We start from the raw sequence: 115,343 nt of genomic DNA, 5'->3' as shown, positions 1-115,343 counted from the left end.
TAAAAAAAATAGAAGAGATGGGAATCATTAAAGGTTCAAAACTAATAGTAGATACAAGCAAATTAGGATTTGATATCTGTTGTTTTGTAGGTATAAATCTAGAAAAAGCTTCTTATTTAACTGAAGTAGCAAATAAATTAGAAAAAATACCTGAAGTTGTAGAGCTTTATTATACAACAGGCTCTTATTCTATATTCTTAAAAGTATTATGTAAAAATATATCCTATCTACAAAAACTTTTAGCAGAAAAACTTCAACTTATAGAAGGAGTTCAAAGTACTCACACTATAATATGTCTTCTAGAAAAAGTTGATAGAAATATAGACTTAAATTTATAATCCTTCATTAAATGTTAAATATTTAAATCTCTCATATTAATATTATTTTTTATTTAATTGTATATTAAAAATTTATTTGGAAATAATATAACTGTAATACAACTATAATTTAATTTGAAAAGGAAGTTGCTTATATTATGAGAGGTTTAGATGTTACTGCACTTATATTAGTAATTATAGGAGCTATAAATTGGGGACTTATAGGTTTATTTAGTTTTGACCTAGTTGCTACATTATTCGGCAACATGACTACATTTACTAGAATAGTATATGTACTAGTAGGTATAGCAGGCTTGTATTCAATTTCATTTTTTGCTAGAGATAGAGGAGTTACTGAACAACAAGAAAAATAGGTAGACCTAAAAGGTCAACCTATTTTAAATTACTATTTTGAAGTTGCAACTTCATTAGAAAAATCTTTTACTTTACTTATCTCTTCAATAGGTTTTCCTAATAAATAAAGTGTTAATACTGTTGCAATTATTGCTATAGGTAAAACTATTGATACACTAAGACCAAATCCTGAAGGAATGTATCCAAATAATATTGTAATAGCTGCAACTGTTAATGAATACCACATTTGAGTTTTAACGTGTTCTAAATGGTCACATGCTGTTCCCATAGAGGATAATATAGTTGTGTCTGAAATAGGTGAACAGTGGTCTCCAAATATGGCCCCAGTTAAAACTGCACTTGCATTTACAATAATATATTGAGAATCTCCCCCACCTAAGCTAAATGCTAATGGAATTGTAAGAGGCATTAATATACCCATTGTTCCATAAGATGTTCCTGTAGCAAAGGATATTATGGCACCCATTATAAATATAATAGATGGTAATATAAAAGCAGGTAATGTATCGGAAAGTATTGTTACTAAAAATTTAGCTGTTCCTAATTCTTTTATAACACTACTTAAAGACCATGCTAATAGTAATATTACACCTGTAATTACTAAAGATTTCATACCTTCAACCCAAGTATCTACTGCTTCTTCTATAGTAAATATTTTTTGTGCTACTCCCATAATCATAGCTACTATACTTGCAAATAAAGCTGCTTGGAATAAAACTACACTAGCATCAGATGCTCCAAAGGCCTCTCTTATTGCTGCAAAAGAATATGGACTTGATATAAATATCGCTTTTAAAGCCTCATCTTCGCCACCCATAATTGCATTATATCCATTAAAATAAAAACCTGCAAAAGCACCAATTAATAAAACTCCTATAGGTATTATTGCATTCCATACACTTAATTTTATATTTTCCTTAGGTTCAAGACCTGTAGCCTCTGAAGATACCATAGGTTTTGCACCATCTCCTAAAACTTTACCTGTTGTTCTAGCTCTTACCTCTGCTTTAAGCATAGGACCATAATCTCTTAACATTACAGCTGAAGCAACTATAAATATAAGTATTAATATGTTATAAAATCTATATGGTATTGTATCTATAAATACTCCATAAGCATTTACATCTTGTCCTATGGTAGTATACGCATCTTTTATTAAACTAATTTCATATCCTACCCAAGTAGATATAAGAGCTATCCCTGATATAGGTGCTGCTGTAGAATCTACTATAAATGCTTGTTTTTCCCTAGATATTTTCATCTTATCTGATACTGGTCTCATAATTGGACCAACTATTAAAGAGTTTGCATAGTCATCAAAGAATACAAGCAATCCTAAAAACCACGTTATTATTTGAGCACTAGTTGGACTTTTGGCTCTTTTAGCTAAGCTTTCTGCAACTGCTTTAGCTCCACCCATTTTAGATACTAAGGCTATAAGACCTCCTATAGTCATACATTGAAGTATTATACCTGCATTCCAAGGATCTGATAGAGAACCTAATACTTTATTTATTATATCTAAAAATCCATTTAATATTGCTCCAAATATATTTTTACCTTGTAATTGTAATAAAAATGTACCTGAAAAAACCCCTAAAGATAATGATAATACAACATTTTTAGTTATAAACGCCAACACTATAGCTATAAGAGGTGGTAATAGTGTTAAGAATCCAAATTTATCTGCATTCAATTGTGCTGGATCCACCTCCGCTGCAAATACCGTACTTCCTGTTAAAACCAATAACATAAGACACACAGTTAAGATAATCGTCTTCTTATTTTTCATAACTTTCTTTCTCCCCCTTAAATATTTTTATAATTAATTTTAGTGAATATCTTTTGAGGAGAAGAGTACATCCAATAATAAAAACACTCCTTGAGTGTTATCAATCAAGGAGTGTAATATTTATACACTTTAAGAGTGTTTTCCATTGAATGATAGCCCTCCACAAATTTACTTTGTGACAATCTTATTCATATTCTAAATAAGACCAGTCATACAGTATTAAAGCTTTAACTGTATGCTTCGGCGATATTTCCTTTCACTGCACATCATCTTGCTTATATCTGTTACAGGTACTCTTAAATACCGCGCCTCTACCCTTCTATATTCACTTGTATCTATGTTTAAATCAAAGTATATCATTTATTGTTTATTTTATCAAGTTTTTTTTAAAATATGCTTAAATCTAATTCTTCAGATAATTGTTCTAAAACTTTAATTCCTGCTATACTATTTCCTTTTTCATCCAATGACGGTCCTACTACACCTATTCCCATTTTACCAGGAACCGTTGCCATTATTCCTCCACCAACTCCAGATTTGGAAGGTATTCCTACTTTAACTGCAAAGCTTCCTGAAGCATCATACATTCCACAGGTAGCCATAACAGCCTTCACTACTCTTGTTACTTCTTTAGGTACAATTCTCTCTCCTGTAGAAGGTAATACTCCATCGTTAGCTAAAAAAGAACCTATCTTAGCTATATCTTTACAAGTTACTTCTATGGAACATTGTTGAAAATATGCATCTAAAACCTTTTCAACATCTTTTTCAATAACCCCTGTACCTTTCATAAAATATGCCAATGATCTGTTTCTATCTCCTGTTCTTTTTTCTGATTGATATACAGCTTCATTTACTTTTATATCTTCATTTCCTGTAATCTTTTTTGTAAAATCTAATATTTTTCCTATAACTTCCTCAGGACTATCTCCCTTTATTAATGACACCGTAGCTATAGCTCCAGCATTTATCATTGGATTTAAAGGTTTATTAGCATTTTTTACTTCTAATGTGACAATTGAATTAAAAGAATATGCTGAGGGTTCTACACCAACTTTTGACAATACCTTTTCCATTCCATTATCCATTATAGCTATAATTAAAGAAATAACCTTTGATATACTTTGTATAGTAAACTTTGTTTCATAATCTCCTGCATAAAATTCATTACCATCAAGTTTATCTATGTATATACCTAATGCATCTTTGTTTGCTTTTTTAAGTTCTGGTATGTATGAGGCCACTTCCCCTTGTTTTGTGTATTTTCTACATTCTTTAATTATCTTTTCAATCTTATTTTGCATCACTTGTCCTCCTCAAATCTCCATATTCATTAATTTTATTATATATGCATGTATGCTGTTAAACAAATTTTCAAAATTATTTATATGTTAATACTTAACTATTTTTTACAACAATCATTTAATATTGTTGTATATTTTTTATATATTTATTATTTTTATATGGTTTTTACTTTTAGATTAATACTTTTTTAACAAAATAGTCACTATCTACTACCTTAGATAATGACTATTTTATTTATCTTAAATTCAGTTTTTATTTTATTTTTAAAATTAATAATTAATATAATATTATTTATTTTAAAACTTTTAATATAAAATTATGCATTCTTTACTTCATCACTATTAAAGTATAATTCTGTTTCTTCTACTACTACTTTTCTTAATTTTACAAGAACCATTAAGTTTACTATTACTTCAAAGGCCATGAAGAAGTCAAATAGTCCCCATACAACCTTTAATCCACCTATAGATCCATATATTAAACCTAAACAATATAATATTCTAAATGCTTTTAACATTTTATTAGTTTTTGAAGCATATAGAAGTCCTGTTTCAGAATAGTATCCATCTACTAATACAGTTGTAAATGCAAATAGAACTACACAGACAGTTACAATTAATTTACCAGTAAATCCTAATGAACTTCCGAAAGCTGTAGCAGTTAAAACTGCACCTTCTTTACCAGTTTCTAATACTCCACTAGTTAATATGATAAGAGCTGTCATTGTACAAATTACAATTGATGTTACAAAAACTTCAAATATACCCCATAATCCTTGCTTAGCTGCATAGGAAGTTGTAGCTGAAGAATGGGCTACCGGTGCTGTTCCCATACCTGATTCATTTGAATAAACTCCTCTTGCAAATCCATTTCTCATAGCTGCAAGTATAGTTGCTCCTGCAAATCCACCTACTGCTGCACTACCTTTAAAAGCATCTGCAAATATTTTTTGGAAAGAAGGTATTATTTGATTTGCATTTAAGAATATAACTATTAATCCTGCTGCAACATATATAAGGGTCATTGTTGGTATTATTTTTTCTGCAAATTTTCCTATAGTTTTTATTCCACCTAAAATTACTATAGCTGTTAGTACAGCAAATATAATTCCAACTACCATTCTATTTACTTTAAATGTTTCATATACAACTTCTGCTGCTGAATTAGATTGTACAAATCCTCCTATGAACATCATTATCATAAATATAATAGACCAAAATACAGATAACCAATTAAATTTTTCACCTAATCCATTTTTTATATAGTACATAGGTCCGCCTTGGAATTCTCCAGTTTGTGGATTCTTCTCACGATATTTTACTGCTAAAGTTATTTCAGCATATTTTGTGATCATTGCTATAAAAGCAACTGCCCACATCCAGAATATAGCTCCAGGTCCTCCTAATGCAAGAGCTACTCCTACTCCTGCTATACTACCAACTCCTAGAGTTGCAGATAATGCTGTTGAAACTGCTTGAAAAGGTGTTACTGTACCTTCACCTGTAGTAGTTTTATCAAACATTTTACCAAAAGTGTTTTTCATTATAAATCCAAATTTTCTAAATTGTAGAAACTTAAGGTCGACACTATACATTAGGGATACTGCAACAATTAATATTATTAATGGCCATCCCCATAAAAAATTTGTTATATCTTGAATCGTTTGCATTAACTTTCCTCCTGAACTTTTTTTAAATGTAAACTTCATTATATTCTTTGACACTATTAAATTTTATTTAATAAATTCTGAAAACCGCCTTTTAGATTATTAAAAAATTAACACACTTTAAATTTTAATATTTAAATATATTTGTGCACAAATATTTAAATTAAGATTATTGTACTAATTGTAATTAAATAATTCAAATTCGATTTTTTAATATATCATTACAATATATTATTTATTTTTAATAATATATTATTTATTTTTCCCATTTCTTTGTACTTTATTAATATTTTTTATTTTTTATTGAAATTTTCTTAAAAAATTCACTCCTTATATTTTGACATTTTTTTAATTATTCATTTATGATATTGATATATTTTTTCATATTTAAGGTTTTATTGACATAATTTAAATACTAATTTGTCAAATTAATATTTAACTCTAAAAAAAGAGCTGTCACACTAAGAAATTTACATACAACAACTGTAGTATTTATTCTTAATGCGGCAGCTTCTTTATATAATTATTTTCTTATTTGTTTTTTTATTCCCTTATTTAAAGTATTCTCATAATCTATAAAAGAATATACATCTTCTTCAAAAAAATCACTGAATTTTTTTAATTCATTTATATTTAATTCTTCTATAGCCTTATGCTTTTCTTCACAATATAGTACAATCTCCCCTATAATCTTATGAGCATCCCTAAATGGAATCCCTTTTAAAACTAAATAGTCCGCTGCTTCTGTAGCATTTAAAAATCCTTTTTTTACAGCTTTTAATGCGTTTTCTTTCTTTACTTTTAATGATGAAAGCATACCTTCCATAACTTTAATGCAACTTAAAACTGTATCTGATGCATCAAAAAAACCTTCCTTATCTTCCTGCATATCCTTATTATAGGCTAGAGGAATACCTTTCATAACAGTTAAAATCCCCATTAAATCTCCATAAACTCTGCCAGTTTTTCCTCTTATAAGTTCTGCCGCATCAGGATTTTTCTTTTGAGGCATTATAGAACTTCCAGTGGAAAACTCATCGCTTATTATTACAAAGTCAAATTCTTTACTGCTCCATAAAATAAGCTCTTCACTTAATCTGCTTAAATGCATCATTATTATAGAAAAATTAGATATAAGTTCTATTACAAAATCTCTATCACTAACTCCATCCAAAAAATTATCCACATCTTTTCTAAATCCTAGCTCTTTAGCAGTAAATTCCCTATCTGTTTCATAAGTTGTTCCTGCTAAAGCACAACACCCTAAAGGGCTTTCGTTCATAATTTCTATAGAATTTTCTATTCTTTTTTTATCTCTTTTAAACATATTATAATATGCCATAATATGGTGTTTAAATGTAACTACTTGAGCTCTTTGAAGATGAGTATATCCTGGCATTATTACATTGTTCTTTTCTCCCAAATCTTTTATTGTATTCTGAAGCTCTTCTATATTTTCTATTATTTCTAGGGAAATATTCTTTGCATACAGCTTAAAATCTGTAGCTACTTGGTCATTTCTACTTCTAGCTGTGTGTAATTTCTTACCCCCGTCCCCAATTCTTTGTATTAAATTACTTTCAATAAAACTATGAATATCCTCATATTGTCCTTCTATTTTTAATTTACCTTCCTCTATATCCTCTAATATACTATCTAAACCCTTTGTTATTTCTTTAACTTCATCTTTTTTTAATATATTACACTTTCCAAGCATTTTCACATGAGCCTTACTTCCCAATATATCTTCTTTATAAAGTCTTTTATCAAAACTTAGAGAACTATTAAAATCCTCCATAAGTTTGCTCTCTTCACCTGTAAATCTTCCGCCCCAAAGTTTCATAAATTTCCTCCTTTTTATAGTTTTATAGGGGACGGGGCTTTATTTTAAAGCCCCGTCCCCTCAATTTTTACTTTTTCAAAGCTTTTATTTTGCTAGGAAGTGAGAATAATTTAATAAATCCTTCTGCATCTTTATGGCTATATAATTCACTTGCTCCAAAAGAAGATATCCCCTCATCATAAAGAGCATTTTCAGTATCTATTCCTGCATTCATTATATTTCCTTTATATAGTTTTAACTTAACTGTCCCTGTTACATTTTCCTGTGTTTTATCTACAAAAGCATCTAGTGCTTCTCTTAAAGTAGTAAACCATAGACCGTCGTACGCTATTTCACCATATTTTTGAGCTAATTGTTGTTTACAATGAAGAGTTAACTTGTCCAAAGTTAGAGTCTCTAAAGCTTTATGAGCTTCATATAAAACAGTTCCTCCTGGTGTTTCATAAACTCCTCTTGATTTCATACCTACCAATCTATTTTCTACTATATCTACTACCCCTACTCCATTTTCTCCAGCAACTTTATTTAAAGTTTCCAAAAGTTCTACTGGAGATAGTTCTTTTCCATTAACTTTTTCAGGTACGCCCCTATTAAAATATATGTCCACATAAGTAGGTTCATCTTTAGCCTTTTCTGGTGGCGTAACCATACTATACATTTCTGTGTTATGTGCATTTTTAGGATCTTCTAATTCTCCACCTTCATGGCTTGTATGCCATATATTTTTATCCACTGAATAAATTTTCTTTTTAGTTACAGGTACCTCAACGCCTTTTTCCTTGGCATAATCTATAGCATCTTCTCTAGATTTTATATCCCAAATTCTCCAAGGTGCTATTATTTTAATACTTGGATCAAAAGATGCTATTCCAACTTCAAATCTTACCTGATCATTTCCCTTACCTGTACATCCATGACATATATATTTTGCTTGTTCTTTGTGCGCAATTTCCACAAGTTTTTTAGCCATTAACGGTCTTGCAAGAGATGTCCCCAACATATACATCTCTTCATAAAGAGCATTTGCCTTTAAAGCTTTAAAAACATAGTCTCCTACAAATTCTTCCTTTGCATCTTCCACATAAACCTTAACTGCCCCAGTTTTAATGGCCTTTTTCTTAACTTCTTCCATATCATCATCTTGTCCTACATCTATACATACTGCAATAACATCTAAATCATAATTCTCTTTTAACCAAGGTATGATTATGGAAGTGTCTAAGCCCCCTGAATATGCTAATACTACTTTTTCCTTTGTCATGTATAAAGCCCCCTTATATTTAACTTTTAAAATTTATAATAAATCATATTTGATTCATATTTCATTGATTATAAAACTTTTTTCAAAAATTCCTTTGTTCTTTCTTCTTTAGGATTAGTAAACATTTCCTCTGGAGGTCCTTGTTCTACAATCTTTCCTCCATCCATAAATATAACCCTGTCCCCAACATCTTTTGCAAAACTCATCTCATGAGTTACAACCACCATGGTCATTCCTTCTTTAGCTAAATCCTTCATTACACTTAAAACTTCCCCAACTAATTCTGGATCTAGTGCAGAGGTTGGCTCATCAAATAGCATTATTTCTGGTTCCATAGCTAAAGCCCTTGCAATAGCAACCCTTTGTTTTTGTCCTCCAGATAATTTTGAAGGATATGCATCAGCTCTATCCGCTAATCCAACTTTTTTAAGTAAATCCTCCGCTCTTTTTCTAACTTTCTCTTTATCTTCACCTTTTACAGTAATAGGTGATTCCATTACATTTTCTAAAACTGTCATATGAGGAAATAAATTAAAGTTTTGAAAAACCATGCCCATTTTTATTATCATATTTCTCATTTTAGCTTTATCTTTCGGATTTAACTCTTCACCATCAATTAATATTTTACCTTCATCTATTTTTTCCAAATTATTTAAACATCTTAAAAATGTACTTTTACCTGATCCTGAAGGTCCTATTATTACAAGAACCTCACCTTTTTTTACATTTATATTTAATTTTTCAAATACTGTTAATGTATTAAAACGTTTTGTTATATCCACAGTTTCTATTACATTCATTGTGATACCTCCTATCTAAATCTGCAATTTATACTTTAAGTTTAATAAACGGAAACCTTTTTCTCTATTTTGCCAAATACTGTTGTAAATACTGAAGTTAATATAAGATATATACATGCTGCCACCAAAAAAGGTTCTAATGGTCTAAAAGTTGCAGAATAGCTTTGTTGAGCTACCCTCATTACCTCTTCCATACCACCTAATACAGATACTAATGATGTATCCTTTAATATAGTTATAAATTCATTTCCAGTGGGTGGAACTAAAACTCTTACCGCTTGAGGTAAAATTATTCTTTTCATAGTTTGCCCATAGGTAAATCCTAAGGCCCTACAAGCTTCAAATTGTCCCTTGTCTACTGACAATATCCCACCTCTTATTATCTCTGCCATATACGCTCCTGAGTTTAAGCTAAGTCCTATAATAGCGGCTGTCATAGCTTTTAATTCTATACCTAAAAAAGGCAATCCATAATAGAAAAAGTATAATTGCAATAACATAGGAGTTCCTCTTATTATCCATGTATAAAATGATGCCAATCCATATAATACTTTTACTTTTGAAAGTTTTAAAAGTGCAATAAAAACTCCAATTAAACTTCCAAGTACTACAGAAATTATTGTTAATTCTACAGTTCTTCCTGTAGCTTTAATTAATAATGGAATTATATTCTTAAGTAAATTCATGTCCATTATTATCGTCCCCCTTTTTATAACTTGAAAATTTAGCAGGCACTAATAATTTAGTGCCCTATTCTTATTTTTGATCTTTATATATGTCTTCTCCAAACCATTTTTCTGATATCTTAGACATAGTTCCATCTTTAACCATTTCATCTATAATCTTTTGAACTTCTTCTTGTAATTCTTTTTCTCCCTTTTTAAAAGCTATTCCTATTGGTTCTTGTTCTAGGGATTTTACTACCTCTGATTTATCCTTTTGTTTTGATAAATAATATCTTCCAACAAATTCGTCTACTATAACTGCATCTATTCTTCCTATATCAAGGTCTTGGAATACTTGAGGCACTTTATCATAAGCCTTTACTTCTTTAACACCTTGAATTTTCTTAGCTGCTTGTTCTCCAGTAGTTCCAAGTTGTGCTCCTACTGTTTTACCATTTAAATCTTTTTCATCTTTTATACTTGTATTTCCCTTTTTAACTACTAAAGCTTGACCGCTATTTACATAAGGTTTTGTAAATTCTACTTCCTTTTTTCTTTCGTCTGTTATACTTATTGCTGATGCTGACATATCTATTTTATTTGAATTTAATGACATTATAAGTCCACCAAATTCAGTCATTACATATTCTACTTTTACCCCTAATCTCTTTCCTATTTCATCAGATAAATCAATATCAAATCCTACAAGCTCATTTTTTTCATTTCTAAATTCCATTGGAGGATAAGTATCTTCTAAACCAACTTTTATTACTTTATTATCCTTTACCCTTTGTAATACAGATACTTCTTTTTTGTCCTCTCCTTTATTGTCATCTTTACCACATCCAACAAAAACTGAACCTACTACTAAAACACTTAATAGTATTGATAATATTTTTTTCATTTTTTCTTCTCCCCTTTTTAATTTTATATTTTTATAAACTTTATTTTAATCTAATGTATTGCTTAGTTATAAAAACTAAATAAAAACTCAAGTAAAGCTTTATAATAATTTGAGTTCTTATTTAATTTTTATAATTTATCCCCTTTTTAAAAGTTACCTTCATGGGGATATAATTAGTATTCCCCATGAAGGACCTTGTTATATAAATTTTATAAAAAGGGGTCGCTTATTTATATATATCATATCCAAACCACTTTTCTGATAACTTAGAAAGAGTACCCTCTTTCTTTAATTCATCTAAAGCCTTTTGAACTTCATCCCTTAAAGTTGTATCTTCTTTTCTAAAACCTATGCCTACAGGTTCACTAGTTAATTTAACATCTAATAAAACTAGATCTCCACCACGTTTTTTAAGATAATATCCACCAACTTGTCCATCTGCTATTACTGCATTTATTCTTCCTACAGCTAAATCATTAAAAGCTTGTGTTACCCCATCATACTTTTTAAGTTCTTTAATGCCTTCAATTTTACTTGCAGAAACTTCTCCTGTGGTACCCATTTGACATCCTATTATTTTACCTTTTAAATCTTCCACAGTCTTTATATCTTTTTCATCTTTTTTAACTACTAATTTTTGTCCACCAACTATATAAGGTTCGCTAAAATTAATTTCTTTTTTTCTTTCATCTGTTATGCTCAGTGTTGAAAGTATCATATCATATTTTTTAGATTTTAATGATAAAATTATTCCTGACCAATCATTAGTTATAATTTCTAATTTAACTCCTAACTTTTTAGCAATTTCTTCTCCTAAATCTACATCAAATCCAACAAGATTATGCTTTTCATCTCTAAACTCCATAGGTGGGTATGTATCATTAAGCCCCATTTTTAATACCCCTTCTTTTTTCACCTTTTCTAGAGTAGATAGATTTTTTTCATTTTTATTATTTTCTTTATCAGCTGTATTTTTATTACCACATCCTACAATAAGTAGTGTTGATAGCAAAAATACTCCTAATATTGAAAGTATCTTTTTCATAGCCCCAACTCCTTTTATTTAATTTGCCCCCTTCATTGATTATGATTATACATCTTTATTTATATTTATGCAACACCTTTTTTAAAAAACTTTTTATATCTTTTCATATTTTATAATTTAAAAATTCCATGTATACGCTTTCAAATCTATATTGTAGCCATTTTATTTTATTGTTCCTATATAATATTATTAAATCCCATGAAAATCCTCTTTCGAATATTTATACATAAATTCATGCATAAACACTACAAAATATATGGGGACGGGGCTTTAATATAATAAATATCAAAGCCCCGTCCCCATATTTACACTCATTTACAATATCATTTCTTACATATATAATTTATATATATTTTAAGTTTCATTATATAAGGAGAAAATAACTATGCTTAATGATATAAAAATAGAACTACAAAATATAGCTGATACTATAAAAGCAATTACGAATGTAGATGTAACTATAATGGATAGAAATTTAAAAAGAATTGCTGCTACTGGTATTTTAAAAAATAATATAGGAAAGTTCGTCCCTAAAAATTCTGCCTTTCACAAATCTTTAACTACAGGAGAACAATATTTTATAACAGATCCTCCAAATCATAATATTTGCTTGGACTGTTATAACAAAGAAAATTGTGAGGAGAAAGCAGAATTATGCATACCTATTAAAGATGGAAATAATATAATAGGTGTTTTAGGCATGTGTATATTTGACGATGAAACAAAAAACAACTTTATAAATAAGCATGAGGATTATAAAAATTTTGAAAGTAGATTAAGCAGTCTTATATCCACTAGAATAAATGAAAAAAAGTTAGGCTTTCTAATAGAGTATCGTTCTTCTGAACTTATGACATTAATAAACTCTTTAAATGAAGGAATTATAATCTTAAATAACAATAAACAAATTTTATCCATGAATTACTATATTAAAGAAAAAGCTAACCTTTATAACATTAAAGAGCATACAAATATTAAAGAAATTCTACCCGAAAAAATTTTAGATAGATTATTCTCAAAAAACTTTCATGGAGAAATAGGCACTTTTGAAGTAAATCAGTTTAAATTCATACTAAATTCTTCTCCCATAATGGTAAAAAACGAAAAAAAAGGAGTTGTTTTAGTATTTTCTGATTTCCACAAGATGCAGGAATCCATATTAAAAGCTAATAAGAGTTCTAATATAGTAACTTTTGATGATATCATAGGTGAAAGTGAAGCTCTATTAAATGCAAAAAGGCAGGCTATTCAAATTGCCGAGGAAGATATATCCGTTCTTCTCCTTGGTGAAAGTGGTACAGGTAAAGAAGTTTTTGCAAGAGCCATTCACTTTGCTAGTAGTAGAAAAAATGAAGTATTTATGCCTATAAATAGTGGAGCTATTCCTGAAAATCTAATAGAAAGCGAACTATTTGGCTATGAAAAGGGCGCCTTTACTGGTGCTAATACTTCCGGTAAAATGGGTAAATTTGAATTAGCAAAGGATGGAACTGTTTTTTTAGATGAAATAGGAGACCTACCCATGCATATGCAAGTAAAACTTTTAAGGGTTTTAGAAGAAAAAGAAATCATAAGAGTAGGTGGAAATGAAACTATAAAGGTAAACCCTAGAATAATATCTGCAACTCATAAAAACCTATACAAAATGGTTACAGAAGATAAATTTAGAGAAGATTTATTCTACAGATTAAATGTTGTTCCCATAAATATACCACCCCTAAGAGAAAGATCCTACGACATAATCATTTTAGCTAGATATTTCCTGAAAAAATATAATAAAATATATGGAAAAGATATACTTGGATTTACAAATGAATGTGAAAAAAGTCTTTTAAGATATTCTTTTCCTGGCAATATAAGAGAACTTAGAAACTTAATAGAATACTCCATAAACTTTGAAAAAGGGAAATATATAACCACTGATACCTTAAATCAAAAATTAAATTCCCCTATTAATATTGGAAAAGATTTAACTCTTGCTGAAATGACTAAACTTTATGAAAAAAATATTTTAAAAAATTACATAAATAAATATGGTGATGATATAGATGCTAAAAAAAATATTGCTAAAAAATTAGGAATAAGTATAGCAACTTTATATAGAAAATTAGAATAACAAAGTAACAAAGGCTTAAACAAAAATTAATGTTTAAGCCTTTGTTACTTTGTTATTCTATAGATTCCGCAATTTTTTCTAAGGTCTTAGTTGGTATATTACCCTCTATATTATATTCTACGCCATTCTTATTACTATTAATACTCTTAATCTCTTCAGTAGAAGTAGGTTTATCAACATTATCTTTTGGAATATCTTGATTATTATCCTTATTTTTTTCATCTTCCTTTGGATTTTTTGATCCATCTCCATTTTCAAATGCTGTTTTATCCCCTTCAAGAACTTTTAATTCTAAAAAGTTATCACTATTAGGATTTTTATAAGTTATTTTTAAAACTTTAGAACCATAGGCTGTTTCCATATCTATATTAGCTACATCATATCCTTTAGGAATATATGAAGGTAAATTTATCTTTCCACCCCAAAGCTTTTCAGCTCTAGCTAACATTTCTTTTTCTGTCAATTTAGGTTTCTCTTTCTCTTCATTGTTTTTAGGTTTTTCCTTATTAGGATTTTTTTCATTCTTAATTGGTTTTTTATTTTCTTTATTAGTTGGACTATTATCTACCTCATTGGTATTACTATTATTTTTAGAATTATCCACTACATCTTCTTTTAATTTTTCTTCATTTATTTTTTCATCCTTAATATCTTTAATTTCTTCCTTCTTATCTGTATCACTTTTATCTTTCAAATTATCTGGTTTTTTCACTTTTTCATTATCATCCAATACAATGTTCTTTTCATTATTGTCAGTATTTTTTCCTAGTGAACCACTATTCATAAACTTACTATATTTGAAAAAGGAAAAAGTGAAAAACATTATTAAAATAGAAGACACCAAAGCTAATCCTCTCATACTTGCATATGAGAATTTGCTCTTTCTCCTAAATGGCTTCTTAAATGGTTTAACCACATTATTATCTTCTTTTTTAATCCTGCTCAACGTTCTTAACTTTAAATCTTCAGTTACATAAATATCTTTTAATTCATTATCTAGTGAATTTTTAATAAAATTATTTCTATCCACCATATCCACTCTTCCTATCTTCTAAAATATTTTTTAACATTTGTCTACCTCTATAAAGTCTACTTCTTACCGTACCTTCTGGTATCTTTAGTATTTCTCCTATTTCCACCGTTGAAAATTCTTCATAATAATAAAGTAAAATCACATCTTTATATTGTTCTGGTAATGACATTACCTTTTTTAATATGTTTTCTCCATCTATTTTATTTATTACCTTCATTTCCATGTTTTCTTCGGTAGCGGATATTTCCTCTTCTCTTTCTCCCATAAAAGACATCCTTCTCATCCAAGCACTTTTAAGTATATCCTTACAAGTATTAACAGTAATAGTCATAAGCCAGCTCTTTTCTTTTTCTATATCTTCTAATTTGTCCATATTTTTATATACTTTTATAAAAACTTCTTGGAAAGCGTCTTCTGCCATACTCTTGTCTTTAAGGTACATATATGCAACCCTCAATACATCATTACCATAATTATCAATTAAATTTTCTACCTTATCGTGCATATTGCATAAATATCCGAAGGGATATTTTCCTCCTCCCCTATAAATAGAACGAAATACATCTCAACTTCGCTCCATTTTTATTCAAACTTTATTTTATTCTCAATCTATCTTATATGGAGTTGGGCTTTTATAAGATTAGTAGTTATTCTCGTTATTACAATACTAGATTCTTTTTCCTGTAATATTTCTTCTAAAATATCAGCAATATTTTTATCAAAACTTTTAACTACAGTACCATACCTTGTAATAATAACACCTATATCTCCCTGTCTTTTAAAATATAGATTGTCCCACTCTTTTAACCCATAATCTTTATTCACTATATTTAAAGTTATGCCTCTTTCATTAAATATGTTAATAAACCTATTATATTTTTCTTTAAGTTCCTCATACTCCTCTTTTAACTTTCCGACTTCTTCTCTTTTATTTTTTATCTTTTGTTCCAACTTATGTATATCTTCAATATATTGTTTACTCTTTTCATTTAAATTTTGTATTTTTTCTTTTTTCTTTTCAAAATAATATTTATTTATTTTAAAATTACTGGTATTATTATTCATAAATACACATCCTTATTCCATTATATTCTAGAACAAAAGAGGTGTTAATATTGGAAAAAATATTAAAATTCATTAATAGATTTATCTTAATTTTATCAAATTTTCTAAGAAAATTAAATAAACTAATACTAACACACCATAAGAAAAATATGGTTATATTAAATAAATTCCTTAAAAATCATAAATCTATAAAAAATGAATTCGACCCTTTAATCAAAGAAAAGTCTACAAAAAATACAGAATTACTATGTAAATTAAATAATTTGCAAAAAATGGATAGTAATCTTTCTAATGAAATTAAAGATCTAAATTTTAAAAATGAACAAATGCATAAAAAAATTAAAATATTAGGCGATTTAATAATAAACAAATAAAACTTCATCTTCAATATTTTATAGAAGTTGAAGTATTATTCTAATATTTTCAATCACCTATATGTATAGTTTTATGATAACTCATTTTTTATTATTTCTCTTATGTTATTTGCCAATTTATTTTTATATTCTTTATCTAACTTATCTAAATATATAGGTTCCTTTATTATTAACCTTACTTTTCCAGGTCTTATTTTTTTATTTTTATTTTCTTCCCTTAACTTATAAGTTCCATCAATGGCTACTGGAACTACAGGCACTCCCGATTTTAAAGCAAGTTTCATGCTTCCTTGTTTAAACTCGCCAATTTCACCTTGTTTATTTCTAGTCCCCTCTGGGAAAATAACCATAGAATGTCCTTTTTTCAAATTATCTATTCCCTTATTTATAGCCTTAACAGATTCCCTTATATTTTCTCTATCTATAAATACACAATTTATCATTTCCATCCAATCACTTATTATTTTAATTTTTTTAATTTCTTTCTTTGCAATAAACCCCATAGGTCTTCTTATTCCAGCTAATAAAACTGGTATATCAAATAAACTTTGATGGTTAGCAACATATAAACAATTTTCTTTAGGTAAATTCTCTAAACCCTGAACTTCTAAATCTATTTTCACATTTTTCAATATGTAGTCAGACCAATTCAAAACATAATTATTTATAAACTTTTCAGCCTCATCGTTTCCTTTAGTTTTTCTAATTTTTTCAACCTGTTTTTTCTTAAAAGCTGTTTTTATCATATATGTCCCAAATCGAATATATAGAAAAAAATTATTCATGCTAATCTTCTCCAATCTTTGTCTAGTTATAATCTATTACATTATAACATATAAGGCTTTATATAAAAAACAAATTTTATACTGTCAAGACCAAATTTATTTTTAATTAATAATAATTATGTATAAAATATCTTATATGGTTTATAATACCTTAATAATATATATTCACAGGTGGTTTATAATGTTAAAAAACAATAGTAAAACTTTAAAATTATTAACAATACCAATATTAGTATTATTTATTTTGGGCTTAATTTTCAAACTAAATTTAAAAGTAACTGCTGATAATAATTTAGATAAGAATTTTGTAGAAATTCATTTTATAGATGTAGGCCAAGGAGATTGTACTTTAATAAAAGGAAATAAAATAAATATATTAATAGATTCTGGATCCAAATTATATAAAGATAAAGTTATTTCTTATCTAAAAAAAGAAAATATAAAAGAAATTGATTTATTAGTAGCTACACACCCTCACGAAGATCACATAGGATCTATGTCTTATATTATAGATAAATTTAAAATAAAAACTTTTTATGCTCCAAAAGTCAAAGAAAATACTCCCTGTTTTTATTCAATGATAAAATCCTTAAAAAATAAAGACTTAAAAATAACTCCCATTAAAGCTTTAGATAAAATAAATCTTTCTGAAGATTTAAAGTGCACAATATTAGCACCTAATTCTTCTAATTATAACTCCCTTAATAATTATTCTATAGTAATGAAAATTTCGTTTAAAAATAACTCTTTTTTATTTACAGGAGATGCCGAAAGTATAAGTGAATCTGAAATGCTTTCAAAAGATTTGGATCTTAGAGCTGATATTTTAAAGCTAGGCCATCATGGAAGCAATACCTCATCTACAGAGCCATTTTTAAAAGAAGTCTCTCCTAGTATAGCCATTGCAAGTTGTGGAAAAAACAATCCCTTTAATCATCCTTCTATTAAAGTTGTACAAAGGCTAAAAAAAGAAAATATACAATTTTTCAGAACAGATATAGATGGGGATATAGTTATATATTCCAATGGCAAAAATTTAATACGAGTATATAAATAATGAAAAATGAATAAGGAACAATGAACAATTATTGATATTTTTCAATTAAAAAAGCAGAACTTTAAAAGTTCTGCTTTTATGTTCTTAATAATATACAATTTAATGTTAAAAATGGCTCCGTGGAAAGGATTCGAACCTTCAACCCTTCGGTTAACAGCCGAATGCTCCACCGTTGAGCTACCACGGAACATTATTAAACCTGGCAATGTCCTACTCTCCCACAAGGTTGCCCTTGCAGTACCATTGGCGCTTAGAAGCTTAACCATCGTGTTCGGCATGGAAACGGGTGTTACCTTCTAGCTATAATCACCAGATATTCTTTCAAAATTGCACAGAGTAATATTTTTGATCAAGCCTTCGATCTATTAGTATCAGTCAGCTAAATACATTGCTGCACTTACACCTCTGACCTATCAACCTTGTGTTCTTCAAGGGATCTTATTGACTTACGTCATGGGAAATCTCATCTTAGGGTGGGCTTCACGCTTAGATGCTTTCAGCGTTTATCCCTTCCTGACTTAGCTACCCAGCTGTGCCACTGGCGTGACAACTGGTGCACCAGAGGTCAGTCCATCCCGGTCCTCTCGTACTAAGGACAGCTCCCTTCAAATTTCCTACGCCCGCGACGGATAGGGACCGAACTGTCTCACGACGTTCTGAACCCAGCTCGCGTGCCGCTTTAATGGGCGAACAGCCCAACCCTTGGGACCTACTCCAGCCCCAGGATGCGACGAGCCGACATCGAGGTGCCAAACCTCCCCGTCGATGTGGACTCTTGGGGGAGATCAGCCTGTTATCCCCGAGGTAGCTTTTATCCGTTGAGCGATGGCCCTCCCACGAGGAACCACCGGATCACTAAGCCCGACTTTCGTCCCTGCTCCACCTGTATGTGTCGCAGTCAGGCTCCCTTATGCCTTTACACTCTACGCGCGATTTCCGACCGCGCTGAGGGAACCTTTGGGCGCCTCCGTTACTTTTTAGGAGGCGACCGCCCCAGTCAAACTGCCCACCTAACAATGTCCGGCAACCTGTTTCAAGGCTTTCCGTTAGAATTTCAGTACTATCAGGGTGGTATCCCAAGGGTGACTCCACAGAAACTGACGCTCCTGCTTCCAAGTCTCCCACCTATCCTGTACAGACAATACCGAAATTCAATGTTAAGCTACAGTAAAGCTCTACGGGGTCTTTCCGTCCTATCGCGGGTAGCAAGCATCTTCACTTGCACTACAATTTCGCCGGATTTGCTGTTGAGACAGTGCCCAAGTCATTACGCCATTCGTGCGGGTCGGAACTTACCCGACAAGGAATTTCGCTACCTTAGGACCGTTATAGTTACGGCCGCCGTTCACTGGGGCTTAAGTTCACCGCTTCGCTTACGCTAACAGATCCCTTTAACCTTCCAGCACCGGGCAGGCGTCAGCCCCTATACATCAGCTTTCGCTTTAGCAGAGACCTGTGTTTTTGATAAACAGTTGCTTGGGCCTATTCACTGCGGCCTGCCGTGAAGCAGGCACCCCTTCTCCCGAAGTTACGGGGTCAATTTGCCTAGTTCCTTAACAGCAATTCTTCCGATGGTCTTAGGATTCTCTCCTCACCTACCTGTGTCGGTTTGCGGTACGGGCACCAACATTCTCCATAGAGGCTTTTCTTGACAGTGTGGAATCAGGTACTTCGCCAAAATAGGCTCCCCGTAACACCTCAGCTAAGCTTGACGGATTTGCCAATCAAGCACGCCTAAGTGCTTAGACACACATCCAATAGTGTGCATACCTTATCCTTCTGTGTCACCCCATCTGTCAAACGAAAGTTGGCGGTATCGGAATATCAACCGATTGTCCATCACCTACGCCTTTCGGCCTGGGCTTAGGTCCCGACTAACCCTGAGCGGACGAACCTTCCTCAGGAAACCTTAGGTTTTCGACCAATAAGATTCTCACTTATTTCTCGCTACTCATGCCAGCATACTCACTCCTGTACAGTCCACCGCTTCTTACGATACGACTTCTACCCATACAGGAAGCTCCTCTACCATTCTATTGAATCCATAGCTTCGGTGGTAAGTTTGAGCCCCGGACATCTTCGGCGCAGGATCTCTTGACTAGTGAGCTATTACGCACTCTTTAAATGAGTGGCTGCTTCTAAGCCAACATCCTAGTTGTCTTAGAAATCCCACATCCTTTTCCACTTAACTTACACTTTGGGACCTTAGCTGATGGTCTGGGTTGTTTCCCTCTCGACTACGGATCTTATCACTCGCAGCCTGACTGCCTGGATAAAAGTATATGGCATTCGGAGTTTGATAGGGTTCAGTAACTGTTGTCAGCCCCTAGCCCATTCAGTGCTCTACCTCCATTACTCAATAACCAGACGCTAGCCCTAAAGCTATTTCGAGGAGAACCAGCTATCTCCGAGTTCGATTGGAATTTCTCCGCTATCCACAGGTCATCCCATGGTTTTTCAACACCAACGTGGTTCGGTCCTCCACGGAATTTTACTTCCGCTTCAACCTGCCCATGGATAGGTCACTCGGTTTCGGGTCTACAGCATGCAACTAGTCGCCCTATTCAGACTCGGTTTCCCTTCGGCTACGCACCTTAAGTGCTTAACCTTGCTACATACCGTAACTCGCTGGCTCGTTCTACAAAAAGCACGCGGTCACACATTAACGTGCTCCCACTGTTTGTAAGCATACGGTTTCAGGTTCTATTTCACTCCCCTTCCGGGGTTCTTTTCACCTTTCCCTCACGGTACTGCTTCACTATCGGTCACCAGTTAGTATTTAGCCTTGGGAGGTGGTCCTCCCTGCTTCCCACAAGGTTTCACGTGTCTCGTGGTACTCTGGATTAGACCTAAAAGACATAATTTTTTTACCTACAGGACTATTACCTTCTGTGGTAGAGCGTTCCAGCTCTCTTCGATTAAAGTCTGTCTTCGTTATGGTCTATCCACAACCCCAGAAATAAATTTCTGGTTTGGGCTCTTTCCTTTTCGCTCGCCGCTACTAAGAAAATCGATTTTTCTTTCTCTTCCTCCGGGTACTTAGATGTTTCAGTTCCCCGGGTATACCCCCATAAACCTATGTATTCAGTTTATGGTACATACCGTTAGGTATGCAGGTTTCCCCATTCGGAAATCTCCGGATCACAGGCTATTTGCGCCTACCCGAAGCTTATCGCAGCTTATCACGTCCTTCATCGGCTACTGGTGCCAAGGCATTCACCATATGCCCTTTGTAGCTTGATCTTATAAATTATTATTAACTTCGTATTACTGCGTCAATAAGTTCGCTGCGTTGCTCATTTAGCTTTCGCTAAACTCTGCTACTCGCTTCACTTATTTCCTTGCACTACTCGTTTCTAATAATTTCTAGTATTACTAATTTAAAGGTTTAATTTACCTTAGTTTACTCTGTGCAATTTTCAAAGAACATTTTGAACTTCTCAAATTATGAGAGGTTCTTCTTCATGGTGGGCTTAAATGGACTCGAACCATCGACCTCACGCTTATCAGGCGTGCGCTCTAACCAGCTGAGCTATAAGCCCCCATTCTATATGGTGGAGATAAGGAGATTCGAACTCCTGACCCCCTGCTTGCAAGGCAGGTGCTCTCCCAGCTGAGCTATACCCCCATAAATAAAAAAATCTCTACAACTTTCTATTAATTATTGAATAATTAATAGTAGCTTTTAGTATTTTTTATTATTTATATTTAATTATTAGAGACAATAAGTCTCTCAAAATTAAACAGAGAATATAAACCAATATTTTACTCCTTAGAAAGGAGGTGATCCAGCCGCAGGTTCTCCTACGGCTACCTTGTTACGACTTCACCCCAATCATTAACCCCACCTTCGGCCGCTGGCTCCTTACGGTTACCTCACGGACTTCGGGTGTTGCCAACTCTCATGGTGTGACGGGCGGTGTGTACAAGGCCCGGGAACGTATTCACCGCAACATTCTGATTTGCGATTACTAGCAACTCCGGCTTCATGCAGGCGAGTTTCAGCCTGCAATCCGAACTGGGATGGGTTTTTGAGATTTGCTCCACCTCGCGGTATTGCTTCTCTCTGTACCCACCATTGTAGCACGTGTGTAGCCCTGGACATAAGGGGCATGATGATTTGACGTCATCCCCACCTTCCTCCCGGTTCACCCGGGCAGTCTCATTAGAGTGCTCAACTTAATGGTAGCAACTAATAATAAGGGTTGCGCTCGTTGCGGGACTTAACCCAACATCTCACGACACGAGCTGACGACAACCATGCACCACCTGTCTCCCTGTCTCCGAAGAGATTTCCTCAGTTACGAGTAATTCAGGGGATGTCAAGTCCAGGTAAGGTTCTTCGCGTTGCTTCGAATTAAACCACATGCTCCGCTGCTTGTGCGGGCCCCCGTCAATTCCTTTGAGTTTTAGTCTTGCGACCGTACTCCCCAGGCGGAATACTTAATGTGTTAACTGCGGCACAGAAGGTTGGACCCTCCTACACCTAGTATTCATCGTTTACGGCGTGGACTACCAGGGTATCTAATCCTGTTTGCTACCCACGCTTTCGTGCCTCAGCGTCAGTTACAGTCCAGGAAACCGCCTTCGCCACTGGTGTTCTTCCTAATCTCTACGCATTTCACCGCTACACTAGGAATTCCGTTTCCCTCTCCTGTACTCTAGATGCCCAGTTTGAAATGCAGCCCCTAAGTTAAGCCTAGGTATTTCACATCTCACTTAAGCATCCGCCTACGCACCCTTTACGCCCAGTAAATCCGGACAACGCTTGCCACCTACGTATTACCGCGGCTGCTGGCACGTAGTTAGCCGTGGCTTCCTCATCTGGTACCGTCATTATCGTCCCAGAAAACAGGGTTTTACGATCCGAAAACCTTCATCACCCACGCGGCGTTGCTGCGTCAGGGTTTCCCCCATTGCGCAATATTCCCCACTGCTGCCTCCCGTAGGAGTCTGGACCGTGTCTCAGTTCCAATGTGGCCGATCACCCTCTCAGGTCGGCTACCCATCGTTGCCTTGGTAAGCCATTACCTTACCAACTAGCTAATGGGACGCGGGCCCATCTCAAAGCAGATTACTCCTTTGGTTAAAGTTTCATGCGAAACTCTAACTTTATGCGGTATTAATCCTCCTTTCGGAGGGCTATTCCCCTCTTTGAGGCAGGTTGCCCACGTGTTACTCACCCGTCCGCCGCTAATCCACTTCCCGAAGGAAGCTTCATCGCTCGACTTGCATGTGTTAAGCACGCCGCCAGCGTTCGTCCTGAGCCAGGATCAAACTCTCAATTTAAAAGTTTAATCTTTATCAACTGTATAATTGATAAACTTTGCTCATTACTATTTTTTGATTCTCAATAAGAATCGACTGGCTTATTTCTCTGTTTAATTTTCAAAGACCTATTTGTCTGTCGCAATCAAGCGACTTTTATAGTATACAACTTCAAACTTACTTTGTCAATACTAATTTAATTTTTTTCTTAAATTAGTTTCGAAGTTGCCCTCAGGTCCTAAGCTTTTATAATAAACAGCTTGTTCTCCGTGGGACATGTGTTATTGTATCATAGATAATATTAATTCCTATCATTAAAATAATGCTTAAAATTAATTTATCTTTATAAATTATCAATATTCGTCTTATATCGCTGTTTTTTTACTAATGATACGCTAGATAAAGTTTATTTGAAAATTTACATATTTCTAGTTGAAAATACAAACAAAAGAACTCCTATGATTTAACATAGAAGTCCTTTTTAAAAAGTTTATGAACTACAAGGAGAAGTATAATTTGCTACAACTCTAACCCTTAAATCTAATGATTCACATAAATCATGTTGTGGTAATAAAAAGTCAAATGTTCTACGAACTGTTCCACAACTTCTTCCATGTCCACAGCATCCTTTATCATATACTAAACCATCATCTGAACTAGATGTGTATTTATCTCTACTTGCAACAAAGGTATCAGCTTTAAATGCTAAAACTTTGCCATATTTATTAATAACTATACAACCTACAGTTATTTCTCTACCATAACATACATTTCTTAATACAACCCTTGTCCTTAGTAACCTAGTTTCTGATCTGCTAATATCTATAGGATCTAAACTAGCAGTTTTACACAATTCACAAGGATTAAAATGAATTGACTGTGTCATTGAATCATTTTCACAAAATCTACTTAAATCAAGTTCTTCATCCATAGAAAAATCACTAATTTCTATATCATCTTTATAAATATTTATATCATCCATGTATATCTCACCACCAATAATATTAGTTAGTATTTTTTAATACCTATGCTACAGTATATGACTTTTATACTAATTTGTTTACATTATTCCCAACGAATTTCGAAAAATCCATTTTCCTTCTCCATATCATATTCTAGTTCTATATCTATATTCTCTGATTTGCTATCATTTATTTTTATATTTTCTTCTTTTATTTTGCTTTTATTTTCTATACTTTTAAGTATTTTATCCGTTTCTTCTTCCATTATTTTTAAAGGTGTGTCCCTGTTTTTTTCCTCTTTGACTTTTTCCACTAAAATACCTGCTAATATAAGTAAAGATACACTAATTTCTCTATGATTAATTTTATTAGCTAAAACATCCTCTGCAAAAATAATTACCTCTTTTTTACTAGCCCCGTCCCCTTCAACTCCTTCAGCTACGTCAATTGGTATAAAGGATGTAAAGGACTTAGATGTATTACTAGAACATCTTTTTTTATCCTTAGATGATATATATATTATTTCTATATCTATAAGTCCATTAAAAAAAACTTTGTCTTGTCCTTGAGTATTTATCCTTTTACTTTCCAATACAGAATATTTCAAGATAACTTTTTCTATTTTTTCTATATCATCATATTCTTCAGGAATTTTAAATTGAAAATTTAAATATATTTCTTTTCTTGGATAGCTTAATTCATATTTGCTTATTTCATCTTGAGAAGCAATACCTTCTATATGCATACTTTTTACCCCTTTCCTTAATTATTTTATTACCGGTGCTAATAAAGTTTTTGTCTTTAATACAAACTCTCTCTTATTTACTATCTTTATACCCACATCTTCTAATGCTACATATGCTGTTTTCACATTTATATTTTTATTATCATAATATAAATTTCTATAAAAAGGAATTTTATAATATAATTTGTGATGTTTCTTTTCTGATTCTATAGACATATAGTAAACCTGTATATCCATATACGCTGCTATATTTAAATTACATCCTCTATATAGCTCATCCTTTTTTATAGATTCTATTGAAATATTTATGTCTATCTTCTCTATTTTATCTATGTCAAATACACCATCGGATATTTTCAAAGTATTCCATTCCCATTTTTCCGCCTTTGGAATGTTTTTTACATATTCAGGAATTTTATCCTCAGGGGTGATTCCTCTTACAACTATGTCATACTTTCCCATAATAGTACCTCCTATGTTTTTAATCCATAATACATACTATGATTAAGCACGTTAAAATGAGCATAAAAAAAAGAAGACCTAAGTCTTCTTTAAAACTATATGGTTACTACATTGAAGATAGCTAATACTAACAATATTACCCCTATAAATATTCTATATATAGCAAATATTCTCATAGGTTTTCTTTGTAAGAACTTTATAAACTTTTCTATAACTACTAAAGACACCAAAAAAGCTCCTACAAATCCTACTATTAACGCTATAAACTCAATGTTAGTCATAATAAATCCGCTTTTTACTAATTTTAAACCTGATGCTCCCACCATAACCGGTATAGCTAAGAAAAATGAAAATTCTGCTGCAACTACTGGTGAAAGTCCAGCTATCCATCCTCCCATAATAGTAGAAGCTGATCTTGACATACCTGGCCACAATGCTAAGCACTGAAACATTCCTACAAGTATAGATTGTCTTAATTTTATACCGTATAAATTTTTAGTTTTACTTTTTCGTCTATATTTATTTTCTACAACAATCATAAGTATACCACCAACTACAAGTCCAATAGCTACTGTTACTGGGTTAAATAAATACTCGTCTATGTAATCATCTAATAAAAAACCAAATATAGCTGCAGGAACGCATGCTACAGCTAAGTTTATCCAAAATCGTAACCCTCTTTTATCTGGTGCAAATATATCCCTTACACTATTAATTAACTTGTCCCAATAAATTACGACTACTGCTAAAATAGCTCCTAGTTGTATTACTACATTAAATAAATTTGCATAATCTCCTTTAAAATTAATAATATCAGATACAAGTATTAAATGTCCTGTTGATGATACCGGAACAAACTCTGTTAAACCTTCTACTATTGCAAGTAATATTGCTTTTAATATTAGAAGCATTCCATCACTCTCACTCTCTATAAATGAATTTTAAAAATAACCCTATACATTATACTACTTTTTTTATCATTGTAGTATGAATATGAGTAAAATTTATAATGCTAATTTATTTTTCATCTGCCACATATTTTAAATTTACTTCTCTTATCACATTTTTCTTATCCAAAGATAATCTTATATTATTTTCTCCTTCTTTTAAAGGTATAGTAAAATAATTATTTATTTCCATCCATTCATTATTATTTATACTTATATAAAATCCTTTTAACATCCCGCTGTCCTTAAAAGCTGCTCCATAAAGTATTATCTCATTATCTTTCTTATTATCTTCTGATGTTTTTTTAGATAATATTAGTGTAGGTATCTTGTCTTTATTTTCAGATTGCTTTTTTGCAGTTGTGGGTGGTTTGTTAAATACTACGTCTCTATTTACAAATATAGTAGGACGAATTAATCCTCCTTCTATACAAATCTCTGGCATAATTCCTTTAGGAACATAGGTAACAAAAGAATTGCTCTTAGGTATGCCATGTATATTATTATCTATTTCTATAGTATATGTGTACATATAAGGCTTCATCTTTTTAACATACTTTTCTATATTTTTAACACCTTTTGTGTTTACATTATCAAGACCTTTATTAAGTAATTCTATTGCACTTAGTGGCTTTCCTTCACTCTCCATATAGGTATTGCCTGCTACATCTAACATTACCCATTTTCCATATTTGCTACTCCAAACTTCACAAACTTTATAATAAGGATTCTTATCATTATGTTGACTTTCTTTTATTCTAAATTCTCCTTTTCTTACATATAAACCTAAGGATGATGCGCACTGACTAAATACTATAGAAAATTCTCTATCAGAAAAGCTACTATTATTCTCTGCTTGCTTTAGTATACTTATAGCGTCCTCCTTTGTACTTATACTACCCTTATTAAACTCCATTTTATGATTTATCCAATTCATTATATTTAAAGCCTTATCCAATTCATCAGCACTATCTTTAACTACTTCATCTAAATCATATTTTGCTTTTAATTTTTGTAAATTAGGGTCCTTCTCTAACTCATAGTAGAAAACTATATTATCTCCTTCATAAAAATTTTCCCATTTAGTAGTGAATACTCCTTCTTGAGATTTTTTATTATCACATCCAATAAAATTTACACTCACCGTAGCCACAATTAAAGAACACACTATAATTTTTTTTAAAATACCTTTAAAGTCACAATTCTCCATAAGATCTTCACCTCAAACCTAAAAATAGTTTACCAAATAGTCATTAATAGAACAATACAAATTCTGGTATTCCTAGCTTTTCATTTCCCTTAGCTTTTTTATATTGATCTAAAAGCTTTTTACCCTTTTCATAATTTTCATCTATAGTCTTTTTATTATATTTATCCATTTTACTACTTGAATAATTTTTAGCTGCTCTTAAATTGTACATTCCTCTTTCTAAATCTGTATTAACAGTTATATAATAACACCCTGCATTGTTTAAAGTTAATGGATCATTTTCATCTTTTTTGTAAGCTTCTCTTATTTCTTTTATTGCTTCGGTATTATTACCACTTAAAAAATATATAGTTCCCAAAGTCCTATTATATTTTGCAGTTTCAGGACTAATTTTAATACATTCTCTTAAAACTTTCTCTGCTTCTTTATTTTCATCTTCAGATATATAAGTTAACGCAATATTATATTTCAGCTCTGCATCTAATGGTTTTACTAACTCTGCCATTTTAAAATACTTCAATACTTTTTCCATATTTTCTTCTTTTTCTAAAAAATAATTTGCTGTATTCATCATTATATTTCCATTATAAGGTTCCTTACATAAAGCTATATAAAAGAACGTGTCTGCACTTTTATCACTCTCATTATCTTTTTGTTTCCTTAATATTTCAGGCATTAAAAGAGCATAATTATCCACATAATTTTGATTTTCATAAATAGATTTTATACAGTATTCCTCTGCCTTCTTTAAATCTCCCTTTGACAAGTAAAACCAAGCAGCTGTATGATATGCTCTATAATCATTTTTATTTTCCTTTAATAGGTTGTCTATTACTTCTTGAGCCTTATCTTTTTCTCCCTTATTCATCAATATAGAAGACTCTATAGCCTTAGGAACTATTTTCCCTATATCTTCTCCCTTTAAACTTTCCATTATTTTTTCTGCTTCTTCTACTGTTTCCAAAGTTCTGGAGTATACTTTAGCCCTCCACATTCTATAAGCTAATTCCTCTGGCTCCTTTATGGATAATTTTGATATTGTATCCAATACTTTATTTCTATTATTCATTGCTTCATGGACGATTACATCATATACTTTATATTCATCTTTATTTAAATGCCAAGCTTTTTTTAAATATTCTAATGCTTTTTCTTCCTCTCCAACATTCATAAGCATATCAGAATACTTTGCCATATCATAAGAAGATTTATCATCTAATGGATAAGATTTTAATAACTTCTTTGCCTTTTCATATTCCTTATTAAAAAGATAGGCTGAAAACATGGAGGTTATAAGTGTTTTATCTTTAGGATTTTCCTTTAAAAATTCTTCTCCATCTGTTAATGCCTTTTTATAATCACCATTAATTAATTGAATATAAGTTACATAACTTAAAGATTTAGGTTCTCTTTTATCGCTATTTTTTATTTCCTCTACATATTGTATGGTTTTATATTTATCATCTTTTAAGGAATATACTCCTGCTATTTTAGATTTCCATACTAAAGCACCATCTTTTTTATAGGATTTCTCATATTCTTCTAAAGCCTTATCATAGTCCCCCTGTATTAAATATTTATCCCCTTTACTATTGGAAATATGCTGTGTATTCTTTAATGAAAATCTATAAGTTACTAAAGATAGTAATACTATAATCACAGATAGACCAATTAAAATTGTTATGCATTTATTCATAAATATGTCTGTTATCCTAGATTGCATACAACCATTTTCACTATTATTTTCCGGTTTCAAGCTGCTCAACTTAAGCACCTCCCATTATATATTAAATAAATATTATCAAATATCCATTTAAAAAGCTACAATAAAAAAAACCACAACACGATTTTTTAATGAACAATGAATAATTTAGGTAGATTAGCTGTTCTATAAATTAGTTCGTTTAGAGAAGCTAAACATCAGGTGTTCATTAAATAAAAATTTTGTATAACAAAATTTTTATTTAATGATGTATAATATGCATATATAAAAAATTATATTATAATACATAATGAAACTTAGTTCTTTAGGGGGAATTATATGGTTAAAAATAAAAAAGGAATTGGTAAAAGCATTCTTATATTCATATTGCTGGGAATCCTTATATTAACAGGAACTATTTCTTACATTATTTATTATTCAATTAATAATAAAAATAATTTATCTAAAATACAACATGATGGTAATATAAAAAAAGATAACACTCAAAACAAAAAAGATGATTCTATTAAAAAAGACATGTTGTCTGAAGTACTGCTTAGTTTTGCAGGTGATTGTACCATAGCTACTGATCCTAGCTTTGCTTATGAAAATAGCATTGTACATATTTACAATAAAAATGGAAAAGATCCTTCTTACTTTTTTAAGAATGTAGCTGACATATTTAAGAAAGATGATTTGACTATTGTAAATTTAGAAAATAATTTTACTGAATCTAAGGATAAAGCTAATAAACAATTTACATTTAAAGCTCCTAAATCATATGCAAAATCATTACCTGCTGGTTATATAGAAGGTGTAAATATCGGGAATAATCATATATATGACTATAAACAAATAGGCTTTGAAGATACAATAAATACCCTTAAAGAAAACAATATAAATTACTTTGGTGAAGGATTTAAGTGGATAAAAGAAATTAAGGGTGTTAAATTGGGATTCTTAGGCTATAGAGGTTACAATGACTATCCACAATTTAGAACTCAAATAGAAAATGAAATAAAAGAACTTAAGGATAATGGATGTAATGCAATTTTAGTTAATTTTCACTGGGGTATAGAATCTCAATATTATCCAATAGAAACTCAAAAAAACTTGGCTCACTATGCTATAGATAAGGGAGCTGATTTGATAATTGGTCACCATCCCCATGTACTTCAAAGTATAGAAAAGTACAAAAATGCTATAATATGTTATAGTTTAGGTAACTTTTGTTTTGGAGGAAACTTTAACCCTAAAGACAAAGATACTATGATTTTTCAAATAAAATATAATTTTAAAAATAAAGAAATTGAAAACTATGATGTTAAAATAATTCCTTGTAGAATATCTTCTGTTAATTACATAAATGATTATTGCCCAACTCCACTGCAAGGAAATGAAAAAGATAGAGTTTTAAATAAAATTAAAAATCTATCACCTAAGGCTGGCTTTGAAATATCTGATAAATTTTATAAAATAAATATAAAGTAAAAATGTATAATAAAACAAAATTTATACAAAGGAAGTGTCTAAAATTAATATAAAATCTTATTTAAGCATTTTGATATCCAAAATTGTAATATTTCTATCCAGAAAACTTTTAAAAGGAGGTACTAATTTCCCAGGAAAAGTAGCATTAAAAATAGATAACAATATTTTAAAAGTAGTAGCAAAAGATTATAAAATTATATTAGTTACTGGTACTAATGGCAAAACTACAACTACCAGTATGATTTACAATGTGTTAAAAGATAGTGGGAAAAAAGTTATTACAAATGCTTCTGGTGCAAATATGTTGCCAGGAATAGTAACTTGTTTTGTAGAGAATTATAAATTTAATAAAGATAAAAGTTCTTTTCCAGAAAAAAAATATGCTGTTATAGAAGTTGATGAAGCAAATGTGCCTCTTGTAACAGAATATGTGATTCCTGAGTTTATAACTATTACAAATATTTTTAGAGATCAGTTAGATAGATACGGGGAAGTTTATACTACCTTAAATAAAATATTAGAGGGTATAGAAAAAGTTCCTTTCTCAACTTTAGTTTTAAATGGAGATGAAGCATTATTTTCAGAAATTAATTTGCCTAATCGAAAAATTTACTATGGTTTTAAAAAAGCAATTAATGATACTAAAGGAGAAGACATAAATACCGACTCAAAACTTTGTAAAAAATGCAATCACCCTTATACTTATAATTTCTTAACTTATAATAATTTAGGTGATTTTTATTGTGAAAACTGTGATAGTAAAAGACCTGAACTTAATTATTTTGTAAATGAAGTTATAGAACTTACATCTGAAGGATCAGCTGTTGTTATAAATGGAACTCAATATTACATAAATCAACCTGGTGCTTATAATATTTACAATGCTCTTTCTGCATTCTCTATAGCAAGAGAATTAGGTATAGAAAAAAATATAATAACCTCTTCTTTTAAAAATCAAAAAAGTTCCTTTGGTAGACAAGAAGAATTAAATATTGAAGGAAAAGAAGTTAAAATAATATTAGTAAAAAATCCTGCTGGATGCGATCAAGCAATAGATACAATAGCTTTAGATAATAGGGAAATAAATTTAGTAACTATTTTAAATGATAATACTGGAGATGGAAAAGACGTCTCTTGGATATGGGATGTAAATTTTGAAAAACTTAATTCCCTAAACATATCCAAAACAATAATATTTGGTAGTAGGCTTTATGATATGGCCATTAGACTTAAAATAGCTGGTCTACCTTATAATGAATTTTCTATTTGTCAAGACTACGAAGGTGTTTTATCAGAAATAATATCATCTAAAGGCGATACCTTCTACGTTTTAGTTACATACACTGCTATGCTTGAATTTAGGAAATTTCTTCATAATAAAAAATATATAGAAACTCTTTGGTAGTTTTAGGAGGTGTTAAATATGGAATTAAATATATGCCATTTATACCCAGATCTTTTAAATGTATATGGTGACTATGGAAATATACTTATATTAAAATATAGATGTGAACAAAGAAATATAAAAGTAAATATTTTTAATGTATCTATTAATGATGAGTTTTCACCAAAAGATTATGATATCGTACTATTAGGTGGTGGGCAAGATTATGAACAGGCCATAGTATCTAAAGATTTATTGGAAAATAAAAAAGATGATATTAAAGAATATATAGAAAATGAAAAAGTTCTTTTAGCAATATGTGGAGGATACCAACTTTTAGGCAATTACTATACAACATCTAATGGAGATAAATTAGAATGTCTTGGAGTACTTGATATATATACTGAGTCCTCTTCTGATAGGTTAATTGGCGATGTATTAATTTACAACGAAGAATTTGATGAAAATTATGTAGGCTTTGAAAATCACTCTGGTAAAACCTACATAGGAAATTTAAAACCTTTAGGCAAAGTAGTTAATGGCTTTGGAAATAATGGAGAAAGTGGTTTTGAAGGATGTATTTATAAAAATACCTTTGGGACTTATCTTCATGGAGCATTATTGTCTAAAAATCCTGATTTAGCAGATAGACTTATAAAATTAGCGCTAAAAAATAAATACAATAAAGATATAGATTTATCTCCTATTGATGATGGTTTAGAATTCAAAGGCAAAGACTTTATGATAAACAGATTAAAAGACAAAAAACAATAGAAAGGATATTTTAGAATGCATAGTATTGAAAGTAATATAGAAAATACTACTTTAAAACCTAATATTAAAAATAAATTTATATATTTTATTAAAAATCACTTTATTTTTTTAGTAACTTTAGTTTCACTATTTTTAAAATCTTTAATTTTTTTAGCATATGTGGCTTCACCTACTGGAACTAAAATATCCTTATCAAAACTTCCAATATATCTTGTAAATATTTTGCTTTATGTATCTATATTTGCTATTTTTATATCTATCTGTTATATGTTTAAAGGTAAAAAGCAAATAACAGCATTTTTAACTATGAACTTTGCTATTTCTCTTTTTATGCTTTGTGATTTAATTTATTATAGAGGATTTCAAAGTTTTATATCCATATATAATTTATCTCAAAAAGGAAACCTTGAAAACTTAAGCTCAACAATAATTTCTTTAATAAGACCTTGGGATATAATATTTTTTCTAGACATATTTATCCTTGCATATTTGTTAATTAGATATAGAAAAAATTTCATTTTACCAAAAAGGCGACTAACTTTATCTATATGTATTTTAATTATAAGTATTTTGGTACCTTCTTATTATCATTATACCTATGATATTTTACAAAAGGCGGGCCCTAATAAAAAGTATTTTCATATATACTGGTCTCCTCTTTATAATATTTCAAAAATGTCCCCTATTGGATACCATGTGTATGATAGCTATTTATATTTTAAGAATTCAAAAAGACTGTCCCTTACTAATAAAGATAAAAATACTATAAATGAATGGTTTCTAGCAGCTAAAGAAGATTTACCTGATAATAAATACGCCGGAATTTTTAAAGGGAAAAATTTAATTTTTATTCAAGTTGAATCCCTAGAAAGATTTGTAATAGGAAAAAGAGTTAACGGAGAAGAAATAACTCCTACTTTAAATAAAATTTTAAAAAATAGTTTTTACTTTTCATCAATATATGAACAAGTTTCTGGTGGAAATAGTTCTGATGCTGATTTAATGGTAAATACATCTACCTATCCTGTTAAAAATGGAGCCACTTTTTTTAGATTTCCAGATAATAAATACAATTCTCTTCCTATGATGATGAAAAAATTAGGTTATTATACCTCTGCTTTTCATCCTGACGGCGGTGGATATTGGAACTGGATGCCTGCACTGCAATCTATGGAATTTGACAAATGTACAGATATTACTGGGTTCAAAGTAGATGAAACTATAGGTCTTGGCATAAGTGATGGAAGTTATTTAAGACAATTAGCGGATAAAATAAGCAATCAACCTAAGCCTTTTTATTCCTTCTTTGTTACTTTAACTAGCCATATGCCTTTTAATCTACCAAAGGAACATAGATATATGAATTTACCTGATTCTATGGATAAGAATGTATTAGGAGATTATTTGCAAAGTATTCATTATACGGACAAGCATATTGGTAACTTTTTAGATAAATTAGATGAAAGTGGAGTGTTAGATGATTCCGTAGTAGTTATATATGGAGATCATTGTGGTGTACATAAGTATTATAAAGATAAGCTTAATAAAATACAACCAAGAGAAGATTGGTGGTTTAAAAATGACTATGAAATCCCATTGATTATATATTCAAAAGATCTAAAAGGTAAAGAAATAAAAACCATTGGAGGACATATAGATATTTTACCCACTGCTGCATATCTTATGGGTGTGGATAAGAAAGAATATATACACACTTCTATGGGGAGAAATCTTTTAAATACAAATAAAAACTTCGTAGTTTTAAGCAATGGTGTTTTTATTGGAAACTATGACAATGAAATGGACAAGAAAACACTAGTTCAAGGGCTAGATATATCTGATATAATGCTAAGAAGTAACTATTTTAAAAACTATTATAAAAAATAAATAAGGCTGTCACATTAAGAGTAATACTATAATATATTATATGTAAAATTCTTAGTGTGACAGCCTTATTTAATTTAACAATAACTTTTTACTTTCTATTTATTACACGTAATTGTATCATTTTTTCTCTTTCTTCTATTGTTAAATCATCAAAGGTTCTAAATTTAAAATTGTTTTCTTTTAAATATTCTATAGTATCATTAAGTGCATCTACAGTAGTTGTTTTATAATATCCATCATGCATAAGAACCACTGCAAAATCATTCATACTACACTGATTCATAACATTTTTCTTTAAAATTCTAGCATCCACTGTTCTACTCATTGCATCTCCTGAGCATACATTCCAGTCTACATAATCTATACCATTAGATATTAATTTATTTCTTATATCTGCTAAAACTTTACCATTACATACTAAATTATCTGATCCTCCAGGTAATCTAACATAGCTTTTAGTTTTCTCTCCTGTAACTTTTTCTATTGTTGCATTACATTTATTTAAATCATGAAAAAAACTATCCACATCTTTATATATTGTTTTATAATTATGTGAATAACTATGAGATAATATACACATACCACTGTTTTTTAATTTTCTTACTATATTAGGATATGAGTCTACTTTATTTCCTACAACAAAAAAACTAGCTTTTACATTATGCTTATTTAATATATTTAATATTCTTAATGTATTATTTTCTGAAGGACCATCGTCAAAAGTTAAGAATACTATTTTTTCATTATTTTTTGTGCCCTGTCCTTGAAAGTCATAATTTTTTGCCATAGCTTTAAAGGATGTAAATAATGAAATTATAACCGCTAATAATAAAATATATATTATTTTTTCTTTGTTAATTCTTCTAAAATCATCCATATTATATACCCACTTTCTTTATGTTATTTATAAATCTCTTCATATATATAATTTGCTTTAGTTTTTTATTAATTCTAAAATCTATATAACTTCTTTAGGTAACTTTTTGTACTTTAACAAAAAAAATACAACCTTAACTTTTAAAAAATTTATAAGGTTAAGGTTGCATATTTTTATTTACTCTATTTTTTCTATTATTATTTCTTCACCTTTTGCATCTATTCCTATTTTACATCCTTCATCTATATTTCCTTTTATTATTTCTTTTGCTATTTTAGTTTCCAATGTATTTTCAATATATCTTTTTAAAGGTCTAGCCCCATAAATCGGATCATATCCTTCTTTTGCCATAAGTTCTTTTGCATCTTCTGTTACAACTAAAGTTATATTTCTATCTCTTAGTCTATCTTGAATATCTTTTAAGAATATATCTATTATTTTAGTTATTTCTTTATTTGTAAGTGGTTTAAACATTATTATATCATCTAATCTATTTAAAAATTCCGGTTTAAATCTGTCCTTTAAAGCATTAGACACTCTACTTCTAATGGACTCATCTATTCCATCTTCCTTTTGATTATCTAATAAATAAGAGCTACCTATATTTGATGTCATTATTATTATACAATTTTTAAAATCAACAGTTTTTCCTTTATTATCTGTTAATCTTCCATCGTCTAATATTTGTAAGAATATATTAAATACATCATCATGAGCCTTTTCTATTTCATCAAAAAGTATTACGGAATATGGTTTTCTTCTAACTGCTTCTGTAAGTTGGCCACCTTCTTCATAGCCTACATATCCTGGAGGAGCTCCAATTAATCTAGATACAGAATACTTTTCCATATACTCTGACATATCTATTCTTATTATGTTCTCCTCACTATCAAATAAATTTCTACATAAAGTTTTTGCAAGCTCAGTTTTACCAACCCCAGTTGGTCCTAAAAATATAAATGAGCCTATTGGTTTTTGAGGATCTTTCATACCTGCTCTTGCCCTTAATACAGCATTTGAAACAGCTTTTACTGCCTCATCTTGCCCTATAACTCTACTTCTAAGTTCATCTTCTAATCTTAATAACTTATCTTTTTCACCTTCCATAAGTTTTGTTACTGGTATTCCTGTCCAATGAGATATTATTTCAGATATTTCATTCTCTGTTACTTCTTCTTTTAACATATTTCCCTGACTATTTTCTTTTATAAGAACTTCTTTTTCTTCTATTTGTTTCTGAATTCCTGGTATTACACCATATTTTAATTCTGCTACTTTGTTTAAATCATATTCCCTTTCAGCTTTTTCTAATTGTCCTCTAGCTTCATCTAATTTTTGTTTTAAATTTCTTACACTAATTATTTGCTCTTTTTCTTTTTCATATTTTGCAGTCATTTCTTTATCTTTTTCTTTTAAATTACTTAATTCTTTTTCTAGCTCCTGTAATCTTTCTTTTGATCTACTGTCTTTTTCTTTAGATAAAGCTTCCCTTTCTATTTCCATTTGAAATATTTTTCTCTTTATAGAATCTAATTCTGTTGGTAAACTATCTATTTCAGTCCTTATCATGGCACCAGCTTCATCTATTAAGTCAATAGCCTTATCTGGAAGATATCTATCTGTTATATATCTTTGAGATAATTTAGCTGCTGCCACTATAGCTGAGTCATGAATTCTTATTCCATGATGTATTTCAAATCTTTCCTTAAGTCCTCTTATTATGGATATTGTATCCTCTACTGTTGGCTCATCAATAATCACCGGCTGAAATCTTCTCTCCAACGCCTTATCTTTTTCTATATATTTTCTATACTCATCAAAGGTAGTAGCTCCAATACAATTTAATTCCCCTCTAGCTAACATTGGCTTTATTAAATTACCAGCATCCATAGAACCTTCAGTTTTTCCCGCTCCAACTATATTGTGTATTTCATCTATAAATAATATAATTTTTCCTTCGCTACTTTCTACTTCTTTAAGCACAGCTTTTAATCTTTCCTCAAATTCTCCTCTAAATTTAGCTCCAGCAATTAAAGCACCCATGTCTAAAGAAAATATTATTTTATCCTTTAATCCTTCCGGTACATCTCCTCTTACTATTCTTTCTGCAAGTCCTTCCACAATGGCTGTTTTACCTACACCTGGATCTCCTATTAACACTGGATTATTTTTAGTTCTTCTTGAAAGAATTCTTACAATTCTTCGTATTTCTTCATCTCTACCTATAACAGGATCTAATTTATGTTTTTTAGCATCTTCTATTAAGTTTCTTCCATACTTAACTAGAGCTTCGTAGGTACCTTCAGGATCCTGAGTATCAACTCTTTGATTTCCTCTAACTTCCTGCAATACACTTAAAAATTTGTCTTTTCTTATATTAAATTTATCTAATATTTTTTTAATAGGTTCAGATTTTGCTTCCATTAAAGATAACATAACATGTTCTACACTAATATATAAATCTTTAAAATCCTTAGCTATACTTTCTGCTCTAATAAATATTTCTTCAAAAGATCTAGTTGCATAAACTCCACTGTTTTGTGCACCCTCCCCTAGTACCTTTGGCATTTCATTTAGTTCTCTTTTTATTTCATCTCTTAAAAACTTTATATTTACATCCATTTTCCCAAAAATGTTTGGTATTAACCCATCTTCCTGAAAAACTAAAGCCGCAAAAAGGTGGATTGGTTCTAATTGTTGATGATTATACTTTACTGCAATTATATGAGAATCATTTATAGTTTGTTGAACTTTTAATGTCAATTTTTCTATATCCATATATATACCTCCTTTACTTTGCTAAAAACAGGTCGCAAAAACTAACAAAATGTTGTACTTAATTTTTACCACCTGTCTCTATATCTATATTAAAACAATGGTCAAAGAAAGTCAAAGTCTATATAATTTATTTTTTAGATTTTTTTACTCAATCTAGCTGCTAAATTAAAATATTCAACTGATTCTTCTATATTATTCATTTTATAATACATATTTCCTAAATCAATATATCTTTTATATATATCTTTTGTATTTCCAATTTTCATAAGAACATCTAAAGATAAATTCATATAAATTTCCTGTGACTCTATGTTATTTATTTTACCCATTAATATAGATTTATAATAATAGGATTTCTCTATACACTTTAAATTATTTATTTTTATAGAATAATCTATTGAAGTATTTATTATGTTTTCTACTTCTTCTATGTCATTATTGTTGTTTATAATATAATCTAAACATTTAATCATGAATTCAGTAAATTTATTTAAATCAACCTTTGGATAGTATTCTAATGATTTTTTTATATATTCTACTCCTTTATCTTTTAGATTTACATTTATCATAGCTATAGCAAAACTATATGAAGCTAATGCCTTATTATACATTTCTTTTCCATATAAATCGTAAGCTATAGATTTATATTTTTTAAAATTATCCATATCCATATTAATAATATTTAATATGGCAAAAACATTATATACTTCTGCTTTTTCAATATCTTTTTTAAAATAATTTACTATATCTAATTCTAAAAATTTTTCACTTAATTTATAGGCTTTTTCATAGTTTTCTAGCATAATATAACATTTGCATTCATTTAAAATTGCCTTAGCAAAAATATAACTACTTTTTTCCTTATATGCACTTTTTTTAACTATATTATAATAATTAGCTGCCTGTATATACTCTTTGAATTTATATAAATATTCGCCAATATCCATATAATATTTTAATTGATTTTCCTCTAAAGAAGATTTTATACTTATTTCATAGTATGTTGGAATTAAAGCTTGTAATCTTTCAATTCTATTATTTTCTATATTGTGCAAAAATAATAAATGCATTATATAAAAAGCAATATTATAGTATTTGTATTTTAAAGCAAAAGCTAAATTATAATTCAGTCTACTTTCATACTCTGCACTTTCTTTATTATTTTTTATTTGTTTTATATTATTTTCTATCTGAGTTTTTACATCACATTTTAAATAGTCTATATCTAAATTTAATTTAGATGATATATATTCTATAATCCAATCTTCCGGAGGTATTTTGTCATTTTCTATACAACTCATTTTTGATAAAGATATTTTATTATCGCATATATCTTTTAAAGTATAGCCCTTGTCAATTCTTGCCTTTTTTATTTTTTCCCCAATAGAAAATATTTCCATATAATCCACCATCCGTTATCCTTCTTTAAGAACACCTATTTTTTTAAATAAAGTTACTCCTTCATTTAAATACGTTGCTGCATCTTTTTCTTTACCTATATCTATATAAAATTTTCCAAGCATTATAGCTATTTCCGCCGCATCTTTTAAGTAATCAACATTCTTAACAAAACTTAATGTTTGAACTAAAGTATTTTCCGCTTTATTCATTTCCCCCTCTAACATATATACTTTATATTTTAATATATAATATTTTATTAAAGATTCTATATCATCATCTTTTATATTTTTAAATATATTTTCTAGAGCTTCATTAGATTTCTCAACATCTTTTATTTTTATATAATTTTCACATATACTTATCAGTGTTTCTATTATTTTGTCATCTCTTATTATAGCTCTTAATTCTTTGGCTTTATTAAGATGAATAAAAGATTCTTCAATATTTTCAAATTCAGAAAACAATTTTCCCAAATTATTCTCTATTTCAGCAATATAAAATTTATCATTCATTTTTTTAAATATATTTAATGCTTTCTTAGAATATTTGATTGATTCTTCCATATCTCCATTTTTACTATATTGTTCTGCCATCATAATTAAAATCTTTCCATATTCTTTTTCATTATCTAATTGTCTAAACTTTTCTTTTGCTAAAAATGAATAATTTATAGATTTATCTATATTTTCTAATTTTAAATTAATATAAGCCATATAATAATAGATTTCTCCTAATAAAAAATCGTCTCCAATATTATGATCATTATAAACTTTTTCTGCTTGTTGAAAGTAACTATATGCTGAATGATATGATTTTAATTTTAATGCTACTTTTCCTAAATTAACAAAAGATTTTATAATTTCTTCATAATTATTATTTTTTATAAATACAACATTAGCTGCTAAAAAAGATTGCTGAGAAAGAGCAGGATTATCTAATTTCATATATATTAATCCTCTTAGATAAAAATTTTTAGCTTTTTTATATTCTAAATTATACTTTTCCGCATAATATAAAGCTTTTTCTATATATTCTTCTCCTAAATTTAAATCATTATTTAAAATATAAGATTCTGCTATATTCTCAAAATAATGACATATTTTTTCCGCTTGAGTTTCTTCTGTTTCCATTAAATATTCTATAGATAAATTTAATGCTTTAGATAAATACTCTAATAAATCCATACTTGGATTTGATTTTCCAGATTCTACAAGACTTATCTGTCCTGGTGTTATTCTATCTCCTGCTAAATCCTTTAAAGTCATATTAAGTTCTTTTCTTCTTCTTTTTATCTTCTCACCAAGAGATAATATTTCCATATTCATTCTCCCTTTACTATCTATAAATTATTCCAAGCTTATAAATTTGAATTTAATACACCTAATCTTTAATAATTGTTATGTTCATTATACCATATTATTATAAATTTAGAGTATTTTATCTATATGATAACATCATTTTTCCCAAAAAAATCAAAGGTATAATTTTCATTTGTAAATTTAAAAATTATACCTTTGATTACCGTTCTAAATTCTATTTAATTTAAAATTAATAGCTTTTATCTCATATATCTTGCCATTCCATCATATGCATCTTGTGCCATTCCTCTCATATATCTAGCAGTTCTTTTCATTTTTCTTTTTGTTTTTCTATCCATTTCTGGTGCCATAAGCATTGTAGCCACTGCTCCCAACATCATACCTGCTATAAATCGCTTTTGTCTCATAAAATACTCACCTCTCAAAATATTTATCTTAAAAGTATTTTATGTATCTTTAGCACTTTTTACTCAAGAACATTTTGTCAATTACTAATTAATTCACTAAATAAGCTCATCCATAGCTTCATTAGCTAATTCATCACATCTGTTGTTAAGTTCATTGTCAGAGTGTCCTTTTACTTTTATGAATTTTACTTTATGTTTTTTTAATAATTCTATTAATTGCTGCCATAGCTCTTTATTTTTAACTGGTGTTTTATTTGCAGTTTTCCATCCATTTTTAAGCCATGAATCTATCCATTTATTGTTTATAGCATTTACAACATAGGCTGAATCACTATAAACTTCCACATCACAAGGTTCTTTTAACAATGATAATCCTTCAACTACAGCACTTAACTCCATAATATTATTGGTAGTATTTTTAAAGGCTTTTTTTATTTCTTTTCTTACATCCTTATATATTAAAACTATTCCATAGCCTCCTATAGTGCTTTCTTTTCCATTTCCTCTACAAGCACCATCTGTATAAAGTATAACTTTTTTCATAGGCTTGTCCTAGCTCCTTTCTTCTTTAAATTTATAGATGATTACTTATTTTCCCCTTTATCATCTTTAACTAAATTTTGTCTTTTAATTGAATTATTTATAATTCCACTAACACTATTTACTATGAGCTGAACATTTTTTATTCCAACAATTTGAGATATGTATTTTACAACTTCTTTTACTAATACTATTATATCTTTGTCTCCTTGCCAATTTTCTTTTATTATTTCTTCAGGTATTTCATTTATTAAAGAATTTAATCCATAAAAAGCTATAACCACATCATCAATTTTACCTATAAAAGGTATGAAATCTGGTAAAATATCAAACGGCATAGCTAAATAAGCTAATACAGCTGCTACTTTTCCTTTTGTAGCAATACTAACCCTCTTATCTTTAAATACTCTCCATAATAATGCAATAATATCTGGAATTACCATACTGTATTCGGCTATCTTTTTATATTTATCCGGAACATTATTTATAATGCCTTCCCTTACTTCTGTATAAGAATCTTCCAAAAATATTCCCTGTTCTTTTTCTTCATCTAATTCTACATTCGGTTTATTTTTATCATATTTAATATTCTCTAATTCTACTTTTATCACATTTTCCTCTAAGCTTATATTTTTTAAACTCAAATAAAAGTTAGGAATCAATTTAGTTACTTCATTTAAATTGACAAATATATTTTCCTGTTCCGTAGTTACACCATAATCTTTAAATTTTTTTAATGCTTTATTTAGAGCTATACTTTTTATAGGTTTAATTATGCCCAATTTTAAAACCTTTATGCTGAAAATTTTAACATTTAAATTGTTCTCTATTATATTTCCAAAACCTATTTTTGCATAGAAAGGAATTTTCACTACCTTTTTATAGCTTCCCTCTATTTTTATAAAATTATTAATTTCAATTTTGTCTATAGATAAATTTTCTACTTTCAAATATTCTTTTATCATACCTAATATATCTTCACTAGTTAACGATACAGCAACAGATGATACGTTCATACTAACACCCCCATTAGTTAATGAATAATGAACAATGAATAATTAATAACTATGGATAACTTTTCTCCATTACCATTTCGAAAAGTTTTTAATTTTATAAGATCCTTACGTTTAGCTAATGCTAAACTTTCCATTTTCAATTATATCTAAAATGTAAGATTTTCTGTAGTGAAACATAAAAAAATCATCCTTAATTGTTCATTATTTATTGTTAGTTGTTCATTAGATAAAGTTGTTCACTAAATAAAAGTATACATTAAATAATATTTTCTGCAATATTATTTCTTCAACTATTAGGCAACTATTAGGGGACGGGGCTTGATTAGGGCTTGATTAATTGCACTTAATTGGGGGACGGGGCTTATAATTAATGGCATAAATTACTTTAGCAAATTTTATGATTTTCATTAGACTATATAAGATAATTATTATAATATTGTTTTATATGTGTGTGAATTTTTTTGTGAATATTAGAATTGGAGGGAAAATAATAATGTTTAAAAATAAAAAAATTATTTTACCTATTGTAGTCGCATCACTATCTTTAATATTCTTATTGTTTTTTAACTATAAAACAAAATCAGTTATAGATAAAAACTATGTGGAATTTTTAAATTCTCTATCCTCTAAAGAAGTTGAGTCTGTTTATTTAACAGATACTCCTAAAATAAAAATTAAATTAAAGAATGGAAATTTGTATCAAATAGATAATCCAAGAACTGATAACTTTAAAGAAACTCTTTTAAAAAATGGTGTAAATGTATCTGAGAACTCTCCTCTAAATTATTTAACTCTTACTTTTTCTACTTCTTTTATATTATCTATAGCTTTTTTAATAGTTATTTTAATGAAATCCTCTAACGTTGCTTCTAAAAAAGCATTTTCGCTTGATGCCCTAGATGTATCCTGTACAGATGAAACTGCTTTTACTTTTAAAAATATAGCAGGTAACGAAGAAGCAAAAGAAAGCGTAAAAGACGTTATAGATTTCTTAAAAAACCCTGAAAAATATGAATTTTATGGTGCTAGAATGCCTAAGGGCATTATACTTTATGGAGAACCTGGAACGGGTAAAACTTTATTAGCTAAAGCTATCGCCGGTGAAGCTGGAGTACCTTTTTATGCTCTATCTGGTTCTGACTTTGTACAAGTTTATGTAGGTGTTGGTGCTAGCAGAATACGTCAATTATTCAAAAAAGCCAGAAGTCATAAAAAAGCAGTAATATTTATAGATGAAATTGATGCTATTGGTAAAAAAAGATCAAACTCTCAAAATGGTAATTCAGATGAAAGAGATCAAACTTTAAATGCCCTTTTAACTGAAATGTCTGGTTTCAACGAAAGTGAAGGCATAGTTGTAATTGCTGCTACTAATAGATTGGACATGCTTGATGATGCATTATTACGACCTGGAAGATTTGATAGACATATTGAAGTTAATCTTCCAGATATTTCGGCTAGGGAAAAAATATTATCATTGTATTGTGAAAATAAACCTGTTAAAAACTTTAATATAAAAGAATTTGCTCAAAAGACAGCTTATTTCTCTGGCGCAAAACTAGAAAACCTAGTTAATGAAGCTGCTATATTAGCATGTAAAGAAAATAGTCAATACATCGAAAATATTCACTTTGAAAAAGCATTTTCTATAATCCTAGCCGGTTATGAAAAACAAAATAGAGATTTTATAGATGATGCAGATAAAAAAATTACTGCTTTCCATGAAGCTGGACATGCACTTGTATCTATGCTAGTACTACCTAATGAAGAGGTATCAAAAGTAACAATAATTCCAAGTAGTAAAGGTGCCGGTGGTTATACACTAAGTATTCCTGAAGATAAATTATACAAAAATAAAAAACATCTTAATAAAAAAATAATGGTGTTATTAGCCGGCAGGGCAGCAGAGGAATTAACTTTTGGCAGAGACTTTATAACTACAGGTGCTCACAATGATTTAAAACAATGTACAAATATTGTTTTTCACATGGTAACCCAATATGGTATGGGTAATTCATTAGGTCTTTTAAATCTAGAAGAACTAATGAGCCTAAATATAGATAAAAACAATATAATTTTAGAATGTAAAAGCCTTGTTGATAGTCTCTATATTGAAACTAAACAATTACTTACTGATAATATATCAATATTAAAATCAATTTCTGAAAAGCTATTAGAAAAAGAAACACTTTACTCCCATGATTTAAAATCACTTTGTAATTAAAACTATTAGTGTCATATTGCAAAATGTAATAGATGATTTGCAATATGACACTAACTTTTTACTAAATTTATATTTTTTTCAAAGTAAAAACTGATACTAATATTCCCCCTATTAATCCTCCAATATGTCCAAAGTTATCAACGTTAGCAACTGAAAATCCTATAATCAAATTCACAAAAATTACTGATATTATGTTATTCAAAAACTCTTTCCCAATTCTCTGTTTATATTTTAAGGCGATCATAAGACATGCTCCTAATAATCCAAATATTGCGCCAGAAGCTCCAATTGAAATATGTGGTGACATAAAATAACTTAATAAAGATGAACATATTCCTGACACAAAATATATAATTAAATATTTAGACTTTCCATATATTTTTTCTACTAAAGGACCTAAAGCGGATAGAGCGTACATATTTAAAGCTAAATGTATTAATCCTCCATGTAAAAAAATACAAGTCAACAACCTATAATATTGACCTCTATCAATTAAAGGATTCACTTTAGCCCCTAAAAATATAAGAACATTTACATTGCTATCAATTAAATTTCCGGAAAGTAGCGCTGTTATAAGGTACATAATTATGTTTATAACTATCAATGTAAAAGTTACAATATTTTCTTTACTAAATTTCTTTATCTTATTGCTTTTATTTTCATTAATATAATTGTTATTCATATAAAATGTTATTATTTCAACAAGGTCTTCTAATCCACTGCTATACTGAATTATCTTCTTTTCATTCAAGTTTATTAAAATACAATTTTCCTCAGAATAATTATCAGTATTAGAAAATTGATCTTGAAAACTATGATCCAAAAACTTAATTTTTATAAGGTTTATATTATATAAAGATATACTAGAAAATTTATTTTGTAGGTTTTCAACTATATTTAATTTAGTCCAATAATCATTGAAACTATTATAATTTTCATCACAAAATATAATAACTTCATTTATATTCTCACCAGATTTTACCAATACCCATGGGCTTATTATGTTTTCATTGTTTATATTATTTAATTCAAATAAACTGTACCTTAATGCTTTTACAGAGTTTTCAATAATAAAATTTATTGCTTCTTGAAAAGCATATCTTTCATCTGTGCTATTTATTTTCATTAAATATCTCCTTTGTATAATTATTTTCACATACTTACTATTAAACTATAGCTTCAATCACTAAATTTTTGTGTTCTAGTAAATTTATTTCATAAAACTGTACTGGTTCCCTGGTTTTACTATCATAGAGTACTCTTATCAAAGGTCTATCTGGGAACCCCCTATTTTGACGTATAACGTATCCTTCAACACCATTAGATAATTTAACACAAGCCCCCAAAGGATATATAGAAAAAGTCTCCTTAAATTTTTCAACTACATCTATATCAAACATTGTTTCTGAATTTCCAAGTATTAATTCATATGCATCGTTGGGAGAAAACTTTCTTCTATAACATCTGTCGCTACTAACAGCATCATATACATCACACAGGCTAACTACTTTAGCATATTTTGATATTTCACAACCACATAACTTATATGGGTATCCTTTTCCATCAATTCTTTCATGATGTTGCTCTACGATATCTATTATATTTTTAGAAAGTTTCTTATTGCCACTTAACAATTTCGCCCCATATAATGTATGTTTTTTTATTTCCTCAAATTCCTCATCATTTAGTTTTCCTTTTTTATTTAATATTTTTAAAGGTACTTCAGTTTTTCCTATATCATGCAAAGAAGCTCCTATGCCAAGATCTTTTAACTCCTCATCCTTAAAACCTAATGCAATTCCTAGAAAAGAAGTCATTACACATGTATCTAGAGAATGGAGGTATGTATAATTATCATATGTTTTTATATCATATAAACTTTTATTGACATCGCCAATATCTATTATATAATTCACAAGATTCTCTATTGAAGATATAACCTCTTTGAACTTTTTACCAGTATATCCATGAATATTTTTGCTAATATCCGATACACTTTTAATTGTTCTTTGTTTTAATTGTATGAATTTTTCATCTTCTACATTTATATCTTCTAGTCTGTCATCTTTTATATATATGTATAATACTCCCATTTCTTTTAATTTTGATAAATAGTTACTAGTTAATCTTACCCCTGTTTTAAGCAACATTTGGCCATCTGAAGTCAATATACTTTTTCCCAGTATCTCATTATCTTTAACTTTATCAATGAATTCAAGCCTCATAATATTTCTCCTCATTCAATTCTATTTAGATACATAAAATATAATTTCTCTCTTTATAGATAAATATTAACAATATATTACCATAACTTTGTATAATTTAAAATAGAACACATATAATTTGAATGTATTTTTTATTATAATTAACATTAAATTAAACTTTTAGAATAATTTAATACCTATTTTCACATAAGCTTATCTTTATTTTCTTCCACATATGCCATTATAACTTCTATTTGATTGTGTATTTCATTACATATATTCTGCAATTTTTCACTCATTAAATAAAAATCCTCTAAGTATTCAAGCTTTATTAGCCAAGTTGGATTGTATTCACCCTCTATTTCCTCTATAGAGCATTCATATTTTTCAAATGCCTCTGTATTAAAATAGTCTAATACAGCATTATATTTCCAATCCTCCATATCTTCTTCTATACTAAAAGCTATATTTACAAAATTTCCATCATAATAAAACTTCCTTATATATGCTGCTCCTTCTCCTAATTCATAACTTTCCATTTCTCTTAAGAATTCATTTTTTTCCACATCTTTTTCTATTAAAACTAATGATTTAAAATCCATTTATACCACTCCCTATTTACATTTATTTACTTCAATGTTATAATATATATATCCCTTTAGAGATTTATTCCTATTATATTTTATTATAAAATACCATATAAATAAAATTAGGAAAGGAATATTATTTGCATGAAGAGAAAATTAATTAATAAAAAAAATATTTTTTTATTCTTCTTTATCTTATTTTTATTTTTGATACATCAAAACCTATTTTCTAAAAAAAATAAAGATATAAAATTTGTTGTTGAACATCATATGACTAAAAAATTCACTAATATAAAAAATAAATTATATGCAATAAATAATCTTAATATTATTTTCTCTGATGGCCAAACTTCTGTTGTACAAGTTAAAGGTCTTTCTAAAAAAGCTCCTCATTCTAGTATATCTTATAAAATATTCTTAGAAAAAAATAAAAATCATTCATGGAAGGTAAAACGCCTATATAAAATAAAATAGAATAAATTTCTCTTTATAATATTAATGTATTTATTTTCTAAAATATTAGAGACAGTTTTTATATATCTTTAATTATAAAAAAGCTGTCTCTAATATTTTTATTAATAAAAACTCTATTTTTCGCTACATTCTTCGCACAAACCTTTTATTTTTATATCTAGCTCTTCTTCTATTGTAAATCCTGTTCTATTTTTTATAATTTGTTCTAATTGTTTTATTGGACAATCTATTTCAATCTCTTTATGACATACAGCACACTCTAGAATATGCTTGTGTTTATATGGGTTTATTAGATAATTATACTTACCATCTCCCACATCAAATTTATCTATTATACCTTCTTTATTAAATATCTCTAAATTTCTATATACCGTTGATAAATCAATATTAATATCTCTTTCCTTTAACTTATGGTATATATACTCTGCCGTAATAGCATCTTTATTACAACTTAGTACTTCAAGTATATTTATTCTTCCCTTTGTAACTCTTAACTTATTTTCTTTTAAAAACTTTTCAATATTCATAATATCACCTTATAAATAATTTATCTTTAAAAAAACATCATTTTCAAACCAAAAAGTATTAAAATAACTCCACCAATGTAGTCCGCATACTTTGATATAACATCTATTTTTTTTAAGTATTTTGAAATTATAAATGCTACTATACTTACAAACAAAGTTACAATACCTATAAATAAAGTATCTTTAAATCTAACTAAAGCACTTTGTACTTTATTTAAAACTGTAAACCCAACCACCATTGCATCTATACTTACAGAAATACCTAAAATTATATTCATACCTGGTTTTAATATTTTACAATCATCTTTATTATCAGTTCCCTCTTTTATCATTATAATACCAACAATACATATAACTATTCCTCCAATAATCTCAGGCATAGATGCAATATATTTATTAAATAAAAATCCTGCATATGATCCTATTATAGCAAATAAAAACTGAAAAAATCCAAAATACATTGCACAAGATGCTTTATATTTTGAATCTACATTATTATTTAATCCTATGCAAAGTGCTACACCAAATGCGTCTAAAGATAAAGCTATAGCTATTAAAAATAATGAATAGAAATTCATAAGTACCCTTCTCCTATAAAATAATAAAAATAAAGAGAACTTCTAAAATTCATATAACTTTTTGAAGTTCTCTGTTGAAAGCCATCTTATAACCTAAGTCTTAATATTTTATTCTCTTCCAAATATAATTTTACAAGTACTCAAGTCAAAGTCTTCTTCTATATTAATAACTTCTTTCTTAAAAATCAAGCTTAAAACTCTAGCTTTATATGGATTTACCGTAAAGTTTTCTATGTCAAACACTCCTGATAAAATTGTTTCTCCTTCTTCTGTTTTTAATGTAATAGGCATTTTTGTCATAGTCACTGCCTCATCTGTAGCATTTCTAACAAGCAGAGTCATAAGTAAATCTCCATTTTCATATTGAGTAATTGTAAATACTGAAATACTACCTTGTCCTCTCTCAAGTTTAGGTAATGATTCTAAAAACTCTTGAAATACTTTTATTTCACTTTCTTCTATACCTTCTGGAATAGATTCTAATTCTATATTTACATATCTAACTCCTTTAACATCATTGCTTCCAAAAACTAATTTCCAATCATCCTGTGGTATCTTATCTACAAATACATTTTCTTTTTTAAAATTAAGTTTTACAGGTATAGCCTTTCCTGATGGTATATCCCCTTCTCCTGATAAATCAAATATTTGATATGCTAATTTTTCATTTTTAGAATTTATAATGTATATTGGAACATCTTCAAAATTAATATTTTTACTTAAACCATTTGCTAAATATGCTTTAACTTCCACTTCATCGCCTTGATCAAATGCATATATTCCAGCTATGTTTATTTGTCCCTCTTTTACACTTGTAATAACCTCTCTTAATTCCTCTTCTAAATATTCCTTTTGCACATCAGAAATTTTTCTTTGAGAATCCTCATCCAAGTAAAGTTCTACATCTATATATTTTTGTGAATCATCTATTTTCTCTTTCATCTATATCCTCCAATTCTGTAAATAAAACCATTTATTTTAGTGAATAACCAATAGCTAATAATGAATAATTAAGTAGATTTTTCTTCTCTTAGCTCAAAAAATTTATACAATTAAAATTTTTTTGAAATGACAATGGAGAAAAAATATCCATAATTATTCATTGTTAATTGTTAATTATCCACTGTTCTTTCTATTCTATTGCTATAATTTCCAAATCTCCTTCTGAAGCATATTCAGCAATTTTTCTCAGTTTGTTTTCAATTTCCTTAGATAAAACTCCTGTGCTACCTATTAAAGTTATCTTACTATCTTTATTTATATTATTTCTAACAAAACTTTCTGAAGCTTCTCTATCAGCACTGCCTGCGGAATTTCCACTTAAAACTAATGGTGATCCTTCCTTAGCCGCTGCGGCTGAAGCAACTAAAGCATCTGCAAAGTTTCTTACATTATCATTGCCTCCAGCTGCTACATATATAGCATTAAAAGAAAGATTTGATTTAAAATAGTTTAACACATTTATATTTGTCTTATATCTATTTCCACCTTGGGCAACTCTTTTTCCATTAACTGATTTTACTACACTATCAGGTAATACAGCTGCCCCACCTACTGCCATAACTTCTAACTTATTTTCATCTATAACTTTTTTAACCTCTGCATCCATTTTTTTAGAATTAGAAATTAAAACAGGTATTTCTAATTTTGCTGCAATAGATGCAACGCTTAGTGCATCAGAATATCCATCTTGTCCATTTACTAATATAGCCTTCTTAGCTCCTGTTCTCTTTATAACTTCCCTTGCCACTACAGCATTAGTATCATATCTATTTCCTCCAGTTTTAGCATATCTATGTACCTTTAATCCATTGGATTGTAATTTTGATACTACTGAATCTTTTACAACTCCTTCTCCACCAACTATATATACATTTTTAGCCCCTATTTTTTTTATAGTATCTAAAACTCCACTAGTTAATTTATCCGCTTCAGTTAACAGTATAGGCGCATTTAATTTTTTTGCAAGAGGTGTAGCACTAACAGCATCTGCATAACCTTGTCCATTTACTAAAATAACATTTTCACTTTTGCTAAAAACACCTTCTGCTACCTGTCTAGCTGTATTGTATCTATCTAATCCACCTAATCTATCTAATGTTGCTGCCTTTACCATTCCCACATTAGCAGTAGTTACTAATGCCATAGATAAAACAAAGGCTCCTAAAGACTTAAAATATTTTCTTCTTAACATCAAATTCATCCTCCTTTAATAAAGACTACATTATATTCCAATACCAATTTAATGTTACCATTATTACATTATACTAGTAAAGACTTATATACAATATTTTTCTTGTAATTTAATCCAAGGAATATTTATCTATTTACCCATACTATATTACATTTTATCAGATTATAACATCAAATTAAATAATTATATTTATTACATTATCTAATTAAGATTTAAAGTACCAAAAATATATATTCTTGGTACTTTAAATTAGTTATTTATTAGCTTTTTATGAACTATCCTATTTTATGGTGTTGTATTAAGTCCTGTTACTGTCAAAGTTAGCTTAACTTTTTTATCATATTTTTCTACAGTACCATAAAAAACATAGACTCCTGATTTATTACTTTGTTTTGTTCCATAATCCCAAATAACAGGAAGCTCACTTGTACTTCCATCACTCATTTCAGCTGTAACCTTTTCAGGTAATACAAATCTTTCTCTACTTCTAGCCTCTTTATTTATATCTTCTACTTTAACTGGTAATGGTTTTACTACTAGTATTAAATCTACATCTCTATTGTATCCATTTATTTTTCCTGTAAAAGTATAAATTCCTGGCTTAGTAGTGTCAACTCTTATTAAATTCCAAGTTACAGAAACTTCCTCCATATTTCCATTACTTGCTGTTACTACTATAGTTGGTGGTGGTGTAAAGCTTTCATTTTGCCATATTTCTTTTCTTATATTTTCTGTATCCGCTACTTTTAATGGTAAATACTTTAATATTTGTTCTGTATTATAACTTACAGAAGCATTCCCTCCTAAAATACTTACATTATTTATTATTTTTGATCTCATAAAGTTTTTAGTTGTATTACTTAAATTACTTCCTGCTAAAACTATAGGTGATGCTGACTTGCAAGCCAGTGCTGATGCTGATAGGGCATCAGCAAAATCTCTTGAAGAAGCCACATATACATTACCAAAATCCAATTCATTTTGGAATGCATTTATTATATCTATATTTCTTTTATATACATCTCCACTTCCTACTCTTATTGCATTAGGAATTTTATTAAAAACTTTATTGCTTATTTGGTCTTGTCCACCTATTACATATATTTGTTCTGCTCTTCTATTACTTCTTAAAAATTTTTCAATAGAATTTGGCATATCATTTTTACCTACAGGAATTATTGCCATTTCCTTTAGTGCAGCTATGGGAGCTATGGAAACTCCATCATAGAAACTTGTGCTATTTATAACTGCTATTTGTTTTGGTCTTCCAAGTTTTTTGGCTATTTGTAAAGCTGTGTCATATCTGTCCTTTCCCCCAAGTCTTGTAACCTTTATACCTTTAGCCTTTATACCATCTTCTACATTTTGTGATATTACACCTTTTCCTCCAATTACATATACATTTTTAACTTTAAGTCTATTTAACTGCATAGATGTATATACATTTAAAACTTTGCTATTGGTTAAAAGTATAGGAGCATTTTGCTTTTTAGCAAGAGGTGCAACACTTAGAGCATCTACAAAATTATCTCCATTTACTACAATAGCCCAGTCACTTTCTTCACTCCAACCTTCTTCACATACTTTAGCTGCTGTTTCATATCTATTTTGTCCGTTAAATCTTTTAGTTGTAGTTTCTGCAGCTTCTACATTATTCCCATGAAATATGCTTATAGCTGAAATTATGAATAAAAATACTACCAATTTAAAAATATTTATTTTATCTTTATTATATTTCATTAATTATAATGCCTCCTTTATAGTAATCAATGAAAACACATTACTTATTTAAAAAAGAATTCATTGCTGCAAAAAAACTTCTATCTTTATCGTATTTATTCAAATTATTAGTAATCACATAGTATTCTATTTGCTTATTTGTTAATTCACCTTTTAAAATTCTAGCTTTTTCATTATCACTATAACTATTGCTATATTCTAGTTCTCCAATTTGTGCTTTTAATCGAGACATTGCATCTTCACATTCTGCAACTGCATTCTTATAAAAATCATATTTGTAATCTGAATACACATAGTTTATTTCATTTCTTGCTTTTCTTTTTTCTTTTTCATCAAAGGACATGTTAAGTTTAGCTTCTAATTCCATGACTTTGTCGTTCATTCTATTAGTTTTGTTAATTATTCCATATTGATTTATTACTTTTTCTAAATCTTCCTGCATCATTTTTCTAGTTTCCATAGAATACCTTGAATTTCCTATCATAGATTGAAGGTCTTTTTCACGGTTAAGAAGCTCTTTAGCTGTAAATTTTCCTCCATAAGTGGAATTGGATTTATATATAACTTCATAAGGATTATAATCACGTTTATAGTTTTCATTATCCTTTTTAAACTCTTCAACTTCATCTGAAATATCTTCTAAATCCTTATCTTTATATTCGTTTTCTATTATATTTCCAGAATTTACATCCCCATAATCATAATTTTTATTATAAGTATTCTCTTTATCAAAAATATGAGGAATATTACTTATTAAGTCTAACTGTTTTCTATCATCATCATCTAATAATGATCTCTCAATGGTTAATTTTCTAAGTTTCTTAAACTTTTTAAACTTCTCTACATCGTTTATATCATTTCCCCATACATTTAATTCCTCTAAACTCTTCAAATCCTTTAAATCCTCTATGTAAGTTATGCTATTATCATTTAAATATAGAGTTTTTAAATTATCTAACTTCTTTAAATCATCTAAACTACTTATGCTATTTTGGGATAAATCCAATTCTGTTAATGATTTTAAATCTTCTAAAAAGCTTAAACTAGATATACCTGTATGACTTAATTTTAAAGTAGTTAAACTTTTCAAATCAGATAATTCACTTAATCCACCTATATTGTAGTTATCTGATAAATCTAAATAGTAAAGATAAGTTAATTTATCAAAATCCTCAATATAACTTATATCATTTTTACTTAAATTTAAATATTTTAGATATTCTAATTTTTTAAGAGAATCTTCATGTCTTACATTATTATCACTTAAGTTCAAATATTTTAAGCTATGTAATTCTTCTAAAGGCTCTAAATCTTCCACTTTATTTCCTGATAAATTTAGGCTTTCTAAATAAAACATATCTTCTAAAGGTTCTAAATCCTGTATTTTATTATTACTTAAATTTAATTCTTTAAGGCCATCAAATAATTGTATTCCATCTATATTCTCTATGTTAAAACCAGATAAATCTAAAGTTTGTATATTCTTTACAGTAGATTTGTAAATTCTTTGATTTTCATTAGTTATACCTAGCTTTTCTCTAACAGCCTTTGCCATATTTTTATCTGTAAATTTAATTTCCTCATCCTCTATATAATTTACTATATTGTTTACATAAGCCTCAGATATAACGCCCTGTCCCCCTACAATATTTATTGTAGATATATTAGAATAGTTTTTAGATATAAAACTTTTTAATAGATTTCCATCAGATGTATTTCCTATTACAATAGGAGCTCCTTTTTTAGCCGCTAGTGCATTTACAGAAAGAGCATCTGCAAAAGCGACACCAGAAGCTATATATATTTCTCTAAAAGAATTTAAGTCACTTTCAAATTTATCAATTACATTTATGTTTCTTTCATAAATACTAGAACTATTAGATTTAGTATCTATTCTTTCCACAGCATTTTCATTGGTTTGTGAATTTTTTACATACTTTTCAAATTCACTAGCTACTTTGTCACTTATCTGAGCCCTGTCCCCTATTATGTATATTTTATTAAACACTTTTTTATATAGATATTTCTTAGTGTAATCAGATAAATTATCTTTAGAAGTTAGTATTATAGGTGCTCCTTTTTTAGCTGCTATAGGACCTACAGATAGTGCATCTGCAAAATGATTAGATGTAACTACAAATAGCGTCCCTGGATTGCCTAATCTTTCTGCAATTTTAATAGATGTTTCGTATCTGTCCCTTCCTCCAAGCCTTTCTGTGGTAATTCCCATAGATTTTATATCTTGTTCTACTTTAGATGAAATAGACCCCTGTCCCCCAATTATAAGTACTTTTTTTACTTTCATTCTAGTTAATTCTTCTCTTGTGTTTGTATTTAAAGACTTACTATTAGTCAATAAAATAGGCGCATCATGTTTCTTAGCTAATGTAACTGCACTTAATGAGTCGGGAAAATTTTCTCCAGATGCTATTATTGCATAATAAGAACTGCTCCATCCGTCCTTTGCTATTTTTGATGAAGTTTCATATCTATCGTTACCATATATTCTTACTTTAGCAGGTTTTCTTACATATTTCTTTTCTTTATCATCATCTTTCTTAGCTGCATTAACAGCACTTAATGGTTGTACAATAATAGTAGTAAGCAAAAAAGTACTACATAGGGCTTTTGTAATTTTCTTTTTCCATTTACTTTTAATCATAGGCTCGTCCTTCCTTTTTATTTTCTATTGTTATCGTAGATATTTATTAATTCTTGATAATAATATCAGGAGTTAATATTGTAATTAAAATTACTTTTCAATTTATATTTTTGCCTCGGTCTTCCTATTCTACCATATATCTGCTGAATATCTATTCTATCTTTCTCTAATAGATATTGCATATATCTATGTACTGTTTGATATGCTAATTTTGTATTTTTAGATATTTCATTTATACTCACATATCTATTATCTTCTATACTCATCATAAACTTTTCGATTTTTTCTAAGGTTTCTGCACTTATTCCCTTAGTGCACTCATTAAAATCTTTATTTACAGTTTTAAGTGTATCTCTAAATTTTAAATGAATACTTATTCTGGATATAATATCTGGTGCTTTTATTGGCTTAAGTTCAAAATCATTAGCTCCTGCTTCTATAAATTTGTCTGCAACCTTTTGATCTTCTTCCACAGTTAGCACAACTATAGGTATATCCTCAAACATTTCTTTTATTTTCTTTACTCCCTCTATTCCATTAATTTTGGGCAAATGATAATCTATAATAATTATATCTGGTTTTATAGCCTTTAATTTTTTTATTCCTTCTGTAACGCTAGTAGCAGTTATAGCTATCCAATTTTTATACTCGCATATAGCTGACATTGCAAATAGTATTTCTTTATCATCATCTATAATCAATATTTTATTTTTCCTCAAAACAACTCACTCCTCTGGTAAGGTTATTTTTATGCATGTACCTTTATTTGGTTCACTATAAATTTCTATATATCCATCATGATTTTTAATTACGTCCTTCATAAATCCAAGTCCAAACCCTGTAGATTTCTTACTGCTAAAACCATTATTCCACACTTTATCTATAAGCTCTTTTCTTATGCCTATACCATCATCTATTATTTCTATACATACATTTTGGGGTATCTTATATACGCTAATCATTATAGACCTGTCCCCTCCTATTTCATTTATAGCACTATAGGAATTATCCAAAGCATTTATTATAGCTCTTGCAAAACGCATCTTATTTACCTTTATCTTGCAATCACTTGCTGTGTTTTTATAATTTATCTTATCTGAATAAGGTAAAGGAGAAATTTGAGACAATATAAAACTAAACATTTCTTCTGTGCTTATTATATTTTTCTTTTCCTCATAAAGTATTTCAGATATCATATTGCTTAATCTATCTATGGATATTTCAATTCTATCTAAATAAGAAACTATTTTTTCATTCTGTTCCATAAGCTTGATTATACTTACTAATGCTTGTATAGATGTTAATGGCGTTTTTAAATCGTGTACTAAATTTTTTAACTCTGCATAATTCCTAGCTTTTAATGCATCTATTTTCGCCTCTGCTAATTCCTTTTCAACTCGTTTATTTTCTTCTATTGCTATAATTAATTTATGCTCATCCATTATAAGTTTTGCCATAAGTATGGAGAACATAATAAATATCAAGCAGAACATAATGGACGTTATAGAAAGTAACTCTGTACTTTCTATAAGTTCCGCAGCTATTTTTATATCCTGAGAGGTTTCACCTCTTCCAAATTTAAACTTGGAAAGCCCCGGTATAATATCCATCCACTGCACTCCCATTAATATTAAAACCATTACTAAAGACTTTTTAAAAAAGCTAATTGTAAAAAAGTTAAACTTTTTTAAAAGTATAATTGAAATTATTACAATGGATGCGGGAATACCTAAATCATATCTTATATTGTGTATATCATTTATTAATTTATATAATAATGGTATCAATGTTATAGCTATTATTCCTTCTACAACTGTAATATTTTTTTCTTTAATATATACTTCTATAGATTCTGCTATAATAAAAGTTCCCAAATAATTGGGAATTCCTCTTATAGTATTCAATATAACTAACCTAAAAGCTGCTATAACAAGCATGCTCTTATCTCCTGTTGATATGCTATATAGTAGAAGTTCATATATTTTAAAATTATTTACATTCATAAAGAATGGAAGTATAACACCAAATATAATTAAAATAATTCCACTATGAAATCGTTTCTTATCTATCAATATTCTAAAACTTTCATTATTCATATTTACTCCTCATCTTATTTCCATATACAATTATTACAATAATAGCTATCATTAAAGTAATTACTGAAAATTTATAAGAATGTTTAAAAGAATAATATATGTTTCCTGTACCTATCTTAGGAATAGTTACAGGATCTACTGGTATTCCATAGTCCACAGCTATCTTTTTTATATTTAGGAGATGTATTACTGGTATATCCTTAGATAAAAAAAGTTGTATAAGTCCTGTTTTCTCGTTCACCTTAACTTTTGTATTCTTTATTATTCCAGGGTTTATACCATCTAGCTCTAAAGTTTCACCTAAAGATACTATATTCCCCCCTACATTTATAAAAGCCTTTATTCTGTCATTATTTGCATTATATATCTGCCATCTTCTCTCTATGTTGTCTTTTAAATTATTTTCTGTTATAAAGTTTCTTCCATATCCCTCCACTCTATTTACAATCTTCTTTACATAATCATCATCCATATCATTTCCTAAATCTGATGCTCCACCAATAGATACATAATCTGCTCTATTACTTATAAACTTTTTCTTATATAAAACTTCTTCCATGTCTAGATATGTAAAATCCGGATTATTAGCTCCCCAGGTGGATGCACCAAAAGAAGCAATTACTATAGGCTTTAATTTTAAGACCTCACAACTTGACATAACCGCTATATTTAAAGCTGGAAATGATCCAGACAAATTTATACATACACTATCACCATCTTTTAAATTTAATTTTTTCATCATATGAACTATAAGTGCTGCAAAATCAGGATTGGTAGTTGTTCGCTTTGCCTCTAATGCTCCTATTGTAGTAGTTATGGAGCTTGTTTCAGCTCCAATTATTCCAGTTTCATTTATATCATATCTTTTATCTATAGGGATTTTTCTCTTTAACTTTTCTTTTTTGATCTCCTTTAAACATTCATCCATAAGAGTAGCTGCTTGAATTTTCTCTTCATGCCAATTATCTTTAACTCTTTCTCCACTTTTATTTATGTAAATAATAGATAGTGGCAATATTATTGATAAAATTATGATTATATAATCCCACTTTTTAAAAACGTTTCTTTTATACTTCATACTAATATTCCCTTCCCTAAAACTATCATTGTTAAGCTGATTATGCAGGCTACAACTATAGCAGATGAAGTAGTTTTTACTATACCTTGTCTATCCATTTCCTTTGCAATTATAGCTGGGATTATATATCCTATAACGGAAAAAACTATAGGTAATGATATAAGTCCTCCTATTCCTTCAATTAGAACTCTTAAAATAAAACTTATCATAATCATTACCGAAAATTTTCTTTTTCCATATAGTATAGTATATTTTGATAGGATATTTGTAATAACCAAAGTTAATACACTTAAAATTAGAGTTGCAATTATTCTAAGAGGTTGAGTTAAAAAAAGTGATATATATCCTGGCACTATTATTCCTCCAGGTGATACTTCTGTAACCTCGTAATATATAATGCTAAATATTATTCCTAAAATCATTGTATTATTCGCCAATAACATCACCTACTTTTTCCATATAATCTATAATTTTTTCACCACTTCCCACTATATTTCCAATACCAAATATAGCAGTATCTTTTGTTATATTCTTAAGATTAAATTCATTATTCTTATTGATTAAAACTATTTTCTCCTTTTCTACTCCCTGCTTTATAAGCTTATTTTTCATTAAACTTGTATAATATCCACTTATCCATATAATTTCGGGATTTATTTTCTTTATGACTTCTATGTGTTGTTGCATCCTATAAGGCCTGTCTCTTCTATTATTCACCATTAATATGATCTGTTTGTTATTAAAAGTTCCTTTATCTTTTAAATAGCTAAATATTTTCAATGTAGAATCTGGATCATTTATTGCAAAACCATTTATAAAAATTATTTGTGTATTATTATCCGTAACTATATTATAAATTTTTAATGCCCCAGGATCTCTTTTATAGCTTTTCATGCCTCTTAATGCCACATCTTCCTTTATGCCTAATACCTTACATACCTCTAATGCTACACTTATATTTTCTTTAAAATCTATTCCCAAATCCTCTGATATTTCCTTTGCAAGTATTACTTTTGATGACATGGATTCTCCGAGTTCTTCATAATAATCATAAAATTTCTTTTCTCCTGTTATAAAATGTCCCCTCTTAGGCATTACATTCCCTAAGGACTTTGCTACATCTTCCAAAGTGGGTCCCATTTCCTCTAAATGGTCCCTTCTTACATTAGTTACTACAGATATATCTGCATTTAATATTTTATTTTGAGATATATATTGTAGTTCTGGATTAACTGCCATACATTCAATAACTAGAATATCTGCCTTCTGTTTTTCTGCTTTTTTCAAAATTTTTATTTGCTCTCTTATATTGGCGCCACCCTTTCTTATAATAGGTTCTTCCATTCCATTTACATCTATAATTCGAGGACTTGTCCCTGTAGTTTTACAAAAAACTCTATATCCACCTTCTTTTATCCCGGCATAAATAAGTCTACAGGTAGTAGATTTTCCTCTTGTACCATTTACATGGATTATATGTTTAAAAGCCTTTCTTATATTACAATTATTCCTATATTCTAAAATTAAGAAGCATACATATGTTATTATTAAAATAATCAATATTTTTTTCATATTCATCTATCCAATCTATAAAATTTTATAACTTCATTTAATATATATAGGTGAAAATCTACTCTTTCTCTATATTCTTCGTTCATATTACTTTCTAGAGTTATAACTGGAACTTTTAATTTTTGAGATATCTCTTTATTTATAGATCCTTTTGGTGGGCTGTTTAAAAATGTAAATTTATCTTTATATTCATCATTTCTTTTTACTTGATCTAGTAGATACATAAAAACTTCTAAATTTTCCTTATTTAAATTATTGAATATCATGGCATAAGAAAATTTTTTTTCATCTCCTATAGAATTTTCTTCCCATTCATGAAGATCTAAAACTATTTTGGGCCTCTCTTTTTTTATTAAATTAAATATTTCATATGCCAATTTTTCGCTACCTGTTCCATTGGTTCTCCCTGGAAAAATTCTATTTAAATCCTGCATATAATATGGATTTCTAACTTTTTTATTACATGCATCAATATTAGCTTTCGATATTATTATTAATTTTCCTTTTTTTAGAAATTTTTGACGCCTCTATGGACGCTATCTCATTTCCATGAATACCTGATATTATAAAAATACTTTCCCCTTTTTTACCTGAATCTATAATATAACTTTCTGTTTCTAGCTCTGTTCCCTTCATAATCATTTTTTTTGTAATAGTTTCTTCTTTAGTAGAATTCACCCCTTTAAAAATCATTATTAAAATCATTATTAAAATAGCTATTTTATATTTTTTAATTTTATTAATTCTCATTATAGAAATCTCCTAGCAATTATTAGTTAATTTAAATTAATAATATTATTTGTAGTCATAAATAAATCTATTTAAATTGGACATACCCTCGGCAACATATACTATTTATACGTACCGAGGGTATAATTTTATTTTATCTAGGGAAGAGGATTTAAAAAATTGCCTAATCCTTTAGTTAATAGCTCTTCATAAGATGGTATATTTTCTATAATTATTCCTTTACTTTCATTCCCCTTTGTGTATGCCTTTGCTAATTCATTAATTCCTGTTATATGTCTTCCCACTCTTTCTTCTATAGGATGACCATTTTCATCATAAGGCACAAACAACCTTCCTAATTTAGCTGCCTTTACATAAGCCTTATCCTTTCCCGTAACTACTAAATCTTCATCTGTTCTCCCCCTTAATCTACCTTGCGCTGCATTAGCAGTCTCCATAAGTACAGCCATAGTATCTGTAAAATCACCTAGTTCCCTATGAGTAAGTCCACGAAGATTTTTAGGTGAAGGCTCTAATCCCATTTGTATTCCTTGCAATTGAAGATTTATAACCGCTTGGGATGCTATAGGCATAGCTCTTTCATGAGATACTGTAGCATTTATAACAGGATATTCTGGAGAAGCCTCATGTAAATCTATAGTTACATCTATTTTTTCTTCTTTAATAAGTTTTGTTATTCCAAAACAAACTTTTTCTGTTAGAGTACCATCTTCTCTTCCAGGATATCCTCTATTAATATTTCTAGTTTCACTTCCTGAAAGACTCTGACCTGATGCTGCATGAATATATACATCTGGATCTGGCCATTGATCTATTGGATTTGTAGCTCTTGAACCATATCTGAACCATCTATCTCCATGTGGAGTTTTTATGGTAAACTTTTGTGGAGATCCTTCCTGAGAGTCATTATGAGTAAATCCACTATTATTGGTTCTTGGAATTACATACAAAGTACCTTTTTTAGGTTTCGCGTTTTCAATTAAGGTAACAGCTGCCATAAATCCTGAAGGTTCATTAGGATGAGTACCTCCAAGCACAAGCATTTTCCCACCTTCTTCTTCACCTTTTAAAACGTATATCTTTGTATCTCCATTACTTCCTTTTAATCCTGGAAAATAATCACTTAACATTTTCTGTTCAGTTATACCTGGCCCCTGTACTATAGGTTCCTCCTCATGCATTTTTAGAAAGGACTTTCCAGCTACCACATCACATAATAAGGAGAGACATAAAAATATTATTGCCGTAATTTTACTACCTTTCACAACTTTCCCTCCATTCTATTTAATCATTAATATCCTAAGCACTAATGGAATTACTACTAAAGCTGCATTTGCCTGCTGCTTTATATCTTTTTCTTCGAATAAATTCCATACAGTAAATATAAGTACTATAGCCACTAACAATCTATATATTAGAGTCATAATATCACACTCCTTATTTAATATATAAAAGAAGCAATCTCTTTAGCAAAAGCTATAAATATCAATCCATATACCAAAATAAATAATGCTGGTACCATGCACTTTTTTAAAACTTTCACATAATTTTCTTCCCCAACTACTTGTGCTGCAAAAATTCCTGCTAACGCTGTTGGTGGAACTAGGTCTCCTAAACCAGCTATAAAAGATAAAGCCGAAGCTGTAACTATTTCATTCTTTCCGAGTAAAGCTAATAAGAAAGGAACACCTAGTACAGAAGCTGATCCAAAAGAAGATACTGCTCCAAAGGCTGGTATAGCAATAGCTATTCCCAAATATAATAATACTGATGGAAGACTTATACAATTTACAACTATAAATCCTCTTACACCAGTTAAGGTCATAACCTGGATAAACATTCCAACACCCATTAATATTCCTAAAACCGGCAAAGCTTCTTTAATAGCTTCTTTACAACTTTTTACTATACTTATTTTTTCTCCAGTAAATAATCCTATTACACTTCCTATAGCAAAAATAAGCGGCATTCCTAAATCAGGTATATACTTTGGTAATGCTTTTGTAAGTATCATTAAAAGTAAAACAACTATTATTGGAATATATAGCTTAAACCCATACTTTTGACTTTCTTCTAAATTTAAACTTGAAGCTACTTTATCATAATTAAATCCCTTGGTATATTTATATCCATAGTATAATACAGTAAAAATAGCAGTAGGTATAGTCAACAATAGCAGAGGTATTCCAAATCCTACATAAGGAATATCTATTCCTCCTCCAATTATCATAGCAGGTATATTTACTGGTGGAGCAATCATTCCAAGTATTCCACCTATAGCAATTATAGCTGCTACTTCTAACTTTGGTATTCCTATTATCATAAGAACTGGTGCCATTAAACTTCCTGCACTTATTACTGATGCTGTAGATGAACCTGTTATCATTCCAGGAAACATTACAATAAACATTAAAAGTATCAAAAGTAATGCAGGTTTTTTGTGAAATCTACTAATTATACTAGAACTTAAAGCATCTAGTGCTCCTGAATCTTGAATTATTTTCATAAATATCATAGCCGTAGCTATTACTAATATAGTATCTATATAACCAAAGGTGCCTTCTACTAAATGCCTTATTGGTATACCTTTACCAGCTATTAGTGTTCCCGTCATGGAAGCTAACACCATAGAAATACTTACAGGCAATTTGAGTAAAAAACATCCCAATATAAATACTAGAACCATTGCAATAAATATTATAAATTCTATTTGCAATTGTATCCCTCCTCAAATATGAGATTAGGGAGGAGCATCCCCCCTACTCATTTTATTTAAATGCCTTTTTTAAGGGTGTCATCACATCTGATATACTTTTTACTGATTCCATAGGTATATCTTTTTCTTTTACCATTTTAGTAAATAGTCCATCTTTATTACCATCTTCTACAACTACTACATAATTTGCATTTTCTATAGATGGTGCTATAAACTTATCAGAAAGTTCTCCTCTTCTATTTTCCCCTCCAACATGAAGAGTAACTATAACCATACCTTTTTCTTTAGCTGCATTTATAAGCTCTTTTGCTCTCTTTAGTTCATCTTCTACCTTAATTCCTGCTGCTCCTAATCCTTTAGAACTTCCCCCTACCGCTAAAACAAGAGTTTTTTCTTCTTTAATATCAGCAGGTGTCGCTACTTTATTTAAAGTATATTTTAATCCGGCATTATCCATTAAGGCTTTAACCATTTCAACATCTGCACTTTGTCCAACAGAAGTTAAAAGAGCTGGTTGTTCAGCTATTGCAGCTTCGAGTCCATTAACCTCTTCTTTTTTGCCATCTTCTTTACTTTCTGTTTGCTTAGTATCTTCTTTACTTCCTTCAGAACTAGAATCTCCTGAGCCGCAAGCAACTAGTGATAATGTAAGCATTGCTGATATAGTTATTAATAATATTTTTTTTATCTTTCCTTTAATCATTTAAATCTCCTCCTAAGTCCCTGTTTAAATATATCTCAAATTATAATAATGATTTTTAGAAACCTACAGCTTGACCATCTCTTCTTGGATCAGCTCCACCATGTAATTCTCCTGATGATTCCATCATTACACCTTGTACTCCTCCAAAGAAAAGATCATATTCTCCTTTTATGTCAACTTCGTGTCCTTTATTTTTAAGTCCTTCTATAACCTTTTCATCTATTCCACCTTCTAAAGATAATTTTCCATCTTTATCATACATTCTTGGAGTATTTATAGCTTCCTGAATATCCATACCATGATCTACAATATTGCTTATTACTTGAGCTACTGTTGGTATAATTCTTGTAGCCCCTGGTGAACCTATAGTCATAAATGGCTTTCCATCTTTAAGAATTAAAGTTGGTGTCATACTGCTTAATGGTTTCTTACCTGGTTCTATAGAATTTGAAAGACCTGGTTTAAAATCAAAATCATCCATTTCATCATTTAAAAGTATTCCTGTTCCAGGAACAGCTACACAAGATCCAAAGAAGTGATTTATAGTCTTTGTAACAGCAACCATATTTCCTTCCTTGTCCATTATTGAATAGTGAGTGGTACTTCCACTTTCATATTTATTTGGATTTCCTGCTTCCACCTTTTGTGTAGCTTTATCTTTATCTATTTTTTCATAAAGCTCTTTAGCATAATCCTTTGATGTTAATCCTGCTAGAGGAACTTTAACAAAGTCAGTGTCTGCCATATATTTTCCTCTATCAGCAAATATTAATTTTGACGCCTCTGACCAAGCATGTAATGATTGTTCAGTGTTTACTCCCATAGATTTCAAATCATAATTTTCCATAATATTTAACAGTTGAATTACATGAGCTCCCCCTGAACTAGATGGAGGTGCAGAAACAATTTCATATCCCTTATAAGTTCCTTTTACAGGTTTTCTTACTTTCACTTCATATTTTGCTAAATCTTCTAGTGTAATTATTCCACCTTGTTTTTGGACCTCATTAACTATGCTTTCTGCGATTTTTCCTTTATAAAATGCGTCTTTTCCTTCTTTTGCTATGATTTTCAAAGTATTGGATAAGTCTTTATTAGTTATGGTATCTCCCTCTTCAAAAGGAAGTCCATCTTTTAAATATATTGCCTTAGTGGCTTCAAATTTATTTATATTATCAAAATTATCTTTTATCATATTAGAAAAATTTTCAGTAACCTTGAAACCATTTTCAGCTAAATCTATAGCTGGTTGCATAACTTCTTCTCTACTCATAGTTCCATACTTTTCTAATGCCATTAAAAGTCCTGCTACATCTCCTGGTACAGCTACTGACTTACCTCCTATAACGGATTCATTGTTTACTACTTTTCCTTTATCATCTAACTTATACATATCTGGAGTAGCTTTGCCTGGTGCAACTTCTCTAAAGTCTAAAAACACTTCTTCTCCTGTCTTTGCAAATCTTACAAGCATAAATCCCCCACCACCAATGCCTGAAGCATTTGGTTCTACAACTCCTAATGCAAATGCTGTAGCCACTGCTGCATCTATTGCATTTCCTCCTTTTTTCATTATGTCTACTCCTACTTGAGAAGCCTCAGGTTTTGCAGAAGCAACTACTCCGTTTTTACCCTTTGCATCCCTTTTTGAGCTTTTATCTTCTTTTTGTTCTTGCTGTTTTTCTTTATTGTCTTCTTGTGGTTTATTGCCACATGCTGTAAAGCTCATGCTAAAAACTAAAACAAGCATCATAGAAATACATATTAGCAATTTCTTTTTAGGTTGTTTTTTCATTGTCTTCCCCCTCCTTAAATAAGGAAATTTATATTTCTTTATTTTCCCTTATATTAATCATAGTATCTATTTGAAATAATTACTACTTATTCTCTTATTTCTCTTTAGAATATTCAGAAAAAATAAATATACCTTGATGAATAAAGCAACTTTAAAAATTCATCAAGGTATATCTGCATTCTCTACTTAATTATATTAGCATCTATTTTTTTATTCTCCACATATCTATATATTGGTAATTCGTCATTTATTTCTGCTGGAAATATATTAAACTTAACAAAGCTATCTTCAGCATCTGGTTCTAAGCACATAGCTATTAAATTTGCATTTGGTTGATCCATTGTAAATACATAACTTCCTTTAGGAAAAGTTACATTCTTTTTACTTACATCCACAGTAACATCATTTCTTAGGTGACCTTCATAATAATTTGTATCAACCTTTTTATCCTTAACCTTGTAGGCTTCAACTGGAAGTTCCATATCCTTGTTTAACTTTCTTACAGCTACTCCTGAATAAGATAATCTCTTAGCTGCTTCATGATATGCTGGAGGAAGTATATATGCTGTTGGTCTTACCCTTTCTAAAGTAGTAATTGCTTCTTTACTACTAAACACTTCTACGTCTAATTTTATTTTTTCTCCTGTTTCTGCATCTATAACATCCACTTTTTCATTAGAAACTTTTTTATGTTTATCTTTTAGTACCAATTTATCATTTAAATTAATAGTCTTACCTAATTCAGTTATTTCTTTTCGTGCATTATCTATAGTTTTCTTTATCAACTCTGCATTATTGGCAGTAGTTCGTATTATATTCTGAATCGATATTATTTGACTTAAAACTCTTCTTTCAAAATTTTCCTTTCCTATGCCTATACCTCTTGATTCAACTAAAAATGAAAATGAGGGTTGAAGTCCATAAGCATTTCTTCCAATCTTCGAATCTGTACCAGCTTCAAATATACTTACTTTATTTCCATCTTCACTGGTTGTATAATAATCAAAACTTGAAAATCCTCTAGAATTTAAATCTTTTTGAACATTACTTACAAATAAATCATCAGAAATCTTTCTTACTTCTTTTGGTATGTTTAAATTTCTAGCAGAAGAAATTAATATGTCATGATATGCTAAAGCTCCTTTTTTTCCTATACTTTCAAAGTTACCATAAACCCAATATTCATGAGCATCTATTGCAACTTCTGGTTTAAACTTATTAAAAGTTTCATGAGCTAATATAGTTTCTTGTATATCATATTTTAAATGATCCCTATTGCTATCTAACTTTGATGCTGTTGGTCTTTGGAAATAAAAAGACCCGTCCCCATTAAACCTTGGAAGTATAACCACTGAAACCTTTCCTAACACTTCATCTCCTAGTTTTCCTGCAAGATTTTTAGCTACTGCTAAAGCTCCTTCTCCTCCTGCTGGTTCATTACCATGTATTTGCCCTTGAAGCCATATAATCGGTTTTTCTAATTTTAATATGTCTGCTGCATTAGAATAGGATGGATTACTAAATATTAATAAAGGAATTGGTTTACCTTCTTGAGTTTGTCCAATAATTGAAACCTTCATATGATCACTATTTTTTTGAAGGTCATAAATAAATTCCATCATTTCATCATGAGAAGTAAAATCTAATTTGCCTTCTTTAAAAGCTGGAGTTAATATAGCTCCTACTGGCTTTTTGAAATATTTTTCAATTATACTTTTAGGTTGTTTGTAATAATCATTTGGTGCATATGGAGCTGCAAATACCTGAGAAAATGGTGATAAGGCTAATAATAATGCTAAAACTGTAGCTGTTATTACCTTGTTAATTCTTTCTTTTGTAAACACTAGAACACTTCCTTTCACTTTTATATTTTTCTGATTATTCTTAATATATTTAATTGTAATATTCTTCATATGGTATGTCAACATTTAGTTTATAATTTTCATTATCTTATATAATATTACTTTTAGATTAATTATAAGCCGATGGCTGTTTAACCATCGGCTTATAATTAATTTAATGCATTATCCTTTCCATCACCAGTTACATTATAAGGTCTAATTTTTTCTATTTTAATATTAGATCCTTTTGCAACATGAATTTCTGCTTTTGTTTGTGCTTTAGCAGTTTCCCCAAATATTCTACCGGAAGCATTTTCTGTAACTTTTATATCTGCATCTGTATAAACTTCTATATCATCAAATTTTCCATCTAATATAATAGTATCCTCTTTATCTGTTTTTATTAAAATATTCCTAACATAAGCTCCACCTGTAGTTTTAAGCTCTGCCTGTCCTTCTACTATTATATTTTCACTAAAGGTTCCTGTTAGATCAAGTTCCTTATAGTTTGGAGTTTTAGGTACAATTATTTCCTTGTAGTCTCCTTGATAATTTTCAATTAAAGTGTTTGCTAAAACATGAATTTTTTTAATATATGTCCCTGGTCTTAAATTAACCTTTACTTTTGATCCACTTTTAACTTCTAATAAATTTGCATCTACATCTTCTAAATAAATTCCATCTTCCTCATCTCTTCCAGATAAAACTACTATTTTATCAGCTTTCACTTTTTCTAATCTAACTTCTCCATCCCTTCCTGGATCAAGATATATAGTTCCCTTAACATCTGTATTTTTTAGTAATACATCTTCACTTTTTACATACAAATTACCTTTAATTTTACTATTCTTTAGCTTTATTCCATCTTCTGAAATCATAGCATTTCCAAGGGTATCACTAGTATATTCCTTATCTTTAACTAAGAAATTATCTGTTATTGTAACCTTTGTATCCTCTACTAATTTATCAGATACATTATTAACCCCACCTAATACTTTAAACTTAGTGCTTGGAAATAAAACTTCATTTGCTATAGCCTTTGTGTTGCTATTTAAGTTTTTTCCTGTTAATAAAACTGGTGCTCTATCTTTAGCTGCAAGAACAGAACCTGTCAGAGCATCGGCAAACTCATTTCCTGTTTCTCCTGCTCCTAGTGTTATATATGCATTTTTATAATCAAAATCCAATGGAAATTTTCTTATTATTTCTGCATTGGTTTCAAATCTATCTTTTCCATAAATTCTAATAGATGATGGAAGCTTTTTCTCAATTGTGTCACTTATAGATGCGGTTCCTCCTATTATATAAACAACTTTAACTTCATCTTTTTTTAAATAATCTTCTGCTAATTTTGGTAACCTGTCCCCAGGAGTTAATACAATAGGCATACTGTTTATAGCAGCTATAGGTGCTGCAGATAGGGCATCAGCATAACCTTCTCCAGATGCTAATATTACCTTTTCTTTGTTAGGCAATCTTTGCGCAATTTTCATGGAGGTCTCATACCTGTCCCCACCTTTAAATCTTTCTACATCATTGGTTATCTTAGATTTTATTTCATCTTCAATATGTTCTGATATAGAACCTTCTCCACCTATTATATAAACTCTTGATGGATCTAATCTTTTTATTTCTTGTAATGTTTTTTCCTCTAATTTATCACCTTTTGTAAGAAGTATAGGTGCATCTATAAACTTTGCAAAGGGTGCTGAGGATAAAGCATCAGCATAACCTTGTCCTGATGCTAGTACCACATATTTAGCTCCATTTTCCCAACCTTTTTGTGATATTTTTATAGAAGTTTCGTATCTATCCTTTCCCCAGTATCTTTCATGAGGTATATCAGATGCTTGTACTTTTCCTAATGAAGTAAAACTTGTTAATAGCATAGATGCTATTAATGCAATTATAAAATTCCTTTTCAATTAAAAACACTCCTTTATAATTTAGTTAATATTTCCTTAATTTATTCTATTATATTATAACAATATTCTAAACTTATGATTATAATTCCTCTATTTCCATAATTTTTCTCTTATTCATTGCATTATATTAACTTAAAATGTATAATTGAATAAGAAATTTAATTATATTTAATTTTAAAACAAATTTTTTATTTATATATGAGAGGTGTCGACAATGCAACAACTAACCCCTATTGAAGCACGAAAAAAACGCTTAAAAATTCTTAAATGGACTATTGCTACATTATGTATAGTTTTAGTAGCAATTATTATAACTATAATATCTTATATTTAATTTAGCATTTTGTTATGCCCTTTTGTACAATTATTCAAAAGTAAAAGGAACTAATATAACATTAAAAAGAAGCATAAGCTTATTTAATAAAACTCATGCTTCTTTTAAATTAATTTTATATTTTTCTTTATAGATATGAAAATATGAAATAACAAAGTTCCAAAAACACTTCCTGTAAAATCAAGTAAAACATCTCCTACAGAAGAGGATCTTCCAGGAACAAAACTTTGATAAAACTCATCTAAATTTGATTTTATATTCTATAAGTACCATTTTACTACACTTTATCAGTTTTGTATAATATATATTTCCAATAATTATCTGGTAAATTATTATTTTCATGTAAAATATATGGTTTTCTACAATTTCCACTATTTTTTTGGCAATTAGTCTATTGTTGGAGATTATATAGTTCATATTATTATAAATTATTCTATAAATTGTTCCCTGCCTTCTCCTGTTATATTATCTAATTTAAAATTTTTTACTTTGATGTTTAGGTTTTGAGGCATATCTATTTTTGCACAATTTTCTGCCTCTAAAGTTTTAGCTATTATATCTCCTTTAGTATTTTTTGTAACTTTTATATTGGCTCCACTGTATACTTCTACTTCCCTACAATTTCCATCTAGTAATATTTCATCATTTTTTCCTGTTCTTATTTCTATTTTTTCTATATAGTTTGCTGGAAATGCATTTAAATTAACTGATCCTTCTAATATTATTTTTTCATGAAAAGCTCCATGAAGTTCTATATCTTTATCTTTTAATGTGTCCTTTATGGTTACTTCTCCAAAGGACCCTAACATATTTTGAAGAATTGTTGCTGTTAATACTTCTGTTTTCTTAAATTTTGTTAATTCTTCTAATACAACCCTTGTTTTATTTTTATTTCTTACTTCTAATTCATCTGCTCTTACATCTTTAAAGAATATTCCTCTATCTGTTCCAGATAATATTACTACTTTTTCTGCTTCCACATCTTCTAATTTGCATTCTCCATTTTCACCTGGATTTATAAAAATTGTGCCATTTACTTTTACCTTAAATATTTCTGCATCGCTTTCTTCAATATATAAATTTCCATTTATAGTTATGTGATTAACTGTTACATCTTTTGCAGTAATTACAGCGCTTTCTTTTACATCTCTATCGTATAAACCTTCTTCTTCATTCATAAGCTCTGCTACAGCCCTCATATTTTGTACTGTTTCTTCTGGAATATTATTAGTTCCACCTAAAACAGTTATTTTGCTTGATGGCAAGAAATTTTCTTGAGATAAAGTTTTTGTTACATCAGTTAATTCTTTGCTTGTTAAAATTACCGGTGCTGAGTTTTTAGCTGCTATGGCTGATGCTGCTAGTGCATCTGCAAATTCTCCTCCTGTAGGTCCTACTCCTAAGGCTACATAATAACTTTTGAAATCAAAGTCTGATGGAAAGGCTTTTGCTACAGCTACATTTGTTTCAAATCTGTCCTTACCATATATTCTTTTACTACCTAATATTGAATTTTCTATAGAATCACTAATAGAGGCCTGTCCACCTATTATATAGGTTTTGTTTGCATTGACTTTTTCTATATATTCTTTTGTTTCCTTTGGAAGTTCATTAGATTTTGTAAGTACTATAGGAATTTCTCTTATAGCTCCAATTGGTGCCGCTGATAGGGCATCTGCATAATTTTCTCCTGATGCTAATATTAGCTCTTTTGACTTCTTATTTTCATTAACCGTCCCTGTATTTTTCTTGGATTTTTCTAATTTTTCTGCAATTTTTATAGATGTTTCATACCTATTTTTTCCTTCTATTCTTTCTATCTTGGAATTTGTTTCAGATTTTATTTTATCCTCCACTTCCTTTGAAATAGAACCTTGTCCGCCTATGATGTATACATTTTTAACTCCTAATCTTTTTAACTCTCTTAAAACGTTTAAATCCAATTTATTTTTTTGAGCCAGTAGTATAGGAGCATCATTTATCTTAGCTAGTGGCGCTGCACATAAAGCATCAGCATATCCTTCTCCTGATGCTAATATTGCACAGTTTGCTCCCCTTTCCCATCCTTTTTGTGATATCTTTACTGCTGTTTCATATCTATTTTTCCCATAAATTCTTTCACTTTTTGAATAAGCAGCAGCTGATACCTTTGATAATATAAATACATTTGATAAAAATATTGATGTAGATATAGTTGCAATTACATTAAAAATTATTCTCTTTTTAATCATTGTACTCCCCCTTGATATTTTTATTTATTAAATACTCCTTCAAAATTACCATTCATAATATCATAATATCATATCCAAGAGTTAAGGGAAGAGGAATTAAGCGGTTAAGGCGGTTAAGGGACGGTTAATGAAAATTTATAATTTCTATTAGCTTTTGCTTATTTTCATTAACCGTCCCTCTTTCCTCTTTCTTATCCCTCTTTTTACCTATTTTTAAAATTCTTAAAAAGTTTAACTATAAAAACAGCTAATATCCCTCCAAATAAATCAATTAAAACGTCAGAAAATCTTCCTGCCCTTCCTGGTACAAATCTTTGATGTATTTCATCACTACATGCATATAAAAAAGTTACTAAAATGCTTAACCAGTAGGTTTTTTCTATTTTCAAATCCTCTTTTAAAGCTGATATTAGAAGAAGGGTTAATATAAAATATTCTCCTACATGAGCTGTTTTTCTTATGGCAAAATTAGTGAATTCTCCTAAAGTACTACTGATATTTATCCCCAAACTGTTTATAACTTCTATAATAAATCCACTTTTACCATCAGATATTTCTGCAGGATCAGATGAAAACTTAAATATTATAATCATCCAAACTAATACTAAAATATATTTTAAAATTTTCTTGTTATTTTTGCTTGTATTCATTATTATCTCTCCATATAACTTGTTTATATTTGTAATATTTTGACCTATTGGTTATATATTTCATTAACCGTCCCCACATACGTTTTCCTCGTCCTTATTTTCCTATCTACTTTTTTTCTTTAGAAAAAATACCAAGAGTATCCCCTTGGCATTCTAACATTTTTCATTAACCGTCCCCTAAAAACCTAAAAAAACATTCTTCTATTTCAAAGTTATATCGGCTACATTTTTTCCGCCTTGAACTGCTTGAACATTTACTTTCTTATCTTTATAATCTGATTTTAATTTTTGTGCATACTCATTTGCAACTTTATCTATTTCTTCTTTTTTAGCATCTTCTTTTATTATAAGAGTAGCATATACATAGTCTCCTTGTTCATATACTTGTCCATCTAGAACTATCTTTTCTTTTTTTACTTTTTTAGTTAACTTCTCATCTTCTTCTATTTTGTTTTTAGGATCTTCTTCTTTTACTTCTTCACCTTTTTTAACTTGTTGTTCTTGCTTTGTTTTATTATCCTTATTTGAAGAAGCATCATCCTTTTTACTTGAGCATCCTATTCCTGCTAATGACATTGATGCCACCATCACTAATGCAACAATTTTTTTATTAAATACTTTTATTTTATTATCCATTAATAATCCTCCTTTTTAATAAATAACGAATTTCTCTATAAAATGATTATATTATTTCTTTAATAAAATTAAAGATTTTCTGAGACTCTGAAGAAAATCATCATAAATTGTTCATTATTCATTATTAGTTGTTCATTGTTAAAAGCGTATTAATACATTTGAAATATTTAAAACATTGTGAAATAATACTTATAGTGTTTATAATTGCCTAAATTCTATTATTTACAATGTATGATACTTATACATTTTACATGAAATTTAGACTTTTAAAAATAGGTTTTATAGAAAGTTAAGAAAAAATTAACTAAGGGGTGAAGTTTATGGATAATTTTAAATATATTTATGGCCCTATTCCTTCAAGGAGATTAGGTTTGTCTTTAGGTGTAAGTCCTATTCCTAAAAAATTTTGCAATTATTCTTGTATTTACTGTCAAATAGGAGTAACTCATAATCTTACAAATACTAGAAGAGAATTTTTTCCTTTAGAAGATATAATAAATGAATTTAAAAGATATATTTCTTCTGATAAAAACTTTGATGTAGTATCTATAGTTGGTGAAGGTGAACCTACACTATATAGTAAATTAGGTGAGCTTATAATTTCTTTAAAAAAACTTACTGATAAACCAATTGCAGTTATAACCAATACAGGACTGCTGTACGACAAAAATGTACAAGAAGAACTTCTAAATGCTGACATAGTTCTACCATCTATGGACTTTTTTAGCCAAGAATCCTTTAAAGCTCTTCACAGACCTTATGGAAGGCTAGATTTTCAAAAAAGTTATAACGGACTAGTGGAATTTTCTAAGAAATTTAAAGGAGAATTATGGTTAGAAGTAATGTTAATTGAAGATATAAACTCTTCTAAAGAGGATTTATTAAAACTAAAAGAACTTATAAAAAATATAAATTATTCAAAAATATACATTAATACTGCTGTAAGACCTCCTGCTGAATCCTGGGTAAAGCCTGCATCTAAAGAAACTATAGACTTTGCTGTAGAACTTTTAGATGGCATTTCTATAGATAACCTTAGTGATGGTAATTTTATCAGTGAAATAAAAGATAATTATGAAGCTATACTAAGTATAATAAAAAGGCATCCTATGAATCAGCATGAATTAAAAGGATTTTTATTAGGGAGAAAATTAACTAACAAAGAAATAGAAAATATTTTTCTTAGATTAAAAGAAGATGAAAATATAGAAATCTTGGAGTACAAGGGCTTCTACACTTATAGACTAAAATAGAAAGGATGATAAATATGAGCCAACCTGTAAAAAGAATTGCTGCTATTCATGATATATCAGGTTTTGGTAGGGCTTCCCTTACAACTATAATACCTATATTGTCCACCATGGGTTTTCAAGTGTGCCCTATGCCTACTGCTATACTTTCAACTCATACTGGCGGTTTTCAAAATTACAGTTTTTTAGACTTAACTAACACCATGGTAGATTTTATGAATCATTGGAAAAGTTTAAACTTGCATTTTGACTGTATATATAGCGGATTTTTAGGTTCTGCAAAACAAATAGAAATAGTATCAGAATTTATAAATATATTTGGTGATAAAAATAACCTCAAAGTTATAGATCCTGTAATGGGCGATAATGGTAAACTTTATTCCACCATGGGTGGTAGTATGGTAGAAAACATGAAAAAATTAATTAAAAAAGCTGACATAATAACTCCTAATTTTACAGAAGCTGCATATCTTCTAGATAAAAATGTAGATGATAATATAACAGAATGTATTATAAAAGATTGGCTAAAAGAATTAGCTGAAAAAGGCCCTAAAATAGTAATAATAACTAGTGTACCAGATATTAATCATAATCAATGTACCAACGTAATGGCTTACAATAAAGAAGATGATATATTCTGGAAAGTAGGATGCAAATACATTCCCGCCTTCTATCCTGGCACCGGAGACATTTTTGCTAGTGTACTTATAGGTAGCCTTCTTCAAGGGGACAGTTTACCTATAGCTCTAGATAGAAGCACTCATTTTATAACCACCTGCATAAAAGCAAGCTATGGATTTAAGTATCCAAATAGAGAAGGTGTTCTTTTAGAGAGGGTATTAAACACATTAAATATGCCTGTAACCATGAGTAGTTATGAAATTTTGGAATAGGGGACGTGGAATAGGGGACGGTTAATTAACTTAGATATAAATAATAAATATAAATTTTTCCTATTGAATAAAAACACATTCTTTGGCAATACTTTAAAAATACTAAAAAACAATGAAAAGGATGTGTTTTTATTGCCTAGATCAGCAAGAATTAAAACCGATAACTCAATATTTCATATAATGGTGAAAAGTATAAGCGAAATTAATCTATTTCAAACTGATTTCGATAAAAAACAATATTTAAACTTCATAAAATTTTATCAAAATATCTTCCATTTTAAAGTTTATGCTTACTGTCTTATGAATAATCATGGGCATCTTATAATAGATGCTAATGGTGCCGACATATCAAAAATTATGCATGGTATTAATCTAAAATATTCTCTTAATTTTAATAAAAGATATAAAAGACATGGTCATCTTTTTCAGGATAGATTCAAAAGTAAAATAATTGATACTGAAAAATATTTAATTACAGCTTCTGCTTATATACATAATAATCCAATAGATATCCAAAGATTTTCTAAGCATCCTGAAAAATATAAGTTTTCAAGTTTAGCAGTATATTTAGGACTAAAAAAAGATCCATTTAAAATAGTTGATGAAGATTTTGTAATGCAATTTTTAGGTAATAATTCAAAAACAGCTCGAAAAAACTATATAAATCTCATATGTATGTCTAATAATGAAAAATCAATTAGCTCTTTTAATTTTCAATATGAAAAGACTCTTTACAACAGTGAAAGAAAACCAATAATTAGAGATTGTACTCCTGAAGATATAATAAACTTTGTATCAGAACAAACTGGAGTAGATAAAATAAAATTCTATATTAAAAATAATAGAAAGACCTTAAAAATACGAGCTTTAGCTATTATTTTAATGAGAGGTTTTTGTGATTTCAAATGCTCTAATATATGTGAAGCACTTGGTAATATAACTCAATCTACTGTATCTAATATGTGTAAATTAGCCATTGATACTATTGATCAAGATGAAAATTTTAGACGTATTATGTATAACTTTGTAAAAACATATGCCATCTAATATATAAAAAATAAAAAATTTTGGTCATTTTAAAATTCAAAAAATCTTATCAGTTAATTATACTTTAAAATATATATTTATAGTGGACAACCCTCTCTATATAATCCTAAAACTTAATTATTCTCTTTCAGTTTTTTAATTTAAGCATAGGAATGCATATTTAAATATTATGATCATTATGATTTTACTATAATTTACGTTTTTACATTCAGATTCGTTAATTAAATTCGATAATTAACCGTCCCACTTTTCCCTTTTTCCCCCTTTTCTATTTGAAAAACCCCTCTCTAATGATTTTAAAATCATTAGAGAGGGGTTTTTTAGAGGTAATTGGGATGGTCAGTTGATTCTAGTAGTATTTTTTATTAACCGTCCCTTTACTTCTTTCTTTACTTCTCGGCATTTAACAACCAAGGTTTTTGTATGCTGTCTTTTAGGGTATTATAGATATTTGAAAGTTTTCTTATTGCTGTATCCAATTCTTCACTTTGTATAACTTTATCTTTATATTCATTTTTTGTCATTAATCCTATGTCTACTTGAGTTTTGGCAAATTCAAGTTTTGTTTCTGTGGATTTAGCTTGATTTTTCAACATTTCTATTTTATTTTCTAGATCAAGTAAAGTTGCGTAGCATTCTTTTAATCCATTTTTAAGATTCTTTTTTGCTTCGTTTAATTTAACTTCTGCTTCTTTAGATTGATATTTACCATCTATATATGCTTCATAGGTCTTAAGTTTCATAAAATATTCTAATTGATCCTTTTGATATTCAATTAATTTTGCAGCATATGCACCATCAACTACAGTACCTCCTGAAACATTGGTGAGTGGAATTGGTTTTACTACGGGTTTACCTGTATTCGGATCTATCATTGGCTTACCAGTAGTAGGATCTATAACTGGCTCAACTTTATCGATTATTACATAGTCTTTTGGATCAGGTAATTTTGTACTTGGCGCGTCTGGTAATTCATCTATCTCATCATCTTCTAATTGTTCTATATATTCTTTAGTAAGATCTAGTATCTTGTCATTGTATTTTAAGTATTCTTCTATTCTTTCATCCATGTATTCATCAACTGAACCATCTATTCTAAATACTTCATAATCTATGTCCCTATCCAATCTGTACTGATCTAAATCTAAATCTGTTAACACTTTAAAATAATCTTTGCTATTTTTTAATGAATCTTCTTTTGCCTTTATATTATCTTTTAAGGTTTTAATTTGGATTTGTGCATCAGTTAATTGATTAGGTGTTGCCATTCCTATTTCAACTTTTGTTTTCATTGTTTCTAAATCTTTACTTTTAACCTTTAAATCTCTTTTAGATTTATCTATATCTATTTCCTTTAAAACTATTGCATTATATTTACTTCTAATATCACTAGCTATTTGATCTTCTAAAAATTCTCTTGATTGTCTAGTTTGATCTTCTTGAAGTTCAAGTTTATCGTATGGGAAATCATACACATTTTGATCAATACTATCATAAAAATCATCAATACGATCTTGATATCTCATTTTATCTCTATATAAAAGTATTTCACTTTCCTTTAATGCAAGTTTTTCACTATTTTCAATAGCTGCATCTATGGCCTCTTGCAAATATAGAATTGGCTTTTCGCTAGTACTTTGCTTAATACTTAAATCATCATCTTTATTCCATAAATTTTCATTCATTATAATCTTATTATCTTTGTTATTTTCTAAAGTTTTTTTATCTGATACCTTATTTGATGTACTTTGTACACTGCTGCTTACACTATTTTTGTTGTGCTCCGCAGCAGAAACAGAGGCAATATTACTACTCATTATACTTAGTCCAATTCCAATTGCAATTAGCTTGTTTACATTTTTTTTCACATTATTCACCCCTCTATTTATTCTTTGTTTCTTCATTTTCTACTTTTGTATCTTTCGTATCCTTTGTTTCCATTTCCTTGCTCTTTGTTTTGGATTTTTTTATATTTTCTAGCTTTTCCTTTATGGATTTTACTATTTTGTTATCCTGTATTCCCTTAGGTTGTATTTCTCCATTTCCATCAACATCTAGAGATCCATTCGCTGCCATTCTTCTATACTTTCTACCTTCTATAACTAAGAATGTACAAGGAATTACATATAAAGTTAGAGCTGAAGAAACTAGCATACCAAATATAATTGAAGTAGCCATAGGTCCCCATAGTAAACCACCAGATACCGCTAGAGGAATAAGTGATATTACTGTGGTAATCATTCCTATCATTATTGGACGCAATCTAGTCTTACATGCCTCAACTATAGCTTCTCTTATATCATCATATTCTTTAACTAAAAGTTTTATATAGTCTAAGAGCACTATACCATTATTAACAACAACCCCCATTAAACTTATAGCTCCAAGCACTGCCATAAATCCTATTGGGTATCCCATCCATTTTAGTCCCCATATAATTCCTATAAAGGATAAAGGTATTGTACCCATAATAATTAATGGTTCTACTAAATCTCCAAACTGTATTACCAAAATTAAATATATTAATATTATGGCGATTACAGTAGGAATTTTCATTGAAGAAAAGGCCTCATCGCTTGTCTCATTTTCTCCACCGTATTCTATGGTATAGCCATCTGGTAATTTATAATCCTTTAAAGTCTCCTCACATTTTTTTAACACATCTAATGTATTATATCCTTGTTCAACAAATAATCCTACAGTTAAAGTTCTCTTTCCATTTCTTCTAAGTATTTTATTTAATGAAGATTTTGTTTCCACTGTGGCAATTTGACTTATAGGCACATTTTCTCCGGTAACTTGTGAGGTTAAGAAAATATTATTTAAAATATTTCTATCTTTCTTTTGATTATCTGGCACTTTTAATACAATTGGAATTGAATCTTTTTCTATATCCTCTTGTTTAAGCTTAGATACTTCAAATCCGTTAACAGCCATTCTTACAGTACTTGCAATATCATAGGTTGAAATTCCAACTAAATTAGCTTTTTCTTGATTTACATTTACATTAAGTTTGTAAGAATCATAACCATAGTCATCTTCCATATTTTTTCCACCCGGAACCTGTTGAAGTTTTGATTTTACTTCTTCTCCAATACGTCTAAGTTCTGATATATCATCACCAGCTATACGTACTTGTACTGGATAAGTTGCAGGTATTGAAATTTCAAGTTCCTTTATTTTTACAACAACCCCTGGAACCTTTTCCTTTATTTGTTTTTCTATTTTACTTGATTTACTACGATCACCATTTACAAGAAATTGAGCTTTGTTTGATGCTTGGTTGTTAGGAATAAATGTTAAATAGTATTTCATAAATCCATCTCCAACAGTACATGCAAAATCATTGACGGACTTATCATTTTCCAATATATCCCCTATCATTTTAGTAACTTTTTCTGTTTTCTCAGTAGTACTACCATCTTGAATTGTTATATCAATTACATATTGATCCCTTTCTACTGGTGGGAACAATTGTACTCCTAATGAAGGAACTATAGTAAAACTCAAAATAAAAATTCCTATAAATACTGATATTAAAACTAAAGGTCTTTTTAAAAATGAACCAAGAGATTTACCATAATAATTTAGCACACCTTTTGAAAATCCGTCTAATTTTAAAGCCCTTACTATCTTAGTTTTTAATTTTTTTCCTTCAACATCCTCTTCTTCTACTTTTAATAATCTGTGTCCCATAACAGGAACAAGAGTAAGAGATGTTAAATAGGAACCCATTAAAGCAACAGATACCAAAATAGGTAATGACTTTACAAATTTACCTGCACTACCTTGCATCATTGCCAAAGGTAAAAAGGAAGCTACTGTTGTAAGAGTAGATGTTAATATAGGTATTTTTACTTCGTATATTCCTTTAGTACATGCAGTAAACCTGTCCATTCCTCTTTCTAAATAAACATTGATGTTATCATTAGCTACAATACCATTTGCTACAAGTAAACTTAACGATATAATCAAGGATGCTATTGAAACTTGATGCAAAGGTATTTCTGATATATACATATAAATAAATACTATAGCAATAACCACTGGTATAGGAAAGGATACTACAAACGCACTTCTAATTCCCATAGCAAGTATTACAACTAATGCTACTAACGCAATAGCTGAGTATAAGTTTTCTTCAAACAGTCCTATAGAATCCTCAACAAAATTAGCTTGATTTGTAAGATCTATAAGTTCCATATCTGTATAAAGATCATTTTTTACAAAATTTTTAATAATTTTATCTAACCTATCTTGTATACTAAGTACATTTTCTCCTTCCATATACTTAATACCAATAAGAAGTCCTGGTTGATTATTTATAAAAGTCATCTTTTCTTGTTTTTTATCTACTTTTTCTACTTGTGCAACATCTTTTAGATAAACTGGTGTTCCATTTTCTTTTGAAACACTTACAATAGTATTTTTTATCTCTTCAACATTTTTATATTCTCCAGTAATTTGAGCTGGAACCTTAACACCTTGAATTTCAAGGTTACCACCAGGTATATTTACATTTCTAGCTTTTAAAACTGTTCCAATGGTTTGAGGTGAAATACCATACTGTTGCAGTTTAAGCATATCTAAATTAACTTGTATTTCCTTATCAACTTCTCCTACAATATCAACTTCCTCTACTCCTGGATCCTTTTTTAGTTGATCTTTAAGCTTCTTTGCAACATTATTAAAATCCTCATAGGTATAATTTTTAGATGTTAATCCTAAAACAACTCCATAACTACTTACAAAGTCTGTATCCACAGTTGGTTCATAAGCACTTGATGGCAAATCAGTTTTTACTGTATCTATTTTTTCTTTTAGCCTATCCCAAGTGTCTGATATGTCATCATCACTAAGATCTTTAAGAGAAACTTTAACCACTCCAATACTATCCATAGCAAAACTTTCTGTAGTCTTTATTTCTGAAATTGCTCCAAGTTCATCTTCAATTGGCTTTATAATTTCCTTTTCAATATCCTCAGGACTTGCCCCTGGATAAATACATTTAACTACAGCTATTGGACTAGATATAGTTGGATTTTCCTGTCTCTCCATATCAATGTATAAAAAAGCTCCCGAAATAAATATGGCAATAGTAAATAATATAACAATACTTTTATGTTCTACACTCCACTTTATCATTTTGCCATCTCCTTCGCCGTAACCTTCTCTCCATCTTTAACTACAAACTGTCCTTCCACTACTAATTTTTCACCATTTTTCAATCCTTTGGTTACTTCAATTTTATCATTTAAAATAATTCCAGTTTTTATAATTCTTTTACTTACAGTCTTAGTTTCATCTGAGTAAACATATACTGCTGAACCCTCAGCTAAATTAATAACACTTGATAGAGGAATAATTACTTTGTCACTTTGATTTAAACCTAAATCTACCTTAACAATCATTCCAGGTTTTAATTCTCCATTTGCATTGTCCACTAATATTTTAACCGGGAATGTTCTTGTTTTTTCATTTGCTAGGGATGTAATTTTATCTATTGTTCCTTCCATAGACTTGTTTATTCCATATCCATAAACATTTACCTTTTGACCTTTCTTTAAAGAATTTATATGTTGGTCTGGAACTCCAATTTCAACCCAAACCTTGTCCACTTTACCAATTGCTACTACTGGGTAGCCCGCATTTGTTACCTCTCCAGATTCAAAAATTTTTTTTAATACGACTCCATTTATTGGACTGTGAATAGTTGTATCATTTATATTTGAATTTGCCGCTTCAAGGGCTGCTTCTGCCATTTTAAGCTTTGTTTCTGCAATATTTCTTGCTTCTTTTGCTTGTTTTAATGTATTTTCATCTACTTTTAATTTAGTAGAAATCTCATCAAATTTAGCTTTAGGAATAGCTTCTTGTTCATATAATACCTTTAATCTATCATATGTAACCTTTGTAAGGTCATATGCTGCTTGAGCTTGACTTAGTTTAGCTGGTATCTCAGTTTCAATTTGTAGTTTAGCTGCATCATATTCTGATTGTGCTGCTTTAACTTTAAGAGAATAGTCGCTTTGATCCATAGTAGCAACAACTTGTCCTTGCGTTACTTTATCTCCTTCATCTACAAAAACATTTGAAATAACTCCTGGAAGCTTAAACGATAATTTAACTACTTCCGTTGGAGTAACATTTCCACTTACAGTAAACCCATCAGAATATTTAGAGGCTCCTACTGTTTGTGTATAAACCTTTTTAATTGTTTCTTCCTGTACTGTCTCTTCTTTTGCTCCACAACCTGTTATCATTAAACAAAAGATAAGTAAAATTGGTGTTATTCTTTTCACGTATATGTCCCCCCTACTCTATTTTCTATAACATCTAAAAATAATAGCTTTATTTTAAAGTAACTGTTAGAAATATAAATATGGCATAGCCCATAGTCTTTAGCTCTGCCATAAAAAAAGCATACATTAATTAATATAGATTACTAATTATTATGTACTGACCAGTCAGTTTTATTAAACAACTTTTTACTATTAAAGTCAACAGATTATTTTTAAATTTATTGTTAATAATGAAAGAATTTATTCATTGTCTTATTGATTTTATCTTAACTTAATAAACAAGGAGCCTATATACTAAAGTATCTACGACTCCTTGTTTTATGTTAATTAAATGTTAACTCTACTTCTTTTTCTTGAGCTGGATATCCAGTGTTTTTTGCTTGTATATATCCTTCTTTTACTTTAAATCTTTTTTTAGTATCTTTTTTAAATTCCTCTTTAAAGGTTATTATTACAGTTTTTTCATCATCTAATAATTTTATATTACATTCATCATAAGTTAAATCTTTTCCATCTATTTCATAGTATATAGATGTTTCTGCACTAGATTTTGTTACCTTTTCATCGAATACCACTTTTATTTCTTTTAATCCTGAAGCTTCTATTTTTGAAACTCCTATAAATCCTTGTTTTACCTCTTCTTTATCTGTTTTATCTTCTACAATCTTGTTATCTTCTTTATTCTTGTCTTCTCCATCTTTATTGCCATCTGTAACTTGTTCCTTGTTATTCTCTTTTATTTTGTCCTCATCTTCTTTTAAGTCCTCTTTAGAATCCTCTACTCCTAAATTTAAGATTTGAGCTTTACCCATAAGTTCACTTTCAATAAAGGCATCTATGGAAGCTCCTCCACCAACTATTGTAACTTTCACATCCTTTGTCATATTATCTTTTATATATTCATTGGCAAGTTTTCTATTTTCAGTATTTGTTCCAAGACCATTTAAAACTAAAGGTGCTCCATCCTTTCCTGCTACAGCAGAGGCTACCAATGCATCCGCAAATTTATATTTGCTATCATCTCCACCTGCTGCTACATATATATTAGAAAAATTTAAATCCTCTTTATAATAATCTAGAACTTTTAGGTTAGTTTCAAATCTATCTTGTCCCTTAGCAATTCTCTCTGCATTTACAGTTTGTAAAACTCTATAGGGAAGAACTCCTTCTCCTCCTACAGCTTTTACTTCAAGATTTGATGCAATATTTTTTACTACCTTTGGCATTTCTTCTTTATTAGCAAAAATTACAGGTTGTCCTTTAGTTGCAGCTATTGATGCTACTGATAGTGCATCTGCATAACCTTGTGCACTTACTAATATTGCACCTTTAGCACCTGTTTTTTCTATAACTCTTTTAGCCACTTCTGCATTGGTGCCATATCTTCCATCCTTTGCATTTCCTGCTATTCTTTCCACTGCATAAGTTTTAGCTAATTCTTCTTGTAAAGTTTTAGTTACAACACCTTCTCCACCTATTATATAAACCTTCTTAGTTCCTAATTTGCTTAAAGTTTCTAATAGATCTACAGAAGGCTTTTTAGAAGCATCTGTAAGTAAAATAGGTGCTTTTAATATTTTAGCAAGGGGCGCTGCACTTACTGCATCTGCATAGCCAAGCCCATTAACTAATATTACATTCCCAGTTTGTCCAAAGCTTTGTTTTGCTACGTTTTGAGCTGTAATAAATCTATTGGCTCCTGACATTCTAACAACTTCTGCCTTTGCTCCTACTTTTGAAATTCCTGTTATTGATGGTGCAAATATAAAGCTAGTTATTAAAATAGATATAATTGCTTTTTTACTATTTTTCATAATTTTTCCTCCTGAATATAAGTAAATTCTGTTAATAAGTATATCATTATATGTAAAAATAATAAAGAGGCTATAAATAGCCCCTTATATGTTTATTCTTCTATTTCCAATGTATCTTTAAAACTTTGCACAGTAATCATATACTCATTTACTGCTTTTTCTTCTTCTATTTTCTTTTTTTCAAAATCCAATTCTTTTGAGTCCAATTCAACTTTGTCTTCCAATCCTTGTTCAAATCTATATTTTGTTTCTTCATATTTCATTTTTGAGTGTTGTAAATTAGCTTTTGCTACATCTACCGCTTCTTCTTTACTCTTTAGATTATAATAAGCTGACCAAAAATTCACTCTTAAATTTAATTTATAGTCTTCTATGGAGTTTTCCATATCCTTTATTCTAATATCTGTATTAGTGGATTCTACCTCTGTGTTTCTTCCATATTTCTCATAAATACGTCTTTCCTCTTTCAAAAACTCTAATTGTTCTTTCATTTTATATAGTCCAAAATTTTTCTCAACACTGTCATTTATGATTTTATCTATATTTTCTGGATTATACAATTTAAATTCCTTATTGGCATATTCTAAGTTTAGCTTAATATTTTTACTTTGATCTAATCCTAAATACTGTTTTATCTTTAAAAGCGATTCCTGCTCTTGAAGCTTTGGAAAATTAAGAGAGGATTTTAATTGAGTTTTTTGCACTTTTAAAGGCTCTATAGAAGTAGGACTTGTCTTTCCTGCATCTATGTATCTTTGCATTTTTTCTATTTGCATATCCAAATTTTTTAAAGTTTCTTCTGTATTTTTTATGTCTCTTCTACTATTTAAGACATTTAAATAGCTTCTTTCTAATTCTCTTTTTATTTCTTTTATCTTATCTTCTCTATCTTTTCTAGCAGATTTTACATTTAAAGCTGATTGTTTAAAATTTAGTAACTGTTGTTTTCTAAAAGATACATTATTATAATTTATAGAAATATCTCTATCATTGTCTATACTCTGAGATAAAGTTAAATCTCTATCGTAAAGTCTGTTTAAAAGTTTTTCTTTACCCTCCATAAGTTTTAATTCCATATTGTCTTTTTCGACCTTTTCCATAACTTCATTTATATTTAATTTTAATTCTTCTTCATTTTCTTTTCCAATTATAGTTATAATCTTAGTTTCTTCTTTATTCTCTATTTCCCGGGAATTATTTTCAGCATTTTCCATAGCAAAAACTCCTGTAGAGGAACTTGTACATAAAAATGCTGTCAAAGCTAAAGCTATTATCTTTCTTTTTTCCATCTTTATCCCCCTTATTGATAAAATACCTTCGTTGAATCTGTTCCTTGAGAAGAAGCAAATTCTAATTTAAGTTTAGCAATATAAGCTTCTCTTTCTGCTTTTTTATAGTCCATGCTATTTTCTATAAACTCTGCGTTTTTTCTATTAAAATCTAATCTACTTAACATTCCTAAACTATATCTTTTGTATGCTTCATTGTATTCTTTTTTTGCTTGTTTATAGCCTTCTTCTAAATTTTTTAATCTTACAAGTTTTATTTCAAAATCATTGTATAGTAAATTTATTTCCATTTTTATGTCTAATTTTTTAAGTTCTAATTCATCTTCCGCATTTTCTATTTTTTGCTCTGCAAGCTTTCTCTCCCTATGATGTTCATCAGAAAAAACTCCCTTTGCTGCACCACCTTCAAATCTTCTTACTAATATATTTTCTTTGCCATTTTTTATTTCAATTCTATTTTCCAAAGCTTCTTTTATATACTCATCTTGAGATTTTAACGTGGATTTATCTAAAGTAAGATCTTTTTTATAGTTAGAATATTTTTTATCTAGTGGCTGTCCTAATAACTTATTAAATTCCATATTATATTTTTGAAATTCCCTTTCTACTTTTGAGAATTCGCCTTTTTCTTTCAAATATTCAGCTTGTTTACCTGTATATTCTGTTTTTGAAATAGCACCATTTTTATAAGATATCTCAGCTTTTTTATATTCATCTTCTGCATTTTTATATTTATCTTCTGCAAGTTTTAGTTTATCCATTTCCATTAAAAATTTTTCATATCCTTCATAAACTTTTTGCCTTACAGAATTTTTATCTACTTCTAATGCATTCTTATTTTGAAATATCTCAAACTCAGATAAGGCAATTAAATTATTAGAGGATTGAAGTATTTGGAAAAGTTCATAATCATCTGTTATTGGCGCTCCATAAATTCTTTGGTACCCTTCATATTCCCTTTGTTCCTCATCTGTTCTCTCACTTTTATTTTGAAGTTTTTTAAATCGTTCATTTTCTTCTAATCGTCTATCCAATGAATTTGATGCATTTATATTATCTTGAAATCCATTTTCTAAAATTTCTATGGTGCTTTTTCTATTTTTAACTTCTATAGAATTTTCTACAGCTTTTTCCACTAAAACATCTATATCAAGAACTTGTCCTTGATTATTTTCTTCAGCTCTTACTATGTTGCTTTGCGTTTTTTGAAAAAAACATATAGTAGAAATAATTAAGAGGCTTAATATAATTTTTCTTTTCATGTATTTTCCTCCTCTTTATTCATATCTTAGAGCATCAATTGGATTTAACTCTGCAGCTTGATTTGCTGGATAAAATCCAAAGAATATGCCCACTGCTGAAGAAAATCCAAAAGCTGTTAATATAACCTTTAAAGATACTACAATTTGTATATTTATAAGGCCTCCAGCAAATTTTCCTACTAATATACCAAGTACAGTTCCAATAGTTCCACCAATTAGACAAAGTATTATAGATTCCATTAAAAATTGTAACCTTATATCCCGAGTTTTGGCTCCTATAGCCTTTCTTATACCTATTTCTCTAGTTCTTTCAGTAACGGAAACAAGCATTATATTCATAACACCTATTCCTCCAACTAAAAGAGAAATTGCCGCTATTGCTCCTAAAACCGTAGTTATTACCCCTAATACTTTATTTATACTTTCTAATTCTTTAAATCCTTTTTCTGCTGTATATTTATCTCTATTTTTATGTTTGTTTTCAATAAGCCTTACCATTTTATTAGATATTTGATCCGCATTGTTCATATCAGATAACATAACAGAAATTCCACTTATATCCGTATCCCTTAACAATCTATCTGCTATAGTTACTGGCATTATTATAAAGCCTGGCATATTACCTCCAAAAGTGTCCCCTACACTTGCCCTTGGATCTTCATAAACCCCTATTATATTTAAATCTATATTTCTATCTCCAATATTTAATTTTACTTTTTCTCCTACTACGTCTTCTCTTTTAAACAATTCTTTAGCCGTAGTATTGTCTATTGTTACAACATTTTTTCTTCCTTCAACATCATTTTCATTTAAGAATCTTCCCTTTATTATTTTTAAATTATAAACCTTCAGAGAATCTTCGTTAGTTGCTATTATACTTGCTTGTTTATATTTATTCTCCACTTTAACTTTACCAAATCCACTAAGTTCAGGTGTGGCATATTGCACCTCTGGTATTTTATTTTTTAGAAGTTTAATATCATCTAAAGTAAAATAATCTCTTTTTTCTATAGTTATATCTGGAGCTGAACTCATCTTAATATTTATAAGATTAGTTCCTATATTTTCAAACTCTCCTGTTATAAATTCCTTAGTCCCGTCCCCTATGGAAACTATAGTAATTACAGAGGATATACCAATAATTATTCCTAACATGGTAAGAAAAGATCTTAATTTATTTGACCTTACACTCTGCAAGGCAGACTGAAAACTTTCTAATATATTCATATTTTCTGCCTCCCAACTATTATTCTTTCGCTTTCACTTATTAGCTTATCAGAAATTATATTTCCATCTTTAAAAACCACTGCTCTTTTAGTATGCATGGCCACATCATCCTCGTGGGTAACCATAACAATTGTAACTCCTTCGTTGTTTAACTCTTGAAAAATACCCATAATTTCAACTGTAGATTTACTATCTAAGTTCCCAGTAGGTTCATCTGCTAAAAGTATAGAAGGGTCATTTACTAAAGCTCTTGCTATAGCAACTCTTTGTTTTTGTCCTCCAGATAATTCTGTAGGTTTGTGGTATATTCTATCCTTAAGTCCCACTCTTTCTAATGCTTTTTGTGCTCTAATTTTTCTTTCTTCTTTGGGTACTCCTGCATACATCATAGGCAATTCTACATTAGCTATAGAAGTAAGTTTTGGAAGTAAATTAAAGGCTTGAAATACAAATCCTATTTTCTTATTTCTTATTTCAGCTAATTCATTGCTATCTAGTGAGGAAATATCCACACCGTCTAAATAATATTTTCCAGATGTTATACTATCTAAACAACCTAATATATTCATCATAGTGGATTTTCCAGATCCTGAAGCACCCATTATAGCTACAAATTCTCTCTCATCAATGGCCAAATTTATTTTATTTAGTGCTTTTAACTTAATGGCTCCTGTATCATAGACTTTTTCAATATCTTCAAGTTTTATAATCACTTTTTCACCCCCTGCTATTCAACTGCAAGCTTTATCTTTTCTCCATCTTTTAAATTTTCTGGAGGATTTACAACATACTTTTCTCCTTCTTTTAATCCACTTAAAATTTCTACGTCATATTCTGTTTCTAATCCTGTTTTTACTTCTTTTTTCTTTACTACATTGCCATTATCCACTACATAAATATACTTTTTACCACCCTTTTTATCCTGTCTTATGGCATCAAAACCTATAGCTAAAGAACCATTTTTTTCCTTTAATATAATTTCTAAATCCGCTTCATAACCTGCTTTCACCTTATTATCAGGCTTGTCTATGTTTACCTTTATATTCAATTTATTTTCTTCATTCATACTTGCTCCTGATTGAGCCATTTTCTTTTCTGCTACTTCTCCTACTTCTTCTATTTTTCCTTTATATTCTTTTTCTACACCTTTAAGCTTTATATTTACCTTTTGTCCTTTTTTAATATCAACAGCATCGTATTGATTTATATCTGCAGTAACTTTATATTTTGAAACATCATCTATAATTATCATATCTCCATTTGCAGGATTTTGACCTTCTTTTGCATCCATTCTAACTATTTTTCCACTAACATTTGCCTTTATATGACAATCTTCTATTTTATCCTTTATAGATTTTATGTCTGATTGAATCATTGCAATTTGATTTCTTTGGGCTGTTATTTTATTATTTGTAGATATATCTATTGCTGATAAACTATTTTCTGCATTTTTAAGTGCAGCTTCTGCATTTTTAACCCCATTTTCAGCTTCCCTAGTAGCTTTTACAGATGCATCGTATTCATTTTGAGAAATATATCCTCCTTCAAACAATTTCTTATTTTGTGATAGTTTTTTTGATAAATCCTCATATGTATTTTTGGCATTATCTAAACTAAGTTTTGCTTGTACTAAAGAATTTGATGCTGTTTTCTTTTGATTTTCTACCTCTGCTCCTTGAAGTTGCGCTAGTGTATCATTTGCATTTTTTAAATTTAATTCTGCTTTTTCTAGTTGAATTTGTAAATCTTTAGAATCTAATTCAACTAATATATCATCTTTTTTAACCATTTGTCCTTCTTTAAAGTTTACTTTAACAACTTTTAAAGATGGATTCAAAACTATATCATTTCTATAATTAGCCTCTACATTTCCTGTAGCTGTAGCAACTTTACTTAAATTCTTTTTAGATACACTATCCACAGTTACCTGTGTTAGATTATCTTTTTTACCTCTTATTGTTGAAAATGCTATTAACAATACAACTATACCTATTGTTCCAAATATTAAAGCTTTTTTATTTAGTTTAAATTTTTTCTTCATAATTTACACTTCGTCCCCCTTATCATTTTCCTCAATTAATTTAATAAAAAGTTTGGTGGCATCAATCAAAGTATTTAAATCGTCCTCTGTAGCTTTACATAAGATTTCCTTAAATACTTCAACATGCTGTTTTATTATTTTTTTTTCTTCTTCACAAGCTTTTTCTGTAAGATAAAGGAAAGTCCTTCTTTTATCAGTTGCATCCTTTTCCTTTCTTACTAACTCTTTTTCTAAAAGCTTATCCACAACTGTGGATATAGTACTATTAGGTATTCCTAATCTTTCTCTTATATCCGTTAAAGTTGTAGGCTTACTTATATCTAATTGATTTAATATAATTACAGGATATGGGCTTATTTTTTTCACATCTAACTTAGCACTTAAACGTCTATTTATAAGTTTAGAAAGATTTGTTATGTCCTTTAGTAATTCAAAAAGCTTTTTGTCATCCATATGTATCCCTTCTTTATTATGTATTTTATTTATATTAAACAGCAATTGTTTCATATATGAAATAATTTTACCATAGCTTATTAAAATATTCTATAAGTTTACATTAATTCAATCTTAATAATTTTTTAAAAAAATATACTGCTGACAAATATATTTATCAGCAGTATTTAAATGCTACTCTCTAGCCTTTATACTATCATTTTAAATTCTTCTTTAAATCTATTTTCATACTCTAATTTTAAATCTTCTCTAAAATCAGGATGAGCTATTTTAATAAGCTCACGAGCCCTATCCCTTAAATTTTTACCTCTAAGTCTTGCAATACCGTATTCAGTAACTACATAATCCACTTCATTTCTTGTAGTAGTTACTGCTGCTCCCTTATCTAACAAAGGAACTATTTTAGATATTTTTCCATTGCCTACAGTTGAAGGTATTGCTATTATAGATCTTCCATTTTTACTAAGAGCTGTCCCTCTTATAAAATCTATTTGTCCACCAACTCCGCTTATTTGTGTAAAACCTATGGTTTCTGCATCTATTTGTCCCATAAGATCTATTTGAATGCAAGAATTTATAGAAACCATGTTGTCATTTTTACTGATAACTACAGGATCATTAACATAATCCACAGGATACATTCTTACCATAGGATTATTATCCACAAAGTTATATAATTTTTTTGTGCCCATTAAGAAACTAACAATTATCTTGCCTTTATGCAAAGTCTTTTTCTTATTATTTATTACTCCTGCTTCTACTAATTCCACAACTCCATCAGAAATCATCTCTGAGTGTATGCCTAAGTCTTTTTTATCCTTTAAAAATAAAAGTACAGCATCTGGAATTGCACCTATGCCTAATTGTAAAACATCACCATCATTTATAAGAGAAGCACAGTTTTCTCCTATAGCTCTTTCTATTTTCCCTATTTTAGGAGGTTTTAGTTCTATTATATCTTGAGAATTTTCAACTATATAGTCTATATCACTAACATGTATAAAATTATCCCCTAAAGTTCTTGGCATTCTATCGTTTACCTCAGCAATAACAAGTTTTGCACACTCAGAAGCAGGCTTTATATAGTCAGAAGAAACTCCAAAACTACAAAATCCATGTTCATCTGGAGGAGTTACCTGTATTAAGGCTGCATCTAGTTTAATATAGTTTTCTTTAAAAAGTCTTGGTATTTTTGAAAAAAAACAAGGAATATAATCCGCTCTTCCATCTTTTACAGCGTCTCTAGTGCCACCCCCCACAAAAAGAGAATTATAACTAAAATGCTTTTCCATACCCTTTTTAGCATATTCACTTTTGCCTAAAGCTATCATTTGGTAAAGCTTTAAATTTCTAAAGTTTTCTTTGTTTTCAACTAAAGCTTTCATTAAAAGTCTTGGTTCACTGGCAGCGTGCCCTACTGCTACATGATTTTCAGATTTTAACTTTAAAATAGCTTCCTTTGGTGATACTACCTTACTTTTATAAATTTCTTCCCAATCCATTCCAATTCCCCCTATTTAATTGTTAAATTTTAATCAATTAATGATTAAACTATACCTATTCTCATCACACTTCCTTTCTATTACTTAAAAATACATGCTTATACTATATATTTTATACCATTTTCCTAATAAAATCCAGAATATTCATGTTATTTTTTTAACATTTATTCATATATTATTATACATAAATAAAATAAAAAAAGACACTATTACTGTGCCTTTTTTCATTTTATTGCTTTAATCTGCTTTATAACTTCATCATGTTCTTCTACTTCAGATGTTAATCTTGTAGCTTTTCCCTGTATGTCCGCTACCATATGCATCATTTTATCTTGCTCTGCTCTAGTCACCATAATATTCTCTTCCAATGCCCTTTGAATTACAAAGATTTCATCTTGTCTTTTTTCTATGGATATTAACCTTTTATCCATACCGTCCTGTCTTTTTTCTATAGATACTAGTTTTTGATCCATGCTATCCTGTCTTTTTTCTATAGATGTTAACTTTTGATCCATACCGTCTTGTCTTCTATCCATACCATCTAGTTTTTCTAATATTATCTGAAACATTTCTTTTATTTCTTTATCCAAAAATTTCACCACCCGAAATTTAGTAATAATATTATATCATCTAAATATATGTACCTCAACTGGATATATATTGCTAAATAAAATTCGCAATATAAAAAAATTACGAAGTAATTTTTTTAACAGAGGACATAGGACAATTGACATAGGACAATGAAGGAAGATTTTCCTCCGCTTTGCTACAGAAAATCTTTAATTTTATAATATAATTGAAAATTGAAAGTTGAAAATTGAAAATGATAGATATTTTTTCTTCATTGTCATTACGAAAAAATTTTAATTTTATGAAACTTGATGAGATTTAAGATAAATTAATATTTATATAATAATTTATTTTAATTACTTGCTATTAATCTAGCGACTGTGTCGCAAGCCGATAGGCTGCCGTTGATTAATGAATAATGAACAGGGAACAATGAATAATTATTGAGGATTTTTTTCACTTTGTTACAAAAAATCTTTGATTATATGAACTTTTATATGAGCTAAAGCGATGTTTAGCAAAGCTTAAACGAGCCATCAATAAAAATTTCAAAGGTTTAGCTTTAGCTAAACCTAAAGATCTTATAAAATTAAAAACTTTTCGTAATGTTAATGGAGAAAAGTTGTCAATCATTTTCCACTTTCCATTCTCCATTTTCAATTATAACTAATAAGATTAAAGATTTTCTGACGTAAGGAAGAAAATCATCCTTCATTGTCCTCTGTCCTCTGTCAATTGTCCTCTGTAAAAATTTTGCGTCACAAAATTTTTATATTGTAACCAATTAGCAGCTTATAGAATATAATATTTATGTACAATGTTTATAGGAGGATACTATTGTTCTGTTATACTTTAGCCACAAATTTAAATTGCGTTTTTAATGAATTACTACTATGGACAGATATATCCAGTGAACACCCAATATTTATAGAAACGGTAGCTAAACTTACTGATAAAAAATTGCCTAAAAAATTATTAGATGGACTTAAAAAAGTGAATTCTGATTTTTCAAAGCTTAACAAAAAAACAGAAGATCTTAAAAAGAGATGTTTTTCTCATGGTCCTGCTAATCCTTATGTGATAATGGAAATTAAAAAAATTATCCATGAGTTTTTCCAATACGATATGTACTTTTTAAATCTTCTATGTAATATTATGGAGTACGGAAAAGAAGATAAAGTTTGGCAAACACTTCTGCATCATATACACCATGAGCAAAAGTTTATGTACCAATTATTCACACAGTTGTATAGACAACTTTAATAAACTTATAGAAAAGGAGCTGCTGCACTAATAATAAACATTGCAATATATTGTGCTAATTTTAAATTTGCAAATCAACATATTGTATGTAAATTCCTTAGTGCAACAGCTCCTTTATTATATTTTATTTACTCATAGAAGGTACAACTACTAATGTTTGATCTTTATAAACAGTTAGTATTTCACCTTTTTTAACTTTACCACTTAATTTACCATTAATAGAAAGTTGTCCATCAATTAAAGCTTTTACTTTTACAAGCTTATTTTTATTATCTATTTCTATAACTTCAGATGTAGGGTATATTGTAACACTAGAAAAGCAAGTTGTTCCATCTGCTAATGTAATTTTTAATTTATATGGTTTTTCTTCTAAATCACCTTTGTAGTCCATAGTAACAGTATTACCATTAACATTATTTGTAGATTCTAAAAGTTTATCTTTATCAAATAAATCAACTTTTTTAATATCTACTTTTTTGTTTAATTTTATATTAAACATTATATTATTTGATATTTTTAATTTTATATTTGCAAACTCTTTTTTAAGTAAACTTGAATCATATGGATGAATAGCTGATGGGTATTCTTCCATATCCCATATATGCCTATTTCCTTTAATATTTTGACTTATTTCATCATCTGTTAAGTTATAATAGTCATAGGCAATTCTATTTGGCAAATCTGAAACCTGTTCATCCCACGTAACATCCACATGATACCATTTATTATCTATATACACCATATTCCAAGCATGATTCATAGGTATACTCTCTACAATTATACTTTTAATTCCTACCTTTTGTAACATTTTAAGCATTAATAGCGAATATCCTTGGCAAACTGCTTTCCCTTTTGCTAGTGCTGAATAGGCACTGTGCTCTTGTAGGGATGTATCATATTGGACATTTCTTACTATATAGTCATGTATAGCCTTTTCTTTTGCATAATCATTCATATCATCAGTTATTATTTCAGATAATATACTTTCAACTTTTCTGTCTACATATTCTTCCTGGTTCTTTGTAGTCAAATACTGAAAATCAAATTTAATGATTATATCACCATAATATCCTGATACTTTAATGTTGTATTCTTTTATTGAATATTTTAGATAATGATCTTCATCTAGTGTTTTTTCTATAATATCTTTTATTTTATGAATATCAACATTATTTCCATTATAGCAGTCCATCCCCCTATAATTTATCACTATACTAGGTTCTCTATTTTCCATTGAAGTTTTTAATAAAGATTTAAGTTGTTGTAATGATGATGCTTTCTTAGAATTTTCAATAGCAAAATTAAAATTGCTGTTTTGATTATCTAAAGAATTATATAAGTTATTAACTACGGAAATATTTTTATTAACATACTGTTTATTGTTAGCATCCATAGCATAGCAAGTGTTTAAGGATAAAGTTAAGAAAACAATAGTTAAAAATCCTCTAAATAACTTTTTCATACTAATCTGACCCCTCCCGAAAATCACTTGAAATATATTCCTATATTTACTATATATCATGTCAGTTAATAAAAAAAGTTTTATTTATCTATTTTTCTATATATTTCACATTATCTAAATTGGATTTATTAATACCTAGTTTTTCTAATGTATTTTTATTTATATATATTTCTGTTTTACTTGGCATTTTTATTGGCATTTTAGAAATATCTTCTCCTTTTAATACTGCTACTGCCATTTTACCTGCTTCATAACCTAATTGATAGTAATCAATGCCCACTGTTCCCAACGCTCCTGATTCTACACTTCCCTTTTCTGCTGCAATTATAGGTATTTTAGCATCTAGTGTATGTTTTACTATTATAGGCATAGATGATACTACTAATTGATCTGTTGGCACATATAAAACGTCTATTTTGTTTACTAAATTAACTATGGCATTATTTACTTCATTAGTACTAGTTACCCCTGTTGTAATAATTTCATAATCCTTTGCAACCTTTTTTAATTCATTTAATTGTACTTCTGAATTAACTTCGCTGGTGTTGTATATAAATCCTATTTTCTTTGCTTTTGGTACAAGATCCTTTAATAATTTCAACTGATTTTCCACAGGTAGATAATCTAAAGTTCCTGATACATTTTTCCCTGGTTTTTCTAAAGAATCAGCAAGTCCTGCTTCTATTGGATCAGTAACTGCACTAATTATTATAGGGGTTTCTTTTGTTGCATTAAATACACTTTGAGCTGCTGGTGTTCCTATGGCAAAAACCAAATCCTTTTTATCCGAAACAAATTTTTGAGCTATGCTTTGTGATACCCCTATATCTCCTTGAGCATTTTTATAATCTATTTTTATATTATCTCCGTCTTTATATCCTGCTTCTTCTAGTGCTTTTATAAATCCTTCTCTATTATCATCTAAGGCTACATATTCTACTATTTGATTTATTCCTATATTTAAAACTTTGTCTTTTTTTGTAGTATTTCCACAAGCTGTTAGGGTTAAAATGCTGACTGTTAATAATATTATTGTTATTAATTTTTTCATAATAAACATCTCCTTATAATTTATATTCTTATATAAAAAAGCCACATATTACCTATGTGGCTTTTAAAAATATAAATTTATATCTAAAAAACGAATAAGCCACATAGATTATCTATGTGGCTTTCTATACATATTACAGAAAAACTTGTCCTAGCCAACACAGATACAAACCATTCAATTGCACTAACTTTGCATGAATTGGGGGGTTTGTATCCATGTTAAATTAAAAGATACAAACCCTATCTAAATTGGCTATTAAAGACTACATTAACTTTTAGAGCTAATAGTTTTTCCATAATTATTTCCTCCCAAGAATTTTATAAATATTGTAGATTAGTATATCATCCTAACTAGACTGTGTCAAGTGATATTTAATTTATTTGTCTACTATAAGATGTGCCATACTCTTATCTGCATTAATAAATACTTCTATCATATTACCTTCTTTATTATTTGATATTCTCTGTATTAAATCAGAATATCCTATTATTGAAGTCAATGGAGTTTTTAATTGATGAGTTGCATTGTTAAAAAATCTATACTGCTTTTCCTTTTCTTCTTTTAATGTCTTTATATATACTTCTAGGTTTTCAGACATTTCGTTAAAGGTTTCTCCTAACTCATATAGTTCATCATTGGTGTCTATTTCTATTTTCTTATCAAATATACCATTTTTTAAATTATAGGAAGCTTTTTTTAGTTTTATTATAGGAGATAAAATTTCTTTTGATAATATATTATTTAATATCAAGCTTAATGCTGTTAAACTTATTATTACTAAAAACACGCTATATATTGTCTTTTTTACTACTAACATATCTTCCTCTAAATCGTATATGTATCTTATACATCCTATAGATTCATCTCCTGAATAAATAGGACTAGAAAACAAAATATATCTCTTTTGAAAATTTTTATATATTTTATAACACTTATTTCCGTTTACTGCTGCAACAACATCTTCATTATAATTTATACCTTCACTATCTTCTGATTCCCCTAATAAATCTAAATTATTATTATATATTTGAGTTGTACATTTTAAATTATTGGCTATATATTGTGCTATAAAAGGTCCCATATTTTTTATCACATCATTAGGTTTAAAATCACTTTCTCTTTTTATGTAATCCATTACATAAATTTGACTATTGTAACTCTCGCTTTTTAAATATTCCACAGACTTCTTAATTAAATTTAAATATAATATTTTTATTGTAGCTATATATATTACAATTATCATAGGTATTAATATTATGGTGTTCATTAATATTATTTTATTTCTTATACTAATCCTCATTACTATCTACCTCAAACTTATACCCTACTCCATATACCGTTTGAATATATGCCTTATAATTTCCCATTTTATCTCTCAATCTAGTTATTAAAATATCCACTGCTCTAGAATTTCCATAAAAATCATATCCCCATACTTTTTCCAATAACTCTTCTCTAGTAAAAACTCTACCATAGTTTTTCATCATAAGTGATAACATATTAAATTCCTTATAAGTAAGTCTAATTTCTGCATTTTCAATAAATACTTTTCTCTCATTTTTTAATACTTTTATATTAGCATGTTGTAAAACGTTATGGTCTAAATCTATTTCATACTTCTGACTTATCTTGTATCTATTTATTCTCCTATATATAGTCCTTATTCTTAATACAAGCTCTCTATTGTCAAAAGGTTTGGTAATATAGTCTTCTGCTCCTAATTGCAAACCTAATAATTTACTATTCATTTGATTTTTGGCTGTCAAAAATATAATTGGTTTACTTGCATCTATATTTTGTAACTCTTTTAAAACTTCATATCCATCTAAGTCCGGAAGCATTATATCTAATAAAACTAAATCAGGCTCTTCTTTTTTAAAAATACTTATAGCATCCTTCCCATTTAATGCTTCTAATACTTTATAGCCCTCTAAAGCTAAATTTATTCTTATGAGATTTATTATACTTTTTTCATCATCTACAACCAGTATCTTCATATAATCCCTCCAATTCGACATAATAATAATTATATTTTATCACATTTAGTATAATTACTGTAGAGACTATTAATCTTGTGAATTGTTGTATAAAAAATCAATCCTAAAATAGATTAGTTTTCTATGAGATAAATAAGGGGTACTGTTAGATTTTGTTCAAAAATTATTTATATACTACCATCATAGGTAATATATTCATATATTACCTACAATCTCATAATGATTCTAATGTATGTTTATTTTATAATATGTTTATGCAAATCAATCCTCCCTCATGGATTGATTTTAAAAATGTATTATTAATAACATCTATTGATTTATTATAATGATATTTAAATATTCTTGACCATTTAAATATATTATTATAATAAATCACAAAAAAGATAGTCAAAATGACTATCTTTTTTGTGCCATATCTTATTTTTTTCTACATTTACACGTTTGTTGAATGTTTCTGTTGTATTAATATTAAACTTATTTCCATTTGCATCCCTTAATTCTATATGTGAAAAATTATCTCCACTTACTATAGATTTATTAAAAGTTATATTTATAGGTTTTGTAAATCCTACCATCAATTTTTACTTTATATAGTTTATAATCATCAGATCCCATTAGCATAATATATCCAGCAATTATCTTCAGCAACTAAACCTTTATTTATTATTTCATTTTCTAATTTATCTAAGCTTATCTTTACAACATTACTTCTTTGAGATCTTTTTTTCTATTTTTAATTTAGACATAACTTCATCATAGCTGTAATCTTTTTTTACAGAGCCTACAAATACTTTTTCTTTTTTAGCATTTTCCTTTATTTTTAGTTCTACATTATCTATTGATACCTTATATTCTTCAACCTTAGGTGTCTGTAGTTTTACTAATACAACTGTAGTAAAAGGTATTCCCTTACCAACCTCTACAGTATACTTTGGCAATGCATCTGTATTATTTGTTTTATTATCTGCACTACTATTATTACTTTTATCATTATTATCATTTGAAGAAGTTTTACTGCTCTCTGATTTCTTATTATCAGATTTAATAGGCTCACTATAAGGTAAATTTAACTTTAAATCTCCTGTAATTTTATTTTCTCCATTAACTAAATCCTTAGATATTTCTAAAACATGTCCAGAATTTTGGCCTTTTAAATATCCTTGAGGAAGCTTTATAATAAGCATATCCTTAATATCATCATTCATAAGCATTTCTGTCCCTTTAGGAAGCTCTTTATTATCTAATTTAAAATTTTTTATATTACCTAAATTACTATCTTTTTTTCTTCTATCTAAGGGTGATGTAAATTTTACAAATAGATAATCTGCATTTTGATCATCATCTTTTGGATCTTTTTCTTGAATTATTTGATCCATGTCCACATCTGCAAAAGCGTATCTTACAGAAAACTTAACATTTTTCTTCTCTTCTTTTTTTGTATCTGCTACAACACTTTTGCTGCCTTTCTTTCCTACAAACTGAGTGGAAAAAACTATTCCTCCTGCCATAACTATTGCTAACAATAAAGCTAATTTCTTTTTCATATACATTTACCTCACTTCTTTATTTAATTCATATTTTTGAGATTTTACGTTTTAATGCTTATTGATATATATCAATACCATGTCCTAACTTTTCTACTATTAAATTATATTACTATTAACTGTATAATTCAAATTATACAGTTAAAATTTTTCATGTAGTATAATTTTATATACTTTTTCAGTAAAATAAAAAATAGAGACTATTAGATAATATATAATTTATCCAATAGTCTTTTAGATATAAATTATTTATTTTTTGATGGGTCAATTTTATGTATTAAAAGTGGATCCGTTTTAATTTAATTATAAGTCATCACTTTAAACTAGTAGCCTTTAGCACAAAGATAATCGTACCGAAGAAGAAAATGAGCTAATACGTCTCCGTAAGGAAAATAAACAATTATTGATGGAAAATGATATTTTAAAGCAAGCAGCGCTGATAATGGCACGAAAATAGAATTGAAAAAGCAAAATATATTAGCATCAAGAAGAAAAATAAGACAAATTATGGACAAATATAGATTAGTTTCTAATTACACTGTAAAGCAGTTTAAGGTTCATAAGTCAAGCTGTAACAATGATGAAGTAGAAAATATAGTAAATAGAGAATTTGATAATAGAAGTGATTTGGAGATAGTAGTAAGTGATCTTACATATGTTAATGTAAATAGAAAGTGGCATTATATATGCTTATTAATCAACCTCTTTAATAGAGAAATAGTAGGATATTCAGCAGGTCCTAATAAAGATGCAGAACTTGTGTATGAAGCCTTTTTAAACTCTAAAATAAATTTAACTAAGATAAAGGTATTCCATACTGATAGAGGAAATGAATAAAAAAGTGTTGACAATCCAAAATACCTATTTTCATGTATAAGGAAAAACCCTGAACCCCACTTAAATCAAAGAGTTCAGAGCCTTCTTATACGCCTAAATTAGTCTTCATTCATATAATGAGTATCATTATGCATACTGATAGGTTTTATAAGCTTATTATTTACTAAGGTTTTCTAATGATTTTGTTACTGGATATATTTTTTAATATCATCCAAACTCTTATATTCAAAAATTTCGTCAATCATAAGCTCTAAGGTTACTAAATCCAATTTAGATATAGCCTCTTTTACTTCCTCTGGCATAGTTCCAAATTTTTTGGTTAGTAATCTTATAGTTGTTTCTATTTTTTCTTCTCTTCTTCCTTTTAATTCGCCTTCTTTTATCCCTTTTTCATAGGGCTCTCTGTATAGTGATGACTGCATTAATATCTCCTCCTTTACATACTTTTCATACTTGCTTTCTTTGTAAAGTTTTTTTATGCACTCCACTGTTAGAAAATAATAATCTTTATCTTCTAATTTTTCTACTTCCTCTAAACATTCTTCTATATGCTTTTCCTCATCTATTTCATCATGCTTCATAAATACCCTAAGTGGATACAGTACAACTTTTCCTTCTTTTAGTATTTCACTTTTATCTATCTCATATGCTTTAATCACCTTATAATTATATTTCAAAATATCTAAATCTTGAACTGTGCTCTCAAAGCTTCCTTGAATATTCTTTACATTCTCTGGTTTCTTTAATACTACAAGCACTTGATATATTGGCAAGTCATTATGCCATTTTATATAAGTATAATATTTAAGCATTCTTTTTAGCATTTCTGTATTACTTTTATATGCAGATTCAAATTCTATGTGAAGAATAAAACTCTCTTCATTTATATTAACTTTTGCTAAAAAATCCATTTCTATCATATCAGGTATAGATAGCTTTGCATGTTCAAGAGATATTTCATCAGCTTCTTTTACAACTGGTAAAACGAACTCAGCAATTCCTCTATAATCCTTTTTCCCTAATACTCTAATCGTTTCATCATAGGTTTGTGGCCTTGTTTCATAAGACATTTGTATACACCACCTCCACTTTAATACCATTATACCACAAACCCACCTTATTCAATAATCTTTTTACTCATTTTTCAAAGGCTCTGATATCGCAAGGACCCCCGGGGGTCATGAACATAATACAGCATATCTTCCACCACTTATGGTTTGTAACTCACCTTGAAGTTCTAAATTAAGAAGTATGTTAATTATTTTATCTTTATCTATTTTTACTACATTTATTATTTCATCTATTGTTAAACTTTTATTTTTTAATAAATTTAATATTTTACTTTCTAAATCACTATGTATATTTTGTTCATTTTTTATGTTTTTAATAATATCTTTATTTTTTTCTTTCATGCCTTCAATAAGTAATTGATTAGGTTCTAAATATATTTGTGCTCCTTCTTTTATCAATTTATTTGTACCTGTAAATCCTTTTAAGTATTTATTATTAGGTGGTGCTAAAACAACTTTATTTTGCTTTTTTGCATATTTTGAAGTTATAAGAGATCCACTTTTCTCTCCAGCTTCCACCACCAATACTTTTTCTGAAAGGAAACTTATTAATTTATTTCTTTTAGGAAAATTATTTTTTTCAGGTCTAGTTCCTGAAGAATATTCAGATAAAACTACACCATTTTCTATAATTTTTTTCATTAATTCACTATGTTCTTTTGGATAACATATATCTACTCCACATCCTAAAACAGCTACTGTGTAACCACCATTTTTCAAACAAGCGGTATGTGCATATCCATCTATTCCTTTAGCCATACCACTTATAACTGTTATACCTCGTTTTGCTAAGTATGAAGCAGATTCTATTGCTATATCTTTACCATATTCACTACATCTTCTCGCCCCTACTATAGCAACTCCCTTTAAATTTTTATTAAGATTTCCCTTATAATATAACAATATAGGAGCATCTTTAGTTAAATTATAGATTATCTCAGGATTTTTATAATAATTTAATAACCTTCTTGATAATACTGGTCCAAGTCCCTTTATTGTAGTTAACCAAATATAAAACACTAAGTTTTCCATTTATACCACCATCATTTTACTTTGTTCTTTTTCCAAATCTCTACATAATAGTGCTTTAACTATGTGATGCTTTCTTATATTAATTTCACCCTCTAAATCTGCAAAGGTTCTTGCAACTCTCAAAAATTTATAATAGGAACGAGCACTAAAATTAAATTTATCATATGCAGTTCCTAAAAGTTTAGTACTTTCACTATCCAATGTACAAAATTCCTTTATAAGTGCAGTTGGCATTTGCGAGTTAGAATTTATTTTGTCACAATTTTTAAATCTTTCATTTTGTATTTTTCTAGCATTCTCCACTATGTCTTTTAATTCTTTAGAACTTCTTCCTTTTTTATAATTAGATAAATCTTTGAAATTAACGGAATTTACATACTTTTGTATATCTATTCTGTCTAGGACAGGTCCTGATATTTTGCTTCTATATTTTAAAACTTCATAATCAGTACAATGACATTTTTCATCTCCATAATAGCCACACGGACAAGGGTTCATTGCGGCTACTAACATAAAATTAGCTGGATAGCATTGAGAATATTTTACTCTTGCAATACTAATAACTTTGTCTTCTAATGGCTGTCTTAATGATTCTAAAGTTAATCTTTTAAATTATGTTCACCTGCAGCAGCTGCTACTACAAAATTAATTACTGTGTCTTGTCCCTGTACATCTTTGAAGTCTAAATAATTCTTAGTTTGATTTTTATTTTCATCAGCAATAATTTCAAAATTATATGTATCTCCATTTTGCATAAAATTAATTACCTGCTCTAAATTTTCAAAGGGAAATATATTAACTCCACCTACAAGTTTTGCTTCTTTATAATTATCCTTTGGTAATATTATGTTTTTAATTCCTGCTTTTTTAGCTTCTATTGCCATAGGAAGAACTCCTGTTACAGGTCTTAATTCTCCATTTAAAGACAGTTCTCCTATAAACGCAAAGTTATTTATTTCTTCAAATATTATTTGATTACTCTGCAAAAGTATTCCTATAGCCATACCTAAGTCAAAATGGGAACCACTTTTTTTCATGTCACAGGGTGCTAAGTTTATAACTATTTTCATTTTAGGAAATTCATATCTATTATGCTTTATAGAAGCTTCTAATCTTTCTTTTGATTCTTTTATAGATGCATCTCCCAATCCTACAATGGAAACGGAGGGCTTACCATATATTGTGTCTGTTTCTATTTTTACAACATATGCATCTATTCCTTTAATTGCAAAGCTATTTATTACTGATGCCAATTATTTCACCTCTTTTAACATTTTTATTTTTATATATTCTTCTATAAATTCTTTATATAATTCTCTTTTATTTTCTTCTTTAAAATAATTTAATACCCTATCTGATTTAATTAATTTCTCTTTTTCTTGTCCTATATACATTTTATAACTACTCCATTTATAGTCTTCTGGCTTTTCAACCATATTTGCTTTTACTGGATTTAAATGAATATATCTACTAGTTTCTAAAAGTTGTGAATCCTTTTCTATTAGCTCTGAAAAATATCTTTTTTCATATAAATGTCCACAATAATTGTATTTTTCATTAAAATACTTTGCATATATGCTATTTATTCTAGACATTAAAAATTTTATATGTCTATCTTTGCTCTTTAGTAAAAGATGTACATGATTATCCATAAGGCAATAACAAATTAGTTCAAACTGACCTTTAAAATGTTCTAAAGAATTTTCAATAATTGTAATATAAACTTGAAAATCTTCTTCATCTCTAAAAATATCATTCCTTCTGTTTCCTCTACTTGTTATATGATATTCTGAGTTTGGAAACCATTCTCTTTTTTTATACATAGCAATCTCCTTTATAGGTTTATTTAATTTATTAAATTATTGCCTTAAAAATATATATTTAAACATGTTTTTCATATTAATATAAAAAAAGACCCTTGAATAAAAAATATTATTCAAGGATCTTTGTTATGCTTATTTAGTTTTTTAAGTCAGCAGTTTGATCTATTACTGAATCTATCTTACCTTCTATTTTATCTAATCTATCATTTATTTTATTTTGACCATCTACTAATTGATTAAGTAACACTAGGATTTTATTTTCCAAAATAACAACTCCTTATAATCTCTTTATTTTATTACATACTTATATTTTAGCATTCATATATTCTAGTTTCAACTTAAAGCTTCACTAATTGGTTATTTAACGCAAAAAAGACTAATCCCCAAATAGATTAGTCTTCTATGAAATGTATTTAGTTTTTCAGCCAGTGATGTGTTCTGACTATTTTATGATGTTTTTGAGAATTTGATGTGATTTGGTTTGAAAGGTTTCCGTTCATTTATTTGAATTTGAGAAGGATAGATTTTTCTATCCCTCTCTTGTTTTTGTTTACAATTTGTTCATGACCCCCGGGGGTCCTTGCGAAAGGACCTGACTAGGGACTGAGCTTGCTTATAAAAAGAAATAAAGACCATTGGATAGAGCATTCCCATTAATACTTTATCCAATAGCCTTTAATATGATATGTCTTATTTAGTTTTCAGCCAGTGATGTGACCTGACTATTTTATGAATTTGGGTTTGAAAGGTTTCCGTTCATTTATTTAAATTTGAGAAGGATAACCAGAGGTTACCCCTCTCATAATTTTTGTTTATGTTATCTACTCATTACTGAGTTATTAATAATTCTTATTTGCCTTCTTCTTGTGCTGTTTCTGCTTGTTCTGCTTGTACTTCTGCATAAGTTTTTGGAACTGTTAAAGTGTCTTTTAATTCAATTTCACTAACATATTTTATACCTTTTACTACATATGTTGCAACAACTTTATTTGGTAGGTCAGCAGTAGTTACTTCATCGCCTTGAAGTGGATATTCTCCACGTACCCATGCCCATTTGTCATGTTTTTCGCTTCTGCCTAAGTTAAATGGTGATGTTATCTTTTCAAGTTCTTTTTCTTTTTTATTTAACTTTTCTGGTTGTAGTATATTTGTTGCTAATAATTTTTTACCATTATATAGTTCTATTTTCAATGATTCAACATCAGCACTTTTGATACCAGCACCATAAGTTAAGTTTACAATAACAGAGCCTAATGGATTAACATCTTCATTATCACCATTTACTGTTTTTGCAGTTGCTGTTGCTTTACCTTTTAATGCTTCAATTGTTACATTCACTAATAGATTGTCAACTTCTTCACCTGCTACTTTACTTATAACTAATGTAGCTTTACCTTGTTTTACAGCTGTTGCTTTTCCATCTTTAACAACTGTAACAACATCAGTATTGTCTGAAGATTTTACTACTACATCTTCAGTTTCAGCTAATGCTTTTCCATCTTTTAAGAAAGCTGCTTTTAGTTCATCATTTATTTCTCCATCAGCAATCTCTATGTTGATATTACTAGTTTTTTGTTCTATTACTGGGTTTTTAGTTGTATCTACAACTTTGAAACTATCTTTGAATACTTCAATTGTTCCTACTTTAACTGATACTGTATAAGTTTCATCTGCATCAAATTTAGAAGCTTCTATTTTTCCTGCCTTTACATCTTTTAATTCTGTAACTGCGTTACCATCTTTATCTGTTACTGTCATTTTTGCATCTGTAACTGCATCACCAGTTTTAACTCCATCAGCATCTACTGGGAATACTGATAATGTCATTTCATTATTTTCATTCTTTTCATCAGTATTCTTATCTAATTCAGCTTTGAAACCTTCAACAACATAGTTGTCAACGATTCCAGCTTTAGTTACTTCTACTTCTAATGTTGTTTTTACTTTTTCACTAACAGCAATTTCAATTACAGCTTTTCCTGATTTAGTTTTATCAGCAGGTTTAACTCCTAATGTTCCTACGCCTTTAGTTAAACTTAATTCATTAGATACTGTTACTAGGTCAGATCCTGAAGTAACTTTTACTGTTACCTTGTCAGTACCTTCAAACACATTATCATATTGGTCTTTTACAGTTACTTTTACTTCTTCTGGAGTATTTACTTGATTTGAAATTGAAATTTCATTTTTATCAAGTTCAACAGCTGCTGCTTTAGCATCTGCTACTACTTTAATTTCTATTGTTTTAGTTATATCTCCAACAGTAATTCTTACTGGAACTGAGCCTTCTTTTAATGGAGTAATGCCACCATTAGTTCTATCTACTAATACTATTGTCTTATCTAATGATTCATAGCTAACAACAGGGTTATCTATTTTCTTACCAAATTGATCTTTAACTAATACATGAACTTTTTGTCCTTCTGCACCTTTTTGTAATACTAGGTTTTGTTTGTAATCATCAGCATCAAAATTTGCATTTTTAGCTACTGTATAATCAGATATTTCAGCAGGTTTAGCTGCTTCAGCTTTTACAGTAATTCTATTTGATTTTATTTTATTTCCATCTTTATCTGTATATACTACGTATACAAATGCTGTTTCTTTATCAGCTAATGTGATTTTTCCATCTTTATCTATTTTATCACTTGCTGTTGATTCAAATGTAACATCAGTAGTTGCTGTAATATCTAAGCCGTTAGCATCTAATACCTTATATTCAATTGCTGTAGCTTCTGTTGGTACTACTTGAACAGTTTTAGCTTCTATTTTAGCTACATCACCAATTACAAAGTCAAATTCTTTTTCAGCACCAGCTGCAACTACTTTATAAGTATTTTTTGTTGCTAATGCATCATAGAATGATATTTCTGCTGATTTCTTATCTTCAGCTAACTTAACTTCTTTAACGTATTGTTTTTCTGAAGTTTTTACATTTGTTACTACTACATCAGCTTTTGCTAACTCTTCAACTTCTTTGTTGAATACTACTTTTACAGTAGTAGGATTAATAGCACAAAATTACCTATTTCTATGTATAACAAAAAGCCCTGAACCCCACTTAAATCAAAGGTTCAGAGCCTTCTTATACCCCTAAATTAGTCCTCATTCATATAATGAGTATCATTATGCATACTGATAGGTTTTATAAGCTTATTATTCATAAAGGTTTTCTAATAAATAATACCAGGGAGCCCACTCGTGCCCCCCATCTTTGGCAATAATACCACCTTAGGCCTTCATTCCAAAGTATATTTGTATTATTTTATCCGAAGTAGCTCCAATAATTTATTCTCTCTTTCTCTCATTCTATTTACAGCATCTCTTGAATTCATTTCTAATGGTTTTATATCTTTTATAGCTTTCTCTAGCCTTTCAACCGTTTCTGATTTTGATATTTTAAATTCTTTTGTAAAAGAATCAACTGACATAAAATCACCTTTAATCACAAGTATTAGTAAATAAGCATTTCTATTGAAGTGTCTTTTCAACATCCTTAATACTCTCATATGAGAGGGCTTCATCCATAATTCTATCTAGAGTTTCAGAGTCTAATGACTCTATCCTTTTTCTTAATTCTGGTGGGATAACACCAAATCTTTTGGTTAAAAGTTTTATAACCATTTTAGCTTCGCCTTCTATTTTTCCCTTTTCATAAGGCTCTCTGTATAGTGATGATTGCATTAGGATCTCCTCCTTTACAAACTTTTTATATTTACTCTTTTCATACAACTTTTTAACGCATTGAACTGTAAGAAAATAATAGTCTTTGTCTGGAAGTGATTCCACAGCTGTTAGACATTCCAAAATATGTTCTTCTTCACTCTCTCCATCATGCTTCATAAATACTCTTAAAGGATATAATACCACTTGCTTATCTTTTAGTACTTCATATTTATCAATTTCATATGCTTTAATTACTTTGTATTGGTACTGCATCACATCTAAATCTTGTACTGTGCTTTTAAAACTACCTTCTATATTTTTTACATTAGTTGGTTCTTTTAGTACCATAAGTACTTGATAAATTGGCAAGTCATTATGCCATTTTATATAAGTATAATATCTAAGCATTCTTTTCATCATTTCAGTGTTGCTTTTGTAAGCCGTTTCGAATTCTATATGAAGTATAAAACTTTCCGAGTTCATATTAACTCTTGTTAAAAAGTCCATCTCCCTCATGTCTGGAACTGATAGTTGTGTATGTTCTAAAGAAACCTCTTCCGCATCCTTTACTGAAGGTAGTATAAACTCTGCTATCCCTCTATAATCTTTCTTTTCTAAAATTTTAATCGTTTCATCATAAGTTTGTGGCCTTGTTTCATAAGACATTTGGATATACCACCTCCATCTTACTATTATTATACCACAAACCTATCTTTTAAAAAGACCTTTTACTCATTTTTCAGAAGTGTCTCAACTTCCCTCTTGAATCCATACTTCTGGAGATATTCAATCAATGCTCCTTCCATGACTTCTCTCTGGGTGACATTCTTTTCTTTGCTAAATTCTGCAGTAAGCTTTGCTACCATATCACTCATATAAATGGCTTTGGTTCTGACAAGTCCTGGCACTACATATCTTGGTATGGTCCCATCTTCTTTAGTTCCTGATAATAGTTGGTAGATGTCATCTCTTTTCTCATATAGAAATTGGATGAAAGGAATGTATTCATCTATATCTGTTGGTGGATTTTGGGTTGTTACTACTTCCTCTATTACTTCATCTGTTGTTTTTTCCTCTACCTTTCCTATCGTCTTTACATAATTGTTTTTATAAGCATTCCACTCATAACCTTTGTTAGCCATATATTCTGCCATTTCTTTATGGTCTTTGAATCCTTCTTGTTTGGCTATTAGCATTGGGTCTGCGTTAGCTTCCTCAAAGGCAGTGATGATACTCACTACCTTTGTAGGTGCATAGCTTTTAGGGTCTCGGTTTAGTTTTAGTTTATCCACTCTATTTTCTTTTGGCACATACTGCCCACTTTCGCTATCATATCTGAAATTCTTCCTTCTCATATACATATCCAAACTCTTATAGTTTTTATACCCTAATTCCTCTGCAGCTTCATCTCTTGTTTGAAATTTCAATAGCTCTATTATCTTTCTTACCTTTGAAGTATAAATTGGTTTATTGTCACTCATCCTTTTCCCTCCTATAAAAGATTTACTGTATCGCTTAATTTATTCATGTCTTGATGAAGATATCTTGTGGTTACTGCTAGGTTTGCATGACCTAGTAGTTTTTGAATGCTTACCACTGAAGCTCCTTTTTCTAAAAGGTTTGTTCCAAAGGAATGCCTTAACACATGGGCTGAAATGTCCTTTTCAAGTCCGATCTCATATGCAGCTTCTTTAATAAGCCTATTGATATAGCTACTAGATACTTTTCCAGTACTTTCTAAAGCAAAGAACCTATTAGAATCTGCTTCCCTAATATTTTCTAGATAATTTTGTAGTATGTTGCAGAGTTTATCATTGATTGGAATGTCCCTATCCTTCCCACCTTTTCCTTCAATAATATGCATTACTTTGTTTTCTAAATCCACGTCTTCTAGTTTTAAATGAATTATCTCTGATACCCTCCCACCAGTATAGAACATAGTTTGAACTACTGTTTTAATAACTGGTTGCCTAATTGCTTCTATAAGGGCTTCAAATTCCTCTTCTGTTAAGAAGTCTCTTTCCTTTTGCTTTACTTTTACTGGTTCCACTAGATTAGCAATATTTTTCTTTACAATATCTTTTTTCACGCAGTATTTATAAAAGCTTCTTAAGATATAAACTGACCTACTTCTACTAGCTGTTGCTATGCCTCTCTCCTTTTGGTCCAGAAGATAATCCTCAATATCCTCCAATTCAATATCTTTTATATACATTGGGCAATTATGTTTTACACTTAAGAAATTATCAAAATAAATCAGTTCTTTTTCATATCCTATGATGGTTTGTTTTGATCTATCTATTAGCTTCATATATTTTGAAAACTCCCGTATCCCTTGACTTAACAGCATTCTATCTCCTCCTTATGTTTTGGTACTAGCATATTACAATTACGTTTCATTATTATCAAGTTAATTTTCCCTTATAATTAAGGCTTGATTTATATTAGAAATTTAAGATTTTTAAGGTTAAAAAAATAAGCCCTGAACGATTTGTCCAAGGCAAAATACTATTTATTGAATATCATAATGGTGGCATCAAAACCTGCCGACTTTAATTTTTTAACTTGTCTTTCTGCATTTTCTCTTTCTTTAAAAGAACCTGCCATCACTCGATATAGGGATTGACCACTTGGTGGAGAGCCAGTAGATGTTATATATTTAATTCCTAACTGAGATAAAATTGCTTTTGATATGGCTTTTACGATTTTCTCAAACTTATTATCGAATAATTGATTATCGTGGGCATTATCAATAAACCCTATTTCAATAAGTACTGCAGGTGCTTTAGTTTCTCTTAATACATGAAAGTTAGCTTTCTTTACTCCTCTATCTGTAAAGCCAACATCCACTAAAGAACTTTGTATCTTATTAGCTAACTCTTTAGCCTTTGCCCCTTGATTTAAATAGGTATAAGTTTCTGCCCCTTTAGCTTTCTCTGGTTTAAAAGCATTTCGATGAAAGGATATAAAGTAATCATATCTGCCACTCTTTTCAAAGCTACTTCTTTCCTTTAAGCTTACAGTTATGTCTTTCGTTCTAGTTTCATCTACAATAACTCCACATCTTCTCAATTCTTTAGCCACTGCTCTACCAAGATTTAATATATCATCTTTCTCGCATCGATCTTTATATATGGCTCCTGGATCTTCTCCACCATGCCCATAGTCCAAGCAAAGTCTCGCCATTTAATCATCCTCCTTCTTTAATTCTGTAAATACTTTCTTTAAGCTTTCTGGCACAGGAAGTCCAATCTTAGCAGCATTTTCTACTATGCTTAATCCTTCATTGGAAAGATAGAAAAATATTACAGCGGTTCTAACTGCACTCCCATTTTGGAGAATATAAAAGTCTATGATATGGCCTATCCCTACAAATATAAAGATGAGTACTTTTTTAAAAATACCTTTAAATCCAATGCTACTAGATAACTTCTTATCTAAAATAGCCACCATCAAACCTGTTATATAGTCAAGTACTACAAAAGCTACTAGTGCATAAAGCAAGCCATCAAATCCACCTAAAAACCAACCAATATATGCACCAATGGCTGCAAATATAATTTGGATGGTATGGATTATATCTTTCATGCATTTTCCTCCTTTCAGCATAAAAAATAGACATCCATTAGATGTCCATCATTTCATGCTTTCAATTTTCAGTTCTCCTAAAGCTGATTTAATCTTCTGTGTCAGAGTAGGTAAGCTTTCTCCAAAAGTTACATTTAGCTTAAAACCACCTGCTTCATAAATTTCTGTTACCTCTGTAATCCTAGTATCCATGGTAACACCCCAGTCCTTATTCTTAACTGTCACTATATCTCCCAATTTCCAATCCTTCTCATACTTAAATGGCCCTTCTGGAAGTATCTCTGATTGGAAAGTAAGAACTCTTTTATGTTCATTAAGTTTAGCTTCACCTCTCCTTGGCAAATCATCACTATTTTCTAAATCTCTTGCATCTACAAATATGATGTGTTTATCAAGACCAGTATCATCGCTTCCAACTGTTATAATTTCTCTATTCGCACCTTCACCTTGTCCTGCCACAATAGCAAAATTTCCATAGTCCAATAAACTATCTACATACTCCTGGGATTTAACATTGTCGAATTCAGGGGAGAAGATAACAGGAGGATTAATATTTTGGCTTACTGAAAAATCCCTTCCATTATATATGTCAAATATCCACTTCTTTAAATTGAAGTCAGGATAGATATACCAACCTAGTCCTGATAGATTACTTATTATTTCCAACTCTTCTTCTAAATTTTTATATCTACTTTGCCATTTAATATTAGGACCTCTATTCTTATTTTCTGCTATATCTAGCATAGGAAACTCCATACCAGGAATATCTAAACAATTCCTTTTCACATAATGCTTCATAGCTGTTTCTGCATCAGCTTCAATTGTATCTGTGGCTTGGTTATCTGATGGAATAGTAATTCTTTGTTTTGTAATAGCTCCTAGTGTATGACCTTTAACTATTAGGATTTCTTCTCCCTGTTCATTTGTCTTTATTTCTTTATGCCTTATAATTCCTACCTTATATTTATCTGCCCCGAGCATGATTAGTTGATTAATATTTAGCTTATCTGCATTTTGAACTTTTCTATTAGTAACTAGCTGGAATTCTCCAGTAGAATAGTATCTTCTTAAAAAAGAAAAAGAAAGATAGTTGTCTATCTCTCCCTGTAAATCTAGTGTTGTTGATAATATTCTTATAGGTTTCATAGATTGTTCACCTTCAATTCATTACTATTTATTTTTATCCTATCAAATCTCTTTAAAACCATTATTTATTTTAGCCCATATCTTGTCAATTTGTCGAAGTGTATTATTTATTTTCACCTTGCCT

General features: G+C 29.1%; 102 protein-coding genes, 3 tRNA genes, 3 rRNA genes, 1 pseudogene and 1 riboswitch (2 of these 110 running past the window's edge). Of the genes and pseudogenes, 17 read left to right on the top strand and 92 right to left on the bottom strand.

What is annotated here, in order from left to right:
* Together CKV72_RS02215 and CKV72_RS02210 are read left to right on the top strand one after the other, a co-directional pair.
* Window positions 1-338 carry the 3' portion of an Lrp/AsnC ligand binding domain-containing protein gene (locus CKV72_RS02215; protein ID WP_168943738.1) on the top strand. The gene continues 136 nt to the left of window position 1, outside the view, so the window shows 338 of its 474 coding nt (coding positions 137-474); its start codon lies beyond the left edge, outside the window; its stop codon occupies window positions 336-338.
* Between the two features lie 137 nt (window positions 339-475).
* Window positions 476-691 carry a DUF378 domain-containing protein gene (locus CKV72_RS02210; protein WP_089865157.1) on the top strand — a complete coding sequence of 72 codons (216 nt, stop codon included), beginning with the start codon at window positions 476-478 and terminating at the stop codon, window positions 689-691.
* 32 nt (window positions 692-723) lie between these two features.
* Here CKV72_RS02210 and CKV72_RS02205 read toward each other — a convergent pair whose 3' ends face one another.
* The 9 genes from CKV72_RS02205 to CKV72_RS02165 all read right to left on the bottom strand — a co-directional run bounded on the left by CKV72_RS02205 (window position 724) and on the right by CKV72_RS02165 (window position 11,973).
* A complete protein-coding gene (locus CKV72_RS02205) occupies window positions 724-2,484 on the bottom strand; it encodes a Na+/H+ antiporter NhaC family protein (RefSeq protein WP_095177354.1) in 1,761 nt (586 codons plus the stop codon).
* 145 nt (window positions 2,485-2,629) lie between these two features.
* Window positions 2,630-2,806, bottom strand: a riboswitch (Lysine riboswitch).
* 64 nt (window positions 2,807-2,870) lie between these two features.
* A complete protein-coding gene (gene glsA, locus CKV72_RS02200) occupies window positions 2,871-3,788 on the bottom strand; it encodes a glutaminase A (RefSeq protein WP_095177353.1) in 918 nt (305 codons plus the stop codon).
* A gap of 317 nt (window positions 3,789-4,105) precedes the next feature.
* Entirely contained in the window at window positions 4,106-5,458 is a 1,353-nt protein-coding gene (locus tag CKV72_RS02195) for an alanine/glycine:cation symporter family protein (protein ID WP_157726521.1), read from the bottom strand.
* A 520-nt stretch (window positions 5,459-5,978) separates the two neighbouring features.
* Entirely contained in the window at window positions 5,979-7,298 is a 1,320-nt protein-coding gene (gene argH, locus CKV72_RS02190) for an argininosuccinate lyase (RefSeq protein ID WP_089865147.1), read from the bottom strand.
* Window positions 7,299-7,365: 67 nt separating this feature from the next.
* Window positions 7,366-8,559: an argininosuccinate synthase gene (locus tag CKV72_RS02185; protein ID WP_095177351.1), complete on the bottom strand. Its 1,194-nt coding sequence runs from the start codon at window positions 8,557-8,559 to the stop codon at window positions 7,366-7,368.
* A gap of 68 nt (window positions 8,560-8,627) precedes the next feature.
* Window positions 8,628-9,359, bottom strand: a complete 732-nt coding sequence (locus CKV72_RS02180; protein WP_095177350.1) for an amino acid ABC transporter ATP-binding protein — start codon at window positions 9,357-9,359, stop codon at window positions 8,628-8,630.
* A 41-nt stretch (window positions 9,360-9,400) separates the two neighbouring features.
* Window positions 9,401-10,051, bottom strand: coding sequence for an amino acid ABC transporter permease (locus CKV72_RS02175; protein WP_095177349.1), 651 nt, complete (start codon window positions 10,049-10,051; stop codon window positions 9,401-9,403).
* Window positions 10,052-10,115: 64 nt separating this feature from the next.
* The gene (locus CKV72_RS02170) at window positions 10,116-10,928 is read right to left on the bottom strand and encodes an ABC transporter substrate-binding protein (protein ID WP_089865132.1); all 813 of its coding nucleotides are present in this window, start codon (window positions 10,926-10,928) and stop codon (window positions 10,116-10,118) included.
* A 226-nt stretch (window positions 10,929-11,154) separates the two neighbouring features.
* Window positions 11,155-11,973 (bottom strand): ABC transporter substrate-binding protein, encoded by an 819-nt coding sequence (locus CKV72_RS02165; protein WP_089865129.1) that lies wholly within the window; start codon window positions 11,971-11,973, stop codon window positions 11,155-11,157.
* A gap of 385 nt (window positions 11,974-12,358) precedes the next feature.
* Here CKV72_RS02165 and CKV72_RS02160 point away from each other — a divergent pair, with 385 nt between their 5' ends.
* Window positions 12,359-14,089 (top strand): sigma-54-dependent Fis family transcriptional regulator, encoded by a 1,731-nt coding sequence (locus tag CKV72_RS02160; RefSeq protein WP_089865127.1) that lies wholly within the window; start codon window positions 12,359-12,361, stop codon window positions 14,087-14,089.
* A 52-nt stretch (window positions 14,090-14,141) separates the two neighbouring features.
* Here CKV72_RS02160 and CKV72_RS02155 read toward each other — a convergent pair whose 3' ends face one another.
* The 3 genes from CKV72_RS02155 to CKV72_RS02145 form a co-directional block, all read right to left on the bottom strand.
* Window positions 14,142-15,122 carry a DUF4367 domain-containing protein gene (locus tag CKV72_RS02155; protein ID WP_095177348.1) on the bottom strand — a complete coding sequence of 327 codons (981 nt, stop codon included), beginning with the start codon at window positions 15,120-15,122 and terminating at the stop codon, window positions 14,142-14,144.
* Window positions 15,112-15,627 carry a sigma-70 family RNA polymerase sigma factor gene (locus CKV72_RS02150; RefSeq protein WP_089865123.1) on the bottom strand — a complete coding sequence of 172 codons (516 nt, stop codon included), beginning with the start codon at window positions 15,625-15,627 and terminating at the stop codon, window positions 15,112-15,114. The genes CKV72_RS02155 and CKV72_RS02150 overlap by 11 nt, the downstream gene beginning before the upstream one ends.
* 104 nt (window positions 15,628-15,731) lie before the next feature.
* Entirely contained in the window at window positions 15,732-16,187 is a 456-nt protein-coding gene (locus tag CKV72_RS02145; protein WP_095177347.1) for a hypothetical protein, read from the bottom strand.
* A 50-nt stretch (window positions 16,188-16,237) separates the two neighbouring features.
* On the opposite strand from CKV72_RS02145, the gene CKV72_RS02140 reads away from it, so the two are divergent.
* Entirely contained in the window at window positions 16,238-16,561 is a 324-nt protein-coding gene (locus CKV72_RS02140) for a hypothetical protein (RefSeq protein ID WP_089865117.1), read from the top strand.
* Between the two features lie 71 nt (window positions 16,562-16,632).
* Here the strand turns inward: CKV72_RS02140 and CKV72_RS02135 are convergent, their stop codons facing one another.
* Complete coding sequence (locus CKV72_RS02135; protein WP_095177346.1) at window positions 16,633-17,346, bottom strand: lysophospholipid acyltransferase family protein; 714 nt, start codon at window positions 17,344-17,346, stop codon at window positions 16,633-16,635.
* A 181-nt stretch (window positions 17,347-17,527) separates the two neighbouring features.
* Between CKV72_RS02135 and CKV72_RS02130 the strand changes: the two genes are divergently transcribed.
* Window positions 17,528-18,403, top strand: a complete 876-nt coding sequence (locus CKV72_RS02130; RefSeq protein ID WP_089865111.1) for a ComEC/Rec2 family competence protein — start codon at window positions 17,528-17,530, stop codon at window positions 18,401-18,403.
* A gap of 112 nt (window positions 18,404-18,515) precedes the next feature.
* Here the strand turns inward: CKV72_RS02130 and CKV72_RS02125 are convergent.
* The 12 genes from CKV72_RS02125 to CKV72_RS02070 form a co-directional block, all read right to left on the bottom strand.
* Window positions 18,516-18,590: transfer RNA gene (locus tag CKV72_RS02125), tRNA-Asn, on the bottom strand.
* A 10-nt stretch (window positions 18,591-18,600) separates the two neighbouring features.
* Window positions 18,601-18,717, bottom strand: a 5S ribosomal RNA gene (gene rrf, locus CKV72_RS02120).
* 31 nt (window positions 18,718-18,748) lie between these two features.
* Window positions 18,749-21,646 (bottom strand): 23S ribosomal RNA (locus tag CKV72_RS02115).
* Window positions 21,647-21,868: 222 nt separating this feature from the next.
* Window positions 21,869-21,945: transfer RNA gene (locus CKV72_RS02110), tRNA-Ile, on the bottom strand.
* A 10-nt stretch (window positions 21,946-21,955) separates the two neighbouring features.
* Window positions 21,956-22,031: transfer RNA gene (locus CKV72_RS02105), tRNA-Ala, on the bottom strand.
* A gap of 148 nt (window positions 22,032-22,179) precedes the next feature.
* A 16S ribosomal RNA gene (locus CKV72_RS02100) occupies window positions 22,180-23,692 on the bottom strand.
* The 16S, 23S and 5S rRNA genes sit together here with 3 tRNA genes alongside, the layout of an rRNA operon.
* A 469-nt stretch (window positions 23,693-24,161) precedes the next feature.
* A complete protein-coding gene (locus CKV72_RS02095) occupies window positions 24,162-24,653 on the bottom strand; it encodes a hypothetical protein (protein ID WP_242868141.1) in 492 nt (163 codons plus the stop codon).
* Window positions 24,654-24,736: 83 nt separating this feature from the next.
* A complete protein-coding gene (locus tag CKV72_RS02090) occupies window positions 24,737-25,378 on the bottom strand; it encodes an SPOCS domain-containing protein (protein WP_095177345.1) in 642 nt (213 codons plus the stop codon).
* Between the two features lie 21 nt (window positions 25,379-25,399).
* Entirely contained in the window at window positions 25,400-25,840 is a 441-nt protein-coding gene (locus CKV72_RS02085) for a hypothetical protein (protein WP_089867282.1), read from the bottom strand.
* Window positions 25,841-25,935: 95 nt separating this feature from the next.
* Window positions 25,936-26,751: an undecaprenyl-diphosphate phosphatase gene (locus CKV72_RS02080; protein ID WP_089867286.1), complete on the bottom strand. Its 816-nt coding sequence runs from the start codon at window positions 26,749-26,751 to the stop codon at window positions 25,936-25,938.
* A 106-nt stretch (window positions 26,752-26,857) separates the two neighbouring features.
* Window positions 26,858-27,997: a transglutaminase-like domain-containing protein gene (locus tag CKV72_RS02075; protein WP_089867289.1), complete on the bottom strand. Its 1,140-nt coding sequence runs from the start codon at window positions 27,995-27,997 to the stop codon at window positions 26,858-26,860.
* A 43-nt stretch (window positions 27,998-28,040) separates the two neighbouring features.
* A complete protein-coding gene (locus CKV72_RS02070; RefSeq protein WP_089867292.1) occupies window positions 28,041-29,762 on the bottom strand; it encodes a tetratricopeptide repeat protein in 1,722 nt (573 codons plus the stop codon).
* A 276-nt stretch (window positions 29,763-30,038) separates the two neighbouring features.
* Between CKV72_RS02070 and CKV72_RS02065 the strand changes: the two genes are divergently transcribed.
* The 4 genes from CKV72_RS02065 to CKV72_RS02050 are packed head-to-tail and all read left to right on the top strand — an operon-like array spanning window position 30,039 to window position 35,235.
* A complete protein-coding gene (locus tag CKV72_RS02065; protein WP_095177344.1) occupies window positions 30,039-31,190 on the top strand; it encodes a CapA family protein in 1,152 nt (383 codons plus the stop codon).
* 34 nt (window positions 31,191-31,224) lie between these two features.
* Window positions 31,225-32,595: a Mur ligase family protein gene (locus tag CKV72_RS02060; RefSeq protein ID WP_089867297.1), complete on the top strand. Its 1,371-nt coding sequence runs from the start codon at window positions 31,225-31,227 to the stop codon at window positions 32,593-32,595.
* An 18-nt stretch (window positions 32,596-32,613) separates the two neighbouring features.
* Window positions 32,614-33,348, top strand: a complete 735-nt coding sequence (locus CKV72_RS02055) for a type 1 glutamine amidotransferase (protein WP_095177343.1) — start codon at window positions 32,614-32,616, stop codon at window positions 33,346-33,348.
* Between the two features lie 15 nt (window positions 33,349-33,363).
* The gene (locus CKV72_RS02050) at window positions 33,364-35,235 is read left to right on the top strand and encodes an LTA synthase family protein (RefSeq protein WP_095177342.1); all 1,872 of its coding nucleotides are present in this window, start codon (window positions 33,364-33,366) and stop codon (window positions 35,233-35,235) included.
* Window positions 35,236-35,323: 88 nt separating this feature from the next.
* On the opposite strand, the gene CKV72_RS02045 is transcribed toward CKV72_RS02050, so the two are convergent.
* From CKV72_RS02045 to CKV72_RS02015, 7 genes are all read right to left on the bottom strand, one after another.
* Window positions 35,324-36,112 (bottom strand): polysaccharide deacetylase family protein, encoded by a 789-nt coding sequence (locus CKV72_RS02045; RefSeq protein ID WP_095177341.1) that lies wholly within the window; start codon window positions 36,110-36,112, stop codon window positions 35,324-35,326.
* Window positions 36,113-36,289: 177 nt separating this feature from the next.
* Window positions 36,290-38,890: an ATP-dependent chaperone ClpB gene (clpB, locus tag CKV72_RS02040; RefSeq protein ID WP_095177340.1), complete on the bottom strand. Its 2,601-nt coding sequence runs from the start codon at window positions 38,888-38,890 to the stop codon at window positions 36,290-36,292.
* A gap of 134 nt (window positions 38,891-39,024) precedes the next feature.
* The gene (locus CKV72_RS02035) at window positions 39,025-40,302 is read right to left on the bottom strand and encodes a helix-turn-helix domain-containing protein (RefSeq protein ID WP_095177339.1); all 1,278 of its coding nucleotides are present in this window, start codon (window positions 40,300-40,302) and stop codon (window positions 39,025-39,027) included.
* Window positions 40,303-40,305: 3 nt separating this feature from the next.
* Window positions 40,306-41,610 carry a helix-turn-helix domain-containing protein gene (locus tag CKV72_RS02030; RefSeq protein WP_095177338.1) on the bottom strand — a complete coding sequence of 435 codons (1,305 nt, stop codon included), beginning with the start codon at window positions 41,608-41,610 and terminating at the stop codon, window positions 40,306-40,308.
* Between the two features lie 239 nt (window positions 41,611-41,849).
* On the bottom strand, window positions 41,850-42,017 hold the full coding sequence (locus tag CKV72_RS02025) for a YtxH domain-containing protein (protein ID WP_089867316.1): 168 nt from the start codon (window positions 42,015-42,017) through the stop codon (window positions 41,850-41,852).
* Window positions 42,018-42,113: 96 nt separating this feature from the next.
* Window positions 42,114-42,560 carry a ribonuclease HI gene (gene rnhA, locus CKV72_RS02020; RefSeq protein WP_089867319.1) on the bottom strand — a complete coding sequence of 149 codons (447 nt, stop codon included), beginning with the start codon at window positions 42,558-42,560 and terminating at the stop codon, window positions 42,114-42,116.
* A 41-nt stretch (window positions 42,561-42,601) separates the two neighbouring features.
* Window positions 42,602-43,573 carry a YkvA family protein gene (locus CKV72_RS02015; protein WP_095177337.1) on the bottom strand — a complete coding sequence of 324 codons (972 nt, stop codon included), beginning with the start codon at window positions 43,571-43,573 and terminating at the stop codon, window positions 42,602-42,604.
* Window positions 43,574-44,060: 487 nt separating this feature from the next.
* On the opposite strand from CKV72_RS02015, the gene CKV72_RS02010 reads away from it, so the two are divergent.
* Window positions 44,061-45,797, top strand: coding sequence for an ATP-dependent metallopeptidase FtsH/Yme1/Tma family protein (locus CKV72_RS02010; RefSeq protein ID WP_168944159.1), 1,737 nt, complete (start codon window positions 44,061-44,063; stop codon window positions 45,795-45,797).
* Between the two features lie 67 nt (window positions 45,798-45,864).
* On the opposite strand, the gene CKV72_RS02005 is transcribed toward CKV72_RS02010, so the two are convergent.
* The 3 genes from CKV72_RS02005 to CKV72_RS01995 all read right to left on the bottom strand — a co-directional run bounded on the left by CKV72_RS02005 (window position 45,865) and on the right by CKV72_RS01995 (window position 48,603).
* Window positions 45,865-46,923, bottom strand: coding sequence for a rhomboid family intramembrane serine protease (locus CKV72_RS02005; RefSeq protein ID WP_169712337.1), 1,059 nt, complete (start codon window positions 46,921-46,923; stop codon window positions 45,865-45,867).
* Window positions 46,924-46,963: 40 nt separating this feature from the next.
* A complete protein-coding gene (locus tag CKV72_RS02000) occupies window positions 46,964-48,022 on the bottom strand; it encodes an HD-GYP domain-containing protein (RefSeq protein ID WP_168944142.1) in 1,059 nt (352 codons plus the stop codon).
* A 182-nt stretch (window positions 48,023-48,204) separates the two neighbouring features.
* Window positions 48,205-48,603: a DUF6762 family protein gene (locus CKV72_RS01995; protein ID WP_089867329.1), complete on the bottom strand. Its 399-nt coding sequence runs from the start codon at window positions 48,601-48,603 to the stop codon at window positions 48,205-48,207.
* Between the two features lie 129 nt (window positions 48,604-48,732).
* Here CKV72_RS01995 and CKV72_RS01990 point away from each other — a divergent pair, with 129 nt between their 5' ends.
* Window positions 48,733-49,062 carry a hypothetical protein gene (locus tag CKV72_RS01990; protein ID WP_095177336.1) on the top strand — a complete coding sequence of 110 codons (330 nt, stop codon included), beginning with the start codon at window positions 48,733-48,735 and terminating at the stop codon, window positions 49,060-49,062.
* A 113-nt stretch (window positions 49,063-49,175) separates the two neighbouring features.
* On the opposite strand, the gene CKV72_RS01985 is transcribed toward CKV72_RS01990, so the two are convergent.
* From CKV72_RS01985 to CKV72_RS01875, 24 genes are all read right to left on the bottom strand, one after another.
* Window positions 49,176-49,589: a Fur family transcriptional regulator gene (locus CKV72_RS01985; protein WP_089867335.1), complete on the bottom strand. Its 414-nt coding sequence runs from the start codon at window positions 49,587-49,589 to the stop codon at window positions 49,176-49,178.
* A gap of 26 nt (window positions 49,590-49,615) precedes the next feature.
* Window positions 49,616-50,167: a manganese efflux pump MntP gene (locus tag CKV72_RS01980; RefSeq protein ID WP_095177335.1), complete on the bottom strand. Its 552-nt coding sequence runs from the start codon at window positions 50,165-50,167 to the stop codon at window positions 49,616-49,618.
* A 108-nt stretch (window positions 50,168-50,275) separates the two neighbouring features.
* Window positions 50,276-51,109, bottom strand: a complete 834-nt coding sequence (locus tag CKV72_RS01975; RefSeq protein WP_089867341.1) for an SLAP domain-containing protein — start codon at window positions 51,107-51,109, stop codon at window positions 50,276-50,278.
* Window positions 51,110-51,299: 190 nt separating this feature from the next.
* Window positions 51,300-52,361: a cell wall-binding repeat-containing protein gene (locus CKV72_RS01970; protein ID WP_095177334.1), complete on the bottom strand. Its 1,062-nt coding sequence runs from the start codon at window positions 52,359-52,361 to the stop codon at window positions 51,300-51,302.
* 285 nt (window positions 52,362-52,646) lie between these two features.
* Entirely contained in the window at window positions 52,647-54,101 is a 1,455-nt protein-coding gene (locus tag CKV72_RS01965) for a cell wall-binding repeat-containing protein (protein ID WP_095177333.1), read from the bottom strand.
* A gap of 40 nt (window positions 54,102-54,141) precedes the next feature.
* Window positions 54,142-56,763 carry a cell wall-binding repeat-containing protein gene (locus tag CKV72_RS01960; RefSeq protein WP_095177332.1) on the bottom strand — a complete coding sequence of 874 codons (2,622 nt, stop codon included), beginning with the start codon at window positions 56,761-56,763 and terminating at the stop codon, window positions 54,142-54,144.
* Window positions 56,764-56,828: 65 nt separating this feature from the next.
* Window positions 56,829-57,482, bottom strand: coding sequence for a response regulator (locus CKV72_RS01955; protein WP_095177331.1), 654 nt, complete (start codon window positions 57,480-57,482; stop codon window positions 56,829-56,831).
* A 6-nt stretch (window positions 57,483-57,488) separates the two neighbouring features.
* A complete protein-coding gene (locus tag CKV72_RS01950) occupies window positions 57,489-58,859 on the bottom strand; it encodes a sensor histidine kinase (RefSeq protein ID WP_095177330.1) in 1,371 nt (456 codons plus the stop codon).
* Entirely contained in the window at window positions 58,852-59,937 is a 1,086-nt protein-coding gene (gene pgsW / locus CKV72_RS01945; RefSeq protein WP_095177329.1) for a poly-gamma-glutamate system protein, read from the bottom strand. The genes CKV72_RS01950 and pgsW overlap by 8 nt, the downstream gene beginning before the upstream one ends.
* Window positions 59,934-60,374, bottom strand: coding sequence for a poly-gamma-glutamate biosynthesis protein PgsC (pgsC, locus tag CKV72_RS01940; RefSeq protein WP_095177328.1), 441 nt, complete (start codon window positions 60,372-60,374; stop codon window positions 59,934-59,936). The genes pgsW and pgsC overlap by 4 nt, the downstream gene beginning before the upstream one ends.
* Window positions 60,364-61,509 carry a poly-gamma-glutamate synthase PgsB gene (pgsB, locus tag CKV72_RS01935; RefSeq protein WP_157726520.1) on the bottom strand — a complete coding sequence of 382 codons (1,146 nt, stop codon included), beginning with the start codon at window positions 61,507-61,509 and terminating at the stop codon, window positions 60,364-60,366. Before pgsB ends, pgsC begins: the two co-directional genes overlap by 11 nt.
* 2 nt (window positions 61,510-61,511) lie before the next feature.
* On the bottom strand, window positions 61,512-61,982 hold the full coding sequence (locus tag CKV72_RS01930) for a M14 family metallopeptidase (RefSeq protein ID WP_242955755.1): 471 nt from the start codon (window positions 61,980-61,982) through the stop codon (window positions 61,512-61,514).
* 1 nt (window position 61,983) lies between these two features.
* Window positions 61,984-62,259: a hypothetical protein gene (locus CKV72_RS01925; RefSeq protein ID WP_095177325.1), complete on the bottom strand. Its 276-nt coding sequence runs from the start codon at window positions 62,257-62,259 to the stop codon at window positions 61,984-61,986.
* Window positions 62,260-62,396: 137 nt separating this feature from the next.
* Window positions 62,397-63,524 carry a M14 family metallopeptidase gene (locus tag CKV72_RS01920; RefSeq protein ID WP_095177324.1) on the bottom strand — a complete coding sequence of 376 codons (1,128 nt, stop codon included), beginning with the start codon at window positions 63,522-63,524 and terminating at the stop codon, window positions 62,397-62,399.
* Window positions 63,525-63,539: 15 nt separating this feature from the next.
* Window positions 63,540-63,683 (bottom strand): hypothetical protein, encoded by a 144-nt coding sequence (locus tag CKV72_RS12075; RefSeq protein ID WP_157726519.1) that lies wholly within the window; start codon window positions 63,681-63,683, stop codon window positions 63,540-63,542.
* 17 nt (window positions 63,684-63,700) lie between these two features.
* On the bottom strand, window positions 63,701-64,975 hold the full coding sequence (locus tag CKV72_RS01915) for a TRAP transporter large permease subunit (protein ID WP_095177323.1): 1,275 nt from the start codon (window positions 64,973-64,975) through the stop codon (window positions 63,701-63,703).
* Between the two features lie 52 nt (window positions 64,976-65,027).
* The gene (locus CKV72_RS01910; protein WP_197696947.1) at window positions 65,028-65,678 is read right to left on the bottom strand and encodes a DUF6305 family protein; all 651 of its coding nucleotides are present in this window, start codon (window positions 65,676-65,678) and stop codon (window positions 65,028-65,030) included.
* Between the two features lie 55 nt (window positions 65,679-65,733).
* Window positions 65,734-67,473: a gamma-glutamyltransferase gene (gene ggt, locus CKV72_RS01905; protein ID WP_197696946.1), complete on the bottom strand. Its 1,740-nt coding sequence runs from the start codon at window positions 67,471-67,473 to the stop codon at window positions 65,734-65,736.
* Window positions 67,474-67,655: 182 nt separating this feature from the next.
* Window positions 67,656-69,317, bottom strand: coding sequence for a M14 family metallopeptidase (locus tag CKV72_RS01900; protein WP_157726518.1), 1,662 nt, complete (start codon window positions 69,315-69,317; stop codon window positions 67,656-67,658).
* 167 nt (window positions 69,318-69,484) lie between these two features.
* A complete protein-coding gene (locus CKV72_RS01895) occupies window positions 69,485-71,239 on the bottom strand; it encodes a cell wall-binding repeat-containing protein (protein ID WP_095177321.1) in 1,755 nt (584 codons plus the stop codon).
* Window positions 71,240-71,677: 438 nt separating this feature from the next.
* Window positions 71,678-71,830, bottom strand: a complete 153-nt coding sequence (locus CKV72_RS01890; protein WP_095178346.1) for a VanZ family protein — start codon at window positions 71,828-71,830, stop codon at window positions 71,678-71,680.
* A gap of 171 nt (window positions 71,831-72,001) precedes the next feature.
* Complete coding sequence (locus CKV72_RS01885; RefSeq protein WP_095177320.1) at window positions 72,002-73,804, bottom strand: cell wall-binding repeat-containing protein; 1,803 nt, start codon at window positions 73,802-73,804, stop codon at window positions 72,002-72,004.
* A 203-nt stretch (window positions 73,805-74,007) separates the two neighbouring features.
* Entirely contained in the window at window positions 74,008-74,454 is a 447-nt protein-coding gene (locus CKV72_RS01880) for a VanZ family protein (RefSeq protein ID WP_095177319.1), read from the bottom strand.
* 201 nt (window positions 74,455-74,655) lie between these two features.
* Entirely contained in the window at window positions 74,656-75,090 is a 435-nt protein-coding gene (locus CKV72_RS01875) for a hypothetical protein (protein ID WP_095177318.1), read from the bottom strand.
* A 320-nt stretch (window positions 75,091-75,410) separates the two neighbouring features.
* Between CKV72_RS01875 and CKV72_RS01870 the strand changes: the two genes are divergently transcribed.
* From CKV72_RS01870 to CKV72_RS01860, 3 genes are all read left to right on the top strand, one after another.
* Window positions 75,411-76,343, top strand: a complete 933-nt coding sequence (locus CKV72_RS01870; RefSeq protein WP_169712336.1) for a radical SAM protein — start codon at window positions 75,411-75,413, stop codon at window positions 76,341-76,343.
* Between the two features lie 14 nt (window positions 76,344-76,357).
* Window positions 76,358-77,233, top strand: a complete 876-nt coding sequence (locus CKV72_RS01865; RefSeq protein ID WP_095177316.1) for a pyridoxamine kinase — start codon at window positions 76,358-76,360, stop codon at window positions 77,231-77,233.
* A gap of 63 nt (window positions 77,234-77,296) precedes the next feature.
* Window positions 77,297-78,280 (top strand): transposase, encoded by a 984-nt coding sequence (locus CKV72_RS01860; RefSeq protein WP_242955733.1) that lies wholly within the window; start codon window positions 77,297-77,299, stop codon window positions 78,278-78,280.
* Between the two features lie 389 nt (window positions 78,281-78,669).
* Here the strand turns inward: CKV72_RS01860 and CKV72_RS01855 are convergent, their stop codons facing one another.
* The 12 genes from CKV72_RS01855 to CKV72_RS01800 form a co-directional block, all read right to left on the bottom strand.
* Window positions 78,670-80,148: a TolC family protein gene (locus tag CKV72_RS01855; RefSeq protein WP_095177315.1), complete on the bottom strand. Its 1,479-nt coding sequence runs from the start codon at window positions 80,146-80,148 to the stop codon at window positions 78,670-78,672.
* Between the two features lie 13 nt (window positions 80,149-80,161).
* A complete protein-coding gene (locus tag CKV72_RS01850; protein ID WP_095177314.1) occupies window positions 80,162-83,425 on the bottom strand; it encodes an efflux RND transporter permease subunit in 3,264 nt (1,087 codons plus the stop codon).
* Complete coding sequence (locus CKV72_RS01845; protein WP_089866795.1) at window positions 83,422-84,582, bottom strand: efflux RND transporter periplasmic adaptor subunit; 1,161 nt, start codon at window positions 84,580-84,582, stop codon at window positions 83,422-83,424. Before CKV72_RS01845 ends, CKV72_RS01850 begins: the two co-directional genes overlap by 4 nt.
* A 323-nt stretch (window positions 84,583-84,905) precedes the next feature.
* Entirely contained in the window at window positions 84,906-86,396 is a 1,491-nt protein-coding gene (locus CKV72_RS01840; RefSeq protein WP_095177313.1) for a cell wall-binding repeat-containing protein, read from the bottom strand.
* A 92-nt stretch (window positions 86,397-86,488) separates the two neighbouring features.
* The gene (locus CKV72_RS01835; RefSeq protein WP_095177312.1) at window positions 86,489-87,685 is read right to left on the bottom strand and encodes a TolC family protein; all 1,197 of its coding nucleotides are present in this window, start codon (window positions 87,683-87,685) and stop codon (window positions 86,489-86,491) included.
* A gap of 11 nt (window positions 87,686-87,696) precedes the next feature.
* Complete coding sequence (locus CKV72_RS01830) at window positions 87,697-88,947, bottom strand: TolC family protein (RefSeq protein WP_089866786.1); 1,251 nt, start codon at window positions 88,945-88,947, stop codon at window positions 87,697-87,699.
* Between the two features lie 15 nt (window positions 88,948-88,962).
* Window positions 88,963-90,174 (bottom strand): ABC transporter permease, encoded by a 1,212-nt coding sequence (locus CKV72_RS01825; RefSeq protein ID WP_095177311.1) that lies wholly within the window; start codon window positions 90,172-90,174, stop codon window positions 88,963-88,965.
* Entirely contained in the window at window positions 90,171-90,887 is a 717-nt protein-coding gene (locus tag CKV72_RS01820) for an ABC transporter ATP-binding protein (protein ID WP_089866781.1), read from the bottom strand. The genes CKV72_RS01825 and CKV72_RS01820 overlap by 4 nt, the downstream gene beginning before the upstream one ends.
* A gap of 14 nt (window positions 90,888-90,901) precedes the next feature.
* A complete protein-coding gene (locus CKV72_RS01815; RefSeq protein WP_095177310.1) occupies window positions 90,902-92,215 on the bottom strand; it encodes an efflux RND transporter periplasmic adaptor subunit in 1,314 nt (437 codons plus the stop codon).
* Window positions 92,216-92,218: 3 nt separating this feature from the next.
* Window positions 92,219-92,668: a MarR family winged helix-turn-helix transcriptional regulator gene (locus CKV72_RS01810; RefSeq protein ID WP_096636146.1), complete on the bottom strand. Its 450-nt coding sequence runs from the start codon at window positions 92,666-92,668 to the stop codon at window positions 92,219-92,221.
* 188 nt (window positions 92,669-92,856) lie between these two features.
* A complete protein-coding gene (locus CKV72_RS01805) occupies window positions 92,857-94,170 on the bottom strand; it encodes an acetyl-CoA hydrolase/transferase family protein (protein WP_089866773.1) in 1,314 nt (437 codons plus the stop codon).
* 224 nt (window positions 94,171-94,394) lie between these two features.
* A complete protein-coding gene (locus CKV72_RS01800) occupies window positions 94,395-94,760 on the bottom strand; it encodes a hypothetical protein (RefSeq protein ID WP_095177308.1) in 366 nt (121 codons plus the stop codon).
* Between the two features lie 817 nt (window positions 94,761-95,577).
* Between CKV72_RS01800 and CKV72_RS01795 the strand changes: the two genes are divergently transcribed.
* Entirely contained in the window at window positions 95,578-96,003 is a 426-nt protein-coding gene (locus tag CKV72_RS01795; RefSeq protein WP_157726517.1) for a DUF2935 domain-containing protein, read from the top strand.
* A 124-nt stretch (window positions 96,004-96,127) separates the two neighbouring features.
* Here the strand turns inward: CKV72_RS01795 and CKV72_RS01790 are convergent, their stop codons facing one another.
* From CKV72_RS01790 to CKV72_RS01765, 6 genes are all read right to left on the bottom strand, one after another.
* Window positions 96,128-97,465: a transglutaminase domain-containing protein gene (locus tag CKV72_RS01790; RefSeq protein ID WP_157726516.1), complete on the bottom strand. Its 1,338-nt coding sequence runs from the start codon at window positions 97,463-97,465 to the stop codon at window positions 96,128-96,130.
* Window positions 97,466-97,553: 88 nt separating this feature from the next.
* Window positions 97,554-98,516 (bottom strand): ABC transporter substrate-binding protein, encoded by a 963-nt coding sequence (locus CKV72_RS01785; RefSeq protein WP_095177307.1) that lies wholly within the window; start codon window positions 98,514-98,516, stop codon window positions 97,554-97,556.
* 376 nt (window positions 98,517-98,892) lie between these two features.
* A complete protein-coding gene (locus tag CKV72_RS01780) occupies window positions 98,893-99,816 on the bottom strand; it encodes a HAMP domain-containing protein (RefSeq protein ID WP_095177306.1) in 924 nt (307 codons plus the stop codon).
* Window positions 99,806-100,513, bottom strand: a complete 708-nt coding sequence (locus tag CKV72_RS01775) for a response regulator transcription factor (RefSeq protein ID WP_095177305.1) — start codon at window positions 100,511-100,513, stop codon at window positions 99,806-99,808. Before CKV72_RS01775 ends, CKV72_RS01780 begins: the two co-directional genes overlap by 11 nt.
* Window positions 100,514-100,875: 362 nt before the next feature.
* Window positions 100,876-101,091, bottom strand: coding sequence for a hypothetical protein (locus CKV72_RS01770; protein ID WP_207652118.1), 216 nt, complete (start codon window positions 101,089-101,091; stop codon window positions 100,876-100,878).
* A 126-nt stretch (window positions 101,092-101,217) separates the two neighbouring features.
* Window positions 101,218-102,057, bottom strand: coding sequence for a hypothetical protein (locus tag CKV72_RS01765; RefSeq protein WP_096636469.1), 840 nt, complete (start codon window positions 102,055-102,057; stop codon window positions 101,218-101,220).
* Window positions 102,058-102,397: 340 nt separating this feature from the next.
* Between CKV72_RS01765 and CKV72_RS01760 the strand changes: the two are divergent.
* A pseudogene (locus CKV72_RS01760) lies at window positions 102,398-102,891 on the top strand (transposase family protein); the annotation flags it as partial.
* A 188-nt stretch (window positions 102,892-103,079) separates the two neighbouring features.
* Here CKV72_RS01760 and CKV72_RS01755 read toward each other — a convergent pair.
* From CKV72_RS01755 to CKV72_RS01735, 7 genes are all read right to left on the bottom strand, one after another.
* Window positions 103,080-103,964 carry a DUF4351 domain-containing protein gene (locus tag CKV72_RS01755; protein ID WP_095177301.1) on the bottom strand — a complete coding sequence of 295 codons (885 nt, stop codon included), beginning with the start codon at window positions 103,962-103,964 and terminating at the stop codon, window positions 103,080-103,082.
* Window positions 103,965-104,072: 108 nt separating this feature from the next.
* Complete coding sequence (gene dprA / locus CKV72_RS01750) at window positions 104,073-104,996, bottom strand: DNA-processing protein DprA (RefSeq protein WP_095177300.1); 924 nt, start codon at window positions 104,994-104,996, stop codon at window positions 104,073-104,075.
* A complete protein-coding gene (locus tag CKV72_RS12340) occupies window positions 104,997-105,551 on the bottom strand; it encodes a magnesium chelatase subunit ChlI family protein (protein ID WP_242955754.1) in 555 nt (184 codons plus the stop codon).
* Window positions 105,552-105,595: 44 nt separating this feature from the next.
* The gene (locus tag CKV72_RS12335; protein ID WP_242955732.1) at window positions 105,596-106,249 is read right to left on the bottom strand and encodes a magnesium chelatase domain-containing protein; all 654 of its coding nucleotides are present in this window, start codon (window positions 106,247-106,249) and stop codon (window positions 105,596-105,598) included.
* A complete protein-coding gene (locus CKV72_RS01740; protein WP_095177299.1) occupies window positions 106,250-106,819 on the bottom strand; it encodes a transposase in 570 nt (189 codons plus the stop codon).
* A gap of 136 nt (window positions 106,820-106,955) precedes the next feature.
* On the bottom strand, window positions 106,956-107,084 hold the full coding sequence (locus tag CKV72_RS12485; protein ID WP_257453206.1) for a hypothetical protein: 129 nt from the start codon (window positions 107,082-107,084) through the stop codon (window positions 106,956-106,958).
* A gap of 584 nt (window positions 107,085-107,668) precedes the next feature.
* Window positions 107,669-108,931 carry a hypothetical protein gene (locus tag CKV72_RS01735; RefSeq protein ID WP_095177298.1) on the bottom strand — a complete coding sequence of 421 codons (1,263 nt, stop codon included), beginning with the start codon at window positions 108,929-108,931 and terminating at the stop codon, window positions 107,669-107,671.
* Between the two features lie 505 nt (window positions 108,932-109,436).
* Here CKV72_RS01735 and CKV72_RS12480 point away from each other — a divergent pair.
* On the top strand, window positions 109,437-109,571 hold the full coding sequence (locus CKV72_RS12480; protein ID WP_276327140.1) for a hypothetical protein: 135 nt from the start codon (window positions 109,437-109,439) through the stop codon (window positions 109,569-109,571).
* A gap of 508 nt (window positions 109,572-110,079) precedes the next feature.
* Here CKV72_RS12480 and CKV72_RS01730 read toward each other — a convergent pair.
* From CKV72_RS01730 to CKV72_RS01695, 8 genes are all read right to left on the bottom strand, one after another.
* Complete coding sequence (locus tag CKV72_RS01730; RefSeq protein ID WP_157726515.1) at window positions 110,080-110,250, bottom strand: hypothetical protein; 171 nt, start codon at window positions 110,248-110,250, stop codon at window positions 110,080-110,082.
* A gap of 40 nt (window positions 110,251-110,290) precedes the next feature.
* The gene (locus CKV72_RS01725; protein WP_095177296.1) at window positions 110,291-111,151 is read right to left on the bottom strand and encodes a DUF4351 domain-containing protein; all 861 of its coding nucleotides are present in this window, start codon (window positions 111,149-111,151) and stop codon (window positions 110,291-110,293) included.
* 62 nt (window positions 111,152-111,213) lie between these two features.
* A complete protein-coding gene (locus CKV72_RS01720) occupies window positions 111,214-111,966 on the bottom strand; it encodes a hypothetical protein (RefSeq protein WP_095177295.1) in 753 nt (250 codons plus the stop codon).
* Between the two features lie 11 nt (window positions 111,967-111,977).
* On the bottom strand, window positions 111,978-112,835 hold the full coding sequence (locus tag CKV72_RS01715; RefSeq protein ID WP_095177294.1) for a tyrosine-type recombinase/integrase: 858 nt from the start codon (window positions 112,833-112,835) through the stop codon (window positions 111,978-111,980).
* A gap of 158 nt (window positions 112,836-112,993) precedes the next feature.
* On the bottom strand, window positions 112,994-113,671 hold the full coding sequence (locus tag CKV72_RS01710; protein WP_095177293.1) for an N-acetylmuramoyl-L-alanine amidase: 678 nt from the start codon (window positions 113,669-113,671) through the stop codon (window positions 112,994-112,996).
* Entirely contained in the window at window positions 113,672-114,073 is a 402-nt protein-coding gene (locus tag CKV72_RS01705) for a phage holin family protein (protein WP_095177292.1), read from the bottom strand.
* A 48-nt stretch (window positions 114,074-114,121) separates the two neighbouring features.
* On the bottom strand, window positions 114,122-115,219 hold the full coding sequence (locus CKV72_RS01700) for a siphovirus ReqiPepy6 Gp37-like family protein (protein ID WP_095177291.1): 1,098 nt from the start codon (window positions 115,217-115,219) through the stop codon (window positions 114,122-114,124).
* A 42-nt stretch (window positions 115,220-115,261) separates the two neighbouring features.
* On the bottom strand, window positions 115,262-115,343 hold the end of the coding sequence (locus CKV72_RS01695) for a hypothetical protein (RefSeq protein WP_095177290.1). 1,130 nt of this gene lie beyond the right edge of the window; 82 of the gene's 1,212 nt are visible here — the last part of the coding sequence; its start codon lies off the right edge, out of view; its stop codon occupies window positions 115,262-115,264.

Origin of the sequence: Clostridium cochlearium (assembly GCF_900187165.1) — a bacterium.
Lineage (GTDB): Bacteria > Bacillota > Clostridia > Clostridiales > Clostridiaceae > Clostridium_G > Clostridium_G cochlearium.
The sequence above is the reverse complement of the archived record's forward strand: the minus strand, read 5'-3'. Positions and strand labels throughout refer to the sequence as shown.

Coding starts and splice junctions, on each gene's coding strand:
- CKV72_RS02210 (WP_089865157.1), top strand. CDS start 476: ATGAGAGGTTTAGATGTTACTGCACTTATATTAGTAATTATAGGAGCT.
- CKV72_RS02205 (WP_095177354.1), bottom strand. CDS start 2,484: ATGAAAAATAAGAAGACGATTATCTTAACTGTGTGTCTTATGTTATTG.
- glsA (WP_095177353.1), bottom strand. CDS start 3,788: ATGCAAAATAAGATTGAAAAGATAATTAAAGAATGTAGAAAATACACA.
- CKV72_RS02195 (WP_157726521.1), bottom strand. CDS start 5,458: ATGCAAACGATTCAAGATATAACAAATTTTTTATGGGGATGGCCATTA.
- argH (WP_089865147.1), bottom strand. CDS start 7,298: ATGAAACTTTGGGGCGGAAGATTTACAGGTGAAGAGAGCAAACTTATG.
- CKV72_RS02185 (WP_095177351.1), bottom strand. CDS start 8,559: ATGACAAAGGAAAAAGTAGTATTAGCATATTCAGGGGGCTTAGACACT.
- CKV72_RS02180 (WP_095177350.1), bottom strand. CDS start 9,359: ATGAATGTAATAGAAACTGTGGATATAACAAAACGTTTTAATACATTA.
- CKV72_RS02175 (WP_095177349.1), bottom strand. CDS start 10,051: ATGGACATGAATTTACTTAAGAATATAATTCCATTATTAATTAAAGCT.
- CKV72_RS02170 (WP_089865132.1), bottom strand. CDS start 10,928: ATGAAAAAAATATTATCAATACTATTAAGTGTTTTAGTAGTAGGTTCA.
- CKV72_RS02165 (WP_089865129.1), bottom strand. CDS start 11,973: ATGAAAAAGATACTTTCAATATTAGGAGTATTTTTGCTATCAACACTA.
- CKV72_RS02160 (WP_089865127.1), top strand. CDS start 12,359: ATGCTTAATGATATAAAAATAGAACTACAAAATATAGCTGATACTATA.
- CKV72_RS02155 (WP_095177348.1), bottom strand. CDS start 15,122: ATGGTGGATAGAAATAATTTTATTAAAAATTCACTAGATAATGAATTA.
- CKV72_RS02150 (WP_089865123.1), bottom strand. CDS start 15,627: ATGCACGATAAGGTAGAAAATTTAATTGATAATTATGGTAATGATGTA.
- CKV72_RS02145 (WP_095177347.1), bottom strand. CDS start 16,187: ATGAATAATAATACCAGTAATTTTAAAATAAATAAATATTATTTTGAA.
- CKV72_RS02135 (WP_095177346.1), bottom strand. CDS start 17,346: ATGAATAATTTTTTTCTATATATTCGATTTGGGACATATATGATAAAA.
- CKV72_RS02130 (WP_089865111.1), top strand. CDS start 17,528: ATGTTAAAAAACAATAGTAAAACTTTAAAATTATTAACAATACCAATA.
- CKV72_RS02095 (WP_242868141.1), bottom strand. CDS start 24,653: ATGGATGATATAAATATTTATAAAGATGATATAGAAATTAGTGATTTT.
- CKV72_RS02090 (WP_095177345.1), bottom strand. CDS start 25,378: ATGCATATAGAAGGTATTGCTTCTCAAGATGAAATAAGCAAATATGAA.
- CKV72_RS02085 (WP_089867282.1), bottom strand. CDS start 25,840: ATGGGAAAGTATGACATAGTTGTAAGAGGAATCACCCCTGAGGATAAA.
- CKV72_RS02080 (WP_089867286.1), bottom strand. CDS start 26,751: ATGCTTCTAATATTAAAAGCAATATTACTTGCAATAGTAGAAGGTTTA.
- CKV72_RS02075 (WP_089867289.1), bottom strand. CDS start 27,997: ATGGAGAATTGTGACTTTAAAGGTATTTTAAAAAAAATTATAGTGTGT.
- CKV72_RS02065 (WP_095177344.1), top strand. CDS start 30,039: ATGGTTAAAAATAAAAAAGGAATTGGTAAAAGCATTCTTATATTCATA.
- CKV72_RS02055 (WP_095177343.1), top strand. CDS start 32,614: ATGGAATTAAATATATGCCATTTATACCCAGATCTTTTAAATGTATAT.
- CKV72_RS02050 (WP_095177342.1), top strand. CDS start 33,364: ATGCATAGTATTGAAAGTAATATAGAAAATACTACTTTAAAACCTAAT.
- CKV72_RS02045 (WP_095177341.1), bottom strand. CDS start 36,112: ATGGATGATTTTAGAAGAATTAACAAAGAAAAAATAATATATATTTTA.
- clpB (WP_095177340.1), bottom strand. CDS start 38,890: ATGGATATAGAAAAATTGACATTAAAAGTTCAACAAACTATAAATGAT.
- CKV72_RS02035 (WP_095177339.1), bottom strand. CDS start 40,302: ATGGTGGATTATATGGAAATATTTTCTATTGGGGAAAAAATAAAAAAG.
- CKV72_RS02030 (WP_095177338.1), bottom strand. CDS start 41,610: ATGGAAATATTATCTCTTGGTGAGAAGATAAAAAGAAGAAGAAAAGAA.
- CKV72_RS02025 (WP_089867316.1), bottom strand. CDS start 42,017: ATGAGACAAAAGCGATTTATAGCAGGTATGATGTTGGGAGCAGTGGCT.
- rnhA (WP_089867319.1), bottom strand. CDS start 42,560: ATGAAAAAAGTTATACTTTATACAGATGGTGCTTGTAGAGGAAATGGA.
- CKV72_RS02015 (WP_095177337.1), bottom strand. CDS start 43,573: ATGAACGTATCATCTGTTGCTGTATCGTTAACTAGTGAAGATATATTA.
- CKV72_RS02005 (WP_169712337.1), bottom strand. CDS start 46,923: ATGAAAATAAATAGCACAGATGAAAGATATGCTTTTCAAGAAGCAATA.
- CKV72_RS02000 (WP_168944142.1), bottom strand. CDS start 48,022: ATGAGGCTTGAATTCATTGATAAAGTTAAAGATAATGAGATACTGGGA.
- CKV72_RS01995 (WP_089867329.1), bottom strand. CDS start 48,603: ATGGATTTTAAATCATTAGTTTTAATAGAAAAAGATGTGGAAAAAAAT.
- CKV72_RS01990 (WP_095177336.1), top strand. CDS start 48,733: ATGAAGAGAAAATTAATTAATAAAAAAAATATTTTTTTATTCTTCTTT.
- CKV72_RS01985 (WP_089867335.1), bottom strand. CDS start 49,589: ATGAATATTGAAAAGTTTTTAAAAGAAAATAAGTTAAGAGTTACAAAG.
- CKV72_RS01980 (WP_095177335.1), bottom strand. CDS start 50,167: ATGAATTTCTATTCATTATTTTTAATAGCTATAGCTTTATCTTTAGAC.
- CKV72_RS01975 (WP_089867341.1), bottom strand. CDS start 51,109: ATGAAAGAGAAAATAGATGATTCACAAAAATATATAGATGTAGAACTT.
- CKV72_RS01970 (WP_095177334.1), bottom strand. CDS start 52,361: ATGTTAAGAAGAAAATATTTTAAGTCTTTAGGAGCCTTTGTTTTATCT.
- CKV72_RS01965 (WP_095177333.1), bottom strand. CDS start 54,101: ATGAAATATAATAAAGATAAAATAAATATTTTTAAATTGGTAGTATTT.
- CKV72_RS01960 (WP_095177332.1), bottom strand. CDS start 56,763: ATGATTAAAAGTAAATGGAAAAAGAAAATTACAAAAGCCCTATGTAGT.
- CKV72_RS01950 (WP_095177330.1), bottom strand. CDS start 58,859: ATGAATAATGAAAGTTTTAGAATATTGATAGATAAGAAACGATTTCAT.
- pgsW (WP_095177329.1), bottom strand. CDS start 59,937: ATGAAGTATAAAAGAAACGTTTTTAAAAAGTGGGATTATATAATCATA.
- pgsB (WP_157726520.1), bottom strand. CDS start 61,509: ATGAAAAAAATATTGATTATTTTAATAATAACATATGTATGCTTCTTA.
- CKV72_RS01925 (WP_095177325.1), bottom strand. CDS start 62,259: ATGAGAATTAATAAAATTAAAAAATATAAAATAGCTATTTTAATAATG.
- CKV72_RS12075 (WP_157726519.1), bottom strand. CDS start 63,683: ATGACTCTAATATATAGATTGTTAGTGGCTATAGTACTTATATTTACT.
- CKV72_RS01910 (WP_197696947.1), bottom strand. CDS start 65,678: ATGATTAAAGGAAAGATAAAAAAAATATTATTAATAACTATATCAGCA.
- ggt (WP_197696946.1), bottom strand. CDS start 67,473: ATGAAAAAACAACCTAAAAAGAAATTGCTAATATGTATTTCTATGATG.
- CKV72_RS01885 (WP_095177320.1), bottom strand. CDS start 73,804: ATGATTAAAAAGAGAATAATTTTTAATGTAATTGCAACTATATCTACA.
- CKV72_RS01880 (WP_095177319.1), bottom strand. CDS start 74,454: ATGAATACAAGCAAAAATAACAAGAAAATTTTAAAATATATTTTAGTA.
- CKV72_RS01875 (WP_095177318.1), bottom strand. CDS start 75,090: ATGGATAATAAAATAAAAGTATTTAATAAAAAAATTGTTGCATTAGTG.
- CKV72_RS01870 (WP_169712336.1), top strand. CDS start 75,411: ATGGATAATTTTAAATATATTTATGGCCCTATTCCTTCAAGGAGATTA.
- CKV72_RS01865 (WP_095177316.1), top strand. CDS start 76,358: ATGAGCCAACCTGTAAAAAGAATTGCTGCTATTCATGATATATCAGGT.
- CKV72_RS01850 (WP_095177314.1), bottom strand. CDS start 83,425: ATGATAAAGTGGAGTGTAGAACATAAAAGTATTGTTATATTATTTACT.
- CKV72_RS01840 (WP_095177313.1), bottom strand. CDS start 86,396: ATGAAAAATAGTAAAAAAGCAATTATATCTATTTTAATAACTAGCTTT.
- CKV72_RS01835 (WP_095177312.1), bottom strand. CDS start 87,685: ATGGAAAAAAGAAAGATAATAGCTTTAGCTTTGACAGCATTTTTATGT.
- CKV72_RS01830 (WP_089866786.1), bottom strand. CDS start 88,947: ATGAAAAGAAAAATTATATTAAGCCTCTTAATTATTTCTACTATATGT.
- CKV72_RS01825 (WP_095177311.1), bottom strand. CDS start 90,174: ATGAATATATTAGAAAGTTTTCAGTCTGCCTTGCAGAGTGTAAGGTCA.
- CKV72_RS01815 (WP_095177310.1), bottom strand. CDS start 92,215: ATGAAGAAAAAATTTAAACTAAATAAAAAAGCTTTAATATTTGGAACA.
- CKV72_RS01810 (WP_096636146.1), bottom strand. CDS start 92,668: ATGGATGACAAAAAGCTTTTTGAATTACTAAAGGACATAACAAATCTT.
- CKV72_RS01805 (WP_089866773.1), bottom strand. CDS start 94,170: ATGGATTGGGAAGAAATTTATAAAAGTAAGGTAGTATCACCAAAGGAA.
- CKV72_RS01790 (WP_157726516.1), bottom strand. CDS start 97,465: ATGAAAAAGTTATTTAGAGGATTTTTAACTATTGTTTTCTTAACTTTA.
- CKV72_RS01785 (WP_095177307.1), bottom strand. CDS start 98,516: ATGAAAAAATTAATAACAATAATATTATTAACAGTCAGCATTTTAACC.
- CKV72_RS01780 (WP_095177306.1), bottom strand. CDS start 99,816: ATGAGGATTAGTATAAGAAATAAAATAATATTAATGAACACCATAATA.
- CKV72_RS01775 (WP_095177305.1), bottom strand. CDS start 100,513: ATGAAGATACTGGTTGTAGATGATGAAAAAAGTATAATAAATCTCATA.
- CKV72_RS01765 (WP_096636469.1), bottom strand. CDS start 102,057: ATGAAAAAGAAATTAGCTTTATTGTTAGCAATAGTTATGGCAGGAGGA.
- CKV72_RS01755 (WP_095177301.1), bottom strand. CDS start 103,964: ATGTCTTATGAAACAAGGCCACAAACCTATGATGAAACGATTAGAGTA.
- dprA (WP_095177300.1), bottom strand. CDS start 104,996: ATGGAAAACTTAGTGTTTTATATTTGGTTAACTACAATAAAGGGACTT.
- CKV72_RS01740 (WP_095177299.1), bottom strand. CDS start 106,819: ATGTATAAAAAAAGAGAATGGTTTCCAAACTCAGAATATCATATAACA.
- CKV72_RS01730 (WP_157726515.1), bottom strand. CDS start 110,250: ATGTCAGTTGATTCTTTTACAAAAGAATTTAAAATATCAAAATCAGAA.
- CKV72_RS01725 (WP_095177296.1), bottom strand. CDS start 111,151: ATGTCTTATGAAACAAGGCCACAAACTTATGATGAAACGATTAAAATT.
- CKV72_RS01720 (WP_095177295.1), bottom strand. CDS start 111,966: ATGAGTGACAATAAACCAATTTATACTTCAAAGGTAAGAAAGATAATA.
- CKV72_RS01715 (WP_095177294.1), bottom strand. CDS start 112,835: ATGCTGTTAAGTCAAGGGATACGGGAGTTTTCAAAATATATGAAGCTA.
- CKV72_RS01710 (WP_095177293.1), bottom strand. CDS start 113,671: ATGGCGAGACTTTGCTTGGACTATGGGCATGGTGGAGAAGATCCAGGA.
- CKV72_RS01705 (WP_095177292.1), bottom strand. CDS start 114,073: ATGAAAGATATAATCCATACCATCCAAATTATATTTGCAGCCATTGGT.
- CKV72_RS01700 (WP_095177291.1), bottom strand. CDS start 115,219: ATGAAACCTATAAGAATATTATCAACAACACTAGATTTACAGGGAGAG.